The organism is Bacillus tuaregi (assembly GCF_900104575.1).
Classification (GTDB): Bacteria; Bacillota; Bacilli; order Bacillales; family Cytobacillaceae; genus Bacillus_BD; species Bacillus_BD tuaregi.
In genome coordinates, this window is record NZ_LT629731.1 from 3,462,025 (window position 1) to 3,576,556 (window position 114,532).

Genomic DNA, 114,532 nt, shown 5'->3' on the forward strand with positions numbered 1-114,532 from the left:
AATAATCTGCTCAGGCGTTAGACCGTATTTTTCCTTTATGTGGTCTGGTGTGTATTCTTCAATATCGGTAATACCCTTTTTTGTAATACCGACCGTCGTTAATGGAGAGCTTAACTGGGTTAAATCCTTATCACCGGATATGACCTTTATCTCATAACCCTCTTTTTCTGCCTGTAGGGTTAGCGTTCCAATAATATCATCGGCCTCATAGTTTTCTAACTCATAGCGGGAGATTCGGTAGGCATCCAGCAGCTCTCGGATAAATGGAAACTGCTCTGATAGTTCAGGCGGTGTCTTCTGTCTGCCTCCTTTATACTCACTAAAGGATTTATGACGAAAGGTTGTTTTTCCTGCATCAAACGCGACCAGTACATGTGTCGGTTTTTCTTCCTCTAAAATCTTCATCAGCATCATCGTAAAACCATAAATAGCATTCGTATGTATTCCTTTGTCATTATGTAAAAGCGGTAAAGCAAAAAACGCGCGATATGCAATACTGTTTCCATCAATTAATACCAGCTTTTTAGTCATATAAACACTCCTTTCTATATTTAACAGCTTATACAAGCCAGCTAGTTTACAAAATAAAAAAGCCATTATTTCCCTCCCCTTAGTTTATCATGATTAATTAAGGAAGGGAAAATAACGGCTATTGACTATTTAGTTATTCTTGACCCATTAGCAAACGGGCATATGGAGAATCAGATGGTAATACGAGCACAGTTTCCCCATTAATCGTCTTTTTATAAGACTCTAATGTACGGAATAGTGAATAAAAACTTGGATCCTTCGAGTAGGACTGGTTATAGATTAGTGCTGCTTCTGCTTCACCCTGTCCACGAATCGTCTCTGCATCTGCCTTTGCTGTTGCCAGCAATTCCTGTACCGTCTTATCTGTTTGGGCGATAATGGTATTCTTTTCAGCATCCCCCATGGACAAGTATTCCTGTGCTTTTGTTTCCCGTTCCGAAATCATCCGTGTATAAACGGATTGCTCATTTTCTTCCGGTAAATCTGTTCTTTTCATGCGAACATCTATTACGACAATACCATACTTGTCTTTTTCTAGAAATTCATTGACTTGTTCCGTGATACGATCATTTAATGAACCCCGCGATGATTTTTCATCATTAATGATTTCATCATAATTTAATGAACCTAGCTCTGCTCGAACAACAGAATAAATGAACTCTTCCATTCTACTTTCCGCATTTTCAATGGTTCTAGCATTTGAAATCATTAGTTTAGGGTTAACCACTTTCCAGACAGCATAGTTGTCAATGATGATTCTCTTTTTATCCTTTGTATTGATTTCCGCTTCTTCTACATCATAAATCATTTGATACTTTGGTAAGGATGTCACACTTTGCACAAAAGGTATTTTATAGCTCAAGCCAGGTTTATCAATAATCCGGACTACTTCCCCAAATTGGCGGACAACCTTGTACTCGCCTTCTTTTACGATAAAAACATTAACAAAGATAAACAAGATAATCGCAATAAGGATGACAAAGAAGATACCTATTTTCGTGTAGCCTCTCCACTGAAAGCTATTACCACCCTTTTCTTTCATATTGATAATCTTTTCATCAGCCATTATTTTCACTTCCCTTCTTCGTTTCTTCAGATTTTGTTTCAAGCGGACGAATTGGGAAGTATTTCATCGTATTGCCATCATCATTCATAATATATACTTCCGTATTTGGAAGGACCTGCTCAAGTGTTTCAAGGACTAAACGTTCTTTTGTAATGTCAGGGTTAGATTGATATCCTTCATATATCTTATCGAAAACCGCAATATCTCCCCGGGCTCGTTCGATACGCTCAGCTTTATCACCCTCGGCGTTTAAAATAATGGCTTTCTTTTCACCTTCTGCTTCATTCAAACGTTGATTCTCATATTTTTTTGCTTCATTTATCTTGGTATTCATTGTTTCTCTGGCATCTGTTACATTTGTAAATGCCTTCCGTACTTCATCATTCGGAAGCTCTACATCCTGCAACTTCACAGCTAAGATGGATACTCCAATATCATATTTATTAATAAGTGTAGATAATAAGTCCCTTACCTCTGCTTCTATTTCAGCTTTACCAGATGTTAAGGCATCATCAATTTTTGAGCTGCCAATGATACTGCGGAGCGATGCAGATGTTGTATCATATAGAATCTCCTTTGGATCGACAGAGTTATATAAATATTTAGTTGGCTCTGTAATTTTCCATTGAACGACTAAATCAGCCAATACGATATTTTCATCGCCCGTTATCATTTTTGTTTCTTTTGGAAATTCTTTTACCTCACCTTTTTCTTCCTGGAAACCAAATTGTAAGCTAAACGTTTCTTTCGATAGCTTTTCAACCTGCTGAATTGGCCATGGTAACTTAAAATGCAATCCCGGCTCACTTGTCCCTTCCTTTGCATCACCAAAAGTTAGTATAACTGCTTGCTCCGATTCATCAACGGTATACCATGTGGTAAAAGCAGCTATAGCCAGTATAATGATGAGAAGGACGGCAGCAACAATCATATAAATCCTTTTTAAACTGATCATCTTATCACCCTTTCTCCAAAATATCTATAACAGTATGTACGATTATATTGCGAAAAGGTTTCAGACATGTTTCTTTTTTCCTAAATAATTGACTCTTGTTCGTAAAAAAGAATAAAAGAGACGAAAGCTTATTGCTTCCGTCTCTTTTATTTTGGCTCCTTTGGATGAAGGGGTATTTCATAAATAATCATAGCTGAATAATGTTAAGCTGCTATAAACGGTGTGTTAATAATATGTAAAGTTGACCTATTATTTGTCCGAAAACTTTTTATTCAGCTCAATACTAAAGGTTGTATGCTTACCCATCTCACTATCTACCGTAATTCTTCCTTTATGAGCCTCAATCAAATGCTTTACAATCGCTAGGCCTAGTCCAGTTCCTCCTGAATCTCGGTCCCTTGCTTTATTAACACGATAGAATCGTTCAAAAATACGGGGAATTTCATCCTTTTCGATTCCCATCCCAGTATCTTTAATATGCACAATGACAGTCTTACTGGTTTCTTCCACATCGATATAGATATTTCCACCTTGTGGAGTATATAAAACAGCATTAGAAATAATATTGATAAGGACTTGCTTTAAACGATCCATATCCCCTTCGAGATATATTTTACTAGGAGATGTGTCAGCCAAAATGGTTATATTCTTCTCCTTGGCCTTTCCTTCCATAATCCTTATCGCTTCTCCGAGCAAGCTGATGAAATCGAAGGATTCTATCGTTAAACTAAAGCCCTCTCGTTCAATTTTAGATAGTTCCAGCAAATCATGAATTAAAGATTGTAGCCTGTCACTTTCTTTTAAAATAATCTTTAAAAAGGTCTCCAGTGTCTCTTTATCATCCATTGCACCGTCTAAGAGTGTTTCAGAAAACCCCTTTATCGAAGTAACCGGTGTTTTTAACTCATGAGATACATTTGCTACAAAATCCTTGCGCACCTGTTCCAGTTTTTTTATTTCTGTAATATCATGAAAAACAAGCAATATACCCTTCCAAACATCATTTTTTCCAATGATTGGTACTCCATACACTTCAAAATGGCGTCGTTCAATTTTCAACGGGATGACTACTTGCTTTTTCACCTTTTGTTCCGTCATAAAAATATCTTCTATCATTTTACGAATATCCTGATATTCAATCGCTTCATAATACAGCTGATATAAAAAATTAGACGGATTCACATCAAATATTTCCTTATATGTACGGTTAATCAAGCTAATATATCCTCGACTGTCAATTAGAAGCAAACTGCTGCCGATGCTTTCAATAAGAGTACTCAAACGATCCTTTTGCATTTCATGTGATTTCATTATATCTTGTAAATTTCTAGCCAAAATATTTAATGATGAATTAAGCATGCCAATTTCACCCGTCTGATCCTCATAGGTTCTGGCATGATAATTCCCCTTTGCTAATTCAAATGCCACATTCGTTGCTCTTTCAATCGGCTTGGTATAGCGATTCATTATCAATCGACCTAACGTAAAAATAACAATAAAGGCAAAACTAAAGCAGATGGTTAACAACCACCAGATTTTTGAATAGGCGTTTTTGAGCTCCGTCATTTTTGTGCTTATAAGGACATATCCCATTTTAGAACCATTCAATTCAACTGGCTCCCAATAATACTTAATATGAAAATCATTTATGAGTGTGGACTCATTTAATTTATCTACATAATCATAATTTTTCTCAACGATTGCTTCAATTACCCTACTATTGTTATCACTTGATTGAGCAGCTTCTCCGCTATCATAAACAACCGTACCTTCGATATCAAAAACAGAAATTCTTGCATTCAATTCATTACCTATTGTAGACATCCAGTCACGGCTATAATCTTGAAATCCCCCATGGTCTTCAATATAGGATGCCACAAGTACATTTTCTTTTTTTAATCGCTCATCAAATGTTTGTATATAATATTGTTTAAATAATTGCCCTAGAATCAGACCGACACAGATTAGAACAAGGACTAGCAGTGTAATTAAAGTAAAGAGCAGCCTTGTACGAACCCTTATCATTCTTCCTTTGGCTCCTCAAGCTTATAGCCTAAGCCTCTAATCGTCTTAATGTATTCTGGTTTTTTTGTATTCGTTTCAATTTTTTCCCGTAAATGGCTGATATGGACATCTACAATCCTTGTATCTCCCGCGAAATCATAATTCCAAACAGCACTTAACAGCTGATCACGGGTTAATACTCGACCTTTATTTTTTGCTAAATATAATAGTAATTCAAACTCTTTTGGTGTCAACTCTAAAAGATTATCCTGATAATAGGCTTCATATTGTTCTGGGTATATAGTCAATTGATTAATGATAATTTGATTTGAGTCATTATTTACCTTAGACTCTGAAGCTTCCATTTGAATCTGCGTTCTTCTTAATATAGCTTTTACACGAGCAACGACCTCTCTTGGACTAAACGGCTTTGTCATATAATCATCCGCACCTAGTTCAAGGCCGAGCACTTTGTCAAATTCATCATCCTTTGCTGTCAGCATGAGAATGGGTGTAAAATTCTTCTGCTGGCGAAGCTCTTTACATACCTCCAAGCCGTCCATTTTTGGAAGCATTAAATCAAGCACAATGAGATCTGGGTTGTCACTTAACGCAATATTTCTCGCTTCTTCTCCATCCATGGCTGTTATTACTTTGAAACCTGCCTGCTTTAGATTATATTCAATTAGTGTCAAAATTGATTTTTCATCATCAACGACAAGTACTTTTTTCTCCATAAGGACCCTCCGTTTATAGAATACTATTAGAAAACCCCTAATCATCCAAGTTTATAGGTTGGAAGTTTACCTTCCTGTCCACAATACAGTCATCCGGTCTGCATTGGACGCTCCCTACTGCCAAAGTATCCTATTTAATACTATACACATAAAAAAAACACATGTACAATACCTGGTTTTCTCCAAAAAAAAATTCAGGGAAAAGTATTCCCCGAACTTTTTCTACTTATTAAGCTAAAACAGCCATTACATTTTTTACAGACTCAGCCGAACGATCAAGCTGTGCTTTTTCAACATCTGTTAATTGTAGCTGAATAATCTGTTCAATGCCATTGCCTCCCATTACAGTTGGAACACCTAAATAAATTCCATTATATCCATACTCACCTTCAAGATAAGCAATGGCTGGCAGTACGCGGCGTTGATCCTTCAGAATGGCTTCTGTCATTTCTACTAAGGAAGCTGCTGGCGCATAATAGGCACTACCGTTTCCAAGTAGATTAACAATTTCACCGCCGCCTTTACGTGTACGCTCTACAATAGCATCAAGACGGTCTTTAGGAATTAATGTTTCTAACGGGATTCCGCCTGCATAAGAGTAACGGACAAGTGGTACCATGTCATCCCCATGTCCACCTAATACGAAGCCTGTTACATCTTTAACAGAAAGATTTAGTTCCTCAGCAACAAACGTACGGAAACGTGCTGTATCAAGAACACCTGATTGGCCGATTACACGATTCTTTGGAAATCCTGATTCTTTATAAACCGTATAGGTCATAGCATCAACCGGGTTGGTTAATACAATAATATAACAATTCGGGGAATATTTAACAATTTCTTTGGTTACAGCCTTCATAACCTTTTGATTTGTCTGCACTAAGTCATCACGGCTCATACCTGGCTTACGCGCAATTCCTGCTGTAATAATCACGATATCGGAATTTTCTGTATCTTTATAGTCTGAAGTACCAATGATTGAAGCATCAAAGCCTTGTACAGGACTTGCTTCAAGCATATCTAATGCTTTCCCCTTAGTAGGGTTTTCCATTTGTGGAATATCCACTAATACAACATCACCTAGCTCTTTTTGTGCAAGGAATAATGCTGTCGTTGCTCCAGTAAAACCACTACCGATTACAGATACTTTTCTTCGTTTTATTGCCATATGTCAAATCTCTCCCTTCAATATATTATAAATAGACGTATGCATCTAAATATAAACACATCCCCATGTTTATTGCCAGTATTTAGCTTAAGCGCCTTACCCTAGGGTAAGGCGCCAATACTAACATTATTAAGCTTCCATATTCTTAATTAGCTCGTCACCGAATTCAGAGCATTTTACTTCTGTTGCACCTTCCATTAAACGGGCAAAGTCGTAAGTTACAACCTTAGATGCAATTGTTTTTTCAATTGATTTAGTAATCATATCAGCAGCTTCGTTCCAGCCGATGTGTTCAAGTAATAAACAACCAGATAGAAGAACTGATGAAGGATTTACTTTATCTAAGCCTGCATATTTTGGTGCAGTACCATGTGTAGCTTCAAAAATAGCATGTCCTGATACATAGTTGATGTTCGCTCCAGGAGCAATACCAATTCCACCTACTTGTGCAGCAAGTGCATCAGAAATATAGTCACCATTTAAGTTCAATGTTGCAACAACATCAAACTCACTTGGACGTGTTAGGATTTGTTGTAGGAAAATGTCAGCAATCGCATCTTTCACGATGATTTTGCCTGCTGCTTCTGCATCTGCTTGTGCTTTGTTTGCAGCCTCTACACCTTGTTCTTCTTTAATTCTATCATACTGGTTCCATGTAAATACTTTATCAGCATATTCTGTTTCAGCTACTTCATAGCCCCAGTTTTTGAATGCACCTTCAGTAAACTTCATAATATTACCTTTATGTACAATCGTTACTGATTTTCTGCCTTCTTTGATCGCATATTCAATTGCAGCACGTACGTGACGAGTTGTACCTTCTTTTGAAACAGGCTTAATACCAATTCCAGAAGTTTCAGGGAAACGGATTTTTGTTACACCAAATTCGTCTTGTAGGATGCTGATTAACTTTTTAGCTTCTTCAGTTCCTTGTGCATATTCAATACCTGCATAGATATCTTCAGTGTTTTCACGGAAAATAACCATATCAATATCTTGAGGACGTTTAACCGGTGAAGGAACACCTTCGAACCAACGTACTGGACGCAAGCAAACATAAAGATCTAATTGTTGGCGAAGTGCCACGTTTAGAGAACGAATTCCGCCACCAACAGGTGTTGTTAAAGGTCCTTTAATTGCAAGCAGGTACTCACTGATTACATCTAAAGTTTCTTGTGGAAGCCACTCGCCCGTTTGATTAAATGCCTTTTCCCCTGCAAGAACTTCTTTCCATTGAATTTTACGTTCGCCATTGTAAGCTTTTTCTACAGCAGCATCTAATACTTTGGATGCAGCAGCCCAAATATCTGGACCAATTCCATCCCCTTCGATGAATGGTACGATTGGGTTATTTGGTACGTTTAATACTCCATTTGTTACTGTGATTTTCTCGCCTTGCATGTAAATCTCCCTCCAAATTTAAGGTATGGGTTAAAATAAGCTGATTGAGGCTGACTTCATTAGGTTATGTTCAGCCTCCAGCCTTCCCATACCAATACTATTAAAACAATTTTTTATATAAATGTAAAAACCTAGCGAATAAATTAGTAAAAAATAGTGAAAAATCTATAAATAATTGAATTTAATCAAATTCGCCCGTCGAATTTGCGTCCGAATTTTTATCGAGCTCGCTCGATAAACTACCTTTAAAAAATCCGTGACATCCGCCGGAGGCTTAACTTCATTCAGCCGGGGTTTGAACCCCCACTGAATCGAAGAACCATTTGCATTCATCCCCCACTTGTAGAAGTGGAGGACTTCTGCTGAATGAAGTTAAAATTCTCCCCGTTTTTCTACAGGAACATAAACCTGCATTCCTGGTCCAGTATATTCTGCACGTGGACGGATTAAACGGTTATTATCATATTGTTCTAGAATATGTGCAAGCCACCCTGAAACACGACTTACAGCAAAGATTGGTGTAAATAAATCGTGGTCAATGCCTAAGCTATGGTACATAGATGCAGAGTAGAAATCGACATTTGGCGGTAATTTCTTTTCACCTGTTACAATTCCTTCAATCTTAGTTGACATTTCATACCACTGTGGCTGACCTGTCAGCTTAGTTAATTTCTCAGACATAAGTTTTAAATGCTTTGCACGAGGGTCTCCCTGACGGTATACACGGTGTCCAAAGCCCATAACTTTTTCTTTTTTCGCTAATTTTTCTCTAATATATGATTCTACATTTTCAGGTGACCCAATCTCTGTAAGCATTTTCATAACCGCTTCGTTTGCACCACCATGCAGAGGACCTTTTAATGCACCGATAGCAGCCGTGATACCAGAGTATACATCTGATAAAGTCGCAACACAGACACGGGCTGTGAATGTAGAAGCATTCAATTCATGGTCTGCATGTAAAATAAGCGCTTTATTCATCGCTTCTTCTGCAATTGCATCCGGTTCACTACCAGATAGCATGTATAAGAAGTTAGCCGCAAAGCTTAGGTCTGTTCTTGGTGAGACAGGGTTTAAACCTTTACGAATGCGGGCAAAGGACGCAACAATAGTTGGCAGTTTCGCTTGGAGACGAATAGCCTTTCTATAATTAGCCTCATTGTCCATTACATCTGCTTCTTCATCGTAAAGCGCCAGTTGAGATACCGCAGTACGTAGCGCAGCCATTGGATGTACTTTTTCAATTGGATACATCTTAAAATGATCGAGAATTGCTTGAGGTAGCTCACTATTTTCAGCTAATTGCTTTTGTAATTCCTTTAATTGTGATGCTGTAGGCAATTTTCGATGCCATAGAAGATAAACTACTTCTTCGAAACTAGCATTCTCTGTTAAATCATCAATATTGTATCCTGCATAAGTAAGCGTATCATCAATGATTGAACTAACTGAGGAGGATGTTGCAACTACCCCTTCAAGACCACGTGTTACTGTCATATAAAATCCTCTCCTTTTAAATGAATTCCCCATAAACACAAAAAAATTCCCCATACCCAGATGTCTGTAAAATATTTTATTCGAAGAAACAAGAATTATCAGAAAGAATTTTCTGAATTTTATTCCAGAGACACATATGGTCTCCTTAGTAAGAAATCGGCTGCTGTTAGCAGTCGATAATAACCTGAATAATTTAGTAAATATCTTCTAATTGAGCGAGTGTTCATTTTTTTGCAAAAAAAGAAAATGCTTACAATATTAGTAACTAGGTAATGATACAATTAATACAACTATTATTATAAACAATTATCAGACTTTTGTGAACGAAAAGAATTTTAAATTCTAAAAAAAATATTTTTTTGGAAATTATATTAAAATATTTCGAGTATTTTCATGGCTAAGTAAGCTATTCCAGCACCTATTAAAGGGCCTACTGCAACTCCCTTGAATAAAGAAACAGCAAGTATTGTACCTAACACAAGGGCTGTTGTTATATGAGGATCCTTCGCCAATAAAGTAACCCCACCCTTTGCCAAAAGTGCAACAGCAATTCCAGATATTAGGGCAATCCAGGCATATGGTGATTTAAAAGCTGCAGTTAAATCCTTAAACCCAATATCACCACTTGCAATGGGCGCTAGAACAGCAATTGTAATGATTGTCACACCCCAATTAATTCCCTTTGACTGCAAATAAGAAAATGCTTTTGCATCAAAGCCAAATAGCTTCATGATCATCAGCACAATTACCGCAATGATAAGTGAGGAATTTTTAGCAATCAAAGCAATGACCAATAATAACAGTAAAAAGAAGGTCGCTTGTGATATCAACTAGTCTCTTCCCTTCCAATGATTCTATATTATATTATCATAACTTTCTGATTCAAAAAAGAATAATGTATTAATGCAAGCTTTAATTTTTAGATAATTTCATACACTTAATTGAATCCTTTTCCAGTTTATTTTCGTATTATGTACTACATTTACTATTCCCATTTTAATAGCTTTCTGATGCAGAATGGTCTACTTTTTCTTTAGGTTACAAGCCTAATATCACGAAAGAGGTGAAATATGATGAACATGGTTTATGTCAATCGAGCCTTTCGTTTTGTTCTTGTGGTCGGTATCACGATTGGTTCCCTGCTGCTTATTTATTACCTTTCAAAGGTTACCTATCCCTTTATTATAGGACTAGCAATTGCATTTTTTATGAATCCGCTTGTTAATTTCCTACAAAAAAAGGGTAAAATACCTCGAGGCCTTTCCGTATTGATAGCTCTTATTATTGCTTTTGCATTTTTTGCGGGACTCCTTACCCTGCTAATAGCAGAGATTGTTTCGGGTGCTGAGTATTTAGCAAAGGTTGTACCGGATCAATTAGATACGTTAATTCGGTATATTGAACATTTAATTGCTTCTCAGATTATCCCTTTCTATGACCAATTGACAAGTCTTTTTAACAGCTTAGGAAGTGGACAGCAGGACACCATTATGAAAAACATTCAAAATGTAGGAAGTACGATTGGAAAAAACCTTGGAGATTTCATTCAACATTTCTTCGCGTTTATCCCAACGATTATTTCATGGTTTCCTAATGCAGCATCTGTATTAATTTTCTCGCTTCTAGCGACTTTTTTCATCAGCAAGGACTGGGACCGTTTAAGGGCTATGGCCGGTCGCATCCTGCCAAACAAAGCTAAATCAAGCAGTCAAAAGGTGATTGCTGATTTACAAAAGGCTTTATTTGGTTTTATTAAGGCGCAGCTGACTCTCATTTCCATAACGACGGTCATCATTTTAATCGGTCTGTTGGTTTTACAGGTTGATTATGCCATTACCATTGCACTTGTTACGGGATTAGTGGATATCCTGCCTTATCTTGGTACTGGGTTAATCTTTGTCCCCTGGATTATATATGAGGTCATAACAGGGAATATCAATATGGCTATCGGACTCGGTATCTTATACATAGTGGTTCTTGTACAACGACAAGTTATGGAACCAAAGGTTCTTTCCTCCAGTATCGGAATGGATCCATTAGCAACATTAATTGCCCTTTTTGTCGGTTTTAAGTTAATTGGTTTTTTAGGATTAATTATCGGACCAGTGATGCTCGTTATCCTGACAACCCTACACAAAGCGAATGTATTCCGAGATTTATGGAGTTATATTAAAGGGACAGAAATACGCGAATAAAAAAGAGGGTGCCATCACCCTCTTTTTCTTATCTAATAATTGTATACGTACCCTTATTCATCCATTTTTGCAGGAGCTTCAGAATCATTGGTTTAAGCACTGCCCTTGTGGGTGGGAGTAATAAAATCAACCCTAAAATATCGGTTAAAAAACCAGGTGACAACAGCATTACACCGCCAAGAAGGATGCAGACTCCATCAAGTATTTCATCCCCTGGCAGCCGGCCATATGCCAATTGCTCTTGCACTTTTCTAATGGCATTCATCCCTTGCTTTTTTGCCAGATATGAACCGAGTACTCCTGTGATGATAAGAAGTGCAACAGTCGGCCATATCCCAATTGTATTACCCGAAAAAAGGAGAACGCCAATTTCTGCAGCTGGGACTAAAATAAACAACAGGATTAAAACTCTCATTAGATACCTTCACACTCCGATAAGTGATTAAAAGAAAGTAGGGAAGGAATAAATCTCCCTCCCCTACTTTCTATTATAGCACACTTGCATGTCCATTATAGATAACTCCACGCTGGGCATCTACTGTGATTTCCTGACCTTCTTTAAGAATATCGGTTGCATTTTCAACGCCTACTAGTACAGGAATTCCAATGTTCAGACCGACGACAGCAGCATGGCTTGTAAGGCCGCCTTCTTCTGTAATGAGTGCGCTGCATTTTTCAATTGCCGGCACCATTTCCTTATCTGTACCAAAAGTAACAAGAATGGAACCTTCTTTTACTTTCTGAAGAGCTTCCTCTGCGTTTCTGGCAATAACAACCTTTCCATATGCTGTTTTACGGCCAATTCCCTGTGCTTTTGCTAATATATCACCAACAACATGGATTTTCATCAGATTGGTTGTTCCAGTTTCACTTACTGGTACACCAGCAGTAATCACGACTAAATCACCATGTGAGACAAAACCACTCTTTAAGCTTTCATCCACTGTATTTTCGAGCATTTCATCGGTTGTATTGGAGTGTTGACCTAACTGTGCATAAACTCCCCATACAAGCGACAGTCTTCTTAAGACATGATCATTTGCCGTTACAGCAACAATTGGCGCTTTGGGACGATATTTCGAAATCATCTTCGCCGTATATCCGCTTTCAGTCGCCGTAATAATCGCATTCACACCTAAGTTTAATGCTGTATGGGCTACTGATTGTCCAATTGCATCCGTAATCGTATGTTCACTATCTTTGCTATGGTTTGACAATAGCTTTTTATGATCTAATGCAGACTCTGCACGGCAAGCAATGTTATGCATCGTTTCAACCGCTTCGAGCGGATACAGCCCCGCAGCCGTTTCACCTGAAAGCATTATAGCATCTGTACCGTCAAAAATGGCATTTGCTACGTCACTTGCCTCAGCACGAGTTGGTCTTGGATTTCTTTGCATTGAATCCAGCATTTGTGTTGCAGTAATAACCGGTTTTCCTAAGGCATTACATTTTTTAATTAAATTCTTTTGGACAAGAGGAACTTCCTCAGCCGGTATTTCAACACCTAGATCCCCACGGGCAACCATTAAACCATCCGAAACCTCAAGAATTTCATCAATATTATCGACACCTTCTTGATTCTCAATTTTAGGAATGATATGGATATGGGTTGCATTATTTTCTTCAAGTAACTTTTTGATTTCGAGAACATCAGAAGACCTACGTACAAAAGATGCAGCAATAAAATCAATATTTTGTTCAATACCAAACAGAATATCATTAGCATCCTTTTGTGTAATACCAGGTAAATTGACAGACACTCCTGGGACATTTACACCTTTTTTATTTTTTAATGTTCCACTGTTTAATATCTTTACATGAATCTGCCCATTCGGCTTATCGATTTTTTCTACTTCAAGTCCAATTAAACCATCATCAAGTAAAATCTTGGAGCCTATTTCTACATCATCAATTAGCCCTTCATATGTAACAGAGAACTTCTCTGGCGTTCCCTCTACCTCTGTCATCGATACAATAGTAGAACTGCCGGCAGTTAGCTCGATTGCTCCATCGACCATGTTATGTGTACGAATCTCTGGTCCTTTTGTGTCAAGAAGAATAGCTACATTTTTACCAGTCTTGCTAGCAGCCTCACGGATATTCTTAATTCTTTCACCATGCTCTTCATAATTACCATGGGAGAAATTTAATCGTGCTACATTCATTCCAGCTTCAATTAACTTCGTCAACATCTCAACAGTTTCACTAGCTGGTCCAATCGTACAAACAATTTTTGTTTTCTTCATTCCGATATTAACCTCCTGATATGTATATCAACCTTTTTAGATAGATAATTCCTTTGACAATTTTAATAGGTTAAAATCAAGTGTATGTGGTTCTTCTAAAATGTCATTAATATCATGATCGATGACTCGGTTATTGCGAATGCCAACAGCTCTTCCGCCTTTTCCTTCTAGAATCAGTTCAACGGCACCTGCACCAAGACGGCTGGCTAATACACGGTCAAAGGCAGATGGGGATCCACCACGCTGCATGTGACCCAATACAGAGACGCGAGTATCAAAGTTAGTTAATTCCTTAATTTGCTTAGCAAATTCGACTCCACTAATAACGCCCTCGGCCACAACGATAATACTATGCTTTTTACCACGTTCCTGCCCCTTCTTTAGACGAGCACAAACCTCATCCATATCGTAATGATCCTCAGGAATCACAATCGTTTCTGCACCGCCTGCAAGACCTGCCCACAGAGCAATATCACCAGCATTACGTCCCATAACCTCAATAATAAAAGTTCGCTCATGAGATGTAGCCGTATCTCTGATTTTATCGATTGCTTCAATAACTGTGTTTAAAGCCGTATCAAAACCAATTGTATATTGAGTGCCAGCAATATCGTTGTCAATGGTTCCAGGCACACCTACACATGGGAAGCCGTGTGATGTTAGAGCCTGTGCTCCTCTGTATGAGCCGTCACCACCAATAACGACCAAACCCTCTATTCCAAATTTCTTCAGCTGCTCAACACCCTTCAGCTGTCCTTCTTTAGTCTTAAATTCTTCACATCTTGCCGACAAAAGAACAGTGCCGCCTCGGTGGATAATATCTCCAACTGAACCTAGCTCTAGCTTTTTGATGTTACCACTAATCAATCCAGCATAGCCACCGATAATTCCATAAACCTCAACATTATGATATATTGCCTTTCGTACAACTGCCCTGACAGCAGCATTCATGCCTGGAGCATCTCCACCACTTGTTAATACACCAATTCGCTTCATTTTTTTTCCTCCCATCAATACTTTACCAGAAGTAATCAAAATAGATAGAACTATTAATTGAAAAATTTTCGACGAACATTTTATTTAAAGTAAAAAAAAACCGGAACAGTATTAAAATAGCACGAAGAACCCTTTATCTCAACAGAATCTATACATTCACTAAAATAGGCAGAATAATTATTAAAGTGAAAGCGGTTTAATCGAAACTCTCCCATAGCAAACCCTCAAAAAATAGGAAAAAACGTACTTAAACAGTACGTTTTTAATTTACCCCGATATAGTCTTTTAAAAACGAAATTTCACCAATTCGTTTAAACTTATTATACCGATGTTCAACTAATTGCTGCTTATCCAGCTTTTTTAGCTCCTTGAGGGAATCTAGTAGAACTTTTTCGATAAACGCTGCCTGCTGCTTTACATCCTTATGAGCACCGCCCTTTACCTCTGGAATCACATGGTCGATGATGCCTAATTCCTTTAAATCAGGTGCAGTTATTTTCATTGACTCCGCAGCCTGCTTAGCTAACCCAGCATCCTTCCATAGAATCGAGGCGGCACCTTCAGGGGATATAACTGAATACGTTGAATTTTCAAGCATATGCAGATAATTACCTACACCAAGGGCCAGCGCTCCGCCGCTTCCACCTTCACCAATGACAATACAAATAACGGGAACAGTAAAACCAGCCATCTCCATTAAATTCCGAGCAATTGCCTCACTTTGCCCGCGCTCCTCAGCTGATTTACCAGGATAGGCACCCTTTGTATCAATAAAGCAAACGATAGGACGATTGAATTTTTCAGCTTGTTTCATTAAGCGCAAGGCCTTACGATAACCCTCTGGATGTGGCATTCCAAAGTTGCGGCGAATGTTTTCTTTTGTATCTTTTCCCCGCTGATGACCGATTACCGTAATCGGGTGTCCTTGGAATTTTGCTATCCCGCCGACAATGGCCTCATCATCACCAAATGTCCTGTCCCCATGACATTCAAAGAAATCCGTAAACAGCAATGATATATAATCAAGGGTTGTCGGTCTGCCTGCGTGGCGAGCTATTTGAACTCGATCCCATGGTTTAATGTTTTCATATATTTCCTTTTCAAGCTTTAACAGGCGTGTTTCTAGCTTTTCAATTTCAGCCGATAAATCTACTTCTGTATTTTTTGTGAATTCTTTTAAATCGGTAATTTTTCTTCTTAGTTCAAGTATCGGTTTTTCAAATTCCATTTCTCCTACCATTCAGACACCTCCCTTGGACTATGAATATCAAGGATGTTTGTTAGCTGATCTTTTAATTGTAAACGATGGATGACTGCATCGAGCTGCCCATGTTTGAGCTGAAATTCTGCTGTTTGAAAATCCTCCGGAAGCTCTTCTCGAATAGTTTGTTCAATAACTCTTTTTCCTGCAAACCCAATCAAGGCTCCTGGCTCAGCAAGATTATAGTCTCCCAAGGTTGCAAAGCTTGCCGAGACTCCTCCCGTTGTCGGGTGTGTCATTATGGAAATAAAAAGCCCTCCATGATCACTGAATCTCTTTAAGGCTACACTTGTTTTAGCCATTTGCATTAAGCTAAGAACACCCTCCTGCATTCTAGCTCCACCGGAAGCAGTAAAAATAATGAAAGGAAGGGACAGCTCATCTGCCTTTTCTACTGCCAATGTAATTTTTTCACCTACGACAGAGCCCATACTTCCCATCCGGAAAGTAGAATCCATTACAGCGACCACAACCTTATACTGATTAACCGTTCCAATTCCAGTCACAACAGCTTCATTCACCTGTGTTTTTTTCTGGTCCTGCTCAAGCTTCTCGAGATAACCAGGAAAATCGAGCGGGTTCAATGAAGTCATGTCACCATTTAATTCCTCAAAGGAATCTTCATCTAAAAAGGCAGCAATTCTTTCACGTGAATTCATCGTATGATGGTATTCACAATGCAGGCATACCTTCAAATTTTTTATTAACTCTTTCGTATACATGATTTTTTTACAATTAGGACATTTTGTCATGATTCCTTCTGGAACATCCTGCTTCGCATGTTCAGAAGGAATTGTGGCATATTTCTTCTTTGTTTTCGTAAAAATCTCTTTAAGCAAGGTGAGACCTCCCTTATTTATTACATTCTAATGTGGTCAGACCACTTATCTACAGGCTATTTATCTAGTTGGAATCTCGTCCTTACTACACTACTATATATGAAGTTGTAGACAAACCTTGTTATAATCTGTCGTCATTCATTCGACATGCCCCTTAAACGCTGATAGGCTTCGGTAATTTGTTTTTCATCTTTTACTGACAATGCTGTTAACAGCCTAGCGTAATCCTTTTTTACAGGCTTTTGCCCAACTATTTGCACATAGTTATAATAATCCGCTAAAATCACCCAAATTCTTAATAATAAGTGATTTTCAGCCATTTCGACAACCCTTAAAAAGAAGTCATCTTCATCAATGACATCCTCATTCCACCTTTTATCGGTTAAGAAGACATCCATATCAGCTCTTTTTAACATAAGCGCTAAACAATTCTGTTCAATCAGATACTTCGTTTCTTTTATATCTCGTTTGGACTCTTCATCCTGCAAAATAAAAGTACTTAAGAGTGGAATCAGGTGATGACCTTTAAAGTCGCGAATAAAGGTACCCTCGCCCCTTTTTGTTTCAATTAATCCGAGGAGCTCCAAAGCACGTAACGCTTCACGAACAGAAGAGCGTCCAGCATTTAGACGCTCAGATAGTTCACGTTCAGATGGAAGTTTGTCACCAGGCTTTAGACTGTCTTCTGTTATCATGTTCCTTAGTTGTTTTACCACTTCTAAATAGACCTTTGTAACTACTTCTGATGATTTCACTATTAACAATCACTCACTTTTTCCAATTAAGGCAAGCTTGCGGGTTTTTTCTTTAATTTCCTCCGGATCAACATTCAATCTTGCTACACCTGTTTCCATAGCAGCTTTTGCCACGGCCGCAGCTACCGCCGGGGCAACCCTGGAATCAAATGGGGCCGGAATAACATAATCTGCATGCAGATCCTTTTCATCTATTAGATTTGCAATCGCATGAACAGCTGCCACTTTCATCTTTTCATTAATATGTGTGGCCCTGACATCAAGCGCCCCTCGGAAAATACCAGGAAAAGCAAGCACATTATTCACCTGGTTAGGGAAGTCGGATCTCCCCGTTCCTACAACTGCAGCCCCAGCAGCCTTTGCCGCATCAGGGTGAATTTCCGGATTCGGATTAGCCATCGCAAAAATAATGGGATCACGATTCATCGTTTTTACCATATCACTAGATAATGCATCCTGAGCAGATACACCAATAAATACATCCGCGTCTACAATTACATCCTGTAGACTGCCGGACTGATTATCACGATTTGTAAACTTAGCGACCTCTGATTTAACCTTATTCATTCCTACCGGACGGCCTTCATATATAGCTCCCTTTGTATCACACATGATAATGTCACGGACACCAAAGCTATGCAAAAGCTTGATTATCGCAATCCCCGCAGCACCTGCACCATTTGCAATAACCTTTATTTCCGAAATTCTTTTATTAACAATCTTCAACGCATTCAACAAACCAGCTAATGTCACGATAGCTGTTCCATGTTGATCATCGTGAAAAACGGGAATATTTGTTTCTTTCTTTAGTCTTTCTTCAATAACAAAGCAATTTGGTGCTGCAATATCTTCTAGGTTAACACCACCAAAATTAGGCTCCAGGAGTTTAACGGTTTCAATAATTTTTTCAACATCTGTTGTATTTAAGCAAATGGGGAAAGCGTCGACACCAGCGAAGCTTTTAAACAATACTGACTTTCCCTCCATAACCGGCAATGCAGCTGATGGTCCAATGTTTCCAAGACCTAGTACTGCTGTACCATCTGAGACAACGGCAACCATATTTCCTTTCATTGTATACTCATAAACCGTATCCGGCTTATCATATATTTCTTTACATGGCTCCGCTACTCCAGGAGAGTATGCTAAACTTAGATCCTTTGCATTTAGAACCTCTACTTTTGATTTTGATTCCAGTTTACCTTTGTTTACTCGATGCATATGCAAAGCTTCTTCTCTTAACGTCACCTTTCCCACTCCTCAGTCCTATTCAAATCTTAATGAAACATACCTGTCGTCTTCTCTAGATGGTCATAATGCTACATTTAAACGTAAATAAGTGAATAATTTACTGGTCTGACCAGTTTCTTTTTTACAATATAACAATCTTCACTACTTGTAAAGAAGTATAAGAATTGTTACTTCAAAAGTACGTTTTCATCTCCAACCATTTCTTTCAATTGCTCCAAACAGACTTTTGATGGAGTAATAAACAGGCGCTCCTCTAACCGAATCGTTTTCTGGGTACTCTCATAGTAAAGAACTACTTGGACAGGACCAGGATGCTTTTTCAATATTCCTTTTAAGAGCTGGAGCTGTTCAACAGTTTCTTGCTCTTTCGTAATTTTAATGAATACCGTTGTTTCATCATTTAAAGGCTCAACTGCAGCCTCAATCTCCTGTGCTGCCTTAATCATAAACTGGGTTTTTCCTTGACGTTCCTCTTCTTTTCCTTCGATAACCAGGATATTTCCTTGCTGTAAAATAGATGAAATTTTCTTATATACATTAGGAAATACAACAGCCTCCATCTCTCCGCTAGAGTCACTTATGATGATAAAAGCCATCTGTTCACCTTTTTTGGTACGGATTTTTTTGGTTTCACCAATATGGACGACTGCTTTTCGATTAGAATTTAAAGGAATCGTATCAAATAACGCATGTACCTTTAAAGCAGGAAAATACTTCTCATATAGGGATACAGGATGATTGGATAAATAGAAGCCAAGTACTTCCTTTTCCATTCGAAGCTTATCCTCTTCACGCATCGGCTCTACTTCCATATACTTAGGTCTAATCGTTAATTCAATATGAGAAAATAAATCTCCCTGTTGACTCTCATTCGGCTTTACTAGCTGGGCATGGTCGAGAGCAACATCTAAGCTTGCCAATAGCACGGCACGATCCTCATCAAACTCATCTAAACTACCTGAATAAACAAGCGCCTCTAAGGTTTTGCGATTGACCACTTTCGTTGATACTCTTATGCAGAGATCGAATAAATCAACAAATAGCTTTTCCTTGCGGGCACGCATAATTTCAGTTAATGCCGCAATGCCAACTCCTTTTACAGCTCCAAGACTAAACCGGATTCCATCCTTTTCAGCGAGAAAGGAATAGCCGCTTTTATTAATTGATGGGGCTAGAAGAGGGATATGCATTGTCTTCATTTCTCTTAAATATTGAGATATTTTCACTTCATTTCCTGTAACAGATGTTAAGATAGAGGCCATAAAATGAATCGGATAGTGTGCCTTCAAGTAAGCAAGCTGATAAGCGATAAAGCTGTATGCAACGGCATGACTTCTATTAAAGCCATAATTAGCAAATCGAACGATTAAATCATAGATTTCGTTTGCCGTTATTCGTTCATAGCCTTTACGTTCAGCCCCCTCAATAAAATGGGTCCTCTCCCGATCTAGCACTTCCTTTTGCTTTTTACTCACTGCCCTTCTTAAGAGGTCCGCATCACCTAGTGAAAAGCCTGCCATTTTGGAAGCAATTTTCAATATTTGTTCCTGATATACAATAATCCCGTATGTATTTTCAAGAATTGGCTCTAAATCAGGATGTGGATAGACGACTTTTTCGCGGCCGTGCTTCCGATCAATGAAGTGCGGGATATTTTCCATTGGACCCGGACGATATAGAGCATTTACTGCTACGATATCCTCGAAGCGGTTTGGCTTCAGTCGTGTCAGCACATTCCGCATTCCGTCAGATTCCAGTTGAAATACACCAGTCGTCAGTCCATTACTGATTAACTGAAAGGCTGCTGGATCATCCATCGGGATTTCTTTTATATTTAATTTTTTACCAGTTTTACGATAGATAGACTTTAAAATAGACTCAATTAAAGAAAGATTTCTTAAGCCAAGAAAATCAATTTTTAAGAGACCAAGCTCCTCTAAATGCTCCATCGAATACTGAGTTAAATAAATATTCTCATGCCCCTGCTGAATCGGGATAATATCAACTAATGGCTGTTCACTAATCACAACTCCAGCGGCATGTGTGGAAGTATGCCTTGGAAGTCCCTCAAGCTTTAAAGCTGTTTCAAAAAGCCGCTTCTGCTGGTCTGTTTCAGCGACAAAATCCTTTAACAGCTTAGATTCAGCATAGGCTTCCTTAAGCGTTATCCCAGCTTTCCCCGGAATCATTCTTGACAATCTATCTAATTCCTTTGTATTAAGACCAAACACCCTGCCTACATCCCTAAGAGCCGCTTTGGCTGCTAATGTACCGAACGTAATGATTTGCGCAACATGGAGCTGGCCATATTTATTTGTCACATAACGGATAACTTCCTCACGCCTATGGTCCGGAAAGTCAATATCAATATCGGGCATTGAAATCCGTTCCGGATTGAGAAAACGTTCAAAAAGAAGCTGATGTTGAATCGGATCAACATCGGTTATATAAAGCGTATAGGCAACCAATGAACCTGCTGCCGATCCCCTGCCCGGACCAGTTAATATGCCTGCTTCTCGAGCAAATCTCATAAAATCCCAGACAATAAGAAAATAATCGCTAAACTGCATCTTCTTGATTATTTCTAATTCATATCGAAGTCGGCTCTTTACCTCATTAGTTAGTGAGTCATAACGTTCCTGAAGTCCCTTCCAGCAGATCTCCTCCAGCAATTCCTCTGCTGCCTGACCGTTACCTGTCGGATATCTTGGCAGCTTTGTCTTATGAAGCTCGATCATGACATTACACGCTTCGGCAATTTTTAGTGTATTTTCTAATGCATCCGGAATTTCTGTGAAAAGCTCAATCATTTCCGTTGGAGTCTTTAAATCATAATGATGACTTTCAAGTAGCTCCCGATTTTCATCCTGCAGTTTGTTTCCATTTTTAATAGCCAGTAAGCACTCATGAGCAAAGGCATCCTCTTTATATAAATAATATACCTGATTCGTTGCCACTAGCTGAACCTGATAATGTTTAGCTAACTCTACAAGCTTTCGATTTACATTCATTTCAGCTGAGATGTGATGCTGTTGGAGACTGATATAGAACGATTCTCCGAATAATTGCTTATATAAGCTCAGCACCCTTTCAGCACTTGTGATATCACCATTTAGCAGCGCCTGTTCTATTTCCCCATCTTTTCCAGGAGTTAAAGCAAATAATCCTTTAGAATAATGCTTTAGCCATTTTATGGGGATCCCAGATAATGATTTTGTTTGAATGCTGCTCGATATTTTCAACAGATTTTGCAGCCCGATTTGATTTTTCGCTAGTAGGACAAGCGGAAAAGCAGCTCCCTCTTGTTCTTCACTGAGTACATCCGCTGTTAGTCCAATTATTGGCTTGATGGAATGTTTCATACATTCTTTATAAAAGCTTACAGCACCGTACATTACGTTACGGTCCGTTAGCGCTAAGGCACCATACCCTTTTTTCTTCGCATCCCGTACAAGTTCTTCCACAGATGCTGTGCTCGTTAACAAGCTAAACGCACTATAAACATGAAGGTGAATAAATGACACGTACATTCACTTCCTTAATAAGTCTTAAATAGACTAGTTTTCTATATTTTTATTTCATAAATATTTTGTAAAAGATACTGTAAATGATAGTTATTGCTTTCCGTTTCAGGTGCATTACTTTCTGCTCTACTACCTCATGCCCTGACAACCTTTACATATTATTATAGAGTTTTCCTCTTAAAAAGAAAGTATGTTCTCTTTTTTCTATTTAGAATAAACATAATTTTAAATCCTTGTCCATATGTTTAGTATAGAAGGAATATTATCCATAAAGGATGGGATCACATGCAGGAACAACCCTTTTTTTCTTTATTCTTACAAAGCTATTTTATCGCACTTGGCGTATTAATTGGAGGATCCCTTATTGGAGGCATGGCCGCCTTCCTTACTGGTAAACCACCTTTAACGGAAATCTATCGAATTTCAGGTATGATTCGAATATGGGCAATTGTCACGGCCATTGGCGGAACATTTGATGCTGTGTATACCTTTGAAAGAGGATTTTTAGAAGGTGAAACTAAGGACTTATTTAAGCAATTTCTTCTGATCCTGTCTGCATTAGGAGGTGCACAGACGGGATCATTGTTTATCACCTGGCTGACACAGGAGCATACAACGCTATGAGAATTCCGCCATATTATCGAAAGCCTTCCTGGCAGCGATTTTTTGCCGGCATGGTAATAGGCGGAGTGATAAGCTGGTTTGTCTTTTTATATATTTATGGTGAATGGCAGGAGGAGTATAGTAAAGAAATCCAAACACAAAAAGATGAAATCTCTGAATTAAAGAACGAAAAGACCATATGGCAGGAGGAATTTAAAAAACTGAATAAAGAAAACAAAGCCAAGCTCACCGTACAATCCATCTATATTAAAATTACCAATAAAGATAAATACCATCTTGATCAGCTTTCTGTATTAGAAATAGAGGATGACGTACGGGAAGATATTCGTATGATGATAGCAAAAGATATCGATACTGTCTATAACAGTCGCAAGCTAATAAAGAAAATCATCGAAAACAAAACAGTCAAAGCAAATGAGAAGCGTTATAAGTTAAAGGTTAGTGAAATGACGATTCACACAACACTGTCCATTGAATTAGAGCTAGCGATTTCTGACTAGAATGGGAAAGATGCCCGGCTTAAGACCGGGCAAACTCTCCACATATATCCTCTACTTCGCTGATTACCTGCTCTGCATGAGTCCAGGAATAAATAGAGGCCCCCGCAGCTTTTGGATGGCCGCCCCCTTTATAATGGCGGGCAATCCCATTAATAACTGGTCCCTTCGAGCGTAACCGTACTCTAATCTGGTCCTCTTCCTCAATAAAGAAGACCCAAGCCATGATACCTTGAATGTTTCCAAGTGTACCAACTAGCAGAGATGCTTCAGCCGGAGTCGCCTCATATTGCTCGAGCAATTCCTTTGTTAACTTCACGTAGGCAACACCGTTAGTACCGGTTTCGAAGTTTTGTAAAATATATCCGCTAAGCTTCACGATTTTAGGTTTTAAATTATACATACCTTCGTATAGCTCTGTACGAGAAAATTGATAATGAATCAACTCACCTGCATAGGCAAAGGTTTTTTCCGTTGTACTTGGGTACAAAAAACGACCGGTATCACCAACTATCCCGGAATAGATTAGCCTTGCCGCTGCATCTGACATCTGCAAGCCCTTATCTTTCCCATAGAGATAAAATTCATAAATTAATTCACTGGTAGAACTTGCACTTGTATCTACCCACAGCATGTCACCATATGGATCCTCATTAGGGTGGTGGTCAATTTTAATCAGCATATCCCCAAGCTTATACCTACTGTCGTCGATTCGCGCTTCATTTGCCGTATCACACACGATGACAAGTGCTCCATTATAGGTATCATCAGGTATATCATCGAGATGTCTTAAAAATTGGAGGGTTTCTTCTTCTTTTCCTACGGTAAAAATGGACTTATCTGGAAATGACGCCTTTAACACCTCTGCAAGACCACCTTGTGACCCATACGCGTCAGGGTCAGGACGAACATGACGATGAATGATAATCGTATCATATTTTTTTATAGTCTGAAGTATTTGCTCTTTCATTAGTCTCTCCTTATTATAAAGTAGATACTTTATTAATAGCATAATTTAACTAGAAGAAAAAGAAATATAATTCGATTTTTTAGCATTTTTCAGTCAAAATAGTTTACTATAGAGGTACTATGATAAAAATGGGGGATAGAAGAAAAATGCCTATTCTAGTTATGTTTATTGTTATTTCACTAGCATTTTATATTTTCTACAAAGCAAAGTACTTTCGGACCAGAATGCCTGCAGAGAAGAAATGGATATCGGCAAAAGGAAGCATTGCTTTAGGGTCCTTTATCGCCTTATTTGGTATCAACCAGCTTTTTCTTTTTCAAACCACTGTCACTTATATTGTCGCCGCTGTATTTATTGCACTTGGTGTGGTAAATATTTTCGGCGGTATTAAAGCGTATAAATATTTCCTTCCATTAGCTATCAAGGAAATTGAGAATACCTGATAAGGAAGCGACGGAGCTCTTAGCTCCGTCGCTTTTATGATTCCCTCAGCTCCACTCTAGTGTCTGTCAATCAATTGACATGTCAGCATCGCTTTACCAACCAAAACGCCTTCATTAAAAACTTCAATATCTACCTTCCCGAATTTCCGACCCACTTCCAATATTTTAGGATATATCTCAAGCATACTATCTAATTGAACCGGTTTGAGGAAATAGGTCGTCATATTTTCAACGACAAGGTCGCCTTTCTTGTAGCCTCTTAACACCCGGTTAGCAGCTTCAAAGACAATTGTTGTGAATACTCCATACGAGACGGTTCCATGGTGGTTTGTCATTTGCGGTGTTACCTCAAAGCGATAGACATCGTCCCCTTTTGTTTTCCCCTTCATCATACTGATTTGGTTTGTTATGATATCATCGATTGTTTCACCGACCTGTGGCTGTCGTTGAATCATCTGTAAAGCCTTCAATACATCCTGACGACTGATGATTCCCTTAAGCTTATTAGAATCGTTTACAACAGGAAGCACTTCAATACTTTCCCAAACCATCATATGTGCCGAAGAAGCGACACTCGTTTTCTCACCAACTGTCATTGGATTTTTGGTCATGATTTTTTCAAGGGTTGTATCATGATCATGTCCAATAACATCTTTTGAAGTAATCATACCTTGAATTTTTAAATTGGCATCTGTAACCGGAAAACGGCTATGACCAGTTTCTCGGTTTAGCTCATACCAATCTTTAATTGTATCGGTTGTTTTTAGATAACGAGTTTTTTCAAGGGGGGTTAAAATATCCTCTACCAAGATAATTTCCTTCTTAATTAATTGATCATCAATGGCACGATTGATCATCGTAGCTGTTGTAAAGGAATCGTAGCTGCTTGAAATGACAGGCATGCTTAGTTCGTCCGCCAGCTTCTTGACTTCGTCATTTGTATCAAAGCCGCCTGTAATCAATACAGCTGCGCCGGCCTTTAAGGCTAGTTCATGTGCGTTCACCCTGTTACCAACAATCAACAGACTTCCAGCATCAATATAACGCATCATCGCATCCAATTGCATGGCACCGATGACAAACTTATTTAATGTTTTATGAAGACCTGATCTGCCTCCTAGGACCTGACCATCGACAATATTGACAACTTCAGCAAAAGTTAGCTTTTCAATATTTTCTTTCTTTTTTCTTTCAATTCGTATCGTACCAACTCTTTCAATTGTACTAACATAACCTTTATTCTCTGCATCCTTAATGGCTCTATACGCTGTTCCTTCACTTACCTCTAATGCCTTGGCGATCTGCCGCACCGATATTTTTTCACCGATTGGTAATTCATCAATGTGTTGAAGTATTTGCTCGTGTTTCGTAGCCAAGACTCTCACCCTCTACTTAATTTCAGTTACCCTAGTATATTCTCTATTATAAGGGTCTCAGCTAACTGTTTCAATTGATTGACATTTTCTGTTTCAATTTCTCCATATTTTTAGTTTTATTGGTAAAATCGGGCTTTGATTCTTTTTCTCTTATACATAGATATCTGTTGCTTTTTTTTCTTATTTGGCGTATATAACAGACCTGTTAAATTACCAGCAATGACCATTAAGGCTAACGCAAGCCAAAATAGAGAAAATAGCCCTTCTGTTCCCCCTGCTGAAATAGATAATCGGGGGACTGCATAATAAAGCAGCATCCCACTGGCCAGTAGACAAATAACATAACGATTTTTTTTACTCAAAACCATCCACCCCTTTTTTCTATTACTACTAATCTATGCGAACAAGCTCTCAAAAAATCACTTCATACAAAAAAATCGTGTGACACTATGTGCACACGATTTCAAAGTTGATACAGATTATAACTCGATACCTTCACCTGGATTTAATACTTTTCCATTTTCATCTTCCAGCAATTTGATAAATTCCTGAGGATCCTGCTGAATCACTGGGAATGTATTATAATGAATTGGAACAACAACCTTTGCACCTAAAAGCTTTGCAGCATAGGCAGCATCGTCAGGACCCATTGTGTAATTATCGCCTATTGGCAGAAACGCCACATCAATCGGATGTCGCTCACCAATTAATTTCATATCTGAGAATAATGCTGTATCTCCTGCATGGTAAATCGTTTTTCCTTCAGCTGTAAATAAAATTCCTGCAGGCATACCACAATAAATGATTTCCTTTCCCTCAAGCTGCATGCCTGTACCATGAAACGCCTGTGTCAGCTTTACTTTAGCGAAATCAAATTGATAGGCTCCACCGATATGCATTCCATGAACTCGTAATCCCTGCCAGCTTAAATAGGTAGAAAGCTCATCATTGGCAATAACAAGAGAATCGTTTGCCTTAGCTAGCTGAACAGTATCCCCGACGTGATCCCCATGGCCATGAGTTAGGATAATCACATCCGGCTTTACATCCTCAACCTTTAAATCTGTTAATCCATTTCCAGTAATAAAGGGGTCAATGAGAATCGTCTTACCCCCCGTTTCAATTTTCACCACTGAATGTCCATGATAAGTTACCTTCAAAGTTCCCACTCCTTTTACATACTATATTTGGCATTTCAACCCAAAGCAGGCTAATTGAATTGGACCTTGATAAATTGAGGCCGCTTCCTCTTTTAGCTGCTCGAGTCTTCCGTAATGAGGTAGATGGGTTAAGACTAGCTGTTTGACCTTAGCTTCATGTGCTAATTTTCCTGCAAACGTGCTTGTCATATGTCCTGCCTTTGAAGCTTCCTGTTGCCCATAGAAATTACATTCGCACAGCAGCAGGTCTGCCTCATTCGAGAATTCTATTAATTCCTCTTTAAAAGCAGTATCTGCTGTATAAACGATAGATTTCCCTGCAGCCTCAAACCGCATTGCATAGCATTCAACAGGGTGGTTCGTACGTAAGAAACGAACAGAAAAAGGGCCAACCTGCAAAATATCCTCTGGCTGATATGCCATACCCTTTGTAATTTGTTTATAGGTCAAATTTGTAAACTCATGTTGGTTGAATGGATGGGCATATATAGGAAGACACTCCATTTTCACACCTAAATAGCCCTTTATGAGTCTTGCATGCTGAAGGACACCTATATCTGCAATATGATCAGGATGATAATGCGAAATCATTACAGCATCAAGACTTTCTGGCTGGACAAGACTTTGCAGCTTTGACAGCACACCGCTACCACAATCTAATAATACAGTATACCCGTCATGATCTAGCAGATAACCTGAACTTGCCTCATTTACCTTCGGATAACCACCCCAAGGTCCTATTATTGTTAAGTCCATTAATCCATGTACCTCACTCTCATATAAGTAATTATATTCTATTATTGGTATTATTCACAAAAATTATTTGATATTTAATAATATTTACATATTATTAAAGTTGTTTTAAAACAGACATTGACAAATGTCACACTGTTATATTACAATGAAGACACGAAATCGAAATAGAAAACGAATTGGAGGGAACATCATGGTAAAGAATATCATTGAATTTTTCAGAAATCTACCAGCTAAAAAATGTATGGAATGCGGTAAAGAAATCGAAGAGCAGGCAGATTGCTACGGCAACAAATGTGACCATTGCATGGGCCTTCACGACCTATAATTCTAGCACTTGTTTACGATACCAATAGCTTACGAGATACTTAAACTGTTATATAATAAAGGCCAATGATATTTGGCTTTTTTATTTACCCAAAAAAGAAACTGCCCGAGAGCAGTTTCTTTTTTGTCTTAATCAGACAAGATTTAGTCACATTTCAAACTTTCCTGCAGATAATCAAGCACGTTATTGACGGCTTCCTCCCCTTGCTGTATGCAGGCTGGAAGGCCCACACCATTATAGGAGCTACCTGCAATAAAAATACCGGGAAGTGTTTCCTGCAAGCCTTTTGTTACCCTTGCAAGTCGTTTCTGATGCCCGACCGTATACTGCGGCATGGCATGTGACCAACGAGATACAAGAGCAAGCTCAGGATCCTGATTAATCGTTATCGTGTTAGACAAATCTGACAACACATTCGTTACGATTTGGTCATCTGATAAATCAACAATCGCTTCCCCACCAGACCTTCCGACAAAACAACGGAGCAGCACTTTTCCATCCGGTGTCGTATGCGGCCATTTTTTATGCAGCCAGGTACATGAAGTAATCGTATAATCACTATTTCGTGAAATAAGAAACCCGGTCCCATTTATATCCTGTTGAACCGCTTCCTTAGGAAAACCTAAGGCAATGGTCGCAACCGATGTAGACGGCACATCCTTAAATTCCTGAAAAAACTCATAGTCTGAGAATATTGTATGAACGGTTTGATGTGGAACAGCCATGACAATACTATCCGCAGTCAATAATTCCCCGCCATTTAGTTCAATTTCATACCTTTTTTGCCTTTTCTTGACCTTATCAACCCTAAAGCCTAATTTAATAGAATCAGGCTCAAGCCTAGCTGTTATAGCATCCGCAAATGACTGAAGACCCGTTTCAAAGGCTAAAAAGGCTCCCTTACGCTCTGCTGGAGATTCCTTCGGCCTTGGAGGAGCACCTTTTTTCATACCTATAATCAAACTGCGATACTTTTTCTCCACTTGATAAAAATGAGGAAAAAGCGTCATTAGGCTCATCTTATCAATATCTCCAGCATAGATTCCCGATAGCAGCGGTTCAATTAAATTCTCAACCACTTCATCTCCTAACCTTCGACGGAAGAATCCTCCCAATGACTGATCATCAACTGCCTGAGAACGAGGAAGAATTAGGTCTGCTGCAGCTCGTAATTTTCCAGGTATCGAAAATAGCCTCGTGGTCATAAAAGGTAGAACTTCAGTTGGAATCCCCATCACGGCTCCACCCGGAATCGTATGCAACTGATCATTTGCCATGATGAAGGTATTGCCGGGGATATTATGAACCAATTTTTCTTGCATTCCTACTTCCGCTGCAAGCCGAACCGCTTTTTCCTTTGTCTCTAAAAAAGAATCCGGGCCTCTTTCAATTAAATACCCATCTTTTTTGAATGTCTGCATTTGGCCACCAAGGCGATGTGACGCTTCTATCAGTTTCACAGTATATGGTAATTGGTTTTCACGCACCTCTTTTTGCAAATAATAAGCGGCTGTTAAACCAGTAATTCCTCCACCAATAATTACAATCTGTTTTTTACTAGCTGACATCTTTCATCGCCTTCTTTTTAATAGAATATCAATTATCAATGGCTATTCGCTTTAACACGACGTCTGCAAGGGCATCGATAAATTCCGGCTGGATATTGGGCATTTCTGGTCGATAATAAGCGGCATCAAGAGCTTCGCATACCACTTTGCATTCATAATCATTGTCATATAAGACCTCAAGATGGTCCGATACAAACCCGACTGGTACATACACAAATGCTTTGTATCCCTTCTCTTCAAATAGTTGCTTTGTTAAATCCTGGACATCCGGCCCCAGCCATGGATCCGGTGTATTTCCTGCACTTTGCCAGCCGATTTCATAATCAGCTACACCGGCCTGCTTTGCAATTAAGTCAGCACTTTCCTGAAGCTGTTCGGGATAAGGGTCACCCAACTTCTTAATTTTTTCCGGCAGACTGTGTGCGGAAACAATGAGGACGGCCTGTTCTCTTTCTTCACTGGACATCCGCTCGAAGGTTTCCTTCACTTTATGAGACCAGTATTGAATAAATTTCGGCTCATCATACCAGCTGTCAATACTGATCATTTTCGGACCGCCGATTTTCTCCGCTTCCTCCTGTGCTCTCCCATTATAGGATTGAATACTGAAGCTTGAAAAATGAGGCGCAAGAACAAGGGTAACGGCTTCCTCTATTCCATCCTCATGCATCTTTTTTACTGCATCTTCAATAAATGGCTCAATATGCTTTAATCCAAGATACAAATGAAACTCGATGGCATCCTGACTGTTATTTAGATGTTCCTCAAGCTTTTTTCCCTGTTCTTGAGTTATTTTTGCTAAAGGAGAAAGACCTCCAATTGCTTCATAACGACTTTTGAGGTCATCGAGCATCTCCGGAGATGGCTTTCTGCCTCTTCTAATATGCGTATAATAACGCTCTATGTCTGATTCCTTGTATGGTGTTCCATAGGCCATTACAAGCAGGCCCATTTTTCTTTTCATTACGTAATCCATCCCTTCAACGCCCTGCTATTTAGACAATTTCTCTGTTGAATACTCGTGAATAAAGGCTGTCAGCTTTTTCAAGGTTTCAGGGTTCACCTGTGGAAATACTCCATGTCCTAGGTTAAAGATATACCCAGGCTTCTCCATTCCTTGATCAAGAATCGCTCTTGCCTTTTCTTCAATAACCGGCCATGGTGCCATTAAAATAGTCGGGTCTAGATTCCCTTGAATGGCCTTGGTAACTCCTAGCCTTCTTGCTTCTTGTATCGGCAAACGCCAGTCCAATCCAACGACATTTAGCGGTAGGTCATTCCATTCAAGCGCTAAATGACTTGCTCCTACTCCAAACATAATAAGAGGTACATTCTCTTCACTTAAAGCGGCGAAAATACGATTCATGACTGGTTTAATATAATAACGATAATCCTCGACATTTAAGGCTCCAACCCACGAGTCAAAAATTTGTATCGCTTTTGCTCCTGCCTTAATTTGTGCTTTTACATATGTAATCGTTACCTCTCCTAGCTTGTCCATCAGCGCAAACCATGCTTTTGGTTCCGCATACATGAAAGCTTTTGTTTTCGTGTAATTTTTCGAAGGACCACCTTCAATCATATAGCTAGCAAGTGTAAATGGTGCACCCGAAAAACCAATTAATGGCACTGATAGCTGTTCCTGGGTTAGAATTTTGATGGTATCCAACACATATGGAACATCCTCTTCAGGATGAATCTCACCGAGCTTCTCAACATCCGCTAAAGAGGTGATGGGATTGGAAATAACCGGACCAATTCCAGACTTGATTTCAACGTCCACACCAATTGCTGGTAGCGGTGTCATAATATCTTTATAAAGTATGGCTGCATCTACCCCATATTGCTCAACAGGCAATCTTGTCACATAAGCACATAGCTCCGGCTGGTGTGTTATTTCAAATAATGAGTACTTTTGTTTAATTTCTCTATACTCCGGCTGAGAACGGCCAGCCTGTCTCATATACCATACGGGTACGTAGTCTGTTTTTTCTCCCCGTGCTGCCCTTAAAAACGTATCATTAATCCTTTTCTCCATTACCATAATCCCCTTTCAAGACATTTCTATTAATTAGTGTAATATACTAAAAGTATAATTACGAATAAGATAAGCACATTTATATGACAATTTCAATCATACCTTTTTCACCTATCCTTGTATAGTTTACCTTGTTTATTTTCGAAAAATTGACGTTTTTCTTAAATGATGCTACCAATAGACACTTTGATTGGACTGAATGAGAACCTTCCCTATCATTAATAGATATACTATAAATAGATAATAATCTTTGGGGGTGATGATATTGAAGCTCTATATAACTAGCGGTACTCAAGCTTATTTGAATAAACTGATTACGGAGCATCCGAATGAGGAACTTGTTTTGATGCAAAATGAAGATCAGTATATTCTTGTCCATCAAACACTTGCGACAACAATTTTTAAAGAACCGCGGAGATATGAAGTAATTGCTGCCTTAGGAAATATCCCTGAAACTGGTTTTGTTATTTTCCATTATATTCCCGTTACAGATGAAGGACGGCCGTTATTTGAATATCATTTCAAAAACCAGGCAATCACTCTAGAGCACGAGCCCAACTTAGCTGCTATCCGTGTCCTGCGTCCGCTAGGCTCTGATACATTCTTGATTATAACGGTCTGGAAACAGAAAACAGCCTATGAAGATTGGAAGCCGGCAAAGGCCTTTGAAGAAGTGTATTCCAAAAAGGACACAGGAAAATGGGGAAGAAAACTACCTAAAATATTTCCACGTCCTTCATATATGAAAAGATATACAATCGCCACTGATGATTAAGACGATATGCTTTTGAAGCAAGAATGAACGAAACATAAGTTTAATTATTTCCTCCATCGGACAGGTTTTTTCTGCTCACCGCTCTTGTTCTACCACATATTCTGTAAAAAGGGTTGAGGTATAAAATTGCCTCCCTTTTACAGATAATCAAGGCGAATAAGCAGGGAGGAACAAATATGGCAATAGAGCTTTCTGCCATCCATTTTTTATATGTACTGTTTATTGTTTTTATCATTGGTTTTATGGTGATGAGAAGAGATACAACACTGATTTGTATTATCGGTATTTTTGCCATTGCCATTATGGCAACTGGATCATTAGCCGGCTCTGTCATCAGCATATTTACAGGTTTTGTCTACGCTATTACTGAGCTGTTGCCTACCATCCTGATTATATCCATTATTGTAGCGATGAGTCGGTCCTTGACCATAACCGGAATCAACGATGTCATGATATCCCCTTTCTCACGTTTCATTCGTACACCGGGATTAGCCTATTGGATTATAGGTCTTTTGATGATGGTTATTTCATTTTTCTTTTGGCCTTCACCGGCAGTAGCTTTAATGGGGGCCGTCTTATTGCCTGTTGCGATTCGAGTCGGACTACCTGCATTAGGTGTTGCGATGGCGATGAACCTATTTGGTCACGGAATTGCTCTTTCAGGTGATTTTGTCATTCAGGCAGCACCAAAGCTGACTGGGGATGCAGCAGGCCTTCCTGTCCAAGAGGTGATTTCTGCCAGCATTCCACTTGTGATTGTCATGGGGGCAGTGACTACCGTTTGTGCCTTTTATTTTCTCAAGAGGGATATTAAATCCGGTAAACTGATAACAACATCACATGAAGTCACAGCTGTCCAGAAAACGTCCCAGCCTTCCCTCCTTTCCAACAATCAAAAACGCTTCTTTGCCCTTCTGATTCCCATTCTTTTTGCCATTGATGTTGCTGTCATGTCACTGCTTGATTTAACAGGCGGTGATGCTACCGCCTTAATCGGGGGAACATCTATCTTTATACTCATTCTCATCACCCTTGTCAGTCATAAATCAAAGGGTCTTGAACAAACAACGGATTATATCATTGAAGGATTTCAATTTGGCTTTAAGGTCTTCGGACCAGTTATTCCGATTGCAGCTTTTTTCTACTTAGGAGATGCCGGCTTTACCACCATTATCGGTGATTATCTACCGAAAGCCTCCAATGGAATTGTCAATGACTTGGGTGTAGCCCTCGCTTCTGCCGTCCCATTAAGCAAAGAGATCGCTGCTATTACATTAACTGCCGTTGGTACTATTACAGGTCTTGATGGCTCCGGTTTTTCCGGCATCTCATTAGCAGGCTCCATTGCCAGTCTTTTCGCAACTGCCATTGGTTCAGGAGCAGCTACGTTAACAGCCCTCGGTCAAATCGCAGCTATATGGGTCGGCGGCGGAACCCTTGTTCCTTGGGCACTTATTCCAGCTGCAGCCATTTGTAATGTAGACCCATTTGAACTTGCCCGCCGCAACCTATTACCAGTTACTATTGGTTTAGTTGTGACAACGATTGTGGCGATGTTTTTAATCTAAAGGTGTCAGGCACCTTGTTTAATTCACCTCAAAAAAGGGTGCCTGACACCACAAAAAGACAAAAGAGGTTAATTTGTCCATTTGCGGTGTCAGGCACCTTATCGCTTGGCGGCTTATCTTTTTGATAATACTCGAAGACGGTAGCAATTTTGCGCGGTTTCACCAAGCTGGTCAAGTAAATTGTAATTTGCAAAGGCACCGACAACGGCCCCAATGCCAGGAACGAGCTGCAGCATTTTGACAAAATCGATATGATCGCGGTATTCCTGTTGGAAATCCTGCCAGTCCATTTCAATCAGCTCGGCTTTTCTCTCATCCCATTCCTCGATGATCTTCATCATTTCAGCTCTTTTCTCAGCACTAGAAAACGCTAGTTGAAAGACCTGAAGCATGAAAATACGCTCTTCATATTCCTTTGTATCAAAGCCATAAATCGTTGCTGCTTCAAATAAAAACTTCATTTTAATAGATAACAACAAAGGAAAATCAGCTAGCCCCAGCAAAATACCGCCGGCTCCAGTTCCTGCTCCTTCAATCACGGCTGTTCTCCGATAAGCTGATAGTTTCTCTGCAAGGAGCTTATCACGCTCTAAGAGTGACTGAGTAGGATCATCACTTTTTCTCGTCATGAGCTGTGAACCGGTTAATGTCATCTTCACAAAGTTTTTTATGGCATCCGTCATAATTTCATGCGCTTTGTCGGGGATTTTTTCATTAATTTTCACCTGAACCTGTTTGGTCAGTCTCTGTACCATTTTGGGCTTCTTCAGCATTTTTTGTTTCCATGCCTGGATTTCTAGATAAGCTTGCTTTTCATACTCATTCACTGTGACCACTCCTTCATATACAATTACGTATGCGTAGGCAGATTGGTTTCACCACTTAAGCTTACATTAATTTTTCATTTTTCGTTTACTATAGAAGTAGACAAAATATAGACTAAAAATGACCCCTGCGACCAATGAAACCAGCGCAAACAAGACATCCCCTTTAATAGTTGCCACTAGCGACAAAAGGATGGACTGTGTCCATAAAACGTTACGGAGAAAATGAAGAAATGCCTTTTCCTTATCCTGCCCATTAATCGGATATAGCTCCAGGAGCGAATGATTCTGATGATGCTTCCATAACGGCAGCAGTTGAAAGCCTGTTAAATAGATAAATAATATAACGAGAATGACTTGACCAATTCCACTGGTTAGGAAGAAAATAACACCTGCTCCAATCAGTGTCAAACGGACAAATAAACCCCAATAATCTCCAGATCGCAAAAACGTCCTCATAAATAAAAAGGTATAGGATTCACTTTGGCGAAATGGAATTCGTACCAAGAGACCGTCAAGCCATTCCCTCCTTTTTATCCGGTTTTTCAGCTTTGGTACGTCTGTAAATAAATTAGCCAAGCGATAAAAGGAAGTCATTCTCCTTTCATCCTGTTCAATTAAAAATTCCCACTTTAACCCTTTATTCCTAGTCTGTTGTCTGTAATAAACATATAAAGCAATATGGATGAGCACACAGACTAGGGTGAGATAAAGTGCAGCATTTGAAAATAACAAATAAAGAAAAACTATGTTTACAAAAAAGCGGACAAGGGAATCAGTCCTATGCACAGCATTTTCACGGTAATACTGAACACACCATCTAATAAGGATGTTTAACCCTTTTACAATTAATATATAAAGTAAGAAGGGAAAAAAGGTCTTAAAATTCCCTTCATTGACCGCAGCATACATTGGCATAAAAACAGCTAAGCCAATAATGACTATATAAAGCTGTCCGATAAAGCTAATTAGCAGTGATTTCCTAAAATAACCAGTCAGCTTTGTTTCGAGCGGCAGAAGAAAGATGCGATCTGCTTCAGACATAAACGTAAATATTGGACTGTATGTTAAGACAAACGCTAGAAAAAGCGCCATAATGATAGCTGACGGAAAAGTATTCGGGATTGTTTTTAGCCATTCCTGATAGTAGTATGCCGCTGTACCAATCAAAAAGACGAATACAATTACAAGATGCCCATTAAATATATAGCGGAGGTAACGGGAAAGTTCTTTACTAGTCCGGCCAAACCGTTCCTTCCACAATAGCTTTTCATCAAACATTATCTTCTTCCTTTGTTAACTGAATATAAAGGTCATCAAGAGTTGCCCCCGGCATAGCAAACTCTTGGCGTAATTGGTCAAGTGTGCCATGCGCACGCACTTGACCTTCATGTAAAATAACAAAGCGATCACAATAGCGTTCAGCGGTAGCTAATATATGCGTGGACATTAAAATACCAGCACCATTTTCTTTCATTTGCTTCATTAAGTCTAATAAGGACTGAATACCGAGCGGGTCAAGACCAACAAAGGGTTCATCCACAATGTATAAAGAGGGCTCCACCAAAAAAGCACACATAATCATCACTTTTTGCTTCATTCCCTTTGAAAAATGGGCTGGGAACCATTTTAGCCTTTTGGCCATTCGAAACTCCTCAAGCAAGCCTTTCACCCGCTCTTGATAGACGGATTCTTCAAGCCCGTATGCCATGGCTGTTAATTTTAAATGCTCATCAAGCGTTAATTCATCATACAGAACAGGAGTTTCAGGAACAAATGTAAACTGCCTTCGATACCCTTCACGATTCTCATCAAATGTAGTTCCATTAATGGTAATCTCACCCTGATGCGGCTCCATCAAACCAATAATATGTTTAATCGTTGTGCTTTTTCCGGCACCATTCAGTCCAATTAAACCGACTAACTCTCCTTTATTTACTGAAAAGGACACATCCTTTAACACTGGATTCCTTGTGTAACCGCCTGTTATATTTTTAATTTCTAACAAAGACATCTAAAACGTCCTTCCTTTACTATGATTGAAGCATGCTAATACTCTACGCTTCCCTATCTATATATTGTAAGAAATCGGTTAATACCTTGTCCAGTTTAGACAAGTTTACTTAAGAATGCAGCCTCGATAATTTCTTTAGGCAAATTTCAGCTGATGTGTATATAAATTTTCATGTACGGACATTCTAATCTATGTAGGGGAAAGCAATTGATGATTTAACTCATCAACTAATTGAAATGAGGTGTCTGTCAAAGACAATGTCATTCAATAACACCCATATGCAAGAAAACGTTCCTATAAGGGGATGGTTGTAATGCAAATGTTGTATGAAAACCAAGTTGATCTTTTACACCGATAATTTCAAACCTTTGAAAATGAGGTGTTTATCAAAGACCATGTAACCGACATTTTATATGTTTGAAAAAACACATAAAAAATTGGGGATGGTTAGCTTGAACAAAGATCAGTTTTCTAAATAAACACAAGCATTTACCTAATAAATGAGGTGTTTACGGCAGAAAAGTACCTGTAATAGAACGTTGTATATGATCATTGATGATTAAATCTTCAACAAATTGAAATGAGGTGTCTGTCAAAGACAATGTCATTCAATAATACCCATATGCAACTAAACGTTCTTATAAGGGGATGGTTGTAATGCACAAGTTGTATGAAAACCAAAATGATTCTTTGCACCAATCATTTCAAGATATTTGAAAATGAGGTGTTTATCAAAGACCATGTAACCGACATTTTATATGTTTGAAAGAACTATAAAAAATAGGGGATGGTTAGCTTGAACAAAGAATCAGTTTCTAAATAAACACAGACATTTACCAAATAAATGAGGTGTTTACGGCAGAAAAGTACCTGTAATAGAACGTTGTATATGATATTTCCCCTGCATCAGGGCGGGATTCCTTGCGAATCCTGCCCTTTTCTTTTGTATCATTCCAGCTCCGTGGCGTTCCTCTTTGTGCCACTTCTATGTTACAATATTAGGAAATCCACTATTAATGAAAGGGTTGAAAAAAATGAGCGATTGTATTTTCTGTAAAATTGTTAATGGCGAAATCCCATCTGCAAAAGTGTTTGAAAATGAACACGTTGTGGCCTTTCTAGACATTAGTCAGGTGACAAAAGGACATACATTAATTATCCCTAAAGTACATAAAGAAAATTTATTTGAATTAACACCTGAAATAGCTAAGAATATTTTTGAAGTGGCACCCCAAATAGCGAATGCATTAAAAACTGCCTATAATCCAATTGGTTTAAATGCTGTAAATAACAACGGTGAAAAGGCTGGTCAATCTGTGTTCCATTTTCACCTTCACCTAATTCCACGCTATGGTGAAGGTGACGGATTTGGAGCTGTTTGGAAAAACAATCAAAGTGATTACAGTTCATTTGATTTACAACAAATGGCTGAGAATATCAGCAGTCACTTATAAAAAATTCTCCTTTAGGAGAATTTTTTTTACTCTTCTTTCTCATAATTTGAAAACAGTTTTTGTACATTTCGACAATTTCTGATAATATTAAATAAAAATAATTCTTTTACTGTATGTATTCGTGAAAGTACGAACAATGCACAGTACAGAACACATAGGGGGAATTCCTTGATGAGCCGCGCACTGAATTTTAATGCTGGTCCAGCCGCCCTTCCTGAATGGGCACTGAAAGAAGCTCAAAATGAGTTATTGAATTTTAGAAATACTGGCATGTCTGTAATGGAACTTAGCCATAGAAGTAAGGATTATGAAGCTGTTCATAACGAAGCTCAAAGCTTATTACGCTCTTTACTTTCTATTCCTGACCAGTATGAGATTCTGTTATTACAAGGTGGAGCAAGCCTTCAATTTTCAATGATACCAATGAACCTTCTTCAAGAAGGACAGACAGCCTATTATGCAATGACAGGCTCTTGGTCTGAAAAAGCCTTAAAAGAAGCTGCTAAGGTTGGTAAAACGGAAATTGCCGTTTCAAGTAAAGAGAATCAATATAAAAACATCCCGGTCCTTGACCCATCCTCTATTCCAAACGATGCTGCTTACGTACACATTACAAGCAACAACACCATTTACGGCACTCAATGGAAGAAATTCCCAACTGGATTAAAAGCTCCGCTTATAGCAGATATGTCCAGTGATATTTTATGCAAGCCATTAAATATCGAACAATTTGATATGATCTATGCTGGAGCACAGAAAAATCTAGGACCATCTGGTGTTACAGTCGTAATCATGAAGAAAGAACTGCTAGAGCGTTCAAGTGATAATTTGCCAACGATGCTAAACTATAACACACATGCGAAAAATAATTCATTATATAATACACCGCCAACCTTTGGTATTTACTTATTATCATTAGTCCTTAAATGGGTAACAGATCAAGGCGGTCTTGAGGCTATCGAGAAAATGAACGAACAAAAGGCTGCCCTTCTTTACAATGAAATTGATAACAGCAATGGCTTTTATAATGGTCATGCAGTGTCTGACAGCCGCTCTACCATGAACGTTACCTTTACATTAAACTCTGAGGAAGCAACAAAGAGCTTCTTAGCGCAGGCAAAGGAAGCGGGCTTTGTCGGACTTAATGGACACCGTTCTGTCGGTGGTTGCCGAGCATCCATCTATAATGCGGTTCCATATGAAAATGTTGAAAAGCTTGCTCAATTTATGAGTGACTTCAGAAAAAATTATTAATAGAATATTGTAATTTTGACAACAATGGAATATATTATGCTATACTTATAGCAACTTTTCGCTGCAGGCAACGAGTGCACTGCAGGAGAAGAATAATTATTAGCTTAGTTCAGAAGAGGAGAGATTAGAAATGAATACGAAAAACCTGGTTGCTTTAGCCCTGCTAGTAGGAATGGGTACTGTATTGCATACTGTTGTTCCTGGATTTTTTCTTGGCATGAAGCCGGATATGATGTTAACGATGATGTTTTTGGGAATTATTTTATTCCCAGACAAGAAGAGCGTTTTGCTTCTTGGTCTTGCCACTGGGATTATTTCAGGAATCACTACTACTTTCCCTGGAGGCTTATTCCCAAATATTATTGATAAGTTTGTTACATCATTAGTGTTCTTTGCTTTAATCCTTGCGTTCAACAAATACAGTAAATCGATTATTTCTGTCGCCGTGCTAACAGCTATTGGTACTGTCATTTCAGGGGTTGTCTTTTTAGGGTCTGCCTATCTGATTATTGGTCTTCCCGGACCATTTGCAGCCTTATTTGCTACAGTTGTTTTACCTGCTGCAGCAGTGAATACAATTGTTATGATTGTCTTGTATCCAGTGGCTGCATCGATTCTTAAACGGACAAAAATAACCAACCAGCAAACGATTAGTCAGTAAGAATATTCAAACCCGTCAAGCGACGGGTTTTTTTCTGCTCTGGCGTTTAAGTAGTCAGGCTCATCACAAATCCAATAATGAGAAAGAAGACACCTCCAACAGCCATAGCAGCGGAACGTCTTTTTAAGACAAACTTCGGCGGATACACACCCGGCTTTTTAATCGATATAAAAAAATGAAGGCTTGCAGAAAAAAAAAGAATACTTAAAGTAAAAAATACCGTCATCATATGTTTGCGGTTGCACCCCTTTGATCAGACAAGGCTTTACTAAACAATGTATGCTTGTTACATTAAAGCTATAACGAAAATAATGCTATACTTTTGAAAGGTTATATCACCATAGTTCATACGAAACCAGTAAAAATAGGATTATTTTGTTAATAAAAAACTAAAATAATAAATTGAAAAAGGATTCTATTTCAATGTTATAGAAGTAATATTTATTAAATAGGATGAGGTGGTTTGGATGAAAGGAAGGTCTTTCATAATTGGCTTTTTGATAGGTGGTGTATCTGCCGGATTGAGCACGCTGCTTTTGACACCAAAATCAGGAATGGAAACTCGTCATAGCCTGAAGGAATCAAAGGATATGGTTCTTAGTCAGCTTTATGAATTAAAGAATAATCTCTTGGAGTTAAACCAAGGAATAAAAACAGCCTCTACAGAGGGAAGTGAAACAATAAGGACCTTTTTGTCAGATATTAAAGAGACTGTTTCAAATTGGAACCAAGAAATAAAGCCCCATCAGTTGGAATTACAAAAGGAGCTGGCTGAAATTGAAAGAAGTATTCAAGAGTTAGAATCAGAATTAAGCAAAAAATAAGACTATTTTGAATAAATTTTCAAAAAATTTAAAAAATCCTTTTTAAAAAGAAGGATTTTTTTATTTTTAAATCGAAAACAAATATATTATAAAAATAGTGTTTTGTCTCATTATGTACAAATATGCCAGCACACAGCTATTCTACACAAGAATTAAAGGATATTCTAAAAATTTGGTAAATTTATATCTTTATTAATCTTTATTTTATTGGCATAATGAATATACAGATATAAAAAAAGGGTGATTAAGAGGATGGAAGAAAAAGAGTATACAGTAAAGGAAGCTCTGTTATTTAGTCAAAGAATTGGTCAACTGAGTAAGGCATTATGGAAGTCAATTGAAAAGGATTGGCAGCAATGGATAAAGCCGTATGATCTCAATATTAACGAGCATCATATTTTATGGATTGCCTACCATTTGAATGGTGCATCCATATCCGATGTTGCAAAATTTGGGGTTATGCATGTTTCAACAGCATTTAATTTTTCAAAAAAATTAGAAGAACGCGGTTTTCTGCAATTTTCTAAAAAGGAAAACGATAAGCGTAATACCTACATTCAGCTAACTGAAAAAGGGGAAAATATCTTTCTGGAGATTATGGAAGCATACGATCCAGCACAAAATGCAGCATATTCTGCCTCCCTACCTTTAAAGGATATATATGGGAAATTTCCGGAAATGTTAGAGGTAATGGCAATTGTTCGCAATATTTACGGTGATGATTTTATGGAAATTTTCGAAAAATCATTCAACAACATTGACAAAGAATTTGTAGAGGATGAAGGAAAGCTACAAAAGAAGGTCCCTCAAAAGACAGAGCTAATCTAAAACCATTATAGATACTTTTTTAACTCTGTCATTAGCGGGAGATATAGCCCTTGGGTTATACAGGCAGCAATGACATCCTCAGCAGGTAGCCCGCCGGTATGTAATTTCATAGTAAATTTAGTGAAAAGCGGATGAAAATGAACAAAACCTTCCGCTTTCTGTTCTTCTAACTCCATGCTCAGTTCGTCACAAAGTTCGAATAATTTTTGTGCCTCTTTTTCCCCAATTCCTCTTTCAATGATGAACCGATATAAGGCGTGCTTCGTAGATTGATTCATTTCTAGCAGTAAGGACTGATGATATTCAAGTCTTTTAATCCTCTCTAATAATGCAGCTAAATCCATTGTATTCCCCTCTTTAATTATGTTTTCCTATTGGGTTTCACTTCCCAGAAAGTCGATAAAATACTGCGAATAGAAGCAATTGTTTTTCCTATTGATTTTTTTCCCCTTTCGTCGTACATTAGCTTAGGAAGTTTTGTACTATATTTCTCCTCTTGGAGGCTGATTATCATGAATTGCTGGAAGGAGATTAATCTCACCAAACAATACGGCACCCAACGTGTATGCATTCTGTCTATCATAACGATGCTATTCACTTTTATTTTGCTATATGTACCCGCTAACTATTTATTTGTACCCTCGACTTTAGAGGATAATTATTTTCTTTTTTTAATCGCCGCGCTGTGGCTTATGTATCCAATCCATAAGATTATACACTTTTTCTCATTAGTACATTTAAAAAATAAAATAAAAAAAACTTTTAAAATCAAATATCTTGTAATGCCAGTTATACAAATTCAGATCATTGAACCCATTTCAAAATGGCAATACATCCTCACCTTAATTCTTCCATTTATTCTTATTAATGGATTTCTTTTTACAGCGTGCTGGATCTTTAACAATTATGTTCATTATTTTACCATTTTACTAGCATTTCATATAGGTTTATGTGTCTCTGACTTTATTTATATTAAAAATGTTTTAAAGGCACCCAATCGCGCATATATTGAAGAGAATGAGAATGGTTTTGAAATATTAGTCAATCATCCAAATCTTAACAATCACAATGAAACCTTCCTTCATTAAAGGTTTTCAATATAAATAATTATTTTAAATAAATTGCATCTATCTTTTTTTGCAATTTTTTGCTAATGTAAATATCATACTATTCCAATTAGGTAGCTTGTTAAGTATAATCTGCCTCTCAAAAGGAGGAAACCATTTATGATTTACATTTTTATTTTATTTGCTTGCTTTATTTTATTTAATATTAACAAGATGACGAACTCTCTTTGTCTGCAAAAAGAGATTCCTGAAGAAAAGCAGGCTACTGTATTTCATACGATTAATATTCTTGTTACCATTTTACTAATATCTTCCTACGTTGAAATTTTATTTGCCGTTTAACAAACTTTTCAGCTGAGTCAAACTTAAAGAGGCGGTGGGGTTATTCCTCACCGCCTTCAATTTTTGGAGTTTGAAATGATTAATCACTTGCTGTTTAGAACTAAGTTCGGCTTATAGCCAAGCAGCACCAACAATGATTAATAGAATGAAAAGAACCACGATTAACGCAAATCCTCCACCGTATCCGTAAGATTGACCCATAGTATCACCTCCTTTACTATGCTAAGTGGCCGAATGCCAGTTGGCTGCTTATATTCTTAGTAAAAGGAAGCCCCTACAATAATCAATAAAATGAACAGCACAACAATTAACGCAAAGCCATTGCTATAGTGCCCCATGATTACTTACCTCCTTTCGCTTTCGTTTTATCATATGTACGAATGGCAAATACGGGATGGTCATATACCCATTTTTTTAAAATATGCTTGTTAAATGGACTGTAATAATTTGTTCTCACTTCAATTTATGTTATAGTAAGGATTGTTGAATTATCGACTTATACTAATTTAGGAGTGTTTACACGTGAAAAAATGGATATTACCCTTAACACTAGCAGCCGGAATACTTACTTTAACTGCATGTAACGGAGGAGACTCCGCTTCGATTGCAGAAACAAAGGCTGGCGATATCACAAAGGACGAATTTTACGAAGCAATGAAAGATAGACAAGGTGAAATGGTATTACAGCAGCTCCTATACACAAAGGTACTGTCCGATAAATACAAAGTGACTGATAAAGACCTAGATGCAAAGGTTAATGAATATAAGGAACAGCTGGGTGATACCTTCTTCCTTCAATATGGCTTTCAAGATGAAGCTGAATTCAAAAAGGATGAAAATGTTAAGCTAGAGGTTCTAATTGAAAAAGCTGTCCTAAAGGATATTAAGGAAGCAGACCTTAAGAAATATTATGAGGAAAATTACAAACCTGAGATTAAAGCCCGTCATATTCTTGTTGAAGATGAAGAAAAAGCAAAAGAAGTAAAGACAAAGCTGGATGAAGGCGGAGACTTTGCGGAATTGGCAAAGGAATACTCTACTGATGGTTCAGCAGAACAAGGCGGAGATCTTGGCTGGTTTGGTCCTGGTAAAATGGTGGCAGAATTTGAAGAGGCTGCATATGCTTTAGATATTAATGAAATTAGCGAGCCTGTCCAATCACAGTTCGGATTCCATATTATTCAAGTGACTGAAAAGAAAGAAGCAGAGTCGTTTGATAAAGTGAAGGATGAAATGGAAGCTAAATACAAGGCAACCAAAATGACACAGGAAAACATTATGGATACAATCAATAAAGAAATGAAAGAAGCAGATGTAAAAATTAATGATAAGGACCTTAAAGGTATTTTAGGGGAAGATACGGCTAAAGAAGAAAAAAAATAAGTATGATTTAGCTGTCAAAAAGGGCTGGCCCAAACAGACAGGTGCCAGGCATCACCATTTACGTCTCTAATATCACTCGCGTACATCGCAGCCGATATAGATGTAAGGTGGATGCTTGACACCTTATGGGACAGCCCTCTTTATATTACCTTTTTCAACTAGTTGAATTATGAGTTTTCTGCTGTTTTTCTTCCCGCTCCTTTTCCAGCCTCTCCATATATATTTCTCCTTCTCTTTCTATTATTTCATTTTCAATCATTCTTTCTTCCCTTCCGGTTCGCACCACCATATAGGCACTTATAATAATCCCTGCAACAACAAAATAAATCCAAATTGGTATATCGATTTTTACCACCTCTTCTTCTTCGAATTTGTTGATAGTCTATTATATGGGACCAAGCCTGTTGATATGACTGCTTGGACAATAGGATATTGATTTCTGTGCAAATCAACACGATGTCAGGTAAAATGGTAAAATAGAGTTCACGAAAGTCTTTAGCTCATAGCTTACTGCTTTAACATACTTCGATTTTTCTAATAAAACTTGTAATTGGTTTGTAATGGTTTTTAATAATAGGAGTGATGTACGTGTCTGATGAATCTACTTATTTTTATGGTTTAATCCCTATTCGGTTTGAGACGTCCGAAATAGAACGGGAGCAAATACTAAAAGAGTTTCCTCCACCGCTCTTACCTGCTGGAGAAGAGAATTTCCTTTTAGAGAATGAATTAAATGGGAATCTTGTTCAGGTTCGATTGCTCCTTAATGAATATAGTGTGGAAACCACTAAGACTGGAAAACAGTACTTAAAAATCAAGCTCAGCAATAATGCAGGAACTATCAACACCAAAATGTGGGATAATCAGGGGGCTGTAGAGGCGACCATACCGTTGCTTGATGAATATTCTACTTTTGATGTAGAGGCAAAGGTAGAAGAATATAAAGGATATAAATCGTTAACAATCAACAAGCTTAGCCCCTGCACAGACGATCCGAATCCTTTCACCCTGCTTGCCTATACAAAACACAGTATCGAGGACTTAACGGTTGAACTATTTTCTTATTTAAATGAACTACAAGCTCCTTTTAAAGATATTTCTTTAGCTGCCATGCATCAGTTTTGGGATCAATTCCGCCTCCGACCTGCAGCAAAGGGGCATCATCATAATTATTTAGGGGGATTACTTAAGCACACGGTTGGATTAATGAGATTTGCTCGCTTTATTTTGAAGTTTGAGGATAATCATTATCAGGCTGTCATAAAGCTGATCAATCATGTTGAGAAAGCCCATAAAAGGGATATCTGGAATCAAATACAAACCGCCACCCCAAATCCACAGCAGCTCGTCTGGAAGGAAACGATAGATCATTTATATTCCATGCTCTATGGCATGATGGGCCATATGGAGAAAGAGCCTAAGTATGATTTAATCATGACGAGTATCTTATTTCATGATATTGGAAAGCTCTTAGAATATGACCATGCCGGAAAGAACTATGAGGAATTTAAATATTTATTTCCAACTGCAGATCCATCGGGACTTGCAAACCGTAAACAAACCGGAATTAAAATGGATGAATTAGGTGTGATGATCGGACATATTCCCTACGGTGTCCTTATGCTATCTAAAATCATTGAATCAGAAGGAATTCCAGTTTCCCTCGAGGATGTTCATCACATGTCACACTGCATTTTATGTCATCATGGTCTGCCTGAATGGGGCTCTTGTATTCGAAGCCCTCAAACAATTGAAGGCTATATGATTCATATTGTCGACTATCTCGACAGCAGATATGAGAATACAGTCGAAATAAAATAAACGATGAGACCACTTGATCTCATCGTTTATTTCAATTCAACTGTATTATGTTTATTTAAGTAAGCAATCTCCTTCTCTTGAAAATAAGCGAGCAAATGCTCATGACAGGTAAAAAATAAAAGCTGATAATCCTTTAGCTGTTTGAGCAGGTCAATAACTCTGCTTGTTCTCTCTCTATCAAAGTTTACAAAGCTGTCATCAATAATAATAGGGAATTTATATTTCTCATAAACAGTTAAAGCAATCGCAAGCCTTAACGATACATAGATTTGTTCAGTTGTTGCTTGACTAAGCTCATTTGCATCATAAAGAAGCTGCTCCTTACTCTCTATGAAAAATCCGCTGCCTTCCTGTTTCGGTATAATCCGGATATATCTATTATCCGTTAAAAATTGCAAATATTCTTCTGCCAGTCTAAGCATTTTCGGTAGTCGTTCCTGTTTATATTGATTGACTGTTTTCTGAAGGAGCTCTCTAGCCGCGGCAAATTTTGCCCACTCTCTTGCCTCTTCTTCAAATTCTGACTTTAACTGCCTAAAACGATGAAGAAGCTCGGCATAGCTTCCACCCTCCTCCAGCATTTGAATTTGATATTTTATGGCTGCAAATTCCTCTTGTAACTGTGCAAGTTCTCCCTCATGCATTTCCCTTTTATGTAATACTTCTAGAATAGATTCTTCTACAGGTCTTTCAGAAAAACGCTCTGCTTCCTTTTCAGTAAAGGAGGAAAGCTTCAGCTGTAATTTTATATGGTTCAATTCCTCAAGCAACTTTGATTTCTCAGCAGATTTCCGGGCAAGCTCTCTGAAATGCTGTTCACTATTTGCTGAAGCAGAGGACAAAAGAGCAGACATTTCCGAGCCGAGTCTATCCCATTCCAGCTGATAGACTTGATACTCATCCTGAAGCATTTCCAGCTGATGGGCTTTTTCCTTAAATTTTATCTGTTTATCTAGTTCTTCCCGTAAAGCTCTCTTAAGACTTTGAACTGCCTCCTGAAACGACAACTCGTCATCCTCTATAAACTCCTCCATTAGCCCTCGTATTGGCGCTAATCGCTCCTCTATGGCAATTTTATTTGCAGCATATTGTTCATTAATAAATCTCTGCTCTTGGTATAGTCGTTTTAATCCGTCTATTAACTCAAAAGCATCATATAAATAATGAAGCGCCATTTCTCGTGGAAGCCTCAGCTCCTCTCCAACTGTCTGCAATTCCTTATTCAGTTGTAAGGAAGCCTTTTCCCACGCTTCATATCGATCTATCACTTGATCATAAAGCTCCTGCTGCCTATTAATCATAGTTTTTAATTGATTGAACTGCTCACGAAGCTTTTGGTCCCTTTCTAGCTTTTGTTCCATCAACTCAATATGTTTCATTGGATGTCTTAAGTCATTTTCTAATTGCTGCTTTTTCGTCTGAAGCTGCTTTATTTCTGTCTGCAACAAAGGTTCGGAAGCTGATAAAACCTTCACATAAGAAAAGATAGCGAATGCTGCTCCCGCTCCTCCTGCTAGAATCAGTATCATATGATCCGAAAATATTCCCCATCCACAAAGAATCAAAAAGAGAATAGCAAATAGGAGGTATTGCAGGCGATCGCGCTTCATCTTGGTAGCTGAATTCTGTAAGGCATTCGTTAGTAATGCTAATCGATTCTTCACCTCATCATATTTCTCGTTCAAGCGATCTCTTGAAGCAAACGACACCTGTTCCTGCAGTTTTTTTCTTTCTGTTTCTGGGAGTAATTCATCCTTGAGGAATCTCTCCTTTGCTTCCAGCTCCTCTAACTGCCTTGTTTCTTCCTGGAATCTTTCATCTAGCTCCTGCTTTTTTTCTGTTAATCGTTTTTGTTTTGCATGCAATGCAGCTGTTTTTTCCTTCATGAATACACTTGTGTTCATTGAACCTACTTCATCAGCCGTTAGAGACAAATGCATTTTATTCTGAAAAAGATTAATTTCTTCTTCAAGCTTATTCAGCTTAACCTGAAGTTGAATATTTTCCTGCTCCCATTTCTCAATAAGTGGTATATTCTCAATTGCCTTCATCAATTCATTTTCTTTTTCAATCAAAGGAACATTAGGATTCAAGGAATGTAAGTCTTCCTTTAAACGCTCTATGCGCTGCTGTAATGTTACTCTTTTCCGCTCTAGCTCCTGCTCAAATTGCTTTAGGCGTTCAAGCTCTTCAAGCCCCTTATCTGGAAATTCACCGACATGATAAGGAGAAAGCTCCTGTTGAAGCTGCTTTTCCTTTTGCAGGAGCGGTAGAACCTTCTTCCATTCTTCCAATCTTGTGTGTTGGGCAGAAAAGGAGATTAGCTCTGACTTAAGCTCACGTATCCTATTCTCAAGCATATCTCTTTTATGGAGGAGACTTGTATACTGCTCATTGTTTTCCTCTTGCTTTCGTAATTCACTTCTCAGTCCACGAAGCTCCTTCAGCTTGCTGTTTAGCTTCGGATTTCTTCCATTAGGTTTAAAGCGGCTATCCAATTCCTTCATCAGCTCATTCTCAGCCTTTAACAAAACGTCTGAACCAATTGTTCCTGTAGAAAATAAAAAGCGGCCAAGCTCGTCACCCTTCATTTGATGGACATTTTGTAGCCCTTGCAGGTTAAAGGAAAAGATAGCTTGATATAACTGCTTATCAATCGATAATAGCAGCTCCTTCAGGAGATCCTCCCCGCCAATCATTCCATTTTCAAGCCTAACAACTACATCACCAGCGGCTTTCCCCTTCACTCTTTCGATAACGACTCTTCCTTTATTCGGAATTAAAACGGTAAGCTGACCTCCATATTTTGCACCCTTTTTTGGTTCATACCGAAGCTCAGATTGCTGTTTAGTAGGAAAGCCAAATAATATACTATGTATGAATGACATGATGGTAGATTTCCCGGCCTCATTTTCACCGAAGAACACCTGCCGTTCCAGAATGTTGGTAAACTTCACATTTTCAAATTTCCCATACCCATAAATATAAATCTCAATAATTTTCATGCTGCTTCACCTCCTATTTTTTATGGATTAAATCTAGTAGCGTATTTAATGCTTGCTGTTGAAGCTCAAGCTTCTCCTTATCAGACAAGGACAGTAAGAATTTAGCTGCTGTAGGATGATTATATAATGGCGAAATACTATCTTGGATGTTCTCAAGATTATCTGCTGCACGAAACAGCTCTAAATAGAAATCAGACTCCTTTTCTAGCTTGCTTCGATTCCAAGATATAGATTGTTCAACCTCTATTTTAATCGGCCAGACAAAAGAATCCTCTTCTCCTTCTTCCTCCTGAAGCGCCTGTAGGAGATCCCCGTTAAAAACACTTGTTAATTCCTTATCATCTAAACGAATATTGCGTAATGTTATCGATAGGAGGACTCCCTTTCCCAGCTTGCGCTTTTCCTCCATTGCTCTTTGACATAAAACATATAAATCTTGAAATTGCTTAACTTCTTGTCCATCCACTTTCAGATGCTCCCACTGGATTACTGCCGTTTCAATAAATTCAAGCTTAGTGTCAGCTTGATTCATGGTCACAAGGTAACAACCTTTTTCACCTGTTTCTTTTTTGTTACGACCTTGTATATTTCCCGGGTAAAGGATATATGGATTCTCGTGCAAAATAGATCTCTTATGAATATGGCCTAATGCCCAGTAGTCAAATCTCTTGTCAATCAGTTCCTTTAAACGAAAGGGTGCATATGGTTGATGCTCACTAGAGCCTTCGAAATGACCATGTAGGATCCCGATATGAAAATCAGCCATATCCTTTTTAACATATTCAGGAAGCCTATTTTCATTTATATGCCGTTTTTCATAGCTGAACCCGTATAAATATACTGTTGTATTTGGCTTTGTAAATTCTTTTACTTCTACATGCTCACCAAAAATATGGACATTTGCCGGCATATCCAAATGGATCCATGAGCCATTCAAATGATCATGGTTTCCATGTATAATATAGACAGAGATTCTATGTGCCTCAAGCCTCTCCATTTCCTTCCGCAGCCTCGTTTGTGCACGTACACTTCTATCCTGCTCATCAAATAAATCTCCTGCGAGAATGACAAAATCAACCTGATGCTCAATCGCAGTATCGGTAATTTTCCTTAACGCTTCAAATGTACTGTCCTTTAGCACCGTAAAGATTTCCTTAGGCAATTGCGAAAGCCCTGTCATAGGACTGTCCAAATGCAAATCTGCTGCATGGATGAATTTTATTTCCTTCATATTTTAATCTCCACTCATCATTTCTTTTTTATAGTCATATATTTTCATTTTACCATTCCTAAAAAGCGAATGCACGTTCTGCATAAATCACCTAAAAAAGAGACCTGCTTTCTATAACAAGCAGGTCTCTTTTTAATCATCATGTTAATCATTCTTGGTTAACTGAAGAGCTTTTTTGATATCCTTAAAGGAGTTTGATTTTCCGTACATTAAAACCCCACCTTTATACACTCTGGCTCCAAATACAGCCAAAAGAATAATGGAGACTAGCAGAATAACCATGCCGATCATTGGCTCCCATATTGGGATTTCAAGCATGCCAACTCTCATAAACATGAGCATTGGTGTAAAGAATGGAATATAGGATGTGATAGTGATAAAAGTAGTATCCGGTTGATTTAAACCAAACATCGCAATCATAAAGCCTGCCGCGATAATAAAGGTCATTGGCGTAATCATCTGCTGAACATCTTCAATTCTGCTGACGAGCGAACCAAGAAAAGCAGCAAGTGTCGCATAAAGAAAATAGCCGAGTAAAAAGAACACAAGCGCATAAATAATCGTTGAAAGCGGTATGTTTTGAAAGCCAAGAAATTCGAAAAAACCACCCTGCAGCGATTGAAGATTTTGTTTGATGAAATAATAGCCAACAGCTAAAAGAACGGCCATTTGTGTCAAGCTTAACAGGGCAATACCGAGAATTTTACCAAACATTTGTTTTATCGGAGATACACTGGAAATGAGAATTTCCATGACCCTCGAGGATTTCTCTGTTGCCACCTCCATCGCAATCATGTTTGCATACATGATAACGGCAAAATAAATGACAAATAAGATAACATAGACAAGACCTCGTGCCTGACTTAACTCTTCCTGGGTTTTGGCATTTTCCTTTAAGGCAACTCTGTCAAATGTGACAGGTTCAGATAATTTAGCAAGCTGCTCTGGAGTTAATTGTAATTGAGCTGCTGCCATTTGGGCCTTAATTTGTTGTAACGAATTCTGTATATCAGCCGGAATTCCATAATCAGCCACACTTAAAGATTTATAAACCGCACTTGGTAACTGTGACTCATCAAGCTTAAGAATTAATAATCCCTTATATTCGCCTTCTTCTACATCATTTTCAGCGCTTTTCTCCGATTCAGAATAGGCCTCCAATCTTAACTCATCATTAACTACTTGAAGCTGTGCTTCAACTAATGAGAATAGCTCTCCTGTTTCATCGATAACAGCAATCTTTTGATTCTCATTTCCTTTATTGAAGAGATCAATAATGTTCGTCATGTTCGTTAATGCAACTAATATAAGTGCCGTAATCAAGGTAGTGATGATAAACGATTTTGTTTTTAATTTGCTTAGATACGTATGAAAAAGAATAATCCAAAATCTATTCATAGGAAGCACCTACCTTTTCAATAAATATATCATTCAACGAAGGCTCCTCTAAGACAAATTTTGAAATAAAGCCTTTATCGTAGATGCTGCTTAGGATTCGCTTTACCGTAACTTCCTCATCCTCAATTTGTAATATCATTCCTTCAGGAGTTTTTTTCGCATTTTTCACACCTGGAAATGTGACTAAGTCCTCGAGATTAAAATCAGCATGGATTACTAGATTCTTTTTCCCATAAGCCCTTTTGATATCCCGAAGCGAGCCTTGAACAACCGGCTTGCCTTTATGTAAAATACAAAGGTGCTCACACATTTCCTCAACATGCTCCATCCGATGGCTTGAAAAGACAATCGTTGTCCCGTTTTCCTTTAACTCAAGAACTGCTTCCTTCAATTGTTCAACGTTAACGGGATCCAAACCACTAAATGGCTCATCTAGAATTAATAATTTGGGCTTGTGAATAACAGAAGCAATAAATTGGATTTTTTGTTGATTTCCTTTAGACAGCTCATCAACCTTTTTGTCAGCGTATTCAGGTACTTTAAATCTAGAAAGCCAATACTCCAATTCCTGTAAGGCCTCCTTTTTCGCCATTCCACGCAGTCTTGCTAAATAAACCATTTGATCTCGTACTTTCAGCTTGGGGTATAACCCTCTTTCTTCAGGTAAATAACCAATTAGCGGGCTTGTCGAATAATCTATTTCCTTTCCATCCCATGTGACCGATCCGCTGCTCGCCTTTAAGATACCTAAAATCATTCGAAAGGTTGTCGTTTTCCCTGCTCCATTTGCACCTAGAAACCCATACATTTCTTTTTCGGGAATCGTCAAGGTTAATTGATCCACTGCCGTGAAATTCCCAAATCTCTTTGTCACGTTATGTAGCTGTAATACCATGTGGCCAGCCTCCTTTACATATATACTTATTACGTTTATGAAGAAAAAAGGTTTCGTATTGTATGAAATTTCACATTAAAATAAAGAGTTTGCCTTTTATTGAGCAGTATGCGAAAATTTAATTATCAGAATATTTCGCAGAGGTGATAAAGGATGAAAAAGTACAAATTGACGGCATTTTCCCCTACGGGAGAGAAGCTTCTTGATGAAACCTTTGAAGCGAAGGATGATGTTAAAGCAAAATTACTAGCAGAGCAAATACTGCAAGAAAAAAATTTAAGCAATCAAACACATAGATGTACTTCATCAAGTGGAAGACTTCTATTATTTCATTCATAGCAGACAACCTTTGCCTTAGTTGGCAAAGGTTGTTTTTACATGAAACAGCTCAGAAAGCGCATTAATCTTTTCTCTTGTATAGGTTTCGTAATTTTCATTAAAGGTTTTTGGATCCTTTGGATTTGCAAAACGAGTAATTTTTCCCGTATTTGGATCCACTAATTTACTCGACGCTCCGCAGCCAAGCCCAATAATCGTTTGCTGCTCTTCCATAATCATAATGTTGTAAATGCTTTCCTGTCCTTTTAATGAATATCCAACATTCTCTAAGTTCCCTAATATATTTTTCTGCCTGTATAAATAATATGGATAATAATCATGTTCCTTTGTCCAGTTTTCTGCCAGCTCCATCATTTTACTAATTTCCTGACGGTCTGCTACCTTATATTTTTCTTTATTTTTGGTCATCTCTGAGGCTCTTTTAAAGGACAAGGTATGGACGGTTAAGGATTCTGGCATCAGCTTCTCCGTTTCATTCAGAGTATGAGTAAACTCCTGTTCACCTTCTCCTGGAAGTCCAATAATTAAGTCCATATTAATATTATTCATTCCCATCGAACGAGCTAAATGGAACTTTTCAACCGTCTCCTCTACACTATGATGACGACCGATTGCCTTCAGTGTTTCCTGAATATACGATTGAGGGTTTATACTAATACGGTCAATATTCCACTTCTTCAGCACATTTAGCTTTTCCTCTGTAATCGTATCGGGTCTCCCAGCTTCCACTGTAATTTCCCTAACCTTATTGACGTTCGGGAAGGAAGCATACATTTCTTCATATAACATATCCATTTCTTCAGCTGTAATACTAGTCGGTGTACCGCCGCCAAAATAAATAGTTGTTACATTAATATTGTGTGCCTTTAACCATTGACCGACCTCTCTCATTTCATAATGAAGGCCACCTAAAAAAGAATCTACTGATCCTTGACGACCATTTATCGCATAGGCCGGAAACGTGCAATATGCACATTTGGTTGGACAGAAGGGAATGCCGATATAAATACTAACTTCATTACGCAGGTCATATAAATCCGGGACCACAGCTAACTGTCTCTCAACGATTTGCTGCATAAGCTGTAATTTCTCTTCTGTTATTAGATACTCCTCCTGGAGCTGGCTATGGGCTACCTCCACTGGGAGCTTTTCCTGCATTTTACGATGCAGAAGCTTTGTTGGTCTAACACCTGTTAGAATTCCCCATTTTTGAGTAATCCCTGTCCAATTTTGTAGCATCGTTAAATAGACATGGGATACAGCATTTTTTATTTGTTTAAATTGTTCTTTTGGATTTCCGCTGTTGGAAAAGTCCTTTTCCAGTTCTACATTATCTTGATTACCGGCCACATCAACCAGCTGTCCTTTGACATGAACGGAGTTTTCTTTTATATTTAGCATCAATTGAATCACTAAATCGCTTTTATCCTGCTCTTGAAAGGAAACGGTGGTTTCTTCAAAGAATAGGTTTGCAATTAATTCTAGAGGCCGAATAAAACGCTCATCCTGTAAGCCCTTAATGGTTATTAACAATTCCATCACCTTTTCAATGTAAACTGTATTAAGTGTACAGAAACGCTATAGCAAGGTCAAGAAGGGAAATAAATGCTATTTATAAGCATGATAAAAAGCTTGGAAATCCCAAGCTTTTAAAAAGGGCTTATTATTTAATAATGTTCATTTTACGCAAAAACTCGATTGGCTGCTGTTTTCTGAAATGTTCCTTTACCATATAAGCAACGCCCTGTTGATCCTGTGAACGAGTGATCCAGTCTGCTGCTCGTTTTACCTCAACGGAAGCATTCCCCATCGCTACGCCGAGACCAGCTGCTTCAATCATTTCGATATCATCAGAATCATCACCGATACATACGATTTCATTTCTGGAAATCCCAAGCCGTTCAGCCAGATATAAAAGTCCATTCAGTTTCGAAACCCCTGTTGGCATTATATCAAGCCTTAGTTCATTCAAAGGTATACAATTTACTTCAGTGAACATTCTTTGGATGGCTTGCTGAACATCAATTAAGTCATCTTTATATTCAAAATATACCTCAATACTGGAAGGATTGGCTGGTTCATCAATAATTGTATCACCGATGGAATCCACAAACTGCTGTGAATAAAAAACAGGGTCTCCAGTAGTAAAAACAGTTTTTGCGAGTAAATTATGATTCAGCTTATATTTGTTTGCCAATGAATAATTTTCATGAACCAGCCTAATTTGACAAGGAAAGCCTTCTAATAAACGAACTAAATCATAGGTAATATTTTCTTTAATCCTGGCTGCATGAACAGGCTTATCTATCTCTTTGCCAATGTAAGCACCTCTGTGCGAAACTAATATCGTATCAAGCTTTAAAGCTTTTGCTACTTTTCTAGCTGAAGCAAATGTACGTGAAGTAACAAGGGTTACATAAATACCTTTTTGCTGGACATATTCAATTGCTTCTTTTGTTGACTTATGGATTTTTCCATTTGTCTGAAGTAATGTCCCATCAATATTAAGCGCAAGCATTCGGTAGATCATGTTCATTGCCCCCTCTTCTTGGTGAAATCTCCCTTATTTAAAATTATGAAAAAAGAAACGGAATAGAACTAAGCAAGACCTGAAACAAAAAAGACTTCTAAGAAAGAAAAAAAGAAGACCAATGACATGATCTTCTCCTACTTATTACACCTTATTGATTGACCGAGCCATAAAGCTCTTCTAAGGGTTTGATGATAATTTGATTCAATTCTGTTACAATTTGGCTCATACGCTGTTCAGCTTCCATCAGCTTGGAAATTTTCTCGTTTTTTTGCACATCTGAAACAATAATTTGCGCCTGCGCAATCTCTTCCTGAGAAATATCTTGTCCCATCATTTGTTTTTGTTGCATTTCTATTTGCATACTACGAAATTTATCAAATAATGCATTTGCTGATGCATCAGCATTCACTTCATCATATAAGCCTCGCAATGTTTGATATTCATCACTATTGCGAAGTGCTCGTTCTAATTCATAGGCAGTATCGTGTAAATTTACAGACATATTTCCACTCCTTTATATTAACAATCAATTAACTATACCAAAATATGTGTTAAATAGCCAATTTGGTACCCTATTAGAAAAAACAGGATAATCCTTGAATGGTTTTAATCAAAATCAGGAAACCTACTTTGTGAAGGAGGAAATGAAAAATGAATAACCATACTGATTTTAAAGCGGATGTTCCTTTCGAGGGGAAGGATAAAGTATATTTAGATATTGACCGCATCATTAATGAAGGATTGTCAGGTGGGTCCATACACCGCAAAAATAATATGGAAGAAGCACGTGATTTAGTACAGGAAACTCCACCGAAAAAAACCTAACCATACTTCTCGTACTGATAATGCCTGGCACCTATTCGTGTCAGGCAATACTATTGACTACTCCTGGATAAAATAAGCCGTTTCATATCCACATTGATCACACTTAACAAAATGCGGACATTGTTTATTGGCGAAATCAAGATATCCATTTTCTAGCTTCATTTGGTCAATCGGCATATACGCACTATAATCATCATAAAAATCCATGATTCGTCCTCTGTCCGTAGCAGCCGCACCACAGCTTGGACATTCTAATTTTAATTCCAAAAACCCATTACATACCGGGCAAATTCCCATGGTGTCCAACCTCCGAGTTGTTAATCTTATGTATTACCATACACTTCAATTTGTGTGTTTTACCCTCGTGTTCATTTGAAAATATACATCATAAAAAGGGAATAATTACCGCCTTTTTGTAACGAATAGCTTTTAAACTTTTAACCATAATAATGATTACAAAGCAACAAACAGCAATTAAAAAAGCTACTTCAATAGCTTAACCAATCAGATAACATTTATGATATAAATTAGACATTATTTGGACTATGCATGGATGCTTGACTGTTAAAATCAATTTGGTTCAATTCCAAAATAGTCCACCAAAAAAAAAATTAACTGAAGGAGAGTGCACATCGTGGCAAACAACAATTCTTCAAACCAATTACTAGTTCCTGGAGTACAACAAGCTTTAGATCAAATGAAGTTTGAAATTGCAAATGAGTTTGGCGTAAACCTTGGAGCAGACACGACTTCTCGTGCTAACGGATCAGTTGGAGGAGAAATTACAAAACGTCTTGTTCAAATGGCTGAACAGCAATTAGGCGGAATTCGATAAGAAGATGTTCATTTAAGAACAATTTCATAAAATGGATTAGGGTCCTCTTCTACGAAGGGGACCCTTTTGAAAAGCTCATGCTGACTATTATGCCTTTTTAGCAACCATATTACCGATAAAATAACCTAGCACCATAACACTTGCAATTGCTAAAGTAATTGAGAATTGTTCCATTTCTCCTGTTCCCCCTCTCAATACTAAATAAAAATATACTTTCAAAATAACACAAAAAATTACATTATTAATAATTTTTAAGTAATTTTATTTGTCGAATTTTTGAACTTTTTGTGACAAAAATCACTCTAGGCAGAAATAACCACTCATAGTAAGCCTTTTTACCACCCCACATTTGAAAATCACTGTGCTATTTATCACAGATGTATTCAACAGATTTCTTAACAATCTCCCCAAAATAAAAACCCGGGATTTCCCGGGGCTTCTTATTTAATATTCGTTTTTAATCCGCTTGTACAGGAGGTGGAGCAGTTAGATTTAGCACTGCATGAGCTGCATTCCCCCTGTTTAGAATGCTTAAGATGTCGAATAAGTGCCCAAGCAGCATATCCAAAAATAGCAGCACCAATTATAATACTTGCAATCATAATTTCCCCTCTTTTCTTATACTAAGCCAAACAGTCTTCCTCCCTGATAAATGACGAGAGATAGTATATATGCAATTATGAGGGCATAACCAATTGAGAATGCCGTCCATTTTTTTGATTCAGTTTCTTTATAAATGGTTGCTACCGTTGCTAGACAAGGAATATATAGTAAAATAAAGACCATAAAGCTTATTGCTGCCAACGGCGTAAACTGAGCTGCCAGTAAGCCCTGTAATGAGGCTTCATCCGGAACAAAATAAATAATATTCATTGATGAAATAATTGCTTCCTTTGCAAGGAAGCCCGTCAGCAAAGATGCCCCTGCCTGCCATGTACCAAAACCTATTGGAGCCAGAAGCGGGGCAAAAACTCCACCAATTGCTGCTAAAAAGCTATGATTCATTTCTACATTAAATCCACCAGGACCTATATAAGATAAAAGCCAAATAAGTACGGAACCCGCAAAAATAAATGTTCCGGCCTTACGAATAAATCCCTTTCCTTTTTCCCAAGTACTCCTCCAGAGGGTTTGTCCCTGCGGCATACGATATGGTGGTAATTCAATCACAAAAAGAGTGTTTTCCCCTTTTAATATCGTTTTTGAAAAAAGCATAGCCAATGCTAAAGCTAACACAATACCGAGCACATAAAGCCCTAATACCACTATAGCTTTATTTTTCACAAAGAAAGCTCCAACAAACAAGGCATAGACAGGAAGTCTTGCAGAGCATGACATCAATGGTGTTAATAATATAGTTAACAGCCTTTCCTTCGGGGTCTCAATCGTTCTAGCTGCCATAACACCAGGTACATTACAGCCAAACCCAATAATCATCGGAATAAAGGCCTTTCCATTAAGTCCGACTGATTCCATAATTCGATCCATAACAAGGGCAACCCTTGCCATATAACCGGAGTCCTCCAATAAGGAGATAAAAAAGAATAAAATAAAAATTTGCGGAACAAACACGAGTACACCGCCAACACCAGCCACGATTCCATCAATGATTAAATCGTGAATAAATGCTGATACACCCAATAATGATAATAACGCTTCAATGCCTGATGTTACTGGACCCGAGATAAATCCATCAAGAATATCTGATAATGGAAAGCCAAGCCAGTCAAACGTAAGCATGAACATAAGATACATGAGTAGTAAAAAGATCGGAATACCCAATATACGATTCGTAATAATACGGTCTACCTTTTCCGATAAATGAATTTTATTCTCATTAGAGTTGAAAATCGCTTCAGCCAAAATCTCATCAATAAAATGACTGCGTCGCTTGTGGATATATTGATCTGCTGATTTAACGTCATATTTCTTCATAAGCTTCTCCTCGACCTCTTGGATAAGCTTGTCAATATCTTCCCGATTCATCCATTGTTCCATATAGGATTTCACATAAGGATTACCTTCAAGCAACTGTAGTGTCAACCACCTAAATGAAAGCGCTTTATTTTCTTGAATGGTCTTTTCTAAAAATAGCGCTGCTTCTTCTATTTCCCGGCCATAGTCAATGAGGTTTGTCTGCGGAGTGCTATTGTCCAGCATAATCGTATTCGCTAATTCATTACAGCCTTTTCCGGAACGTGCGATAATCGGTACGATTGGAACTCCCAGCTTTGCGGATAATCTGGCTACATCCACCTGAATTCCACGCTGCTTTGCAACATCCATCATATTCAGTCCTATGGTAATGGGTTTTCCAAACTCAAGAGCTTGCAAGGTGAGATGCAAGTTTCTTTTTAATTGTGATGCATCAAGAATATTAAGAATATGATCCACATGGTCATGCAGGAAAAAGCTCGTTACGACCCCTTCATCCTTTGACAAAGGAACAAGTGTATAAATTCCAGGTAAGTCTATTAACTTATCTATTTTGTTTTTAAAAATGCCAACTTTCTTTTCTACTGTTACACCGCTCCAATTTCCAACATATTCATACGAACCTGTTAAATGATTGAACAATGAAGTTTTACCAGTATTGGGATTTCCTAATAGGGCTACTTCCATTATATTTTCTCCACTTTAATCTGTAAGGCTTCTCTTCTGCGAATTCCGACACATTGGCCGTAAGATTCTAGCATGAACGGTCCGCCAAATGGCATAATGCCTTTAATACTGACTTCGGTTCCTTCAGTGATCCCAAGATCTAGTAATCTTCTTCGGACTAAACGGTCTGCCTTCGATAAATCTTCAATTTTACCTTTTTCACCAATTTTTAATTTTCCCAGCATCGTTATCACCTGTATTTTTTTTACTTGGCTTTATTTTACCATATTCAATTGAGAATGATTATCCTTTCTAAAAGATAAATGTGACATTTTATAGAAAAGTAGAAAATGATAGATATCTCCATATAATAATACATTTTCCAAAAGGAAACTTTTTTCTATCTACTCAATAGACATGCCTCGACACCACAATGTTTCAGTAGACCCACTAGCCTCTTTTTTGATAATCTTTTAGTAAGATAGGCAATTGTTGGAGGAGTTAATAATGGATACAAACGCCCAGTTAAAATTAGGGGAAAAAGGTGCTTGGATTAGTATCTTTACATATATTATTCTAGCAGCGATTAAACTCTACATGGGAAGCAAGGGACATTCTGAGGGGCTGACCGCTGACGGTCTCAATAACACCACCGATGTTATTTCATCTATCGCTGTTCTAATTGGGTTGAAAATCTCACAAAAGCCGCCGGATGAAGACCATTCCTATGGACATTACCGCGCAGAATCAATCGCCTCCCTTATCGCAGCCTTTATTATGCTCTCAATTGGTATACAAGTTATGGTTGATGGAATCCAAAATGTATTTCGAGACCAAACATCTGCACCAGACTTACTGACTGCATGGACTGCCCTTTTTTGCGCAGTGATTATGTATGCTGTTTCCTTATATAACCTTAAACTTAGCAAAAAAATTAACAGCCCTTCCATTAAAGCGGTTGCATATGATAATCGTTCAGATGCTTTAGTAAGTGTAGGAGCCTTTATTGGAATCATTGGTACACATGCAGGAATTGACTTCCTCGATGTTTTAGCAGCACTTATTGTCGGGATTATTATTTGTAAAACTGCATGGGAAATATTCCGCGAGTCTTCACATGCACTTACAGATGGGTTTGATACAAAGCTGTTATATCGAATTGAAGAAACAATTATCCATACTGCAGGTGTTAAAAAAGTCATTGCCGTAAATGCAAGAACGCAAGGCAATCAAATACTTGTTGATGCTACAATTTGTGTAGATCCTCATTTAAATGTCATCGAAGGTCATGAAATAACAGAAAAAATTGAAGAACAGCTTAAGAATAAGCATCATGTAACAAGATCCTTAATACATATTGAACCATATCAATATGTTAAATAAAGCAAATAACCTTTTGAGAAACCGATATTAAAGGAGTTATGGGCCATGCTTACATTAAAGGTAGATCAGGAAATTGAACTAAGGTTACTTCAGCTTCAAGATAGTAATCCATTATACAAGCTTGTCGACAATAATCGAGAACATCTAAGACAATGGCTGCCATGGGTTGACAATATTTACTCATCACTTCAATACCATACCATCATACCTACATGGTTGAAGCAGTACGCTGATCACAATGGCTTTCATGCAGGAATTCATTATAAAAACAAATTAGTGGGAGTTATTAGCCTCCATTCCATTGACTGGTACAATAAACAAACAAGCATTGGCTACTACTTAGGAAAAGGGTTTGAAGGAAAAGGAATTATGACTAAATCCGTGCAGGCTGTTCTCAATTATCTGTTTTTTCATCTCCATCTTCACCGCGCTGAAGTCCGTTGTGGCGAATTTAACCTGAAAAGCCGTGCCATTCCTGAACGACTTGGCTTCAAACGAGAGGGGTTAATACGAGATGGAGAATTTCTTTATGACCACTATCATGATTTAGTTGTTTATGGAATACTCTATAATGAATGGCTCCAGCGTAAAGAATATCCGCCAAAAAGATAAAAAAGCTGCATCGCAGCTTTTTTTAATCTTTCGTCATTGGAATGGTAATCGTAAAGGTAGTTCCCTGCATTTGTGTTGATTGAACCGAAATATTCCCACCATGCTCTGAGATTATTTTCTGGCAAATCATCAATCCAAGTCCATTTCCTGTCGCTTTTGTTGAAAAGAAAGGCGTACCCAAATGATCTAAGTACTCATCTGGAATGCCGCAGCCCTCATCAATGACTGAAACGAGGGCATTATTCCTGTTTTTAGACATATGAATCGTGATAACACCCTGATCCATTGCTTCAATAGCATTTTTCAGGATATTAACGAGGACCTGTTTCACCTTATGAATATCGCATAGAATAAGCATCTTCTGCTCTTCAATTACTGATTTTATTTGAATACTCTTTTTTACTGCCTCTCCTTCTAATAAATAGATCACTTCTTGGACTATTTTAATCAAGTCATGTTTATTCACTTCATGCTTATGCGGTTTGGCTAGAACCAGCAATTCATTTGAGATAATGTCCAATCTGTGAATCTCATCTTCCATAATTTCCAAATACTTTTTATTCGGAATTTCCTCTGCCTTCATCAGCTGGATAAACCCTTTAATACTTGTAAGCGGATTTTTAATTTCATGTGCAATACCGGCAGCCAATTGACCGGCAACCTTCAACTTTTCACTTTCAATCAGAATATTTTCAGCTTCGTTTTGATCTACTGAAATATCTTTAATAAAACAAATAATCCCCTCAGGGATTCCAGGATTGGTATGACTGATGAATGAGGCAGCGATTTCTAACACAAGACAGCTTCCGTCCTTTTTTATCATTCGGTAGCTCAAATGGCTTATCTCATCTTCTCTGCTTTCCCATTCGTTTGTTACCCATTGATAATCTTCCTGATGCAGATTTCACATATGTGGGTTCCGATTAACTCCCGCGGCTCGTATCCCAGTATCTGCTTAACATTTTTGGTTATATAAGTAATGACGCCGTCTAAGGATAGCTTCATCATGAATTGTGTCTTCGCATTCAATTTATTTTGTCCGGTTGTCTCCCCGACGAAATGGCCTACCTTCCCTATTTCAGGTACTCCCAATCATCACCCCTCCTTATTCATCATGCTCCCTTAAATTTTACTGAATATTCTTATAAAAGACAATGCTATTTTCTACTATTTTAATAGGCATTATCCCTTTCTTGTTTTTCCATCATCGTATCGTGGCAGTCTGAGCATATGACTAGTATTTACCACATATACTTTCAATAAAACCCTTTTAAACCATTACGTTTGACTGTATAGTTTGGATTACCGTATAATAATTAAAAAAATAAAAGAAGCTGAGGTGGTATGATGGGGCAGTTTATCGGATTGGAGAACTAGCAAATGCTGCAAATGTTTCAAAAAGAACAATTGACTATTATACTAGCCTAGGTTTGTTACAGGCTCAACGTTCTAACAGTAATTACAGAATTTATCCTGAAGAAGCACTCCATGATTTAAAATTAATTGAAGAATACAAGAAAATGCATCTTCCACTGCATGAGATTAAGAGAAAACTAGAATTAAATAAACAAACTGATTTTCAGCACAGGGATGTGGAAGAACAATTGGAGACCGTTACGAATCAAATAAAGCAGCTAAAGCACGATCTTTCTGTACTGTTACCAATTATCAGCAAGTACAAACAAGATCCAATGTCAAAAAAGCTCAATGAAGAAGGTTCGGCTCTTATTGAATCCCTGGCTAGAATTACAAGTTAATACCATTTTTGAGTTATCAGGAGGTGACTCCTTTCCTGTTTCCTACAGGATAAGGAAATTTATTTGGACATATTAAACTTGGTTATTATAGCCATTTTGATTGCTTTGACAGCATTTTTTGTAACTTCTGAATTTGCCATTGTTAAAGTAAGAAGCTCCAGAATTGATCAGTTAATTGAAGAAGGAAATAAAAAAGCCATAGCAGCAAAAAGGATTATTTCAAACCTTGATGAGTATTTGTCAGCCTGTCAATTAGGAATTACAATGACAGCCCTAGGAATTGGTGCCCTTGGGGAACCAACATTTGAACATATCCTTAGCCCACTATTAGTCTTTTTAAATATTCCAGCATCTTTAACTCCAATTCTTTCAATCGCATTAGCGTTTGCGATTATGACCTTTTTACATGTAGTGGTTGGAGAGCTGGCACCGAAAACCGTTGCCATCCAAAAAGCAGAGTGGGTTGCATTAGCAACTGCTAAACCACTTATTCTGTTCTATCGACTTATGTACCCTTTTATCTGGATATTAAATGGTTCAGCTCGTTTGATTACAGGTATTTTCGGACTAAAGCGTGTCTCAGAACATGAGTTGGCACATTCAGAAGAAGAATTGCGTATCATTCTGTCAGAAAGCTATAAAAATGGTGAAATCAACCAATCAGAGTTTAAGTATGTAAATAAAATATTTGAATTCGATGATCGGATTGCAAAAGAAATCATGGTTCCGAGAACCGAGATTGTTTCTTTATCAAAAGACCAGACACTTGCAGAGTTTCTATCCATTATACATGTTGAGAAGTTCACTCGTTACCCCATTATGGATGGCGATAAAGACCATATTATTGGAATGATTAATCTCAAAGAGCTTATGACAGATATTTTAGAATTTAAAGATTTAAATTCTAAAACACTTGAAGGATATATAAGACCTATTATTAAAGTCATTGAAACAGCTCCGATTCATGATTTGCTTGTTAAGATGCAAAAAGAACGTATCCATATGGCAATCCTAATGGATGAATACGGCGGAACCTCAGGCTTGGTTACTGTTGAGGATATTATCGAGGAAATTGTCGGAGAGATTCGTGATGAATTTGATACGGATGAAATTCCCGAAATAAGAAAGCTGGAGGATGATCACTTTATCATTGACTCAAAGGTGCTTGTAAGCGAGGTTAATGACCTACTTGGCATAGATATCAATGATGAAGATATTGATACAATTGGAGGCTGGATATTAACGGAAAATTATGAAGCCAAACAGGGTGATGTCATTCATTTTGATTCATATGCCTTTAAGATCATTGATATGGAGGAACACCATATCAAATATATAGAAGTGACAAAAGTTCAGACTCAAGAGGATAACGAAAGTCTAACCTATGAAAATAGAGAACTACATTCTTCCGTACCTTTAACAAAATCCGAAGCCTTGTCTTAAAAGGTTAAAAAAATGTTCACATTTCTCCTATTTTATTAAACTATAAATACTATATTGATATATATATAACGCCTTCTCCTTCATAGAAAAGAGAAGGTTTTTTTCTGTTTTCAAGCTTATTTATGCCTATTTTATAATACTGTCAATTATTATGGTCACTTTTGTATCGAATTACCAAATTTGTAATAATATATCCCTAAAATGTTCACAAAGACACATTTCCTTTTTGCTATAGTTAAAGTAGAAAATGAAAATAAATATTTAGTAGGAGGGAAAAAGTAATGGAGGCGCTTATACTCGCTCGTATACAGTTTGCTGCAACAACCGTGTTTCACTTTATTTTCGTGCCATTATCAATTGGTCTTGCATTCATCATTGCCATCATGCAAACTATGTATCTCGTTAAGAAAAAAGAAGTATACAAGAAAATGACGCAATTTTGGGGCAAATTCTTCCTGATCAACTTTGCCGTCGGAATTGTAACCGGTATTATTCAAGAATTCCAATTCGGAATGAACTGGTCTAGCTATTCACGGTTTATGGGAGACGTTTTCGGTGCTCCACTGGCCATTGAAGCACTCTTAGCCTTCTTCATTGAATCAACATTTATCGGATTATGGATTTTCGGCTGGGATAAGCTTCCCAAAAAAGTTCACTTAGCTTCTATCTGGCTCGTTTCGATTTCAACAGCGATTTCTGCCTTCTGGATCTTAACAGCCAATTCATTTATGCAAAACCCTGTTGGATATGCGATTCAAAACGGTCGTGCTGAAACAACCGATTTCTTAGCAGTCATTACAAACCCTAAATTATTAGTTGCTTTTCCACACGTCATCTTTGGCGCATTAGCAACCGGCGCTTTCTTTGTAGTTGGTATCAGCGCATACAATTTCTTGAAAAAACGAGATTTAGATTTCTTTAGACGCTCTGTAACAATCGGGCTTGTCATTGGATTAATCTCCAGTCTTGGTATCGCTTTCAGCGGACACTCACAATCCGAGTACCTAATGGGTGCACAGCCAATGAAAATGGCTGCAGCTGAGGGATTATATGAAGACAGCGGCGATCCTGCTGCTTGGACTGTTTTAGCCAATATTGATACAGAAAACAAAGAAACAAACCTACGTCTCGAAATCCCTTATGCTTTAAGCTTCTTAGCATATGGAGAGTTCAAAGGAAAAGTAGATGGTATGAATACCATCCAAGCGGAATATGAAAAATTGTATGGTCCTGGAAACTACATTCCACCTGTTAAAACAACATTCTGGAATTTCAGAATTATGGTTGGGCTTGGCGGAGTGCTTATCCTAATCAGCTTAATTGGTCTATATATGAAACGTCGAGGAACACTTGAGAACAAAACATGGTTTTTAAAGCTGGCATTCGCCTCTTTATTCTTCCCATTTATTGCAAATACAGCAGGCTGGATTATGTCAGAGATTGGCCGTCAGCCATGGATTGTTAACGGATTAATGAGAACATCTGATGGTATTTCGAATACAGTATCAGCTGGATCCGTACTGTTTTCACTCATTGCTTTTACATTAGTATATACACTATTAGCAGTTGCCATGGTCGTTTTATTCGTAAAAGTCATTAAACAGGGTCCTCATGAAAAACTAAAGGATGATGTTAGTGATTCAGATCCTTTCAGTGAAGGAGGTTTAACACATGCAACTAAGTGAGGTATGGTTCTTATTAATCGGAGTATTATTTGTCGGATTTGTCTTTTTAGAGGGATTTGACTTCGGGGTAGGAATGAGCACTAAATTTCTAGCCAAAAATGAAGTTGAAAAACGGGTGCTGATTAATACGATAGGCCCTTTCTGGGATGCCAATGAAGTTTGGCTGATTACCGGGGGCGGCGCCATGTTTGCAGCCTTCCCGCACTGGTATGCTACATTATTCAGCGGCTACTATCTTCCATTTGTTGTCTTGCTTTTAGCTTTAATCGCTCGTGGTGTTGCCTTTGAATTCAGAGGAAAATTGAATTCAATTAAATGGAAAAAAACATGGGATTGGTCCATATTCTTAGGCAGTCTCTTACCACCCTTTTTATTAGGAGTCTTATTCACAAGCTTGATTAAAGGAGTTCCAATTGATCAGGATATGAATATGACAGCTGGTTTCCTTGATATCGTGAATGTTTACACCGTTGTCGGAGGAGTTGCCTTTGTACTATTAACGTATATGCACGGCTTAATGTTCATTTCACTAAAAACAACGGATAGCATTCGCGAACGCGCACGTGAACAAGCAAAGAAACTATTTATTGCCACTGCAGTTGTCGTCGTACTATTCGTAGCCTTAACTGGAGTTTACACCAATGCATTTGCTGACAGAGGTGCGATACTAATTCCTTTATATGCCCTAGCCATTGTCCTTTACTTGGCACTTTACCCAATGTTAAAGAACAAAAAAGAAGGTTTCAGCTTTACAACAACCGGATTAATTTTAATTCTCGTTATGGCTTCCTTCTTCATCGCATTATTCCCTAATGTGATGATTAGTTCTACGGATATTGCCAATAACTTAACGGTCTACAATGCAGCATCCGGTGAGTATTCACTGAAACTAATGACCATTATCGCCCTAACTATGGTACCAATTGTTCTGGCATATACAGTTTGGAGCTATTACGTTTTCCGTAAACGAGTAACAGATAAGGAGCATCTAGAATATTAATGGATAAACATCTTCTCCACTATAAAGGCAGCAAAATGCATATGTTCATCGTCGCTTTATTGACAATGTGTCAGGGCGTTGCCATTATATCTCAGGCTGTATTTTTAGCCACTGCAATTACAAATATGTTTAATGGGACAGCAGCTACAGCTGTCCTTCCCTATTTTTTAGGCTTTGCCATTACTTTTATTTTTCGTCACCTTCTTCAATGGTTCAAAGGGAGACTTTCCTATCGCTTTGCCGAAGAAACTTCTGCAGATGTGCAGTCCCAGCTTATTCATAAGCTTTTTGAGTTAGGGCCGCGCGGGATTGGAACGAAGGGCTCAGGAAATATTATTACCCTTACATTGGAGGGTATTCCTCATTTCCGAACTTATTTGGAGCTTTTTATTCCTCGCGCCATCGCCATGTTCTTGATCCCTGTTGTCATTCTTATTTACGTCTTTAAAGAAGACTTACTATCAGGTATTGTTCTTACTTTAACGATGCCCATTATGATCGCCTTTTTAATTTTGCTCGGTCTCGTGGCTAAAAAACATGCAACAGCACAGTGGCGCAGCTATCAGTTATTATCTCGTCATTTTGTTGATTCACTGCGTGGTCTATTAACATTGAAATATTTAGGAAAAAGTAAATCACATGAAACAGCGATTGGAACGGTCAGCAATAAATATCGAGTGGCAACAAACAAGGCATTACGACTTGCCTTTTTATCCACTTTTTCATTAGACTTCTTCTCCAGTCTCTCTGTTGCGGTTGTCGCGGTTGAACTCGGTTTAAGGTTGATTAACGGAGAAATGGGTCTACAAGCAGCCTTAATGATTTTAATTTTGGCACCAGAATACTTTCAGCCCATCCGTGATTTAGGAAACGACTATCATGCCACAATGGATGGAAAAGATGCAGGAAGCCAAATCCACAAGCTATTAGCGGTTGAAACAACATCAGAACAGGATTTTTCCACAAGCCTTCCGAAATGGAACGGGAAAAGCTCCCTTACCGTCCAGCGTTTAACGAAGGTGTCAGAAGCAGAGAACAAAAAAATCCTTAAGGACGTCAGCTTTCAAGTGAATGGCAATAAAAAAGTGGGAATTATCGGCTCATCTGGTGCCGGAAAATCCACTCTCATTGATTTATTATCCGGATTTTCACTGCCAACAAGTGGTTCCTTTAAGATCAATGATACTAGTCTAGACTTTTCCTCCCGCCTTTGGCAGGAACAGCTGATTTATATTCCGCAGCATCCTTATATTTTTTCCGGAACGGTAGCAGAAAACATCAGCCTATATGCACCCGATACACCAATAGAGAAAATTAAGGAAGCCGCTAATATTACAGGGCTAACGGAGTTGATTAACATCCTACCAAATGGCTTAGATGAAAAAATTGGTCAAGGCGGACGAGTCCTGAGCGGCGGTGAGGAGCAAAGGATTGCCCTGACACGATCATTACTACAGGAAAGGCCGATTATGCTGTTTGATGAACCAACAGCCCACCTAGATATCGAGACAGAGCATGAAATTAAACAAATGATGCTGCCGCTTTTAGAAGATAAACTCGTCTTTTTTGCTACCCATCGTCTTCATTGGATGAGGGAAATGGACATCATCTTTGTGATCGAGAATGGAGAAATCGTCGAAACAGGTACCCATGATGAATTGTATAAAAGGAATGGTGCTTATTTTCGACTTATACAAGCTCAGAGAGGAGGTAAAGCTGAGTGAAGCTTTTCCAATTATATATTTTTCCCTATTTAAAGCAATTTAAAAAGTCGATTCTGTTAGCCATTTTCTTTGGCGTCCTAACAGTGATTGGAGCTTCGATGCTCACCTTTACCTCTGGTTATTTAATCTCACGTACAGCACAAAGACCGGAAAATATTTTAATGGTCTATGTACCGGTTGTATTAGTAAGGACATTCGGTATTTCCCGGGCTGTAACCCATTATATTGAAAGACTGATCGGCCATAATGCTGTATTGAAAATCCTGTCACAAATGCGTGTTAAACTATATAACATTTTAGAGCCGCAAGCGTTATTTATTCGCTCACGCTTTCAAACAGGTGACTTACTAGGCACACTAGCAGATGATATTGAGCATTTGCAGGATGTTTATATCCGAACCATTTTACCAACCTTTATCGGACTATTTTTATTTGTAGCCTCCATTTTTTCACTGGCCTTATTTGACTGGCTCTTTGCACTATGGATTGCCTTTTGTTTAAGTATTATCGTGTTTGTTTACCCGCTTTTCTCCCTCTATTTGCTGAAAAAGCGGCAAATTGAACAAAAGAAAATTCGAAGCCGGCTCTATCAAACTTTAACAGATGCTATATTTGGACTTGGTGATTGGATCATAAGCGGTCAAAAAGAGCGTTTTATTACTACCTTTACAGCCGATAGTAATGCGAACAGTCTTATCGATCGGAAACTGAGGCACTGGAATCAAACCCGTACCTTCCAGCTGCAGGTGTTTACAGGATTAATCCTGATTTCAGTTGGGGTATGGGCTGGCAACCAAGCACAAGCAGGCTTAATCGCCCCTACCTATATCGCTGCTTTTACATTGGTCACTCTTCCAATCATTGAAGGCTTGATTCCGATTTCACATGCTATCGAACGGATTCCAACCTACCTTGAGTCCATGCAGCGACTGGAATCCATAAGCCAATATGTGCCTGAAGCCTCCAATCAATCTGAAGAGACTATTCCGGTTGCCATGACAGCACATATCGAGTTAAAAGATGTTCATTATCGCTATGAAAATCAGGAAAAGGATGCACTAGAAAAAATTTCTGTTTCAATACCTCATGGGGATAAAATTGCCTTATTAGGTAAAAGCGGGGCAGGAAAATCTACTTTAATTCAATTATTACTAGGAGCTCTCTCCCCTACTGCAGGGCGGGTTGATCTGAATGGCTATCAATCGGAAGAATACGGTGAGCAAATGTTTGAAATGATTAGTGTCTTAAATCAAAAGCCTTATTTATTTGCCACTACGATAAAAAATAATATTCGTCTCGGAAATCAAGCGGCAACGGATGAAGAAATCGAACACGTGATCAAGCAAGTAAAGCTTGATGAATACATCCATTCCCTTCCCTATGGTTTGAACACACAAATGGAAGAAACCGGACAGCGCTTTTCGGGCGGTGAACGGCAGCGAATCGCCTTAGCCCGTATTTTGTTAAAAAATACGCCCGTCGTTATCTTAGATGAGCCTACCGTTGGCCTTGACCCGCAAACAGAGAGATTTCTATTGGAAACGATATTTACAACATTAAAGGATAAAACCGTCATCTGGGTTACCCATCACTTGATTGGCATCGAAAAAATGAACCATGTCCTATTCATTGATAAAGGCACGATAACAATGAAGGGCTCCCATCAAGAACTAATGGAAACGAATGATCACTACCGCCAGCTCTACCTACTAGACCGCGGACACTTGGATTAAGAATCATCAACAAAAAAGGGTTGAATGACGTATGAATCAATACGTTCATTCAACCCTTTTAATGCTGATTAAATTAAATAGATAAAATAAGCGATAAAAGCTATGCATAAACCCCACATAATCGGATGAATCTCGCGGCCTTTTCCAAGGGCAATATTCGTAATTGGATAAAGGATAAAGCCTAAGGCAATTCCTGTCGCTACACTATAGGTTAACGGCATCATTAAAATAGTGATAAAAACCGGAATCGCAATTTCAAGACGGTTCCAATCTATTTGTTTCACTTCCATTGCCATTAATGCACCGACAATAATTAGTGCCGGAGCTGTCACACCTGCTGTTACAACAGATAATAAAGGTGAGAAAAGTAAAGCTACAGCAAAACAAATAGAAATGATGACAGAGGTAAAGCCTGTCCTTCCCCCAGCTGCAATTCCTGAGCTTGATTCAATCATTGCTGCCGTTGTTGACGTTCCCAACACAGCCCCGAAAACCGTTGAACCAGCATCTGCCAACAAGGCTTTGCCTGCATTGGGTATTTCGTTATTTTTTACAAGCCCAGCTTGACTAGCAATGGCAATTAGGGCACCAGCCGTATCAAAAAACGCAACAAATAAGAATGTAAAGATTACAGCAAGCATATCCGGTGTAAAGATTTGATCTAGGTGGAGAAATACTTCACCAAATGTTGGCGCCAGGCTTGGCACGGGTCCAATAATCTGGTTCGGTGTATCAATAACCCCAAAAAGCATGCCAACAATGGTTGAAATAACCATTCCGTAAAAAATTGCTCCTCGAACTCCACGTACAAGCAAAATGATCGTTAAAATAAAGCAAAAAATCGTTAATAGGGTTGTTGCCGATCTCAAATCACCGATTGATACGAAGGTTGCTTCATTAGCAACAATTAATCCGCCGTTCTTTAAGCCGATAAAAGCAATAAAAAAGCCTATTCCAGCAGCAATCGCATGCTTTAAATCCTTCGGTATAATGTTGATTATTTTTTCACGTATTTTTAGTAAGCTTAATATGACGAATAAAATTCCTGAAACAAAAACACCAGTTAGTGCTGTTTGCCATGGAATATTCATGCCAATACAAACAGAAAACGTAAAAAATGAGTTCAATCCCATACTTGGAGCAATACCGATGGGATAATTCGCAATGATCCCGATTAAAAGAGAGCCAATGATGGCAGATAACGCTGTTGCTGTAAAGACAGCACCTTTATCCATTCCAGATTGACTAAGAATAATTGGATTAACAACCAAGATATAAGCCATTGATAGAAACGTTGTAAATCCTGCTATTGTCTCTTGACGATAATTTGTGTTTCGAGCGAAAAACTGAAAATATTCTTTCATGCTGTATCCCCCAATGATGACTAAATAATACTGGCTAGCAAAAAAGCCGCACAAAAATGCGCAGCTGCAGATGAAAGGAAATTTACAAAGTAGAATACTCTTAAATTTCCCTTGTAGTCTAGCTATTTACGGCAGCTTAGTAGAAACATTCAGACCTTATTTCTGAATATATACAAGGTAATATAATATAAAAAGGCTTATACCAAATAACAACGAACTGACGACCGTCATCACATTCCGGATAAGTTATTCTTATATAATTTTTTTCATTCTAGCAAAGACTACTTAAGACCGTCAATTATTAAATATATTCGGTAAATTACAATAAATTTATATTAACTAAAAGGTTTCTCTACAGGCTTAGCAACTAGTAATTTATCCTTCAAGGCTTCTCTTTATTACAATATGTAAAATTATGATAAAATATAAATAAATATAAATAATTGTAAAAAGGCTATTTAACTATAGAAGGGGGAAATTGGATGGAATCAACGCCACAGGAGATTGTTGCCGCGATAAATCATAAAAAATTATCTGCAGCACAAATTGTAAAAAGGATCTTTTTTATTTTTTTGGGGTCAGTATTAATGGGTGTTGGCCTTGAAGAATTTCTCGTCCCAAATCAAATTCTAGACGGAGGAATTGTCGGGATTTCTATTATTTTATCTCATTTAACAAACTGGAAATTAGGACTTTTTATTTTTTTCTTAAATACTCCGTTCTTCTATATCGGCTACAAACAAATTGGGAAAACCTTCGCTCTTTCTACTCTATTAGGGATTACCATTCTATCTATTACAACCTCTTTACTACATGAAGTACCTGTATTCACACAAGACCCCTTATTAGCAACTGTCTTTGGCGGAATCGTGTTAGGGGCTGGAGTAGGGACCGTAATCCGCTTTGGGGGATCATTAGACGGTACTGAAATCATGGCCATTCTGATTAATAAAAAACTTCCCTTCTCCGTTGGTGAAGTGGTCATGTTCTTTAATATATTCATATTTGGCATAGCAGGCTTTGTGTTTGGCTGGGACAGAGCCATGTACTCATTGATTGCTTATTTTATCGCTTACAAGGTAATCGACATTATGATTATTGGCTTTGATGAATCAAAATCTGCATGGATAATAAGCGATAACCATAAAATACTTGGTGAAGCCATTCTAGCCCGTTTAGGACGCGGGGTCACGTATCTGACAGGTGAGGGAGCCTATACCGGTGATGACAAAAAAGTCATTTTTTGTGTCATTACTAGACTAGAGGAAGCTAAGCTGAAATCAATTGTCGAAGAAATAGATCCCTCTGCCTTTCTTGCTGTCGCCAATATTTCCGAGGTCCGCGGAGGAAGATTTAAAAAGAGAGCTATTCACTAAGGAACTTATAGCTTTTCAATAAATTAAAAAACGGTACTGCATTTTTTGCAGACCGTTTTTCTTCATTCTATCCATGATCTCGAATTTTATAGGATACAGTATTATCTTCAATAGAACGATAAGGTAATTTCCAGTTATAAAACACCGTTAGTACTCTCAACACAATAATAGCGACAAATAATAAATACAGCTCCCAATGCTGGTTCACGAGACCTAATCCTACAATAAGGCCAGCAAGCATTGCCCAAACACCGTAAATATCTGAATGTAATAGAAGAGGCTTCCTTTTGGCCAGTAAATCACGAATGACGCCACCTCCGCTACCTGTTAATAATGCAGCAAAAATGACTGCAAGAATTGGATGATTCATTTCCGTTGCATAAAGAGCTCCCTGTATCGCAAAGGCTGCCAGTCCCACTGCGTCTGTATAGAGCTCCCACTTTTCCCAGCGTCTTAAGATAACTTTTGGAAAAATAAAAACAATAGTCATGATGATGACTGCCATTAAAAACAGCGGTCCTTGTTCCCAAAGGGCTGATACAGGCACCCCAATTAATAGATTACGAATCGCCCCTCCACCAAATGCTGTCGCTAATCCTAAAATATAAACTCCTAAAATATCATACTCTTCTTCCATCGCTACGATGGTTCCACTCATAGCAAACGCAATCGTACCAATAATATTGAAAATATCCCAAACCAATCCCATTTCATCCTTTCGTTACCAAATAAGCATTCTTTTAAAGGTACAAAGCAAAAAAGTATTAATGTTTTCAAAATTATTTTCTATTTGAAATAATAACACAATAATGAACCATTACAATATAGGTTAACTCATTTCCGAAAATTTTCCTTTAAGTTATATTTAAGCGCACAAAAAAGCTGAGATTAACTCAGCTCTCTGATTCCACAAAACTCTTTTCTTCACGGTTCGTGACCTCTAGCACATCAAGTAAGAAAACAAAGATAGGAATACCAATGATTAATCCCCATACACCGAAGAAATGTTCAGAAAAAATTAACACGATAAAGGTATAGAAAATGGGAAGATCTGTTTTTGAACTCATCAGCTTAGGATTTAAAATATATGCCTCAATAGCGTGTATAATCGCAATGGTGATTAAAATATATACGACTTGAATAAAGCCACCAATCGTATAGGCAATCAGACTTAATGGAATGAGAGAAATAATAACTCCCGCAACCGGAATCAGCCCAAGAAAGAAAATCATGATAGCTAATCCAAATAACTGTGGGAAGCCCATTATGGATAGTGCAATTACTGACAAACCACAATTTACGATGGCGATAATAAACTGTGCCTCGATGACCTTTCCAAACGTACGGGCAAACTTTCCGCCGAAGAATTCAATCTCATTGTAAAAAGCTGCCAGCTTGCTATCTTTAAATTTTCGTGTAAAAGCAACCAATCTTGGCTTTTCCAACAAGAAAAATAAACTAAGGAGCAAGGCTAGAAATACCTGTAAAGCCAATTGACTAAAATTGGTAAAGTAGCTTATGACAAATGTTAGTCCCTGCTCTAAGTATTGTGAGATTTGGTTTTTTTCTAGCAAGCTTACTAAGTAATTCATAATTTCATTCTCTTGGGGTTGTTTATAAAAAGCAGTAACCTGCTTAAACAGCTCAGTTATTTCAAAGACAACAATTGGTAAATATTTCACAATACCATAAGATAAAAGACTAACAATTAAGGTATAGGAAACTAAAACGGTTAAGTTCCTATTAATATGAGTCCTTTTTGTCACAAAACTAACTAAACGATCCATTAAAAAGGAGAAAATAAACGTAAGCAAGATAAAATTAATCATGCTTTTCATGCTGTATAAAAACAGCACAATAAGTAGGAAAATAAAGATTCTTTTTAAGCCTTTATTTTGTAACAATTTTGTAAATTCATTCATAATCGATCCCCTTTTTTCAATACCTGTTGTCTCCTTATTTCATACAATTTTTAATGCAAACTCATTAATATAATATTAGCTGATTTTTAATTATCCGTATAGAAAAATCCAATAAATTGAGCTTCCTTTTTCTAGGTGCTCTTGCTGTTCTCTTAGTAGGATATATTAAAGAGAAGGATTTAACCTATAAATAAGCTTCTATTTATATATTCTACTTGAAATCCTCTAATAAAGACATGTTCATATGCTTTATAAAAATGAAATTTACATGAATAAATCTTATCTAATTATTTTTCTGAAATGAAAAATAAAGAAGAGGCTTAATGGGGGATTCTGCCTCTTCTTTTTAAGTACCTTATATGGTGTTAAATAAATTTCCTTTGAATATTTTTACCATCGTAAGTAAATAATATATGTCTTTCCTCACTAACAGTTTCTAGATGGACTGCTCTACCCCATAACTGATGAATATATGGCAACACCTTTTCTAAATATCGCAAATCTAACTCAATTCCTTCATACCAGTGCTTTAGATAAAGCTCACCACTCTTCATGTAATCACCATCATTAACTGTAAGGTATGGGAATCCTCCATTGACCCGCATATTAACTAGCTGGTCACGAACCTGTTCCCATTCCTTCCCAACAATTTTGTACTCTTTCCCCTGCTTTTGGAATAGGTACATATCCTCCTGAACAACTAAGTCCTTTGTTAAATAGTTCCGAAGAAAAGAAATATCAGATTCAATTTCACGAACCTCAAATATTTTCTCACGTCCTGAACCTGGTATGACCCCTCTCTTCTTCATTTCTTCTGTCGGATTGTTATAACGTTCTTCAATATCCTCATAAATCTTCAATCCTAAATAATATGGATTAATGCTTGTACGGGAAGGCTGCACGACTCCTGCATTCAGTTTTGCGAACTCAAGTGCCTCACCACTTGTTAAATCCATCTCACGTAAAATCCGCTGATGCCAATAAGATGCCCAGCCCTCATTCATAATCTTCGTTTCCAGTTGTGGCCAGAAATATAACATTTCTTCGCGCATCATCGTTAGGATATCACGCTGCCAGTCTGACAATTCACGGCTATATGATTCAATAAACAATAATAAGTCCTTTTCAGGTCGTGGTGGAAATTTCCGTTTCTTTTTCTTTTCCTCTTGGGTTGGTTTCATTTCATCAAGTGACCATAGGTCGTCATACTGTGTGGGTCTTTTTACTTCTTCCTCGTACTCCAAATCCTCTAAATCCCATTGTAGCTTTGGCCTCATTAATGATGGGTCGATGTGCTCTTCAATAGCGAGCACCGCATCCAAAAATAGCTCTACCTCCTGCTTTCCATGTAGAATTTCATACTTTCTTATGCGGTCAGCAGTAGCCGCCATACTTTCAACCATTTCCCTTTTCGTATTTTGGAATCGGACATTATTTTTAAAGAAATCACAGTGGGCCAATACATGTGCTACAATGAGTTTATTTTGAATAAGCGAATTAGAATCAAGTAAAAAGGCATAACAAGGATCTGAATTGATGACAAGCTCATAAATTTTCGATAAACCAAGGTCATAGTGGAGCTTCATTTTATGAAATTGCTTTCCAAAGCTCCAATGTGAAAATCGTGTAGGCATACCGTAAGCCCCAAATGTATAAATAATATCTGCCGGACATATTTCATAGCGCATCGGATAATAATCAAGACCGAAACCGGATGCAATCTCTGTAATTTCACTTATCGCATATTCAAGTTCTTTCCTTTCCGCTTCGTTCATCCCACTCTCTCCCTTCATGCTTCCATATCACAATGTATGTGGTAAAAAGCTGAAAGATGAGTATTTGTGTTGTCAAGCAATGAAAAAAGCCTATCACACCGATCTCCTCACTATACGTCCAACATTTACACAGTAAATTTTTCACCTCCCTTCATACACTAATATCAACTCCTTAAAATATAGGAGGAGGAGAGGATTTGATGACTATGGATTATGACCGGGCATTATATTACACACATCGCTCGGAATGGGATAACTTATTAATCCTAATGGTAAGAACATCCGACAACTTTTTGGCAAAGAAAATTGAACATTTTCTCCATGCCTATAATTTTGAGAAGGATTATTCGATCATCGAAAAACATTTATATTCTTTGCTTAGGTATATTGATCATGCACTTGAATTGCATGATCGCGATATAACAGAGGAAACCTTATATATGCTGAAGTAAAACACCGCCATATATAGAAATAAGGAGGGTGTCCTAAGACACCCTCCTTTCCTATTATTACTACGATAAATCAGCCATTTTTTGTTCAACCAGCTTCATAAATTCTGTTTCAATACGTGCCAGCTTTTGTTTACTTTCATCTAAGCTATTGTCGTAAACACTAAAGTAAAATTTCACCTTTGGCTCGGTTCCGGATGGTCTTAAGCAAATCCATGTTCCATCCTCCAAATAATATTTTAACACATTCGATTTCGGCAGCGTAATGGCTTTTACCGTTCCGTCTGCTTCCACTCTTGACCCGGTCAAATAGTCTTCAACGGCAGAGACCTTTAAACCGTCTAACTCCTGTAGTGGATTCGCACGGAAGGATTCCAGCATTTTTTGAATCAATTCAGCTCCGTCCTTACCTTTTAATGTTAAGGAACGAAGGCCTTCCTGGAAAAAACCGTATTGTTTAAAGATTGAAATCAGAGCATCGTATAGACTCATGCCCTTCTGCTTGTAATAAGCACTTACCTCTGTCGCCAAAAGGGCTGCTTGGACAGCATCCTTATCACGGACAAAGTCACCGATTAAATAACCGTAGCTTTCCTCATAGCCAAATAAAAACTTATATTCACCAGATGTTTCATATTCTTTAATTTTTTCACCAATAAACTTAAAACCAGTTAAAACATCTAAGGTCGCAACATCAAATGATTCAGCTATCTTTCTTCCTAATTCACTTGTTACAATGGTTTTTATCATGATACCGTTCTTTGGCAATGTATTTTTTGCCTGTTTCTCTGACAGGATATAATGCAAGAGGATCGCACCTGTTTGATTTCCGGTTAGAACAACATATTCGTCGTCTTTATTTTTTACAGCTATCCCTAAACGGTCAGCGTCAGGATCTGTGGCAATCAAAAGATCTGCACCAATCCTATCCCCTTCCTCAATTGCCAATGTAAAAGCAGCATGCTCTTCAGGGTTTGGACTTTTTACCGTTGAGAATTCAGGATCTGGTAATTCTTGTTCTTTTACCACTGATACATGTTGATATTTTAACGCTTTTAATCCGTTTCTAACCGGTGTATTCCCTGTACCATGAAGTGGTGTAAACACGACCTTCACATCAATTTCATCCGCCATATTTGGGTTCTCTGAAATGGTCATGAGCTTTTCGATATAGGCTTGATCGATTTCATGACCGATCAGCGAAATTAACCCCTTATCCATTAACGTTTGTTGGTCCTCAACATCAATTAAAAGCTCGTTATCAATCTCATTTATTTTAGCGATAATGACATCTGCGCCTTCAGGCGGCAGCTGTCCTCCATCAGAGCCGTAGACCTTATAGCCGTTATACTCAGGTGGGTTATGGCTGGCTGTAATGACGATACCGGAGAACGCCTGCAGGTAGCGGACAGCAAAGGAAAGCTCTGGTGTTGGACGCAATGCGTCAAAGACATAGGCTTGGATGTCTCTTGAAGCCAATGTTTTTGCCGCTTCCATCGCAAATTCAGGAGAGAAGTGCCTTGAATCATAAGCTATGACAACTCCTCTTTTCATTGCTTCCATTCCATTTGCTTCAATATAAGCAGCAAGTCCTGATGTAGCCTTTCGGACCGTATAAAGGTTCATTCGATTCGTTCCAGCGCCAATTTCACCTCTCATACCGCCTGTTCCAAACTCTAAATCTTTATAGAATGCCTCTTCAAGGCTTTTTTCATCATCCTTAATTCTATCTAATTGCTCTTTGACAACTTTATCTAAATCCTTATGTTGAATCCATTTTTCAGCTTTTTGCTTCCAGTTCATTTATGTAACCCTCCTGAATCGTCCATCTTTTGTACAATATGTTATTATGAGGTACTCATTAAAATATACAGGAAATAGAAAAATTAATAAAGAAGGGTTATAACCCATCTAATAGAAAAAAATCAACAATTTTTGACTATTTATGTTCATATAAATAGTCAAAAAAAATAAAAGTCTGCACCAGCAGCCTTTTATTTCTTTTTTGCTATACTAATAATTCATTAGCAGCTTTCGAATAGATACTTAAATCGTCATTTTCAGTTATTTTCAAGTCGACAAACTGTTGAAATTCAAACGGAAAGTATAATCCATATTGTTCAAGGATAGAAATATTTTTATAATAGGTTTCAATATACTGCTCATCTAGCCTTTCACTTTCAAGAATTGAAATTAATGTTTGTAAGCTTGTAATAACTTGAAACGCATCCTTTAATGTATCCAATTGCTCGAACTGACTTGACGAAATATGTAATACGTTAAGTCTTTCGAATTTAGCAATTTCATCATCAGAAAAATAATTCGGAAATACATCTGAATACAACTGCCTGATTAACTCCATTATTTTTTCTTGCTGATCCGGAGTCGAAGCAAAAACCACCTTCACAAATACCCCACCTTTAATTACTCAGTAATCATCATCATTAGATATACATAGAATAACATATTATCCTGTGTTATCATGGTGGTAATTAACACCACAACCTTAAGAAAATGGATAATTTAAAATTCGCCCGTCGAATTTGCGTCCGGATTTACCTGAGCTCGCTCGATAAACTACCTTTAAAAAATCCGTGACATTCGCCGGAGGCTTAACTTCATTCAGCCGGGGGTTGAACCCTCACTGAATCGAAAAACCATTTGCATTCATCCCCCACTTGTAGAAGTGGAGGACTTCTGCTGAATGAAGTTAAATTCCAGTTATATAAATAAGACAGCCATCAGCGGGAGCCTTACTGCCTGTTAAGCGAGTGATAAAAGGAGGTTTCTATGATAAAGACAAGCCGAAAAGGAGAATGGCTTGAAATCGTCATTCCAGAAAAATGGACAAGTTATTGTGTTCAGGATTTATTTCGTACCATCTGGCATGCACCTAAAAAACTGACCCATTCCTTACGAATGGAAAAGGGAGTCAGAGTAAATGGCCAACCAGCTGATTGGATGGTACCACTTAAAAGAAATGACCGACTTGATATAAGGCTTTTTCATGAGCAGGAGTTCGGCATTCAAACAGCCTACCACGAATTATCTATACTTTATGAAGATGATCATCTTATCGTTGTCAATAAACCAGCAAATATGGACACCCATCCTAATTCACCTAATGAAACCAACACATTGGCAAATGCAGTCGCCTATCATCTGCTTTCAAAGGGAGAATACAGACATATTAAGCATGTTCATAGACTTGACCATGATACAACCGGCGCAATCCTATTTGCGAAACATCCCTTTATCGGATCAATTTTAGATCAAATGCTGGAAAAGAGGGAAATCAAACGGACCTATCTCGCTCTTGTTCATGGCATCATAAAAGTAAAAAAAGGGACGATAAACGAGCCAATTGGGCGGGATCGTCATCATGCGACGAGAAGGAGAGTATCTCCTTCAGGCCAAAAGGCTGTCACTCATTATGAAGTCTTGAAAACGAATCATAAGCAGAAGCTTACACTGGTAAAATGCAGCCTGGAAACCGGACGTACTCACCAGATTCGCGTTCATTTTAGTCATATCGGACACCCGCTTGCAGGAGATCAATTATATGGGGGGGCCCCCCTATTTTCTCGGCAGGCATTACATGCAGTGAAGCTGCAATTTATCCACCCAATCACGGAAGAAGAAATTATTTGTCACGCTCCTTTTCTTGATAAACAAGAGATTTTCACCGGAGTCGACCCCTATACGATATAAAAAATTAGAATCCTACATTTATAAAAAAGGGATTCTTTTTTTATCCACTTTTATCTATTTTTATAATATTAATACAATAGAAATAAAAGGAATAAGCACACACATAAATCTTTTATTCAAACAGATATTAAAGGTATGGAAAAGAAGAGTATATAAACAAATCAAGGTATTTAATATTAAGTTTATGTAAATTTTTCGTGAAATTACTTTAACATTCGACATATTTTTTATAAAATTATCTAGGTTCATTTTTAGCAAACAAGTGTGGATAATAAACTGGGGGTTACCAAAATGGTATTCAAGAAGAAGGATAAATTCTCTATTTTACTAAACGACATCTCGACAAATTTAAAGGAAGCTGCAAACTTTTTTCATGATTATAAATTAAAAAACGTCAGTGATTTAAAAATTTTCTCTGAAACAATGAAGGACTATGAAACTAAAGGAGATACATACATCCATAATGTAATAAAAGAATTGAATAATGCTTTTATCACTCCGATTGAAAGAGAAGACATTCTTGCGCTAGCAATGAGTATGGATGACGTGTTAGACGGTCTTGAGCATTGTTCTGCCTTATTTGAAATGTATTCCATCACTGAAGCGGACGACTTTATGTTGAAATTCGTTGATGCCATTAGAAATTGCGCACATGAAATTCAAGATTCCGTTGATCTTCTAGCAACGAAAAAACTACCACAGATTCGTGACCATGCAATCAAGATTAAGGACTATGAATCAAAATGTGATGGAATTCAAAGACAATCCATCAAGCATTTATTCTCAGTAGAAAAGGACCCGATAAAAATCATTCAATATAAAGAAATTTATGAGAACCTTGAGGATATAGCTGATTACTGTCAAAATGTTGCAAATACTTTAGAAACAATCATAATGAAGAATGCATAAGGAGTCTTAACTATATGGATGGATTAATTTTATTAACGGGGTTAGTTGTCATATGTGCCTTAGCATTTGATTTCATTAATGGATTTCATGATACAGCAAATGCCATTGCAACTGCAGTTTCTACTAAGGCACTAAAACCTCGTCACGCCATTTTAATGGCAGCTGTTATGAACTTCGTCGGGGCCATGACCTTTACTGGTGTAGCGAAAGCCATTACAAAAGATATTGTCGATCCCTTTACATTGGAGAATGGAACGCTAGTTATTCTAGCGGCCCTTCTAGCGGCTATCTTTTGGAATTTACTTACCTGGTACTATGGAATACCAAGCAGTTCATCACATGCAATAATTGGTTCGATCGCAGGTGCAGCAATTGCTTCAGCTGGATTTCAGTCCCTAAACTATTCCGGCTTTATAAAAATAATACAAGCGTTAATTATTTCACCTATTATTGCTTTCGTTATAGGTTATATTGTATATAGTATTTTTAAGGTTATTTTCAAAGATAATAATTTAGCAAAGACAAATAAAGGTTTTCGGATTTTCCAGATATTCACTGCTGCTTTGCAAGCATATTCCCATGGAACAAATGATGCACAAAAGGCGATGGGGATTATTACTATGGCCTTAATTGCCAGCGGGCAGCTTACGACACATGATGTTCCATTTTGGGTGCAGTTAGCCTGTGCGACCGCAATGGGTCTCGGAACTTCGGTGGGGGGCTGGAAGATTATTAAAACGGTCGGCGGAAATATTATGAAAATCCGTCCTGTTAACGGTGTTGCTGCCGATTTGACCGGTGCATTGATTATATTTGGTGCCACTTATATTCACTTACCAGTAAGTACAACACATGTTATTTCCTCTTCTATAATGGGTGTTGGTGCTTCCCATCGTTTAAAGGGTGTTAAATGGGGAACTGCCAAACGAATGCTGATTACATGGGTTATCACGCTACCTATTTCAGCGACAGTAGCAGGAATTTTCTACTATCTATTAAATCTATTCTTTTAACACTAAGGGTTAAGGGTCATATTACCAACATTCAACCATAGGGGGTAAGCATTTTTTTGATGCTTGCCCTTTATTATTTCTAATCACTTTTCTTTGCTTCATTAGAATCTAATTTTGTTTTTTACTTATACTAAGAAAAAAACTTGAATTACAGTAAATAAACGAATATTATATAAGATGTAATTGTAAAACGTTCGTAATTTTGGAGGGCATCTATGTTTAAACTCAAGGATAATCACACAACAGTAAGAACTGAAGTTATGGCCGGGATTACAACCTTTTTAACAATGGTTTATATTGTCGTTGTAAATCCCGTTATTTTATCGGATGCAGGAGTTCCATTTGATCAGGTATTTATGGCCACGATTATTGCATCCGTTGTCGGAACCCTATGGATGGCATTGTTTGCCAATTATCCTATAGCAGTTGCTCCAGGAATGGGCATGAATGCCTATTTTGCCTATTCAGTTGTCGGTTCACATGGCAACATTGACTATCAGACAGCATTTGCCGCTGTATTTATCGCAGGGATTATCTTCATTATTTTGTCACTCACTCGATTCCGCGAAGTACTAATTGAGGCGATTCCTGAAAACTTAAAGCATGGAATTAGTGCAGGTATTGGTTTATTTATTGCTTTTATTGGTCTCCGCTTAACAGGCTTAGTCACAAGTCATCCATCGAACCTTGTGGCATTAGGAGATCTCCACTCGCCATCAGCCATGTTGGCATTAGTTGGTTTAGCCGTGACCATCATTCTGTTTGCATTAAAAGTGAACGGGGCCTTATTCATTGGAATGGTCATAACCGCTGTGATTGCTTTACTCACCGGCCAGCTGTCCTTTAATGAAGGCTTTCTAGCATTGCCACATCTTCCTGAGGGAATTATTATTGCCAACCCCATCACCGCTCTTGGTGATGTCATTCAGCACAGTCTCTATGCGGTTGTTTTTTCCTTTTTATTAGTAACCATCTTTGATACAACAGGTACCATGGTAGCTGTCGCACAGCAGGCAGGCTTAATGAAAGGTAAGAAAATGCCCCGCGCTCGTGAAGCCTTACTTTCAGATTCAATCGCAACTACAGTGGGAGCCATGTTTGGTACAAGCCCTACCTCTGCATTTATTGAATCCTCTACGGGTGTTGCTGCCGGAGGAAAAACAGGATTAACGACCTTAACAGTATCACTGTTATTTATTGCTTCTGCCTTTTTTGGACCACTTGTCAGTGCTGTATCAGGATTATCGGCTATTACTGCTCCAGCATTAATAATTGTTGGCAGTCTCATGATGAGTAATGTGGTTCATATCAACTGGAATGAGTTTGATGAAGCCTTTCCAGCCTTTTTAATCATCTTAAGCATGCCATTAACATCTAGCATCGCTACGGGAATTGCTCTAGGCTTTATTTCCTACCCATTATTAAAATTGGTAAAGGGAAAATGGCGTGAGGTACATCCAATTGTTTATGTATTTGCTGTACTGTTCTTCTATCAGCTTGCATTCCTGCCACATTAATATAAACAGATTTTATGTATCGGTGCCAGGCACCATGAAAAGACTAAATGGCTAGTTTTGTCTTTTATGGTGCCTGGCACCCTTTTAATGAAGATATCTTTCTGTCAGCCATTTTTCTAGGATTTCTATCAACTCTGAGTCGATTGGCTGGTCAAACAGCGTTTTATATTCTTTCATCAACGTGAGCATATGATGTGTTTTCGGGTATTTTCGAAGGATATGATTCATGTTTTGAATAATATGCCATTCCGATTCACCTTTTACCATTTGAGCGATTTTTTCGGCATGCTCTGGAGGAACTTGAATATCCTTTTCGCCCGTAATGGCTAATGTTGGGCAGGTGACTTTCTGTAAATACTCGCACACATTATAGTCAAACTGCTCCCGCATCCATTTTGCATTTACTTTTGTTCCTTTAATTCTTAGTATATCTTCCTTTGAATTCAAGATTTTCTTCATAATAGCATCCTGCTGCTTCTGAGCTTTATCAGCAGCTTTCAGAATTTTATATAACCAGCCCTTAAATCCCTTTGTTTCCCTAATTTCCTTCATCGCCATTGCAAACTGTTTTGGCAACAGGTCCTTTGAAGCTTCTGCTGCTCCTGCCAGCAGAAGCAGACCGGCAACTGATTCCTGTTCATTCACAGCAGGTGCGAGCAAAGCACCCTCACTATGCCCCAAAATCACAACAGAATGAGCATCCACACGATGATCACTTTTTAAAAAACGGACACAGGCTGCAGCATCATCAATTAAGTCCCTCACCCCGGCGCTATAATAATCTCCCTCACTCTCATGGGTTCCTCTCTTATCATAACGAAGAGTGATAAAGCCTAAGGAGGTTATAAAGTCAGCTAAATCCTTATAAAGATTGAGCTTGATGGCTTGATCATTACCATCCCTATTGGTCATTCCTGTTCCGGGGAAAACCAAGACAGCTGGATTTTTTTCTTTCAAGCTAGTCGGGAGTGTTAACGTACCCTTAAGTGTAAATACACTTTCAATTGTTACTTCAATATTTTGAACCATAGTCACATCCTCCTACTCGGATTCCGGAATAATAATCGTGGAGATAAACCGTTTCTTTCGATCTGGATTAGGATTATTTGTAGATGCCTTTTGAAAGACCTTCACCAGTTCCATAAAAAAATCTCGTAATTCCTCATCACTTAAATAGAAGGCAGTCTGTCTGTATGATACTCCATCACGTTCCATATCAACATTTTCCTTCTCTAAGTAACTCTCAAATTGTGCCAAAAGCTGAGTGGTAAAAAACATGAAATATTGAATATGTTCTTCCTTTGAAATTTCATCCATATCCTTGGATGTAACGCTCGCTTCCATTAAATTTAAACCATAGACCTTTTCAATCGTTCCGCGAATTGGTTTCTCCTCCGTTATGATTAATATATTGGCTTTCACGAGGGTATCTAGCTGACGGTAAAGAGTTGCCTGAGCAATATCCGGAAGAAGCTTCGCAAGCTCTTTAGCTGTTTTCTCATCACCCCCAAGGAATTTTTGAATGATTCTTAACCGGACAGGATGAAGCAGAATATCCATTTTTCGTTCCTTCACTTTTCATCACCTTACTATTATTTATATTGATTATATTATCATATTTGATAACAAATAGTCAAAGAATGGTACTAACAAAACATATCGATATATTTATACTCCACAAAACAATAAGCTGAAGGCTCTCAAATTGCTGAGAGTCTTCAGCTTATTGAATAAATCTTATAGGATAAGCGATTAAAAAATTGAATGATTGTACCGATACAGACCACTAATACAATGGTCCCGGCACCGATGTGCCCTCCAATTAAGATCCCAATCATAATAAACGTAATCTCCATAATAGTTCTTGATGCCATTAAGCTTAATTGGAACCTTTCACATAAGGCAACCATCATACCGTCATACGGCATTCTTGGCAGATTGGGCGTTAAATAAATTCCTACTCCAATGCCAATCAATAATACCCCTAGTAGAAAACACCCCCATCTTAATAGAGGAGTGCTTAAAAATAATTCAAAATCATAAAAAACGATTTCCATCCAAAAATCAACCACAAGTCCCCAAAAGACCATCGTAATCACTGACTCGAATTCTGGTCTTTTCTTTAATAGAAAAGAATTAAAGATCAAAAATAAAGCTTGAGAAATTATTACCCACGTTCCAAAGGTTAAACCCGACTTTTCAGCTAAAACCATTAGGACAACATCTTGGGGGCCTGCCCCTGCATTGGACTTTAAAATAAACGTAACCCCTAAACAAGCAATACTAATACCAAACACATAAAAAATCAGTCTTTTCCCCATCCATATCCCTCAAAAAAATAGATTTTTTTCTCCAAGCATGACTACCTTTGCAGCTTCATTGTTCTAAAATATACAGCTTTTCCCCTATTTATTCCGAATTTATTAGAGCTTGCTCAATAGATTACCATTTTCAATGCTCGCCATCTCCCTCTCGATTATGATAAGATTCTAGTTGCACAAAATAATAACAGGAGGACAGGTAGATGACAAAGCTTCACGGTTTTATCGGTACATATACAAAAGGCAGCAGTGAAGGGATCTATTCCTTTGCCTTCGATACCCAATCAGGTCAAATTGATAAAATAAGCGTTGCTGCTAAAATAGAAAATCCAACATATCTAACTATCAGTCAAAACAAACAATATGTATACTCTGTAGCCAAAAACGGGGAAAATGGGGGTGTAGCAGCCTTTTCTCTTGATAGCAGGACAGGTGAATTACAATTTTTAAACCAACAAACCGAAAAAGGCTCACCACCATGTCATGTTAGTGTTGACCAAAAAAACCAATATCTTTTGTCAAGCAATTATCATAAAGGGACGGTAGAAGCCTATGTAATTGATCCAGAGACAGGGGAAATCCAAGAAAATCCTTCCGTTATCAAACATAAGGGTGCAGATGATGACCAACAGCCACACACACACTACGCGGCCTTTACACCTGACGAAAAATATCTAACCGTCATCGATTTGGGCATCGATATGTTGATTACCTATCAATTGATGAATAATCAACTGGTTAAAGCCGCTGAACTTTCCTTTTCAAAAGGTAGCGGTCCACGCCACCTTGCCTTTCATCCAAACGGAAGGTATGCGTATGTCATGACCGAATTCAGCTCAGAGGTTATTGGATTGCAATATACTCCAGAAAATGGATCCTTTGAAATAATGCAAACCATTCCAACGATTCCAGCTGATTTCATAGAGAATAATCAAGGCAGTGCTATTCAGATATCCACCGACGGTCGCTTTGTTTATGCAGGAAATCGTGGACATAATAGTATAGCTGTTTTTAGCATCGACGCTGAATCAGGCAAGCTAACCTTTGTGGAGCATATTTCAACTGCAGGAGATTGGCCACGTGACTTTTCACTCGATCCGACAGAAGAATTTATCATTGCCTCTAATCAGGAGTCAAGTAATCTGGCTATTTTCAAACGAGATACTGCAACAGGCAGGCTAACCTTACTTCAATCGGACATCACCGTTCCACATCCGGTTTGTGTAAAATTCATCTAACAAAAAAATCGGGAAGTGCTTTAGAGCACCTCCCGATTTTTTTAGGCATACTGCTTTTTCTCCTCTTCGTTTCTAAAGAAAGCCTTCATCGCATGAAATACATCTGCTTTTTGCTTGAGGATATAATATTTGAAGTGTTCATTTTTAATATTTTTGTAGGCTGACATAAGTGTCGAATGTCTATTATACTGATTAACCTCTCCATATCCAAACATGCTTGATACCTTAATTAATTCTTCAACCAACTTCACACAGCGAGCATTATCAGAGGTCAAATTATCACCATCTGAGAAATGAAATGGATAAATATTATAGCGGTTTGGATGATATTTTTCCTCAACCAACTCAAGCGCTTTTCGATAGGCAGATGAACAAATCGTCCCGCCACTTTCTCCTCTTGAGAAGAAATCCTCTTCCGATACAACCCTAGCTTCCGTGTGGTGGGCAATAAACTCAATTTCCACGGTTTCATATTTAGAGCGTAAAAACCTTGTCATCCAAAAGAAAAAGCTCCTTGCCATATACTTTTCCCAGATTCCCATACTGCCACTTGTGTCCATCATCGCAAGCACAACTGCCTTTGAATCAGGTTTTATGATTTCGTTCCACGTTTTAAATTTCAAATCCTCTTTATAAATAGGATGAAATTTAGGTGTTCCCTTCATTGCATTTCGTTTAAAAGCAGACATCATTGTCCTTTTCTTATCGATATTGCCCATTAAACCTGTTTTTCGAATATCATTAAATTCAATATCCTCCACGATATTTTCCTGTAATTCTTTTTTCTTTAAATTTGGAAGCTCTAATTGTTTAAATAAAGCCTCTTCCAATTCCATCAACGAAACCTCAGCTTCAAAATAATCCTCTCCAGGCTGGTCTCCTGCACCTTGACCCTTACCAGGCCCCTTCTTTCCATCCGAACCATCACGGGCTACTACATCTCCAACCTTGCTGTCCCCGTCGCCTTGACCCACATGTTTGTTTTTATCATAGTTATAGCGGATTTTGTATTCATCAAGAGAACGAATCGGTATTTTTACCACTTCTCGGCCGTTTGACATTATGATGCTTTCTTCAGTAATTAGATCTGGGAGATTATTTCGAATCGCTTCTTGAACTTTTTCCTGATGCCGCTGTTGGTCATCGTGGCCTTTGCGATGGAGGGACCAATCTTCTTTCGAAATCACAAATTGATGGTTATTCTTATCGCTCATTTCAACCCCTCCTTAAAAATATTTTGCTATTTTCTGCACATTTTCACCTAACATTCATACAATATCCCGAGTGAAAAATTCAGATAAAACGGTGGATTACTCTATCATATGCGAGAAGACAAAATAGTTTACAAATTATTTTGATAATGGGGTATTTACCTAAGGAAAAAGACAAGTCTCCTAACAAAATGATGATTAGATTCATTCGAATAGAAGACCAAAATAAAAACCCGGTACTATTTTTTACACCGGGTTTTTATTGCTATTCATCCATCTAAATAACGAGAAACCTTTCTGGGTATGAAACTACTATGTTCTTAACGGTTTAATAAGCTGCCGACATAGCGCAATAATTCATTGGCAGAGGTTGAATTATAACCATGCTCATCGATTAATCTCGCCACCACTTCATTTACCTTCTTCAGCTGCTGTTCATCCGGCGTTTTTGTCGAGGTTGTAATTTTGACTACATCCTTTAAATCAGCAAACAGCTTTTTCTGAATAGCCTCGCGGAGACGATCATGTGAATTGTAGTCGAACCGTTTTCCTTTACGTGCATAGGCAGAAATACGAATTAAAATTTCTTCACGGAATGCTTTCTTTGCGTTTTCAGAGATGCCAATCTGCTCCTCAATCGAGCGCATCAGCTTCTCATCCGGATTAATTTCCTCACCTGTGAGCGGGTCACGCAGCTTAATCTTATTGCAATAAGCTTCAACATTGTCTAAATAGTTATCCATCAATGTTTTCGCCGACTCTTCATAGGAATAGACAAATGCCTTTTGTACTTCTTTCTTAGCGATGTCATCATATTCCTTACGTGCGAGTGAAATATAATTCAAGTAACGTTCCCGTAACTCTGCTGTTATGGATGGATGCTGATCCAAGCCTTCTTTTAAGGAACGAAGGACATCTAAAGCATTGATGCTTGTCATTTCTTTTCGGATAATAGTAGAAGAAATGCGATTAATAACATAACGAGGGTCGATGCCGCTCATTCCTTCATCTGTATATTCCTTTTTTAACTCTTCTACATCTGCACGATTATAGCCTTCAACATTTTCACCATCATAAAGACGCATTTTCTTTACTAGATCAATATCACCTTTTTTAGGCTCCTTTAATCTAGTAAGAATGGTAAACATTGCAGCCACCTTCAATGTATGCGGAGCAATGTGAACATCCGAAACATCACTTTCACGAATCATTTTTTCATAGATTTTCTCTTCTTCCGTTACCTTCAAATTATATGGGATCGGCATAACAATGATTCTGGAATGCAGGGCCTCATTCTTCTTATTCGAAATAAAAGAACGGTATTCCGTTTCATTCGTATGAGCGACAATTAACTCATCTGCACTTATGAGAGCGAATCTTCCTGCCTTAAAATTCCCCTCCTGTGTCAGTGACAGCAGGTGCCAGAGAAACTTCTCATCACATTTTAACATTTCCTGGAATTCCATCATTCCCCGGTTTGCTTTATTGAGCTCTCCATCAAATCGATAGGCTCGTGGATCTGACTCCGAACCGTATTCAGCAATGGTAGAAAAGTCAATGCTGCCAGTTAAATCAGCAATATCCTGTGATTTTGGATCAGATGGACTGAAGGTACCAATTCCAACCCGGCGGTCCTCAGAGAAAAAGACTCTCTCAACCATCACATCTTCGATCCGACCGTCATACTCCTGCTCTAAACGCATCAAATTTAGCGGTGATAGATTCCCTTCAATCCGAATGCCATATTCATCATAAAAGTCCTTACGCAAATGATGTGGGATCAAATGAAGCGGGTCTTCATGCATGGGGCAGCCTTTAATACCATAGACAGCGCCTCTATCAGAAAGAGAATACGCTTCTAAGCCTCTCTTTAACATCGTGACCAGCGTAGATTTACCACCACTGACAGGTCCCATTAACAGTAGAATCCGTTTCCGAACATCCAGGCGTTTCGCAGAAGGATGGAAATATTCTTCTACTAATCTTTCTAAAGCCTCTTCTAAACCAAACAGCTGATTTGAGAAAAATTTATATCTTTTATGTCCATTGGCTTCTTCAACACCCGAATCCTTTATCATATTATAGACCCTTGAATGAGCCGACTGGGCAACCCATGGCTTCTCCTTAATAATCTCTAAGTATTCACTAAACGTACCTTCCCATTTAAGCATTTCCTCTTCTTTACGATATAGCTCGATTTTTTTTAATATATCCATATGGACCTCCCCTGTCGCATTATCCCAATTTACTGGCCAAAAACCTTCTGCCTGTAAAAGTCCGAGCAAGCTCCAACCACCAAATAAAAAACGCTTCTTATGATTTGTCACCATCATCAAGGGCAGATTCGTTCCTGCTATGATGAAAGTTTCACTTTTTTCCAAGCTGATTAATACAATGTATGCTTAGTTAAGTGGCAACATGCCTAAAAAGGAGAATCAACTTGGCCAAGAAAAGAAAGGTATAGTTCTTTATTTATGCTGGAAATGAAAAATAATGATTACTATCATCAAATTCGCCCGTCGAATTTGCGTCCGGATTTACCTGTGCTCGCTCGGGTAAACTACCTTTAAAAAATCGCATGACATCCGCCGGAGGCTTAACTTCATTCAGCCGGGGTTTGAACCCCCACTTGTAGAAGCGGCGGACTTCTGTACCTGTCGCAAGCTTTCGGTACAAAAAGCATTTGCTGAATGAAGTTAAATTCATCTCTCAAAAATATCTGCCGAAAGAGATAATATGTATACTAGCAAAATCACCAACTATTTTATTTCTTGAAAATTTTCTAACATTGCATTCACAGACTTTTTAGAATAGGCTATAATTAATCTGTCTAAATATATTATTCTTTCTCATCAATTATTAAAGGAGGCCTACATACCAATGGGGACGATCCTTGTTCTTGGCGTAATGGTTACTTTCCTTGCTGCTATCTTTACAGCAGGTTATAATGACAAACCTAAAGTGACAAAGTAAGAAAGAGAAAAAAGGCCGCAATCTGCGGCCTTTTTTCATTTTAGATTTAATCCATGTTTATTAATAAATTCATGCATATACATTCTTGATTGCTTCTCGAAGGTACCTGCCATCTGACAGGTCCAGGTATCCTCACGCTTTCCCTTTGTTCGTTCATGATAGTAACGAGAAATTACCTTATTATACTCCTCCAGCTGCTGTTGATAAACAGCTTCATCCTGCTCATACTCATTTTCATGGTAGATGTTAGCTAATGGAAGCCTTGGCTTTTGATCTGTGAGTTTTTCCGGATATCCTACTGCCATACCAAACAATGGGATTACTCTTTTCGGTGTCTTCAATAGCTCACAGACCTCATCCAATTGATTGCGAATTCCGCCAATATAGCAGATGCCTAAACCAAGTGATTCAGCAGCAATCGCCGCATTTTGGGCAGCGAGCGCGGCATCTATTAACATGACCATAAACTTTTCCGTACTCTCAATCGAATCCACCACTTCTTTATTTTCCATAGCACCCGCCATTTCATGACGATGTAAATCACCGCAAAAAACAAAGAAATGACCGTTTTTTTCCACATAACTCTGATTTCCACTCAGCTCTGCTAATTTCTTTTTCTTTGCAGGATCTGTAATCCCAATAATGGAGTATGCTTGAACATAGCTTGATGTTGAAGCCGCCTGTGCACTTGTTACAATTAACTCGATTTGTTCCTTCGTTAATGGCTTGTCCTGTAGCTTACGAATCGAACGGTGGGCAAGCAAGGTTTCAATTATTTGATTCATGATAATCATCCTTTTAATATGTATTGATACCCTTATGATAACGAAGATAGCAAAAAAAATGAAACAAAACCGACAGAATAATTCAATTTTTATCAAATTCACCCGTCGAATTTGCGTCCGGATTACCTGAGCTCGCTCGGGTAAACTACCTTTAAAAAATCGCATGACTCGCCGGAGGCTTAACTTCATTCAGCCGGGGTTTGAACCCCCACTGAATCGAAGTACGATTTGCATTCATCCCCCACTTGTAGAAGTGGAGGACTTCTGTACCTGTCGCAAGTTTTCGGTACAAAAGGCATTTGCTGAATGAAGTTAAACAAAAAGGAACCCTATCATAGGTTCCTTTACTTAGGTTAAATGAATATAGTTCTGCTGACGAAGGACTTCATATATAAGTACCGCAGCTGAATTAGATAGGTTCAGGGAACTGACATTTTCTGTCATCGGAATTCTTAATGCCCTTTCCCGATTGTTTTCAATGATATCCTTTGGCAGACCTGTCGTTTCTTTTCCAAAAATAAAATAATAATCCTTTTCAGTGTTACTGAAGTCAAATGAAGAATGAGACTTAGTACCGTACTTCGTTAAATAATAGACCTCACCGTCTTTATTCTGCTCAAAAAATGTCTCTATTGAATCATAATAAATAATTTGAACAAATTCCCAATAATCAAGACCTGCCCTTTTCAGCCTTTTATCATCCGTCGAGAAGCCAAGCGGACGAATTAAATGTAGGGTTGTGTCAGTAGCCGCACAGGTACGGGCTATATTCCCTGTATTTGCAGGAAGCTCTGGTTGGAATAAAACTACATGAACTGCCAATTTTTTTCACCTCTAAGATAAACTCTATATGATATTATACCATCCAGTTTTCCCGACACAAGAAGGATTACTTTTTAGCACCTTTATCATCAACAATGCTTAAAAACTTATATTTAATATTAGGTGTATAAGCCGTCGAGTCTTCATATGCCCAATATCGCATTCGACTATTAAAGGTATGGGCATTAACAAGCGGCATTCCTTCAGCGTCCCGACCGGTTACAATCGTTGTATGATTAAATCGCCCATCGCCCTCAAAGTCGTAGCAAATAACGTCTCCTAATAATAGTTGGTCAGGACTAGACACTTCTTGTGCTCTTAAGCCTACTTTAGAATTTGGCAGGAACCACCTTAATGAGTTGGCAACCGTCCAGCTATAGCTCCAATTCTGATTCTGCATCCACCAGCCGCTACTTCTATTCGGGTATCCTCGCATTTGCGCTCCGCCGGCATGCAGACATTGCGAAATGTAATTCGTACAATCCACATCAAATTTTTTATAGGCTGGATTAAAATCATTCCACCATCTTTCTGCATATTGAACAGCCTTTAAACGATCATAATGAAAAAGCTTCCTATCCTCCCGCACATCGACCTCCAAATTAGGAGAATGATCCACTTTACTATCATTCAAATGAAAGGGATTAAACTCCTCATCATGGACTAGATCACCTTTATAAAATTCAGCCAGTCTATTTTCAATCTCTTCTTCTAAATAAAGCCGTTTGTTCTGCTTGATAAAATAACGAAAATGCACCTGATAGCTGACTTTTTCGACATCACCTGTTACCGGTTCGACTTTCGTAATGGTTCCTTTCGCATTCACTTTTATCATCTCTGCTGAACGGCGATTTAGGCTATTTCGTTTTCGTTCTATTTTTTCACAAGATGAAATTGGATTCCTCTCTCCTGACACACATTGCTGAACCCGCCCCTCAAGCCATTTAGATAGCTGCTGCCGCATATTCCCACACCCCTCTCGTTCTAATGTATATGTAAGGAGGCGATTATCTTGATTAAAGGTTGGGATTTGGATTTGCCGAGAAATTACCAGACAGGTTATCTCCTGAAAAGGATCGTTATACTAAAAAAGGGCACAAGAACCGTTACGTTCCGCACCCTATTTGCTTTACATTACTTACCCTAGCCATTTTTCAATTTCCTCTTTCACTGCCTCGTCGGTTTCGTTCTCAAATACCTTTTCTAACGCCGTTCTTGAGCTAGTGGCGTCGATTTTTCCAATTGCCCATGCTGCGGTTTGACGCATCATCGGGCGCTGGTCATGTTGAAGGATTTCAACTAAATCCGTCAAAGCTGTTTTGTCTTTAAAATGGGCTAAGGCCAGCACTGCATTACGCTGGATTGGATTTTTCCCCCGCCATGCACCTGATATATGACCAAAGTTTTCTTTAAACTGCCGGTTGCTCAAACCTAGCAACGGCTTTAACAGCGGCTTCGCAATGTCTGGCTCAGGCTCCACTTCCTCGTGAAAATGAAAATCCCTTCCTTTATTAACAGGACAGGCCGTTTGACACGAATCACAGCCGTAGAGACGGTTTCCAATTTTCTCTCGGTACTCCTCTGGAATCGCCCCTTTTGTTTGCGTTAAAAAGGAAATACAGCGCTGTGCATTAATTTGTCCTCCTGCGACAAGGGCACCAGTCGGACATGCATCAAGACATTTGCGGCAAGTCCCGCATTGATCCTCCAACGGAATATCTGGTTCAAATGGGATGCTAGTAATCATCTCACCTAAATAGACATATGAACCAAATTCCGGCGTTAGAATCCCACAATTTTTCCCGCTCCAGCCAATTCCGGCCCGCTCGGCGACAGCTCGGTCTGACAACTCTCCGGTATCCACCATTGATTTAAGCTCTGCTTCCGGTAGCCTTTCTCGAATAAAAGCCTCCAGCTTCTCAAGTCGTTTCCGGAGTACAATATGATAATCAAGCCCCCAGGATGCCCGTGCGAAAATCCCCCGCCTCTCCCCTTCCTTGCTGACAGGACGATCTTTCATTTTGGAGGGGTAGGCAACGGCAATGGCAATGATTGATTTCGCACCGGGCAATATAAGACTAGGGTCAATTCTTTTCTCAATATCCGGCTCTTCAAAGCCTGATTGATAGTTTAACTCGCGCTGTCGTATCAGACGGTTCTTTAATTCATCAAAAGGAGAAGCGGCTGCGAAACCAATCTTATCAATCCCAATGGATCGGCTATACTGAATAATTTCTTGTTTGAACTCACTGTAATTCATTAGATCTCCTCCTCTCATCTATAAATCAAATTCGCCCGTTGAATTTGCGTCATCGAAGGAACATTTGCATTCATCCCCACTTGTAGAAGTGGAAGACTTCTGTACCTGTCGCAAGCTTTCGGTACAAAAAAGCATTTGCTGAATGAAATTAAAAAATATATTACAAGCAGTAACTTCTGCCGTACCATAGTAAAAGCTTTATGAGAATAAGAAATACACCCATTCTATGTTAAACTATTTAGAGAAGAATTGGGAGGTTTTAAAAATGGAATTGAGAATTGCTGCTGAATTAACAGAACTAATCCCAGGGTTTAAAGTTGGCTACATTCAGTATCAGGATATTTGTGTAGGTGAATCTCCACAGATGTTAAAGGGACGGCTTCAGCTCTTTCAGGAATCTATCTACTTTGAGCTTGAGGACAAAAAAGTTACTGATTTACCAGGAATTCTTGAATGGAGACAGGTGTTCAAGAAAACAGGCAAGGACCCGAACCGCTACCGTCATTCTGCTGAGGCCCTCTATCGACGTGTCCAAAAGCAAAACTATTTAACATCAGTACATAGCGCAATTGATTTAAATAATTTCTTTTCCTTACAATTCCAGTCACCCATTGGCATCTATGATCGTGATCAACTAGCTGGATCCATCCTCATTCGACTGGGACAGGCAAACGAGGAGTACCTAGGCTTGAACGGGCGAATGAATTCATTGGATCGATTAATTGTCTCTTGCGATCATGAATCAGCCTTTGGCAGTCCCTTCGTTGATTCAGAAAGAACCGCTGTTACCGAAGCCACAAAAAATGCCATCCAAATCATATATTTGAAGCCATCACTAGAAAAGGATCAGTCCGAGAAATTGACAGCTTCTTTAGCTAATATGTTTACACAAATTCATGGCGGCATTGCCAGTTGGGAAATAATTGAATAGCAGCTTACAAACAGGGACTTTTTTTAAAAAAGTCCCTGTTTGTCGGCAAATTAAAAAACGCAATACTTCGTTCTCTTTAGGAAACGAAATACTGCGTTGTTATCATAAAATATCGAGAGCGGGTGATGGGAATCGAACCCACGACAACAGCTTGGAAGGCTGTAGTTTTACCACTAAACTACACCCGCATTGCATCAACAAAAAATATCTTAACAAAAAAATTACGATAATGCAATAAAATTTTTAAAAAAATAGCATAATTTTGTTAGTTTTTGTCGTTTTTCGTCTAATCGCCCCTTTACTCCCCTTCTTCTATAGTTATTAACTACTATTATTTTTTATTTTTATAGATACATGCCCTTACATTTCACCTTAATCATGACTACATATATAAGAGGATAAATATTTAAGTCTATCTAGGAAACGGGAGGAAATCAATGGACATTAGGGAACTAGAGAAATATATAAACAAAATAAAAGTTCGTAATATCGAAGATGAGGACGTTGAAGTCGTTAACTATTCCCCATTAGAAATGATGGGAAAAGGACGTCAAGGAGCCGTTTTTCAATATTCTGATGATATTTGTATAAAGGTATTTGGAAATGAGGAGGATTGTGAGCGTGAGTATTATGCCCTGTCATTAGGGCAGCATACCGATCTCTTTCCAAAGGTCTACGCAAAAGGACCTTTATATATTGCAATGGAAATTATTAGAGGTGTTGATGTACGTGAATACCTGCAATCACAGCCATTAACAGAAGAGCTTTCCATGAAATTAATTGATATGCTGATTACATTTAAAGAAATCGGCTTTGAACGGATTGACCATCATAAACGACAAATTTTTCTTTTACCAGAAGGGAATCTCAAAGTAATTGACGTGGCAAGAACGGTTTGGCGTGACCGTGTCTACCCATACCCTCGTAAGCTATTGACTTCTTTGGGTAAGGAAAATAAAGATATCTTTTTATCTCATGTACAAGCACTCAATCCAGAGCTTTATGAGGAATGGAAGCATTATATCGAGATGGAAGAGCATTCCCGACAAATCTGCCAAAGACTATTTACTGAATCAGCTAATAAAAAAGCATTGAAAAATAAAAGTAAAAAGCTGATGACAACAAATGATGAAACTGTATATCCCGTCCAATTAGACAATTTAGTTCATAAGGTTTTCAAGGAAGAATGGGTTAAAGTTATGCTGGCGCAAGGCTATGACCCAGATAAAGTCATGGATATGATTGAGGAACAATTAAATAATAATGAAAATAAAGGAAAGGGCATTCAAAATAATAAAGATACATCTGCCCAAGAATCGAAGGAAAATCGTAAGGATAAAAATAATAAAAAAGATAGATATTCTGACAGAGATGGCTTTCTAGGCTATCGTAATAAAGAAAGGTTTTCTGATAATGACCGATACTATGGCTTTAGAAATGAAAGGGATGGCCGGTATCCAAAAAAGGAAAAAGAAACGGGAACGGAAATGAAAAACTACGGAAGAAAAGGTAAAAAATATCGTCGTTAGTCCCCATTAGTTGACAAGCAAAGGCATACGAAAAGAGGAGGACCCTAAAATTTAGTGAGGAGTGACCGAAGTGAAAATACTAATTATCTGGCGCCTGCTCACTGTCGGCGGAGTCAACGCTGGATGGAGAAATCGTGCAATCTACTTTAAAAAACACGGGATTGACACTGAATTCCTATATACAACCGATCACGGTGGACTTCATATTATGGAAGATGTTGCACCCGTATACCTGACAAAGGATAAGAAGCAAATTGTAAAAATTATTAAACAAAACTCATACGATGCCATTATTGTTGTCGATACAGCAGCTGCGTACAAGTGGATTCAAAAAGCAAATTATCAAGGTCCAGTCATTATTGAAGCTCGTACCCCTGAACTCATTAAGCTTATGCCCCACTTAAAATCCTTTAAAGGAATCAGTCCAGTAGCAATCATTGTACCATCTCACTACCAAAAACGGTTAGTATCCATCTTAACCGATTCCATTCCCCGTCATGTTATTTACAATGGTGTGGATACCTCTTTTTTCCGGACATTACCAACAGAAGAAATCGATTTTAACAGTAAGCCAACGCTAACTGCGGGGAAAAAAGTGGTCGGCTGGATAGGCAGATTAGATAAACGTAAAAATTGGCCTATGCTTATCCAAATTGCTCAGCAAATCAAAGCAGAGCGAAATGATATTGAATTCTGGGTCATCGGTGGAGCCCAAAGCATACAACGCGAAGAGTTTGCTAGTGTCTGGGAAGATGAACAGCTATCAGATATGATCAAATGGTTCCCCGTCATCCCTTATCAGCAAATGCCTCATGTATATGCAAAGATCCGATCTTCTGGCGGTTGTACATTAGCAACAACTAAATCAGAATCGTTTGGAAACACTTTTATCGAATCCATGGCTTGTGGTGTGCCAGTTGTTGCATCCAATATGATGCCGATTACCGAATTGGTAGTCCAAGGAGAAACAGGTCTTCTCTATCGCGGCCAAAATGTACCAGACGCGATTAAACAACTCTATACTATTATAGATCACCCAGACTTACAGCAAGCCATGTCAGCTAAAGCCATTCAGCACACAAAGGAGAATTTCGATATTCAAGTAGTTGCTGATCAATATATTCAGCTTATAAAAGATTTAGTTCCCATGGAGACTCAGGATGACGGTGAGGTGAATGAGTCATGATAGAACCAATCGCCTATCAAAAAAAACTAGAAGGAAAGTCAAATGCTCATTTAATTTCATTTAATGACGGAAAAGATTATGTAGTGAAGTATTTTCAACCTGGATTTGAAAAAACACTCCCTAATGAGTGGGTATCCTATTGTCTAGCACGTTATCTTGGTTTACCCATTCCATTTGCCCGAATCATAGATATCCCGCAAAGCTATTCTTCACAAATCCCTGAGCTTGCCGCAATAAATAGCATCCCATATCAATTTGCACTTACCTATATTCCAGATTGTTTAGACGGTCACCAGGTTCTCGATATCCCGAAAATAATCAATTCAGATGAACTCGCAAGTATAATCGTATTTGATTATTGGCTCTATAACAGCGACAGGACTCGTAAAAATATTCTGTTACAAAAGGCACAGGGAAATATCCTTCGACTATGGGCAATCGACCATGCTGAGGTCTTCGGAACCTATAATTGGCAGATGGACGAGATTGAAAACCTCCCAGTAGGCTTAATAAAAAGTGCCACACATCAAATCATAGCCGATTTTATTCAGGATGAGAAAGAATTCTTCGAGCAAGTAGATATTATCCAAAAGATACCGATTTTTTTAATTGAAGAAATTGTATCTATGATTCCAGATGAATGGGGAGTAACAAAAGAGGAGAAAAAAGCAATGGTCAATGCATTGCTCATGCGCCGTAAAAAAGTACTACCTGACCTCATTCAAAAATTCATTAATACAATATATCGACCGTTACATGATAGTAAAAAACCAAAAACAGTTTAATTCAGATTATTTCGTTAGTAAACACAGAGGGTTTTCAATGGTTACTCCCGTTAGAAGACCCTCAAAAAACATACGCAGCATAAATTGATTCAGTTAGGAGTTGGCGAAGTGGAGCTAAATTTACAACAAATGCTTTTTGAATTTTTTGGGGGCCTAGGGATATTCCTATTAGGAATCAAATCAATGGGAGATGGCCTGCAAAATTCAGCAGGAGACAAATTAAAGAGGATTCTTGATAAATATACTACAAATCCTTTAATGGGAGTTCTAGCAGGTATTTTTGTAACCGTTCTTTTGCAAACCAGTTCAGGTACAACAGTTATTACCGTTGGTCTTGTGAGTGCCGGCTTTATGACACTTCGACAGGCAATTGGTGTCATCATGGGTGCTAATATTGGAACAACTGTCACAGCTTTTATTATTGGTATTGATATTGGAGACTACGCTCTTCCTATTATTGCATTTGGTGCTATATTTTTATTTTTCTTTAAAGGGAAAAAAAAATTAACGTATCTCGGACAAATTATCTTTGGATTTGGCGCTCTCTTCTATGGATTAGAACTAATGAGTGATGGAATGAAACCACTTAGAGCATTAGAAGCCTTCCATGAACTAACCTTAAACTTTAGTACAACTCCATTACTTGGAACCCTCGCAGGTACTATGTTCACTGTCCTTGTTCAAAGTTCCAGCGCAACCATTGGAATTCTTCAGAGCATGTATGCTGAATCCTTACTAAATCTAGATGCAGCCTTGCCTATCTTATTCGGGGATAACATCGGCACCACAATCACAGCGGTTCTGGCCTCTATTGGTACTTCTATTACGGCCAAAAGAGCAGCTGCCACCCATGTTTTATTTAACTTATTTGGTACAACCCTCTTTCTCCTTCTATTAGTTCCATTCACAGCACTTATACATTCCCTTCAATCCCTGCTCAATTTAAATCCAGAAATGACACTTGCCTTTGCACATGGCATCTTTAATATAACAAACACGGTTATTCTCCTCCCTTTTGTCTCCGTACTGGCTATCATCGTTACGAAGTTGATTCCTGGAAAAGATACGGCTTGGAGCTTCCAGCCAAAGCATCTAAATCCAGTATTTATTGAGCAATCCCCAACCATCGCTCTTGGACAAGCAAAGGAAGAAGTGCTGCACATGGGTAATATGGCTTTAGTGGGACTAGAGGAAACAAAGGAATTTATTGATACAAAGCATTTAAAGCATGCTACGAGCATGTATCAACTGGAAACAGTCATTAATCATCTCGATCAAACGATTACAGAGTATCTCATACAACTCTCCTCTTCCTCATTATCAATAAAAAAGTCGGAAGAGCATGGTATCCTTCTAGATACCGTTCGAAATATTGAAAGAATCGGTGACCACTGTGAAAATATGATTGAATTAATTGAATTTCAATTAATTCATAAAGTTACCATGTCTGATACTGCAAAAGAAGATCTAGATGACATGTATGACATCACCATTTCTATTGTAAAAGACGCCCTAGCAGCCTTAAAGCATAATGACAAAGATACTGCGAGAAGGGTTATTGAAAAAGAAATGATGATTGATGCCATGGAGCAGCAATATCGCAAGCAGCATATTCATCGTTTAACGGAGGGGACCTGCTCTCCGAAATCAGGAGTTATTTTCATCGATTTAATTCACAATCTGGAACGGATTGCAGACCATGCTGTTAATATTGCAGATACAGTACTTGATAAACGTCATTAATTCAAAACAGGGCCAAATCGGCCCTGTTTTATCTTTTACTTTAATTCTTCCCCATTGATCCTTAATCTGAAATAAAGATTGATAGGCTACTAACGTGACCGGTACTTGTCTGTGAGCATATAAAGAAATAAGAAAGTCAGAAATGGAGGCAGCTTATGAAAATTAGAAAAGCAATTATACCTGCAGCTGGTCTTGGCACACGTTTCCTACCGGCCACAAAGGCTCAACCTAAAGAAATGCTGCCGATTGTTGATAAGCCAACGATTCAATATATTGTCGAGGAGGCAGTGGCTTCAGGAATAGAAGAAATTGTTATCATCATCGGCAGAGGAAAAAGGTCCATCGAGGATCATTTCGATAAATCCTATGAACTGGAGGATGCATTACTTAAGAAGAACCAGCTTACTAGATTAGACGAGGTACAAAAAATATCAAACCTGGCCAATATTTATTATGTTCGTCAAAAAGAAGCAAAGGGACTCGGGCACGCGATTTTATGTGCGAAAAGCTTTATTGGCGATGAGCCCTTTGCCGTGCTGCTTGGTGATGATATTGTCAAATCAGAAACCCCATGCTTAAAACAGATGATTAACGTATTTGAATACTGTAACAGTTCAGTTATAGCAGTCCAATCCGTACCAGAAAACCAGGTTCATAAATACGGCATTATAAAACCTAAAGGAACAAATATTGAACCTAACCTGTTCTATATTGATTCTTTAATAGAAAAACCCCGCAAGGAAGCTGCACCCTCCCATTATGCTATTATGGGAAGATATGTATTAAGGCCTGAAATCTTTGATATTCTATCCAAGCTTCCAATCGGATATAACAATGAACTCCAGCTTACTGATGCTATTAATGAGCTAAATAAACAGCAAGCAGTATTGGCTTATAATTTTGAAGGGTCCCGCTATGATGTCGGTGACAAAATCGGATTTATTAAAGCCACACTAGATTTTGCCTTGCAGCGCGAGGACATTAAAGAAGAAGTGCTTTCCTATTTAAACGCGATTACCCAGAAAGAGATTACGTTAAAGGAAGAGACGAATTAATATGAAAATAGCTGTATTAGGTACTGGTTACGTCGGACTGTCAACTGGCGTTTGTTTGTCGGAAATTGGTCATTCTGTGTGTTGTATCGATGTGGATGAAGCAAAAATTAATCGGCTTCGCCAAGGTCTCTCCCCGATATATGAACCTGGACTGGAAGATCTTCTTGTAAAAAATACCGCTCTAGGAAGACTGCATTTTACAACCTCCCATAAGGAAGCTATAGAAACTGCAGACATCATTATCATTGCCGTCGGAACTCCCCAGGGGGATGATGGTGCCGCAGACCTTTCCTATCTTGTTCAAGCCGCAAAGGATCTATCAGCCCACATGAAGCCAAATACCATTGTCGTCATCAAAAGTACGGTTCCTGTAGGTACGAATGATTATGTAAAATGTATCATCGAGGAACATACGAATACACCGTTTAAAATGGTCTCAAACCCTGAATTTTTAAGACAGGGCTCAGCAGTCAAGGATACAATGAAGGCCGACCGGATTGTCATTGGCTCTCAGGACAAGGAAGCTGCCCTGAAAATACAGGAAATGTATCGTCCATTAGGAGTTCCGATACTACTAACCAATGTGCGAAGTGCCGAAATGATTAAGTATGCCTCCAATGCTTTTTTAGCAACGAAAATCAGCTTTATAAATGAAATCTCCAATCTTTGTGAAGCGGTCGGGGCAAATATTATTGATGTGGCAGACGGCATGGGCCGGGATAATCGAATCGGTGCAGCCTTTCTTCAGGCCGGAATTGGCTATGGCGGCTCCTGCTTTCCAAAGGATGTCAAAGCTCTTCTGCATACCGCCGACTCATACGGTATCTCCTTCGATTTATTAAAAAATACGATTAGCATAAACGAGTCACAAAAAATACTACTTTATCAAAAGGCCTGTAAAGTGCTCGGTTCATTAAAAAATAAAAAAATCGCCCTGCTTGGCCTGTCGTTCAAGCCTGAAACAGATGATATGCGGGAGGCACCCTCAATCAACATCGCTCACCTTTTGCGTGGGGCAGAAGCTCAAGTTGTCGCCTATGACCCAGTCGCAACGGAAAATGCCAAAAAGGTCTTAGGGAATACGATTGAATATGCCAGTTCAATAGAAGAAGCAATCGATAATGCTGATGCCTTATTTCTTGTTACCGAATGGCAGAAGTTTAAGCAGTTAGATTTGGTAAAAGTTACCCAACAAATGAAGCAACCACTTATTTTTGATGGCCGAAATTGCTTTTCTGAGGAAAAAGTTAGAGCCTGTCCAAGGATAGAATATTATCCGATTGGAAAGCCGGCAATTATTACTGGCAAGGATGAAATCAATTAGAAAAAGGGGTGAAGTGAGCAAGATTCGGTAGACTATTATCCTAATAGGCTTCCGAATTTTCTTTTTTACCTCCCCCTCATTCGCTTAAAGTTACCTTATTTTATCCATTAATACTAAATAAACTTGACAAAAACACTATATTTTATAATAATTATTTTAAATAAATAATCATTATAAATAGATATAATATTTAATATGTTATTAATTTACCACACTCCGCTTAGGCATTCTTGTCCGCAAAATAGTATAATGGTGTTATCTCTTGACAATAATCTCACTGAAAATAGGAGGATACTATGATGATATTAGACGCTGAAATCAAATCGCAATTATCACAATACTTACAGCTAATGGAAGGCGAAGTACATATTAAAGTAAGCTCTGGCACGGATCAAGTATCAAAGGATATGACTGCACTTGCAGAGGAATTAGCAGCCATGTCTTCCAACATAAAAGTAGCGCAAACAGAGTTAGAAAGAACTCCTAGCTTTAGTATCAATCGTCCCGGTGAAGACACAGGAATTACTTTTGCCGGAATCCCGCTTGGGCACGAATTCACATCATTGGTGCTGGCGTTACTACAGGTCAGCGGAAGAGCTCCAAAAGCGGATCAGAAAATCATCGACCAAATTAAAAATATTAAAGACGAATATCGGTTTGAAACCTATGCCAGCCTGAGCTGCCACAACTGCCCAGATGTTGTTCAAGCGCTAAATGTTATGAGTCTTTTAAACCCTAACATCACACATACGATGGTTGATGGTGCTGTTTTTAAAGAAGAGGTCGAAGCGAAAGATATTATGGCCGTTCCGACCGTGTACTTAAATGGCGAGTTCTTTAACAGCGGCCGTATGTCACTTGAAGAGATTCTGATGAATTTAGGCAGTGGTCCAGACGCTTCCGAATTTGCTGATAAAGACCCTTATGATGTCCTGATTGTCGGCGGCGGCCCTGCAGGTGCAAGTGCTGCCATTTACTCCGCACGTAAAGGCATTCGCACTGGTATTGTTGCAGACCGTTTTGGCGGACAGGTATTAGACACAGTCGGGATTGAAAACTTAATTACAGTCAACTATACAGAGGGGCCAAAGCTTGCGGCTACCTTAGAAGAACATGTGAAGCAATATGATGTTGACATTATGAACCTACAACGGGCAAAGCACCTAGAAAGGAAGACAGATTTTATCGAGGTTGAATTAGAGAACGGTGCTGTTCTTAAAAGTAAAACCGTTATCCTGTCAACTGGCGCCCGCTGGCGTAATGCTGACGTGCCTGGAGAAAAGGAGTTCAGAAATAAAGGGATTGCCTATTGTGCCCACTGCGATGGTCCCCTCTTTGCCGGCAAACATGTTGTTGTCATTGGTGGCGGAAATTCAGGTGTAGAAGCAGCTATTGATTTAGCAGGCATTGTTAAGCATGTAACACTACTCGCTCGCTCTGAAGTAAAAGCCGATCCGGTTCTGTGCGATCGCGTGCGTAGCCTTTCGAACGTAACGATTATCGAACAAGCGCAAGTCATGGAAATTAACGGTACAGACAAAGTTAATGGTGTAACCTACAAGGATCGCCAAACTGGAGAAGAACACCATATCGAATTACAGGGGGTATTCGTTCAAATCGGTACAATTCCTAATACTGAATGGCTCCAAGACACCGTCGATCTAAATCGTGTTGGCGAGGTTATCATTGATAAGAGCGGATCGACAAATATACCAGGTGTGTTTGCGGCTGGCGATTGTACAGATAGTAAATTTAAACAAATCATCATCTCAATGGGATCAGGTGCAACAGCTGCCCTAGGGGCATTTGAATACTTAATTAGAAATTAATCACCATTTTAAGCCAATCTTCCTTCATTAATGGAAGACTGGCTTTTTTTGTTCTATAATTCTCCAAAATAATAAACCTGCCCCAAATTGATTTGAGGGCAGGTTTATTTAAACTTAATAAAGTTATTTTACGGAAATAACATAGAATTTATTTATAGCAGATTGAAAAAAATGCGATTATGTGATAAATTTATATAGATATGTATCGATTAATTATTTTTAGTATATTATCCCTACTTTAATTATAATTCAAAATCGATACTGAAGTCAACCCTTTTATCAATATTTTTTAAGGAGTGTATGATATGAATCCAGAGCAACAGCAGGAGCAAAGACTAAACTTAGTCATGGACACCCTAATGGAGGAAATACATCAATTGGAAGATGAAACGACCAGGCGCAGAAACGAAGTGGTTCAAATCCGCAGGCACTTTTGGGATGAGGTTAAGGTGAATACTGATTCTTTCGATGATTACCTTGAAACTATTATCGGCTTGCGGCAAGAGGCTCAAGCTCTGTCTGTCAGCCAAAGTACTCATCGACATGCAACTAAACGTTTAGCCACGCTGCGACGAATGCAGGAGGTTCCTTATTTTGGCCGGATTGATTTTATCGAAGAAGGAAATACAACACAGGAACAAATCTATATTGGCATCTCCTCACTTACTGATAAGAGCGGGGAAGACTTTCTAATTTACGATTGGAGAGCTCCAGTCTCGAGTGTTTACTACGATTATCAGCCCGGACCAGCTAAATACGAAACTCCCGGTGGCACCATCCAGGGCATTTTAGAGAAAAAGTGGCAATACTTAATACGCAACGGCGTTCTTCATTCTATGTTTGATACGAGTCTTACGATTGGGGACGAAATATTACAACAGGTACTTGGTAATGGTACCGATAAACAAATGCATAATATTGTAGCGACCATTCAACAGGAGCAAAACCTGATCATCCGTCATGACCGCGGCAGACTACTAATTGTTCATGGGGCAGCAGGTAGTGGAAAAACATCAGCCGCGCTACAGCGAATTGCTTATTTACTTTACAAATATCGAGACCGTTTAAATGCTGATCAAATTATTCTTTTTTCACCTAATACCATGTTTAGTCATTACGTGGCCAATGTACTGCCAGAGCTGGGTGAGGAAAATATGCAGCAGGTCACCTTTCAGGAATACCTGGATCATCATCTCGGTAAAGAGTTTCACGTTGAAAATCCCTTCGAGCAATTGGAATATGTATTAACGGAGGCCGATTCTCCTTCGTACAGGTCAAGGCTTGCAGGTATCCGTTACAAAGCATCTACCCGCTTTTTCGAAACGATTCAAACCTATAGACAGTCACTCGAGTTATCGGGAATGCTATTTAAGGATATAAACTTTAAAGGGAAACCAATTGTTTCAGCACAGCAAATAGCCGAAAGATTTTATCATCACGACCCTTCACTCCGCTTCCATAATAGGCTGGAAAAGCTAAGAGAATGGCTGATTAAAAAAATAACTGATGTCCAAAAGATGGAACGAAAAAAATCTTGGGTTCGAGAGGAAATCGAACTTCTTAGCAGCGAGGATTACCATAAAGCCCATAGATACTTAGCGAAAAAACGAGGCTTTAAACAAGAAAATATCTCTGACTATGAGATGGAGCCAGAAGCACTTGCCCAATTAATTGTACATCAAAAATTAAAGCCTTTGAAAAAACGAATTCGAGCGTTTCAGTTCATCGACTTTAAGGGCTTGTACAAACAGCTATTTACTGAGTTCCTGAGAATCGAAGGTGAAAAACCTGAGGAATGGGAGCCTATATGTCAAGGTACGTTGAAAATGCTAGATGATGACATACTATGTTATGAGGATGCTACGCCATTTTTACTTTTAAAAGAGCTGATTCAAGGCTTTCAGACGAACAGCGCCATTAAACACATCGTTGTGGATGAGGCTCAGGATTATTCCCCCTTTCAATTTGAGTTTTTGAAGCGTTTATTTCCTGCAGCAAGGATGACCGTGCTCGGCGACTTTAATCAGGCGATTTTTGCCCATGCTAGCGAAAGAGTTGATTTTCACACATTAACTAGCCTTTACGGAGCAGATGAAACGGAGTTAATTAATATAACTCGGAGTTATCGCTCGACCAAACCAATCATTGAATTTACACGAAGACTCGTGCCCAATGGAAAAGGAATAACTCCATTTGAACGTGACGGAGAACGGCCCAAACTGACACAAGTAAATGATAAAAAAGAACTGCACAACTGCATTGCCTCAAAGGTCACAGAATTACGTAACCTTGGATTTAATAGCATTGCGATTATCTGTAAGTCTGCAGAGGAAAGTTTTCAAGCCTATAATGCTTTAACTAGCATTGATGAACTTAAGCTCCTAAAGAGCAGTTCGATTGAGTATGAGCAAGGAGTTGTTGTTGTACCGTCTTATTTATCCAAGGGAATTGAATTTGATGCAGTCATAATCTATGATGCCTCAACACTTGTATACGGTAATGAAGACTTGCTTAGAGTTTTCTACACAGCCTGTACTAGAGCGATGCATTATTTGCAGTTATTCAGTGTTGGCGAACCATGTCAATTTTTGCATAATGGATTGCAGGAGGGCTTTATTGAGGTGACCTGATGACGGCAGGTAAACTTGCTATTGCGAAAGTGTAATAAAAAACTGGAAAACGAGCAATGATATCATTGCTCGTTTTTTTCACTGAATCGCTGTCTTCCACCCATAAGCAAATATACTATAATCAAATTCGCCCGTCGAGTTTGCGTCCGGATTACCTGAGCTCGCTCGATAAACTACCTTAAAAAAATCGCAAGACTCGCCGGAGGCTTAACTTCATTCAGCTGGGGTTTGAACCCCACTGAATCGAAGTACAATGTGCATTCATCCCCCACTTCTAGAAGTGGAGGAATCCTCCTGAATGAAGTTAAACAAAAAAACTCACAATTAATGATTTAATCAATAATTGTGAGTTTTATATTCTCTAACAAATCTCTAGATACCGGTGGTCGGGGTCGAACCGACACTCCAGAAGGAACACGATTTTGAGTCGTGCGCGTCTGCCAATTCCGCCACACCGGCAAAATATTTAATAATAAAAAATATGGAGGCGGCAACCGGATTCGAACCGGTGGTAAAGGTTTTGCAGACCTCTGCCTTACCACTTGGCTATGCCGCCTTAATAAAATGGAGCGGAAGACGGGATTCGAACCCGCGACCCCCACCTTGGCAAGGTGGTGTTCTACCACTGAACTACTTCCGCGAAAATGGCTGGGCTAGCAGGATTCGAACCTACGAATGACGGAGTCAAAGTCCGTTGCCTTACCGCTTGGCTATAGCCCAGTTGTATAAATAATGGGGCGGCTGATGGGAATCGAACCCACGAATGTCGGAACCACAATCCGATGCGTTAACCACTTCGCCACAGCCGCCATTGTGATTAACAGGGGTAGTAGGAATTGAACCCACACCAAAGGTTTTGGAGACCTTCGTTCTACCTTTAAACTATACCCCTAAATTGATAGTTATTTTCACTACCGTGAAAAAACAATGGTGGAGGGGGACGGATTCGAACCGCCGAACCCAAGGGAGCGGATTTACAGTCCGCCGCGTTTAGCCACTTCGCTACCCCTCCGGATAAATGGTGGCTCAGGACGGAATCGAACCGCCGACACATGGATTTTCAGTCCATTGCTCTACCGACTGAGCTACTGAGCCTTAATAAAGTAAAAATGGCGGTCCGGACGGGACTCGAACCCGCGACCTCCTGCGTGACAGGCAGGCATTCTAACCAACTGAACTACCGGACCAAATTGCGGGGACAGGATTTGAACCTGCGACCTTCGGGTTATGAGCCCGACGAGCTACCGAACTGCTCCACCCCGCGATAATAGTAAATAAGTTGTTAGTTATTAGTTTTTAGTTGTTAGGGTGTAAGTTTTTCAACAAAGTAAACTATTTATTGCTTCATTGAATTTTCCGGAATTCTAACTACTAATCACTAAATACTATCCACTAAAATGGTGGAGGATGACGGGCTCGAACCGCCGACCCTCTGCTTGTAAGGCAGATGCTCTCCCAGCTGAGCTAATCCTCCAGGTTAGACAAAGTTGTTAGTTGGTTAGTGAATAGTTAGATAGGAAAACGAATCTTATAAAAACAATATGATTCTAACCTTTCTTTTCTAATTACTAACAGCTAACTACTATCTTCATAATGGTGACCCCTACGGGATTCGAACCCGTGTTACCGCCGTGAAAGGGCGGTGTCTTAACCGCTTGACCAAGGGGCCACATAATAATGGCGGAGAGCAAGGGATTTGAACCCTTGAGACAGGTTTTGCCCGCCTACACGATTTCCAATCGTGCTCCTTCGGCCACTCGGACAGCTCTCCTAATGGCTCCGCAGGTAGGATTCGAACCTACGACCGATCGGTTAACAGCCGATAGCTCTACCACTGAGCTACTGCGGAATAATATTATGCTTGGCGACGTCCTACTCTCACAGGGGTAAAACCCCAACTACCATTGGCGCTGAGAAGCTTAACTTCCGTGTTCGGGATGGGAACGGGTGTGACCTTCTCGCAATTGTCACCAAACTATGAGACATATATTATTATAATGTCTTTTTAGAATTTTTCAAGGGATTTCACAAAAATTGTTCCCTCAAAACTAGATAATGCTGAAGAAAAAGGACGAGTAATAAACAATGTGTTGTCCAGCTGCGGCGCCAAAGAGCACCTACGCTTTTCAATTTGGTTAAGTCCTCGACCGATTAGTATTTGTCAGCTCCACGTGTCACCACGCTTCCACCCCAAACCTATCAACCTGATCATCTTTCAGGGGTCTTACTAGCTTAACGCTATGGGAAATCTCATCTCGAGGGGGGCTTCATGCTTAGATGCTTTCAGCACTTATCCCTTCCGCACATAGCTACCCAGCGATGCTCTTGGCAGAACAACTGGTACACCAGCGGTGCGTCCATCCCGGTCCTCTCGTACTAAGGACAGCTCCTCTCAAATTTCCTACGCCCACGACGGATAGGGACCGAACTGTCTCACGACGTTCTGAACCCAGCTCGCGTACCGCTTTAATGGGCGAACAGCCCAACCCTTGGGACCGACTACAGCCCCAGGATGCGATGAGCCGACATCGAGGTGCCAAACCTCCCCGTCGATGTGGACTCTTGGGGGAGATAAGCCTGTTATCCCCGGGGTAGCTTTTATCCGTTGAGCGATGGCCCTTCCATGCGGAACCACCGGATCACTAAGCCCGACTTTCGTCCCTGCTCGACTTGTAGGTCTCGCAGTCAAGCTCCCTTGTGCCTTTACACTCTACGAATGATTTCCAACCATTCTGAGGGAACCTTTGGGCGCCTCCGTTACTTTTTAGGAGGCGACCGCCCCAGTCAAACTGCCCACCTGACACTGTCTCCCGCCCCGATCAGGGGCGCGGGTTAGAAGTTCAATACAGCCAGGGTAGTATCCCACCGACGCCTCCACCGAAGCTGGCGCTCCGGCTTCTCAGGCTCCTACCTATCCTGTACAAGCTGTACCAAAATTCAATATCAGGCTACAGTAAAGCTCCACGGGGTCTTTCCGTCCTGTCGCGGGTAACCTGCATCTTCACAGGTACTATAATTTCACCGAGTCTCTCGTTGAGACAGTGCCCAGATCGTTACGCCTTTCGTGCGGGTCGGAACTTACCCGACAAGGAATTTCGCTACCTTAGGACCGTTATAGTTACGGCCGCCGTTTACTGGGGCTTCAATTCAAAGCTTCGCTTACGCTAACCTCTCCTCTTAACCTTCCAGCACCGGGCAGGCGTCAGCCCCTATACTTCGCCTTGCGGCTTCGCAGAGACCTGTGTTTTTGCTAAACAGTCGCCTGGGCCTATTCACTGCGGCTTTTCAGGGCTATGAACCCTAAAAAGCACCCCTTCTCCCGAAGTTACGGGGTCATTTTGCCGAGTTCCTTAACGAGAGTTCTCTCGCACACCTTAGGATTCTCTCCTCGCCTACCTGTGTCGGTTTGCGGTACGGGCACCTAATCCTCACTAGAGGCTTTTCTTGGCAGTGTGGAATCAGGAACTTCGGTACTATATTTCCCTCGCCATCACAGCTTAAGCGTACGCCAACGGGATTTGCCTCGCTGGCACTCTAACTGCTTGGACGCGCTAATCCAACAGCGCGCTTACCCTATCCTCCTGCGTCCCCCCATCGTTCAAACGGATTTTGGTGGTACAGGAATATCAACCTGTTGTCCATCGCCTACGCTTTTCAGCCTCGGCTTAGGTCCCGACTAACCCTGAGCGGACGAGCCTTCCTCAGGAAACCTTAGGCATTCGGTGGATGGGATTCTCACCCATCTTTCGCTACTCATACCGGCATTCTCACTTCTAAGCGCTCCACCAGTCCTTACGGTCTAGCTTCAACGCCCTTAGAACGCTCTCCTACCACGGACATCATAGATGTCCATCCACAGCTTCGGTGATACGTT

The 114,532-nt window shown here is 38.7% G+C and carries 104 protein-coding genes, 15 tRNA genes, 2 rRNA genes, 1 pseudogene and 1 riboswitch (2 of these 123 running past the window's edge); of the genes and pseudogenes, 44 read left to right on the plus strand and 78 right to left on the minus strand.

What is annotated here, in order from left to right; genetic code table 11:
- The 9 genes from polA to BQ5321_RS19100 form a co-directional block, all read right to left on the minus strand.
- Positions 1–531: the 5' end (the start) of a DNA polymerase I gene (gene polA, locus BQ5321_RS19060; protein WP_071396983.1), read on the minus strand. It extends 2,103 nt beyond the left edge of the window; 531 of the gene's 2,634 nt are visible here — the first part of the coding sequence; it begins with the start codon at positions 529–531; the stop codon falls past the left edge of the window.
- A gap of 133 nt (positions 532–664) precedes the next feature.
- Entirely contained in the window at positions 665–1,597 is a 933-nt protein-coding gene (gene hflC, locus BQ5321_RS19065) for a protease modulator HflC (RefSeq protein WP_071395998.1), read from the minus strand.
- On the minus strand, positions 1,590–2,552 hold the full coding sequence (hflK, locus tag BQ5321_RS19070; RefSeq protein WP_071395999.1) for an FtsH protease activity modulator HflK: 963 nt from the start codon (positions 2,550–2,552) through the stop codon (positions 1,590–1,592). The genes hflC and hflK overlap by 8 nt, the downstream gene beginning before the upstream one ends.
- A 249-nt stretch (positions 2,553–2,801) precedes the next feature.
- On the minus strand, positions 2,802–4,577 hold the full coding sequence (pnpS, locus tag BQ5321_RS19075; protein ID WP_071396000.1) for a two-component system histidine kinase PnpS: 1,776 nt from the start codon (positions 4,575–4,577) through the stop codon (positions 2,802–2,804).
- Positions 4,574–5,293: a response regulator transcription factor gene (locus BQ5321_RS19080; RefSeq protein WP_071396001.1), complete on the minus strand. Its 720-nt coding sequence runs from the start codon at positions 5,291–5,293 to the stop codon at positions 4,574–4,576. The genes pnpS and BQ5321_RS19080 overlap by 4 nt, the downstream gene beginning before the upstream one ends.
- Before the next feature lie 229 nt (positions 5,294–5,522).
- Positions 5,523–6,461, minus strand: coding sequence for a malate dehydrogenase (gene mdh / locus BQ5321_RS19085; RefSeq protein ID WP_071396002.1), 939 nt, complete (start codon positions 6,459–6,461; stop codon positions 5,523–5,525).
- A 129-nt stretch (positions 6,462–6,590) separates the two neighbouring features.
- Complete coding sequence (icd, locus tag BQ5321_RS19090; RefSeq protein ID WP_071396003.1) at positions 6,591–7,862, minus strand: NADP-dependent isocitrate dehydrogenase; 1,272 nt, start codon at positions 7,860–7,862, stop codon at positions 6,591–6,593.
- A 372-nt stretch (positions 7,863–8,234) separates the two neighbouring features.
- Entirely contained in the window at positions 8,235–9,359 is a 1,125-nt protein-coding gene (gene citZ, locus BQ5321_RS19095; protein ID WP_071396004.1) for a citrate synthase, read from the minus strand.
- Between the two features lie 371 nt (positions 9,360–9,730).
- Positions 9,731–10,189 (minus strand): DUF441 domain-containing protein, encoded by a 459-nt coding sequence (locus BQ5321_RS19100; protein WP_071396005.1) that lies wholly within the window; start codon positions 10,187–10,189, stop codon positions 9,731–9,733.
- Between the two features lie 243 nt (positions 10,190–10,432).
- On the opposite strand from BQ5321_RS19100, the gene ytvI reads away from it, so the two are divergent.
- Positions 10,433–11,554 (plus strand): sporulation integral membrane protein YtvI, encoded by a 1,122-nt coding sequence (ytvI, locus tag BQ5321_RS19105; RefSeq protein ID WP_071396984.1) that lies wholly within the window; start codon positions 10,433–10,435, stop codon positions 11,552–11,554.
- Positions 11,555–11,582: 28 nt separating this feature from the next.
- Here ytvI and BQ5321_RS19110 read toward each other — a convergent pair whose 3' ends face one another.
- The 8 genes from BQ5321_RS19110 to dnaE form a co-directional block, all read right to left on the minus strand.
- Complete coding sequence (locus BQ5321_RS19110) at positions 11,583–11,969, minus strand: FxsA family protein (protein WP_071396006.1); 387 nt, start codon at positions 11,967–11,969, stop codon at positions 11,583–11,585.
- Positions 11,970–12,042: 73 nt separating this feature from the next.
- Positions 12,043–13,803, minus strand: coding sequence for a pyruvate kinase (gene pyk / locus BQ5321_RS19115; RefSeq protein WP_071396007.1), 1,761 nt, complete (start codon positions 13,801–13,803; stop codon positions 12,043–12,045).
- Between the two features lie 36 nt (positions 13,804–13,839).
- Positions 13,840–14,799, minus strand: coding sequence for a 6-phosphofructokinase (pfkA, locus tag BQ5321_RS19120; RefSeq protein ID WP_071396008.1), 960 nt, complete (start codon positions 14,797–14,799; stop codon positions 13,840–13,842).
- A 262-nt stretch (positions 14,800–15,061) separates the two neighbouring features.
- Complete coding sequence (gene accA / locus BQ5321_RS19125) at positions 15,062–16,039, minus strand: acetyl-CoA carboxylase carboxyl transferase subunit alpha (protein ID WP_071396009.1); 978 nt, start codon at positions 16,037–16,039, stop codon at positions 15,062–15,064.
- Positions 16,033–16,899 carry an acetyl-CoA carboxylase, carboxyltransferase subunit beta gene (gene accD, locus BQ5321_RS19130; protein ID WP_071396010.1) on the minus strand — a complete coding sequence of 289 codons (867 nt, stop codon included), beginning with the start codon at positions 16,897–16,899 and terminating at the stop codon, positions 16,033–16,035. The genes accA and accD overlap by 7 nt, the downstream gene beginning before the upstream one ends.
- A gap of 134 nt (positions 16,900–17,033) precedes the next feature.
- Positions 17,034–17,654: a FadR/GntR family transcriptional regulator gene (locus BQ5321_RS19135; RefSeq protein ID WP_261798745.1), complete on the minus strand. Its 621-nt coding sequence runs from the start codon at positions 17,652–17,654 to the stop codon at positions 17,034–17,036.
- Positions 17,655–17,663: 9 nt separating this feature from the next.
- Positions 17,664–18,902: an NADP-dependent malic enzyme gene (locus BQ5321_RS19140; RefSeq protein ID WP_071396011.1), complete on the minus strand. Its 1,239-nt coding sequence runs from the start codon at positions 18,900–18,902 to the stop codon at positions 17,664–17,666.
- 170 nt (positions 18,903–19,072) lie between these two features.
- Positions 19,073–22,429: a DNA polymerase III subunit alpha gene (gene dnaE, locus BQ5321_RS19145; RefSeq protein ID WP_071396012.1), complete on the minus strand. Its 3,357-nt coding sequence runs from the start codon at positions 22,427–22,429 to the stop codon at positions 19,073–19,075.
- 285 nt (positions 22,430–22,714) lie between these two features.
- On the opposite strand from dnaE, the gene BQ5321_RS19150 reads away from it, so the two are divergent.
- Entirely contained in the window at positions 22,715–23,053 is a 339-nt protein-coding gene (locus BQ5321_RS19150) for a sporulation membrane protein YtrH (protein ID WP_071396013.1), read from the plus strand.
- Positions 23,050–23,553, plus strand: a complete 504-nt coding sequence (gene ytrI / locus BQ5321_RS19155; protein WP_071396014.1) for a sporulation membrane protein YtrI — start codon at positions 23,050–23,052, stop codon at positions 23,551–23,553. The genes BQ5321_RS19150 and ytrI overlap by 4 nt, the downstream gene beginning before the upstream one ends.
- Before the next feature lie 19 nt (positions 23,554–23,572).
- On the opposite strand, the gene BQ5321_RS19160 is transcribed toward ytrI, so the two are convergent.
- Positions 23,573–24,520 carry a DHH family phosphoesterase gene (locus BQ5321_RS19160; protein WP_071396015.1) on the minus strand — a complete coding sequence of 316 codons (948 nt, stop codon included), beginning with the start codon at positions 24,518–24,520 and terminating at the stop codon, positions 23,573–23,575.
- 146 nt (positions 24,521–24,666) lie between these two features.
- Here BQ5321_RS19160 and BQ5321_RS19165 point away from each other — a divergent pair, with 146 nt between their 5' ends.
- Positions 24,667–24,963 (plus strand): YtpI family protein, encoded by a 297-nt coding sequence (locus BQ5321_RS19165; RefSeq protein ID WP_071396016.1) that lies wholly within the window; start codon positions 24,667–24,669, stop codon positions 24,961–24,963.
- 56 nt (positions 24,964–25,019) lie between these two features.
- On the opposite strand, the gene BQ5321_RS19170 is transcribed toward BQ5321_RS19165, so the two are convergent.
- The 4 genes from BQ5321_RS19170 to BQ5321_RS19185 all read right to left on the minus strand — a co-directional run bounded on the left by BQ5321_RS19170 (position 25,020) and on the right by BQ5321_RS19185 (position 28,255).
- Positions 25,020–26,339 carry a CBS domain-containing protein gene (locus BQ5321_RS19170; RefSeq protein ID WP_071396017.1) on the minus strand — a complete coding sequence of 440 codons (1,320 nt, stop codon included), beginning with the start codon at positions 26,337–26,339 and terminating at the stop codon, positions 25,020–25,022.
- 116 nt (positions 26,340–26,455) lie between these two features.
- On the minus strand, positions 26,456–26,707 hold the full coding sequence (locus tag BQ5321_RS19175) for a hypothetical protein (RefSeq protein ID WP_071396018.1): 252 nt from the start codon (positions 26,705–26,707) through the stop codon (positions 26,456–26,458).
- Between the two features lie 111 nt (positions 26,708–26,818).
- Positions 26,819–27,499 carry a metal-dependent hydrolase gene (locus BQ5321_RS19180; protein ID WP_071396019.1) on the minus strand — a complete coding sequence of 227 codons (681 nt, stop codon included), beginning with the start codon at positions 27,497–27,499 and terminating at the stop codon, positions 26,819–26,821.
- A 21-nt stretch (positions 27,500–27,520) separates the two neighbouring features.
- Positions 27,521–28,255 (minus strand): MBL fold metallo-hydrolase, encoded by a 735-nt coding sequence (locus BQ5321_RS19185; RefSeq protein WP_071396020.1) that lies wholly within the window; start codon positions 28,253–28,255, stop codon positions 27,521–27,523.
- A gap of 190 nt (positions 28,256–28,445) precedes the next feature.
- Between BQ5321_RS19185 and yhfH the strand changes: the two genes are divergently transcribed.
- A complete protein-coding gene (gene yhfH / locus BQ5321_RS19190) occupies positions 28,446–28,580 on the plus strand; it encodes a protein YhfH (RefSeq protein WP_071396021.1) in 135 nt (44 codons plus the stop codon).
- A gap of 143 nt (positions 28,581–28,723) precedes the next feature.
- Here the strand turns inward: yhfH and hemY are convergent, their stop codons facing one another.
- Genes hemY through hemE form a run of 3 tightly spaced genes read right to left on the minus strand, consistent with a single transcriptional unit; the run spans position 28,724 to position 32,186 of the window.
- Complete coding sequence (gene hemY, locus BQ5321_RS19195) at positions 28,724–30,148, minus strand: protoporphyrinogen oxidase (RefSeq protein WP_071396022.1); 1,425 nt, start codon at positions 30,146–30,148, stop codon at positions 28,724–28,726.
- Between the two features lie 28 nt (positions 30,149–30,176).
- A complete protein-coding gene (hemH, locus tag BQ5321_RS19200) occupies positions 30,177–31,112 on the minus strand; it encodes a ferrochelatase (protein WP_390622174.1) in 936 nt (311 codons plus the stop codon).
- Positions 31,113–31,139: 27 nt separating this feature from the next.
- Positions 31,140–32,186, minus strand: coding sequence for a uroporphyrinogen decarboxylase (gene hemE / locus BQ5321_RS19205; protein ID WP_071396024.1), 1,047 nt, complete (start codon positions 32,184–32,186; stop codon positions 31,140–31,142).
- A 265-nt stretch (positions 32,187–32,451) separates the two neighbouring features.
- Here hemE and BQ5321_RS19210 point away from each other — a divergent pair, with 265 nt between their 5' ends.
- Positions 32,452–32,961: an antibiotic biosynthesis monooxygenase family protein gene (locus BQ5321_RS19210; protein ID WP_071396025.1), complete on the plus strand. Its 510-nt coding sequence runs from the start codon at positions 32,452–32,454 to the stop codon at positions 32,959–32,961.
- A gap of 176 nt (positions 32,962–33,137) precedes the next feature.
- Positions 33,138–34,529: a hypothetical protein gene (locus BQ5321_RS19215; protein ID WP_071396026.1), complete on the plus strand. Its 1,392-nt coding sequence runs from the start codon at positions 33,138–33,140 to the stop codon at positions 34,527–34,529.
- Positions 34,530–34,642: 113 nt separating this feature from the next.
- On the opposite strand, the gene BQ5321_RS19220 is transcribed toward BQ5321_RS19215, so the two are convergent.
- The 3 genes from BQ5321_RS19220 to BQ5321_RS19230 form a co-directional block, all read right to left on the minus strand.
- Entirely contained in the window at positions 34,643–35,356 is a 714-nt protein-coding gene (locus BQ5321_RS19220) for an EcsC family protein (protein WP_071396027.1), read from the minus strand.
- Between the two features lie 66 nt (positions 35,357–35,422).
- Positions 35,423–36,634, minus strand: coding sequence for an ABC transporter permease (locus BQ5321_RS19225; RefSeq protein ID WP_071396028.1), 1,212 nt, complete (start codon positions 36,632–36,634; stop codon positions 35,423–35,425).
- Complete coding sequence (locus BQ5321_RS19230; protein ID WP_071396029.1) at positions 36,627–37,367, minus strand: ABC transporter ATP-binding protein; 741 nt, start codon at positions 37,365–37,367, stop codon at positions 36,627–36,629. Before BQ5321_RS19230 ends, BQ5321_RS19225 begins: the two co-directional genes overlap by 8 nt.
- A 1,034-nt stretch (positions 37,368–38,401) precedes the next feature.
- Here BQ5321_RS19230 and BQ5321_RS19235 point away from each other — a divergent pair.
- The 3 genes from BQ5321_RS19235 to BQ5321_RS19245 all read left to right on the plus strand — a co-directional run bounded on the left by BQ5321_RS19235 (position 38,402) and on the right by BQ5321_RS19245 (position 40,736).
- Positions 38,402–38,821, plus strand: a complete 420-nt coding sequence (locus BQ5321_RS19235; protein ID WP_071396986.1) for an HIT family protein — start codon at positions 38,402–38,404, stop codon at positions 38,819–38,821.
- Between the two features lie 171 nt (positions 38,822–38,992).
- Positions 38,993–40,075: a 3-phosphoserine/phosphohydroxythreonine transaminase gene (gene serC, locus BQ5321_RS19240; protein WP_071396030.1), complete on the plus strand. Its 1,083-nt coding sequence runs from the start codon at positions 38,993–38,995 to the stop codon at positions 40,073–40,075.
- Between the two features lie 130 nt (positions 40,076–40,205).
- Entirely contained in the window at positions 40,206–40,736 is a 531-nt protein-coding gene (locus BQ5321_RS19245) for a tryptophan transporter (protein ID WP_071396031.1), read from the plus strand.
- 46 nt (positions 40,737–40,782) lie between these two features.
- Here BQ5321_RS19245 and BQ5321_RS19250 read toward each other — a convergent pair whose 3' ends face one another.
- On the minus strand, positions 40,783–40,965 hold the full coding sequence (locus tag BQ5321_RS19250; protein ID WP_071396032.1) for a membrane protein YhzF: 183 nt from the start codon (positions 40,963–40,965) through the stop codon (positions 40,783–40,785).
- 238 nt (positions 40,966–41,203) lie between these two features.
- Between BQ5321_RS19250 and BQ5321_RS19255 the strand changes: the two genes are divergently transcribed.
- Entirely contained in the window at positions 41,204–41,560 is a 357-nt protein-coding gene (locus BQ5321_RS19255; protein WP_071396033.1) for a YtxH domain-containing protein, read from the plus strand.
- Between the two features lie 252 nt (positions 41,561–41,812).
- The gene (locus BQ5321_RS19260; RefSeq protein ID WP_071396034.1) at positions 41,813–42,388 is read left to right on the plus strand and encodes an HTH-type transcriptional regulator Hpr; all 576 of its coding nucleotides are present in this window, start codon (positions 41,813–41,815) and stop codon (positions 42,386–42,388) included.
- Between the two features lie 5 nt (positions 42,389–42,393).
- Here the strand turns inward: BQ5321_RS19260 and BQ5321_RS19265 are convergent, their stop codons facing one another.
- On the minus strand, positions 42,394–42,732 hold the full coding sequence (locus tag BQ5321_RS19265; protein WP_071396035.1) for a DUF1878 family protein: 339 nt from the start codon (positions 42,730–42,732) through the stop codon (positions 42,394–42,396).
- A gap of 168 nt (positions 42,733–42,900) precedes the next feature.
- Between BQ5321_RS19265 and BQ5321_RS19270 the strand changes: the two genes are divergently transcribed.
- On the plus strand, positions 42,901–43,476 hold the full coding sequence (locus tag BQ5321_RS19270; RefSeq protein WP_234978427.1) for a DUF3267 domain-containing protein: 576 nt from the start codon (positions 42,901–42,903) through the stop codon (positions 43,474–43,476).
- 138 nt (positions 43,477–43,614) lie between these two features.
- Positions 43,615–43,797, plus strand: a complete 183-nt coding sequence (locus BQ5321_RS19275) for a hypothetical protein (protein ID WP_071396036.1) — start codon at positions 43,615–43,617, stop codon at positions 43,795–43,797.
- A gap of 111 nt (positions 43,798–43,908) precedes the next feature.
- Here BQ5321_RS19275 and BQ5321_RS19280 read toward each other — a convergent pair whose 3' ends face one another.
- Positions 43,909–43,998 carry a YjcZ family sporulation protein gene (locus BQ5321_RS19280; protein ID WP_071396037.1) on the minus strand — a complete coding sequence of 30 codons (90 nt, stop codon included), beginning with the start codon at positions 43,996–43,998 and terminating at the stop codon, positions 43,909–43,911.
- Between the two features lie 56 nt (positions 43,999–44,054).
- Positions 44,055–44,135, minus strand: coding sequence for a YjcZ family sporulation protein (locus tag BQ5321_RS23825; RefSeq protein ID WP_084786863.1), 81 nt, complete (start codon positions 44,133–44,135; stop codon positions 44,055–44,057).
- Positions 44,136–44,319: 184 nt separating this feature from the next.
- On the opposite strand from BQ5321_RS23825, the gene BQ5321_RS19285 reads away from it, so the two are divergent.
- Positions 44,320–45,180, plus strand: coding sequence for a peptidylprolyl isomerase (locus tag BQ5321_RS19285; RefSeq protein WP_071396038.1), 861 nt, complete (start codon positions 44,320–44,322; stop codon positions 45,178–45,180).
- A 154-nt stretch (positions 45,181–45,334) separates the two neighbouring features.
- Here BQ5321_RS19285 and BQ5321_RS19290 read toward each other — a convergent pair whose 3' ends face one another.
- The gene (locus BQ5321_RS19290; protein WP_084786957.1) at positions 45,335–45,526 is read right to left on the minus strand and encodes a sporulation YhaL family protein; all 192 of its coding nucleotides are present in this window, start codon (positions 45,524–45,526) and stop codon (positions 45,335–45,337) included.
- A 236-nt stretch (positions 45,527–45,762) separates the two neighbouring features.
- Here BQ5321_RS19290 and BQ5321_RS19295 point away from each other — a divergent pair, with 236 nt between their 5' ends.
- Positions 45,763–47,001: an HD domain-containing protein gene (locus tag BQ5321_RS19295; protein WP_071396040.1), complete on the plus strand. Its 1,239-nt coding sequence runs from the start codon at positions 45,763–45,765 to the stop codon at positions 46,999–47,001.
- 26 nt (positions 47,002–47,027) lie between these two features.
- Here the strand turns inward: BQ5321_RS19295 and BQ5321_RS19300 are convergent, their stop codons facing one another.
- The 4 genes from BQ5321_RS19300 to BQ5321_RS19315 all read right to left on the minus strand — a co-directional run bounded on the left by BQ5321_RS19300 (position 47,028) and on the right by BQ5321_RS19315 (position 53,530).
- Positions 47,028–50,006 (minus strand): AAA family ATPase, encoded by a 2,979-nt coding sequence (locus BQ5321_RS19300; protein ID WP_071396041.1) that lies wholly within the window; start codon positions 50,004–50,006, stop codon positions 47,028–47,030.
- Between the two features lie 13 nt (positions 50,007–50,019).
- Entirely contained in the window at positions 50,020–51,237 is a 1,218-nt protein-coding gene (locus BQ5321_RS19305) for a metallophosphoesterase family protein (RefSeq protein WP_071396042.1), read from the minus strand.
- A gap of 144 nt (positions 51,238–51,381) precedes the next feature.
- Entirely contained in the window at positions 51,382–52,635 is a 1,254-nt protein-coding gene (locus tag BQ5321_RS19310) for an ABC transporter permease (protein ID WP_071396043.1), read from the minus strand.
- The gene (locus tag BQ5321_RS19315; protein ID WP_071396044.1) at positions 52,628–53,530 is read right to left on the minus strand and encodes an ABC transporter ATP-binding protein; all 903 of its coding nucleotides are present in this window, start codon (positions 53,528–53,530) and stop codon (positions 52,628–52,630) included. Before BQ5321_RS19315 ends, BQ5321_RS19310 begins: the two co-directional genes overlap by 8 nt.
- 153 nt (positions 53,531–53,683) lie before the next feature.
- Here BQ5321_RS19315 and BQ5321_RS19320 point away from each other — a divergent pair, with 153 nt between their 5' ends.
- Positions 53,684–53,869, plus strand: a complete 186-nt coding sequence (locus BQ5321_RS19320) for a YhzD family protein (RefSeq protein WP_071396045.1) — start codon at positions 53,684–53,686, stop codon at positions 53,867–53,869.
- 15 nt (positions 53,870–53,884) lie between these two features.
- Here the strand turns inward: BQ5321_RS19320 and BQ5321_RS19325 are convergent, their stop codons facing one another.
- The 3 genes from BQ5321_RS19325 to BQ5321_RS19335 form a co-directional block, all read right to left on the minus strand.
- On the minus strand, positions 53,885–55,402 hold the full coding sequence (locus BQ5321_RS19325) for a coproporphyrinogen III oxidase (protein WP_071396046.1): 1,518 nt from the start codon (positions 55,400–55,402) through the stop codon (positions 53,885–53,887).
- A gap of 130 nt (positions 55,403–55,532) precedes the next feature.
- Positions 55,533–56,399: a Cof-type HAD-IIB family hydrolase gene (locus tag BQ5321_RS19330; RefSeq protein WP_071396047.1), complete on the minus strand. Its 867-nt coding sequence runs from the start codon at positions 56,397–56,399 to the stop codon at positions 55,533–55,535.
- 151 nt (positions 56,400–56,550) lie between these two features.
- Positions 56,551–56,904: a YlbF/YmcA family competence regulator gene (locus tag BQ5321_RS19335; protein ID WP_071396048.1), complete on the minus strand. Its 354-nt coding sequence runs from the start codon at positions 56,902–56,904 to the stop codon at positions 56,551–56,553.
- Positions 56,905–57,053: 149 nt separating this feature from the next.
- Between BQ5321_RS19335 and BQ5321_RS24505 the strand changes: the two genes are divergently transcribed.
- Positions 57,054–57,227 carry a hypothetical protein gene (locus BQ5321_RS24505; RefSeq protein WP_187143762.1) on the plus strand — a complete coding sequence of 58 codons (174 nt, stop codon included), beginning with the start codon at positions 57,054–57,056 and terminating at the stop codon, positions 57,225–57,227.
- Between the two features lie 57 nt (positions 57,228–57,284).
- Here BQ5321_RS24505 and BQ5321_RS19340 read toward each other — a convergent pair whose 3' ends face one another.
- Positions 57,285–57,524 carry a hypothetical protein gene (locus BQ5321_RS19340; protein ID WP_071396049.1) on the minus strand — a complete coding sequence of 80 codons (240 nt, stop codon included), beginning with the start codon at positions 57,522–57,524 and terminating at the stop codon, positions 57,285–57,287.
- Between the two features lie 337 nt (positions 57,525–57,861).
- Between BQ5321_RS19340 and BQ5321_RS19345 the strand changes: the two genes are divergently transcribed.
- A complete protein-coding gene (locus BQ5321_RS19345; protein WP_071396050.1) occupies positions 57,862–58,062 on the plus strand; it encodes an alpha/beta-type small acid-soluble spore protein in 201 nt (66 codons plus the stop codon).
- Between the two features lie 440 nt (positions 58,063–58,502).
- Here BQ5321_RS19345 and BQ5321_RS19350 read toward each other — a convergent pair whose 3' ends face one another.
- The 3 genes from BQ5321_RS19350 to BQ5321_RS19360 are packed head-to-tail and all read right to left on the minus strand — an operon-like array spanning position 58,503 to position 60,908.
- Positions 58,503–58,664, minus strand: a complete 162-nt coding sequence (locus BQ5321_RS19350; protein WP_071396051.1) for a FeoB-associated Cys-rich membrane protein — start codon at positions 58,662–58,664, stop codon at positions 58,503–58,505.
- A 16-nt stretch (positions 58,665–58,680) separates the two neighbouring features.
- Entirely contained in the window at positions 58,681–60,684 is a 2,004-nt protein-coding gene (gene feoB, locus BQ5321_RS19355) for a ferrous iron transport protein B (RefSeq protein ID WP_071396052.1), read from the minus strand.
- Complete coding sequence (locus BQ5321_RS19360) at positions 60,684–60,908, minus strand: FeoA family protein (RefSeq protein ID WP_071396053.1); 225 nt, start codon at positions 60,906–60,908, stop codon at positions 60,684–60,686. Before BQ5321_RS19360 ends, feoB begins: the two co-directional genes overlap by 1 nt.
- 262 nt (positions 60,909–61,170) lie before the next feature.
- Between BQ5321_RS19360 and BQ5321_RS19365 the strand changes: the two genes are divergently transcribed.
- Complete coding sequence (locus BQ5321_RS19365) at positions 61,171–62,046, plus strand: cation diffusion facilitator family transporter (protein WP_071396054.1); 876 nt, start codon at positions 61,171–61,173, stop codon at positions 62,044–62,046.
- A gap of 45 nt (positions 62,047–62,091) precedes the next feature.
- Positions 62,092–62,658 carry a GNAT family N-acetyltransferase gene (locus BQ5321_RS19370; RefSeq protein WP_071396055.1) on the plus strand — a complete coding sequence of 189 codons (567 nt, stop codon included), beginning with the start codon at positions 62,092–62,094 and terminating at the stop codon, positions 62,656–62,658.
- A gap of 22 nt (positions 62,659–62,680) precedes the next feature.
- Here the strand turns inward: BQ5321_RS19370 and BQ5321_RS19375 are convergent, their stop codons facing one another.
- A complete protein-coding gene (locus BQ5321_RS19375; RefSeq protein ID WP_071396056.1) occupies positions 62,681–63,493 on the minus strand; it encodes an ATP-binding protein in 813 nt (270 codons plus the stop codon).
- A gap of 38 nt (positions 63,494–63,531) precedes the next feature.
- On the minus strand, positions 63,532–63,750 hold the full coding sequence (locus BQ5321_RS19380; protein ID WP_071396057.1) for a PAS domain-containing protein: 219 nt from the start codon (positions 63,748–63,750) through the stop codon (positions 63,532–63,534).
- Positions 63,751–64,064: 314 nt separating this feature from the next.
- On the opposite strand from BQ5321_RS19380, the pseudogene BQ5321_RS25120 reads away from it, so the two are divergent.
- The 7 genes and pseudogenes from BQ5321_RS25120 to cydC all read left to right on the plus strand — a co-directional run.
- A pseudogene (locus BQ5321_RS25120) lies at positions 64,065–64,157 on the plus strand (MerR family transcriptional regulator); the annotation flags it as partial.
- Positions 64,158–64,178: 21 nt separating this feature from the next.
- Positions 64,179–64,415 carry a MerR family transcriptional regulator gene (locus BQ5321_RS25125; RefSeq protein WP_071396058.1) on the plus strand — a complete coding sequence of 79 codons (237 nt, stop codon included), beginning with the start codon at positions 64,179–64,181 and terminating at the stop codon, positions 64,413–64,415.
- A gap of 63 nt (positions 64,416–64,478) precedes the next feature.
- Positions 64,479–65,858 (plus strand): hemolysin family protein, encoded by a 1,380-nt coding sequence (locus BQ5321_RS19390; protein WP_071396059.1) that lies wholly within the window; start codon positions 64,479–64,481, stop codon positions 65,856–65,858.
- Positions 65,859–66,139: 281 nt separating this feature from the next.
- Complete coding sequence (locus tag BQ5321_RS19395; protein WP_071396060.1) at positions 66,140–67,543, plus strand: cytochrome ubiquinol oxidase subunit I; 1,404 nt, start codon at positions 66,140–66,142, stop codon at positions 67,541–67,543.
- Positions 67,530–68,543 carry a cytochrome d ubiquinol oxidase subunit II gene (cydB, locus tag BQ5321_RS19400; protein WP_071396061.1) on the plus strand — a complete coding sequence of 338 codons (1,014 nt, stop codon included), beginning with the start codon at positions 67,530–67,532 and terminating at the stop codon, positions 68,541–68,543. The genes BQ5321_RS19395 and cydB overlap by 14 nt, the downstream gene beginning before the upstream one ends.
- Positions 68,543–70,267, plus strand: a complete 1,725-nt coding sequence (gene cydD / locus BQ5321_RS19405; RefSeq protein WP_071396062.1) for a thiol reductant ABC exporter subunit CydD — start codon at positions 68,543–68,545, stop codon at positions 70,265–70,267. The genes cydB and cydD overlap by 1 nt, the downstream gene beginning before the upstream one ends.
- The gene (gene cydC, locus BQ5321_RS19410; protein ID WP_071396063.1) at positions 70,264–72,000 is read left to right on the plus strand and encodes a thiol reductant ABC exporter subunit CydC; all 1,737 of its coding nucleotides are present in this window, start codon (positions 70,264–70,266) and stop codon (positions 71,998–72,000) included. The genes cydD and cydC overlap by 4 nt, the downstream gene beginning before the upstream one ends.
- 68 nt (positions 72,001–72,068) lie before the next feature.
- Here cydC and BQ5321_RS19415 read toward each other — a convergent pair whose 3' ends face one another.
- Entirely contained in the window at positions 72,069–73,364 is a 1,296-nt protein-coding gene (locus BQ5321_RS19415) for an NCS2 family permease (RefSeq protein WP_071396064.1), read from the minus strand.
- Positions 73,365–73,458: 94 nt separating this feature from the next.
- Positions 73,459–73,560: riboswitch (purine riboswitch) on the minus strand.
- Positions 73,561–73,846: 286 nt separating this feature from the next.
- Here BQ5321_RS19415 and BQ5321_RS19420 point away from each other — a divergent pair.
- Complete coding sequence (locus BQ5321_RS19420) at positions 73,847–74,740, plus strand: YitT family protein (RefSeq protein ID WP_071396065.1); 894 nt, start codon at positions 73,847–73,849, stop codon at positions 74,738–74,740.
- A 67-nt stretch (positions 74,741–74,807) separates the two neighbouring features.
- On the opposite strand, the gene BQ5321_RS19425 is transcribed toward BQ5321_RS19420, so the two are convergent.
- From BQ5321_RS19425 to BQ5321_RS19435, 3 genes are all read right to left on the minus strand, one after another.
- The gene (locus BQ5321_RS19425) at positions 74,808–75,443 is read right to left on the minus strand and encodes a trimeric intracellular cation channel family protein (RefSeq protein WP_071396066.1); all 636 of its coding nucleotides are present in this window, start codon (positions 75,441–75,443) and stop codon (positions 74,808–74,810) included.
- A 190-nt stretch (positions 75,444–75,633) separates the two neighbouring features.
- A complete protein-coding gene (locus tag BQ5321_RS19430; protein WP_071396067.1) occupies positions 75,634–76,662 on the minus strand; it encodes an AI-2E family transporter in 1,029 nt (342 codons plus the stop codon).
- A 365-nt stretch (positions 76,663–77,027) separates the two neighbouring features.
- Complete coding sequence (locus tag BQ5321_RS19435) at positions 77,028–78,437, minus strand: SpoVR family protein (protein ID WP_071396068.1); 1,410 nt, start codon at positions 78,435–78,437, stop codon at positions 77,028–77,030.
- Between the two features lie 200 nt (positions 78,438–78,637).
- Here BQ5321_RS19435 and BQ5321_RS19440 point away from each other — a divergent pair, with 200 nt between their 5' ends.
- Positions 78,638–78,889: a YhdB family protein gene (locus BQ5321_RS19440; RefSeq protein ID WP_071396069.1), complete on the plus strand. Its 252-nt coding sequence runs from the start codon at positions 78,638–78,640 to the stop codon at positions 78,887–78,889.
- Positions 78,890–78,949: 60 nt separating this feature from the next.
- Here BQ5321_RS19440 and BQ5321_RS19445 read toward each other — a convergent pair whose 3' ends face one another.
- Together BQ5321_RS19445 and BQ5321_RS19450 are read right to left on the minus strand one after the other, a co-directional pair.
- Positions 78,950–80,689, minus strand: a complete 1,740-nt coding sequence (locus BQ5321_RS19445; protein WP_071396070.1) for a phospho-sugar mutase — start codon at positions 80,687–80,689, stop codon at positions 78,950–78,952.
- 205 nt (positions 80,690–80,894) lie between these two features.
- Positions 80,895–81,293, minus strand: coding sequence for a YhcU family protein (locus BQ5321_RS19450; protein ID WP_071396071.1), 399 nt, complete (start codon positions 81,291–81,293; stop codon positions 80,895–80,897).
- 383 nt (positions 81,294–81,676) lie between these two features.
- Between BQ5321_RS19450 and BQ5321_RS19455 the strand changes: the two genes are divergently transcribed.
- From BQ5321_RS19455 to BQ5321_RS19470, 4 genes are all read left to right on the plus strand, one after another.
- Positions 81,677–82,597 (plus strand): RluA family pseudouridine synthase, encoded by a 921-nt coding sequence (locus tag BQ5321_RS19455; protein WP_071396072.1) that lies wholly within the window; start codon positions 81,677–81,679, stop codon positions 82,595–82,597.
- 291 nt (positions 82,598–82,888) lie between these two features.
- A complete protein-coding gene (locus BQ5321_RS19460; protein ID WP_071396073.1) occupies positions 82,889–83,506 on the plus strand; it encodes a DUF47 domain-containing protein in 618 nt (205 codons plus the stop codon).
- A gap of 14 nt (positions 83,507–83,520) precedes the next feature.
- On the plus strand, positions 83,521–84,519 hold the full coding sequence (locus BQ5321_RS19465; protein WP_071396074.1) for an inorganic phosphate transporter: 999 nt from the start codon (positions 83,521–83,523) through the stop codon (positions 84,517–84,519).
- Between the two features lie 215 nt (positions 84,520–84,734).
- Positions 84,735–86,036 carry an NCS2 family permease gene (locus BQ5321_RS19470; RefSeq protein ID WP_071396075.1) on the plus strand — a complete coding sequence of 434 codons (1,302 nt, stop codon included), beginning with the start codon at positions 84,735–84,737 and terminating at the stop codon, positions 86,034–86,036.
- Positions 86,037–86,120: 84 nt separating this feature from the next.
- Here BQ5321_RS19470 and BQ5321_RS19475 read toward each other — a convergent pair whose 3' ends face one another.
- The 3 genes from BQ5321_RS19475 to BQ5321_RS19485 all read right to left on the minus strand — a co-directional run bounded on the left by BQ5321_RS19475 (position 86,121) and on the right by BQ5321_RS19485 (position 88,357).
- A complete protein-coding gene (locus tag BQ5321_RS19475) occupies positions 86,121–87,065 on the minus strand; it encodes an alpha/beta hydrolase family protein (protein ID WP_071396076.1) in 945 nt (314 codons plus the stop codon).
- Between the two features lie 12 nt (positions 87,066–87,077).
- On the minus strand, positions 87,078–87,611 hold the full coding sequence (locus BQ5321_RS19480; RefSeq protein ID WP_071396077.1) for a helix-turn-helix domain-containing protein: 534 nt from the start codon (positions 87,609–87,611) through the stop codon (positions 87,078–87,080).
- Between the two features lie 143 nt (positions 87,612–87,754).
- A complete protein-coding gene (locus BQ5321_RS19485) occupies positions 87,755–88,357 on the minus strand; it encodes a YczE/YyaS/YitT family protein (RefSeq protein ID WP_071396078.1) in 603 nt (200 codons plus the stop codon).
- A gap of 203 nt (positions 88,358–88,560) precedes the next feature.
- Between BQ5321_RS19485 and BQ5321_RS19490 the strand changes: the two genes are divergently transcribed.
- A complete protein-coding gene (locus BQ5321_RS19490) occupies positions 88,561–89,595 on the plus strand; it encodes a lactonase family protein (RefSeq protein WP_071396079.1) in 1,035 nt (344 codons plus the stop codon).
- Between the two features lie 41 nt (positions 89,596–89,636).
- Here the strand turns inward: BQ5321_RS19490 and yhbH are convergent, their stop codons facing one another.
- The 6 genes from yhbH to queG all read right to left on the minus strand — a co-directional run bounded on the left by yhbH (position 89,637) and on the right by queG (position 97,646).
- On the minus strand, positions 89,637–90,809 hold the full coding sequence (gene yhbH, locus BQ5321_RS19495) for a sporulation protein YhbH (protein ID WP_071396080.1): 1,173 nt from the start codon (positions 90,807–90,809) through the stop codon (positions 89,637–89,639).
- A gap of 317 nt (positions 90,810–91,126) precedes the next feature.
- Entirely contained in the window at positions 91,127–93,022 is a 1,896-nt protein-coding gene (locus BQ5321_RS19500; protein ID WP_071396988.1) for a PrkA family serine protein kinase, read from the minus strand.
- 792 nt (positions 93,023–93,814) lie between these two features.
- Positions 93,815–94,564: an oxygen-insensitive NADPH nitroreductase gene (nfsA, locus tag BQ5321_RS19505; RefSeq protein ID WP_071396081.1), complete on the minus strand. Its 750-nt coding sequence runs from the start codon at positions 94,562–94,564 to the stop codon at positions 93,815–93,817.
- 348 nt (positions 94,565–94,912) lie between these two features.
- On the minus strand, positions 94,913–95,386 hold the full coding sequence (gene trmL / locus BQ5321_RS19510; protein WP_071396082.1) for a tRNA (uridine(34)/cytosine(34)/5-carboxymethylaminomethyluridine(34)-2'-O)-methyltransferase TrmL: 474 nt from the start codon (positions 95,384–95,386) through the stop codon (positions 94,913–94,915).
- A 67-nt stretch (positions 95,387–95,453) separates the two neighbouring features.
- Positions 95,454–96,350, minus strand: coding sequence for an amidase domain-containing protein (locus BQ5321_RS19515; protein WP_071396083.1), 897 nt, complete (start codon positions 96,348–96,350; stop codon positions 95,454–95,456).
- A 174-nt stretch (positions 96,351–96,524) separates the two neighbouring features.
- The gene (gene queG / locus BQ5321_RS19520; RefSeq protein ID WP_071396084.1) at positions 96,525–97,646 is read right to left on the minus strand and encodes a tRNA epoxyqueuosine(34) reductase QueG; all 1,122 of its coding nucleotides are present in this window, start codon (positions 97,644–97,646) and stop codon (positions 96,525–96,527) included.
- A gap of 265 nt (positions 97,647–97,911) precedes the next feature.
- On the opposite strand from queG, the gene BQ5321_RS19525 reads away from it, so the two are divergent.
- Positions 97,912–98,577 carry a B3/B4 domain-containing protein gene (locus tag BQ5321_RS19525; protein WP_071396085.1) on the plus strand — a complete coding sequence of 222 codons (666 nt, stop codon included), beginning with the start codon at positions 97,912–97,914 and terminating at the stop codon, positions 98,575–98,577.
- 117 nt (positions 98,578–98,694) lie between these two features.
- On the opposite strand, the gene BQ5321_RS19530 is transcribed toward BQ5321_RS19525, so the two are convergent.
- Positions 98,695–98,765 (minus strand) — tRNA-Gly (locus BQ5321_RS19530).
- Positions 98,766–99,014: 249 nt separating this feature from the next.
- On the opposite strand from BQ5321_RS19530, the gene BQ5321_RS19535 reads away from it, so the two are divergent.
- From BQ5321_RS19535 to helD, 8 genes are all read left to right on the plus strand, one after another.
- Positions 99,015–100,106 carry a serine/threonine-protein kinase gene (locus BQ5321_RS19535; protein WP_234978428.1) on the plus strand — a complete coding sequence of 364 codons (1,092 nt, stop codon included), beginning with the start codon at positions 99,015–99,017 and terminating at the stop codon, positions 100,104–100,106.
- Positions 100,107–100,176: 70 nt separating this feature from the next.
- Positions 100,177–101,292, plus strand: a complete 1,116-nt coding sequence (locus BQ5321_RS19540) for a glycosyltransferase family 4 protein (protein WP_071396086.1) — start codon at positions 100,177–100,179, stop codon at positions 101,290–101,292.
- Positions 101,289–102,077 (plus strand): HipA family kinase, encoded by a 789-nt coding sequence (locus BQ5321_RS19545; protein ID WP_071396087.1) that lies wholly within the window; start codon positions 101,289–101,291, stop codon positions 102,075–102,077. The genes BQ5321_RS19540 and BQ5321_RS19545 overlap by 4 nt, the downstream gene beginning before the upstream one ends.
- Positions 102,078–102,185: 108 nt before the next feature.
- Positions 102,186–103,820, plus strand: coding sequence for a Na/Pi cotransporter family protein (locus BQ5321_RS19550; RefSeq protein ID WP_187143763.1), 1,635 nt, complete (start codon positions 102,186–102,188; stop codon positions 103,818–103,820).
- 155 nt (positions 103,821–103,975) lie between these two features.
- Positions 103,976–104,875, plus strand: a complete 900-nt coding sequence (galU, locus tag BQ5321_RS19555) for a UTP--glucose-1-phosphate uridylyltransferase GalU (protein ID WP_071396088.1) — start codon at positions 103,976–103,978, stop codon at positions 104,873–104,875.
- A 1-nt stretch (position 104,876) separates the two neighbouring features.
- The gene (locus tag BQ5321_RS19560) at positions 104,877–106,199 is read left to right on the plus strand and encodes a UDP-glucose dehydrogenase family protein (protein WP_071396089.1); all 1,323 of its coding nucleotides are present in this window, start codon (positions 104,877–104,879) and stop codon (positions 106,197–106,199) included.
- Between the two features lie 299 nt (positions 106,200–106,498).
- Positions 106,499–108,028, plus strand: coding sequence for an alkyl hydroperoxide reductase subunit F (gene ahpF / locus BQ5321_RS19565; protein ID WP_071396090.1), 1,530 nt, complete (start codon positions 106,499–106,501; stop codon positions 108,026–108,028).
- Between the two features lie 305 nt (positions 108,029–108,333).
- Positions 108,334–110,658, plus strand: a complete 2,325-nt coding sequence (gene helD, locus BQ5321_RS19570; protein ID WP_071396091.1) for an RNA polymerase recycling motor HelD — start codon at positions 108,334–108,336, stop codon at positions 110,656–110,658.
- Positions 110,659–111,035: 377 nt separating this feature from the next.
- Here helD and BQ5321_RS19575 read toward each other — a convergent pair.
- The 16 genes from BQ5321_RS19575 to BQ5321_RS19650 form a co-directional block, all read right to left on the minus strand.
- A tRNA-Leu gene (locus tag BQ5321_RS19575) sits at positions 111,036–111,117 on the minus strand.
- 23 nt (positions 111,118–111,140) lie between these two features.
- Positions 111,141–111,214 (minus strand) — tRNA-Cys (locus tag BQ5321_RS19580).
- 9 nt (positions 111,215–111,223) lie between these two features.
- Positions 111,224–111,298: transfer RNA gene (locus tag BQ5321_RS19585), tRNA-Gly, on the minus strand.
- Positions 111,299–111,303: 5 nt separating this feature from the next.
- Positions 111,304–111,378, minus strand: a tRNA-Gln gene (locus BQ5321_RS19590).
- A 13-nt stretch (positions 111,379–111,391) separates the two neighbouring features.
- Positions 111,392–111,467, minus strand: a tRNA-His gene (locus BQ5321_RS19595).
- Between the two features lie 12 nt (positions 111,468–111,479).
- A tRNA-Trp gene (locus tag BQ5321_RS19600) sits at positions 111,480–111,550 on the minus strand.
- 36 nt (positions 111,551–111,586) lie between these two features.
- Positions 111,587–111,670: transfer RNA gene (locus BQ5321_RS19605), tRNA-Tyr, on the minus strand.
- A 7-nt stretch (positions 111,671–111,677) separates the two neighbouring features.
- A tRNA-Phe gene (locus BQ5321_RS19610) sits at positions 111,678–111,753 on the minus strand.
- A 15-nt stretch (positions 111,754–111,768) separates the two neighbouring features.
- Positions 111,769–111,845 (minus strand) — tRNA-Asp (locus tag BQ5321_RS19615).
- A 3-nt stretch (positions 111,846–111,848) separates the two neighbouring features.
- Positions 111,849–111,922, minus strand: a tRNA-Met gene (locus tag BQ5321_RS19620).
- Between the two features lie 134 nt (positions 111,923–112,056).
- Positions 112,057–112,132 (minus strand) — tRNA-Val (locus BQ5321_RS19625).
- Positions 112,133–112,252: 120 nt separating this feature from the next.
- Positions 112,253–112,327 (minus strand) — tRNA-Glu (locus BQ5321_RS19630).
- 9 nt (positions 112,328–112,336) lie between these two features.
- A tRNA-Ser gene (locus BQ5321_RS19635) sits at positions 112,337–112,429 on the minus strand.
- Between the two features lie 3 nt (positions 112,430–112,432).
- Positions 112,433–112,507 (minus strand) — tRNA-Asn (locus BQ5321_RS19640).
- A gap of 10 nt (positions 112,508–112,517) precedes the next feature.
- Positions 112,518–112,633 (minus strand): 5S ribosomal RNA (gene rrf / locus BQ5321_RS19645).
- Positions 112,634–112,789: 156 nt separating this feature from the next.
- Positions 112,790–114,532: ribosomal RNA gene (locus BQ5321_RS19650) — 23S ribosomal RNA — on the minus strand; it runs 1,210 nt beyond the window's last position.

What these genes read in the sequence shown, in the direction of transcription:
- hflC (WP_071395998.1), bottom strand. Translation starts at nt 1,597, where the DNA reads ATGGCTGATGAAAAGATTATCAATATGAAAGAAAAGGGTGGTAATAGC.
- hflK (WP_071395999.1), bottom strand. Translation starts at nt 2,552, where the DNA reads ATGATCAGTTTAAAAAGGATTTATATGATTGTTGCTGCCGTCCTTCTC.
- pnpS (WP_071396000.1), bottom strand. Translation starts at nt 4,577, where the DNA reads ATGATAAGGGTTCGTACAAGGCTGCTCTTTACTTTAATTACACTGCTA.
- BQ5321_RS19080 (WP_071396001.1), bottom strand. Translation starts at nt 5,293, where the DNA reads ATGGAGAAAAAAGTACTTGTCGTTGATGATGAAAAATCAATTTTGACA.
- mdh (WP_071396002.1), bottom strand. Translation starts at nt 6,461, where the DNA reads ATGGCAATAAAACGAAGAAAAGTATCTGTAATCGGTAGTGGTTTTACT.
- icd (WP_071396003.1), bottom strand. Translation starts at nt 7,862, where the DNA reads ATGCAAGGCGAGAAAATCACAGTAACAAATGGAGTATTAAACGTACCA.
- citZ (WP_071396004.1), bottom strand. Translation starts at nt 9,359, where the DNA reads ATGACAGTAACACGTGGTCTTGAAGGGGTAGTTGCAACATCCTCCTCA.
- ytvI (WP_071396984.1), top strand. Translation starts at nt 10,433, where the DNA reads ATGAACATGGTTTATGTCAATCGAGCCTTTCGTTTTGTTCTTGTGGTC.
- BQ5321_RS19110 (WP_071396006.1), bottom strand. Translation starts at nt 11,969, where the DNA reads ATGAGAGTTTTAATCCTGTTGTTTATTTTAGTCCCAGCTGCAGAAATT.
- pyk (WP_071396007.1), bottom strand. Translation starts at nt 13,803, where the DNA reads ATGAAGAAAACAAAAATTGTTTGTACGATTGGACCAGCTAGTGAAACT.
- pfkA (WP_071396008.1), bottom strand. Translation starts at nt 14,799, where the DNA reads ATGAAGCGAATTGGTGTATTAACAAGTGGTGGAGATGCTCCAGGCATG.
- accA (WP_071396009.1), bottom strand. Translation starts at nt 16,039, where the DNA reads ATGGTAGGAGAAATGGAATTTGAAAAACCGATACTTGAACTAAGAAGA.
- BQ5321_RS19150 (WP_071396013.1), top strand. Translation starts at nt 22,715, where the DNA reads ATGCAGGAACAACCCTTTTTTTCTTTATTCTTACAAAGCTATTTTATC.
- ytrI (WP_071396014.1), top strand. Translation starts at nt 23,050, where the DNA reads ATGAGAATTCCGCCATATTATCGAAAGCCTTCCTGGCAGCGATTTTTT.
- BQ5321_RS19160 (WP_071396015.1), bottom strand. Translation starts at nt 24,520, where the DNA reads ATGAAAGAGCAAATACTTCAGACTATAAAAAAATATGATACGATTATC.
- BQ5321_RS19165 (WP_071396016.1), top strand. Translation starts at nt 24,667, where the DNA reads ATGCCTATTCTAGTTATGTTTATTGTTATTTCACTAGCATTTTATATT.
- BQ5321_RS19175 (WP_071396018.1), bottom strand. Translation starts at nt 26,707, where the DNA reads ATGGTTTTGAGTAAAAAAAATCGTTATGTTATTTGTCTACTGGCCAGT.
- BQ5321_RS19185 (WP_071396020.1), bottom strand. Translation starts at nt 28,255, where the DNA reads ATGGACTTAACAATAATAGGACCTTGGGGTGGTTATCCGAAGGTAAAT.
- yhfH (WP_071396021.1), top strand. Translation starts at nt 28,446, where the DNA reads ATGGTAAAGAATATCATTGAATTTTTCAGAAATCTACCAGCTAAAAAA.
- hemY (WP_071396022.1), bottom strand. Translation starts at nt 30,148, where the DNA reads ATGTCAGCTAGTAAAAAACAGATTGTAATTATTGGTGGAGGAATTACT.
- hemH (WP_390622174.1), bottom strand. Translation starts at nt 31,112, where the DNA reads ATGAAAAGAAAAATGGGCCTGCTTGTAATGGCCTATGGAACACCATAC.
- hemE (WP_071396024.1), bottom strand. Translation starts at nt 32,186, where the DNA reads ATGGAGAAAAGGATTAATGATACGTTTTTAAGGGCAGCACGGGGAGAA.
- BQ5321_RS19215 (WP_071396026.1), top strand. Translation starts at nt 33,138, where the DNA reads ATGGCAATAGAGCTTTCTGCCATCCATTTTTTATATGTACTGTTTATT.
- BQ5321_RS19225 (WP_071396028.1), bottom strand. Translation starts at nt 36,634, where the DNA reads ATGTTTGATGAAAAGCTATTGTGGAAGGAACGGTTTGGCCGGACTAGT.
- BQ5321_RS19230 (WP_071396029.1), bottom strand. Translation starts at nt 37,367, where the DNA reads ATGTCTTTGTTAGAAATTAAAAATATAACAGGCGGTTACACAAGGAAT.
- BQ5321_RS19235 (WP_071396986.1), top strand. Translation starts at nt 38,402, where the DNA reads ATGAGCGATTGTATTTTCTGTAAAATTGTTAATGGCGAAATCCCATCT.
- serC (WP_071396030.1), top strand. Translation starts at nt 38,993, where the DNA reads ATGAGCCGCGCACTGAATTTTAATGCTGGTCCAGCCGCCCTTCCTGAA.
- BQ5321_RS19245 (WP_071396031.1), top strand. Translation starts at nt 40,206, where the DNA reads ATGAATACGAAAAACCTGGTTGCTTTAGCCCTGCTAGTAGGAATGGGT.
- BQ5321_RS19250 (WP_071396032.1), bottom strand. Translation starts at nt 40,965, where the DNA reads ATGATGACGGTATTTTTTACTTTAAGTATTCTTTTTTTTTCTGCAAGC.
- BQ5321_RS19255 (WP_071396033.1), top strand. Translation starts at nt 41,204, where the DNA reads ATGAAAGGAAGGTCTTTCATAATTGGCTTTTTGATAGGTGGTGTATCT.
- BQ5321_RS19260 (WP_071396034.1), top strand. Translation starts at nt 41,813, where the DNA reads ATGGAAGAAAAAGAGTATACAGTAAAGGAAGCTCTGTTATTTAGTCAA.
- BQ5321_RS19265 (WP_071396035.1), bottom strand. Translation starts at nt 42,732, where the DNA reads ATGGATTTAGCTGCATTATTAGAGAGGATTAAAAGACTTGAATATCAT.
- BQ5321_RS19270 (WP_234978427.1), top strand. Translation starts at nt 42,901, where the DNA reads ATGAATTGCTGGAAGGAGATTAATCTCACCAAACAATACGGCACCCAA.
- BQ5321_RS19275 (WP_071396036.1), top strand. Translation starts at nt 43,615, where the DNA reads ATGATTTACATTTTTATTTTATTTGCTTGCTTTATTTTATTTAATATT.
- BQ5321_RS19280 (WP_071396037.1), bottom strand. Translation starts at nt 43,998, where the DNA reads ATGGGTCAATCTTACGGATACGGTGGAGGATTTGCGTTAATCGTGGTT.
- BQ5321_RS23825 (WP_084786863.1), bottom strand. Translation starts at nt 44,135, where the DNA reads ATGGGGCACTATAGCAATGGCTTTGCGTTAATTGTTGTGCTGTTCATT.
- BQ5321_RS19295 (WP_071396040.1), top strand. Translation starts at nt 45,763, where the DNA reads ATGTACGTGTCTGATGAATCTACTTATTTTTATGGTTTAATCCCTATT.
- BQ5321_RS19300 (WP_071396041.1), bottom strand. Translation starts at nt 50,006, where the DNA reads ATGAAAATTATTGAGATTTATATTTATGGGTATGGGAAATTTGAAAAT.
- BQ5321_RS19305 (WP_071396042.1), bottom strand. Translation starts at nt 51,237, where the DNA reads ATGAAGGAAATAAAATTCATCCATGCAGCAGATTTGCATTTGGACAGT.
- BQ5321_RS19310 (WP_071396043.1), bottom strand. Translation starts at nt 52,635, where the DNA reads ATGAATAGATTTTGGATTATTCTTTTTCATACGTATCTAAGCAAATTA.
- BQ5321_RS19315 (WP_071396044.1), bottom strand. Translation starts at nt 53,530, where the DNA reads ATGGTATTACAGCTACATAACGTGACAAAGAGATTTGGGAATTTCACG.
- BQ5321_RS19320 (WP_071396045.1), top strand. Translation starts at nt 53,684, where the DNA reads ATGAAAAAGTACAAATTGACGGCATTTTCCCCTACGGGAGAGAAGCTT.
- BQ5321_RS19330 (WP_071396047.1), bottom strand. Translation starts at nt 56,399, where the DNA reads ATGATCTACCGAATGCTTGCGCTTAATATTGATGGGACATTACTTCAG.
- BQ5321_RS19335 (WP_071396048.1), bottom strand. Translation starts at nt 56,904, where the DNA reads ATGTCTGTAAATTTACACGATACTGCCTATGAATTAGAACGAGCACTT.
- BQ5321_RS24505 (WP_187143762.1), top strand. Translation starts at nt 57,054, where the DNA reads ATGAATAACCATACTGATTTTAAAGCGGATGTTCCTTTCGAGGGGAAG.
- BQ5321_RS19340 (WP_071396049.1), bottom strand. Translation starts at nt 57,524, where the DNA reads ATGGGAATTTGCCCGGTATGTAATGGGTTTTTGGAATTAAAATTAGAA.
- BQ5321_RS19350 (WP_071396051.1), bottom strand. Translation starts at nt 58,664, where the DNA reads ATGATTGCAAGTATTATAATTGGTGCTGCTATTTTTGGATATGCTGCT.
- feoB (WP_071396052.1), bottom strand. Translation starts at nt 60,684, where the DNA reads ATGGAAGTAGCCCTATTAGGAAATCCCAATACTGGTAAAACTTCATTG.
- BQ5321_RS19360 (WP_071396053.1), bottom strand. Translation starts at nt 60,908, where the DNA reads ATGCTGGGAAAATTAAAAATTGGTGAAAAAGGTAAAATTGAAGATTTA.
- BQ5321_RS19365 (WP_071396054.1), top strand. Translation starts at nt 61,171, where the DNA reads ATGGATACAAACGCCCAGTTAAAATTAGGGGAAAAAGGTGCTTGGATT.
- BQ5321_RS19370 (WP_071396055.1), top strand. Translation starts at nt 62,092, where the DNA reads ATGCTTACATTAAAGGTAGATCAGGAAATTGAACTAAGGTTACTTCAG.
- BQ5321_RS25125 (WP_071396058.1), top strand. Translation starts at nt 64,179, where the DNA reads ATGCATCTTCCACTGCATGAGATTAAGAGAAAACTAGAATTAAATAAA.
- BQ5321_RS19395 (WP_071396060.1), top strand. Translation starts at nt 66,140, where the DNA reads ATGGAGGCGCTTATACTCGCTCGTATACAGTTTGCTGCAACAACCGTG.
- cydB (WP_071396061.1), top strand. Translation starts at nt 67,530, where the DNA reads ATGCAACTAAGTGAGGTATGGTTCTTATTAATCGGAGTATTATTTGTC.
- cydD (WP_071396062.1), top strand. Translation starts at nt 68,543, where the DNA reads ATGGATAAACATCTTCTCCACTATAAAGGCAGCAAAATGCATATGTTC.
- BQ5321_RS19415 (WP_071396064.1), bottom strand. Translation starts at nt 73,364, where the DNA reads ATGAAAGAATATTTTCAGTTTTTCGCTCGAAACACAAATTATCGTCAA.
- BQ5321_RS19420 (WP_071396065.1), top strand. Translation starts at nt 73,847, where the DNA reads ATGGAATCAACGCCACAGGAGATTGTTGCCGCGATAAATCATAAAAAA.
- BQ5321_RS19430 (WP_071396067.1), bottom strand. Translation starts at nt 76,662, where the DNA reads ATGAATGAATTTACAAAATTGTTACAAAATAAAGGCTTAAAAAGAATC.
- BQ5321_RS19435 (WP_071396068.1), bottom strand. Translation starts at nt 78,437, where the DNA reads ATGAACGAAGCGGAAAGGAAAGAACTTGAATATGCGATAAGTGAAATT.
- BQ5321_RS19440 (WP_071396069.1), top strand. Translation starts at nt 78,638, where the DNA reads ATGACTATGGATTATGACCGGGCATTATATTACACACATCGCTCGGAA.
- BQ5321_RS19445 (WP_071396070.1), bottom strand. Translation starts at nt 80,689, where the DNA reads ATGAACTGGAAGCAAAAAGCTGAAAAATGGATTCAACATAAGGATTTA.
- BQ5321_RS19455 (WP_071396072.1), top strand. Translation starts at nt 81,677, where the DNA reads ATGATAAAGACAAGCCGAAAAGGAGAATGGCTTGAAATCGTCATTCCA.
- BQ5321_RS19460 (WP_071396073.1), top strand. Translation starts at nt 82,889, where the DNA reads ATGGTATTCAAGAAGAAGGATAAATTCTCTATTTTACTAAACGACATC.
- BQ5321_RS19465 (WP_071396074.1), top strand. Translation starts at nt 83,521, where the DNA reads ATGGATGGATTAATTTTATTAACGGGGTTAGTTGTCATATGTGCCTTA.
- BQ5321_RS19470 (WP_071396075.1), top strand. Translation starts at nt 84,735, where the DNA reads ATGTTTAAACTCAAGGATAATCACACAACAGTAAGAACTGAAGTTATG.
- BQ5321_RS19475 (WP_071396076.1), bottom strand. Translation starts at nt 87,065, where the DNA reads ATGGTTCAAAATATTGAAGTAACAATTGAAAGTGTATTTACACTTAAG.
- BQ5321_RS19485 (WP_071396078.1), bottom strand. Translation starts at nt 88,357, where the DNA reads ATGGGGAAAAGACTGATTTTTTATGTGTTTGGTATTAGTATTGCTTGT.
- BQ5321_RS19490 (WP_071396079.1), top strand. Translation starts at nt 88,561, where the DNA reads ATGACAAAGCTTCACGGTTTTATCGGTACATATACAAAAGGCAGCAGT.
- yhbH (WP_071396080.1), bottom strand. Translation starts at nt 90,809, where the DNA reads ATGAGCGATAAGAATAACCATCAATTTGTGATTTCGAAAGAAGATTGG.
- BQ5321_RS19500 (WP_071396988.1), bottom strand. Translation starts at nt 93,022, where the DNA reads ATGGATATATTAAAAAAAATCGAGCTATATCGTAAAGAAGAGGAAATG.
- nfsA (WP_071396081.1), bottom strand. Translation starts at nt 94,564, where the DNA reads ATGAATCAAATAATTGAAACCTTGCTTGCCCACCGTTCGATTCGTAAG.
- BQ5321_RS19515 (WP_071396083.1), bottom strand. Translation starts at nt 96,350, where the DNA reads ATGCGGCAGCAGCTATCTAAATGGCTTGAGGGGCGGGTTCAGCAATGT.
- queG (WP_071396084.1), bottom strand. Translation starts at nt 97,646, where the DNA reads ATGAATTACAGTGAGTTCAAACAAGAAATTATTCAGTATAGCCGATCC.
- BQ5321_RS19525 (WP_071396085.1), top strand. Translation starts at nt 97,912, where the DNA reads ATGGAATTGAGAATTGCTGCTGAATTAACAGAACTAATCCCAGGGTTT.
- BQ5321_RS19535 (WP_234978428.1), top strand. Translation starts at nt 99,015, where the DNA reads ATGGACATTAGGGAACTAGAGAAATATATAAACAAAATAAAAGTTCGT.
- BQ5321_RS19545 (WP_071396087.1), top strand. Translation starts at nt 101,289, where the DNA reads ATGATAGAACCAATCGCCTATCAAAAAAAACTAGAAGGAAAGTCAAAT.
- galU (WP_071396088.1), top strand. Translation starts at nt 103,976, where the DNA reads ATGAAAATTAGAAAAGCAATTATACCTGCAGCTGGTCTTGGCACACGT.
- BQ5321_RS19560 (WP_071396089.1), top strand. Translation starts at nt 104,877, where the DNA reads ATGAAAATAGCTGTATTAGGTACTGGTTACGTCGGACTGTCAACTGGC.
- ahpF (WP_071396090.1), top strand. Translation starts at nt 106,499, where the DNA reads ATGATATTAGACGCTGAAATCAAATCGCAATTATCACAATACTTACAG.
- helD (WP_071396091.1), top strand. Translation starts at nt 108,334, where the DNA reads ATGAATCCAGAGCAACAGCAGGAGCAAAGACTAAACTTAGTCATGGAC.